Source organism: Georgenia daeguensis (assembly GCF_039537705.1).
GTDB classification, from domain to species: Bacteria; Actinomycetota; Actinomycetes; order Actinomycetales; family Actinomycetaceae; genus Georgenia; species Georgenia daeguensis.
The window spans coordinates 1-98,134 of the sequence record NZ_BAABBA010000016.1 but is presented as its reverse complement, the minus strand read 5'-3'; the positions used below and the strand labels follow the sequence as shown (position 1 = coordinate 98,134).

General features: G+C 72.8%; 97 protein-coding genes and 1 tRNA gene. 49 read left to right on the top strand and 49 right to left on the bottom strand.

All coding sequences use genetic code 11. The features are described 5' to 3' along the window. Nucleotides 1-368 precede the first annotated feature (368 nt). From ABD774_RS15410 to ABD774_RS15395, 4 genes are all read right to left on the bottom strand, one after another. Entirely contained in the window at nucleotides 369-1,163 is a 795-nt protein-coding gene (locus ABD774_RS15410; protein ID WP_345042992.1) for an enoyl-CoA hydratase-related protein, read from the bottom strand. Between the two features lie 82 nt (nucleotides 1,164-1,245). Then, entirely contained in the window at nucleotides 1,246-2,778 is a 1,533-nt protein-coding gene (locus ABD774_RS15405) for an aspartate-alanine antiporter-like transporter (protein WP_486327329.1), read from the bottom strand. A 40-nt stretch (nucleotides 2,779-2,818) separates the two neighbouring features. Beyond that, nucleotides 2,819-4,063, bottom strand: coding sequence for an NAD(P)-binding domain-containing protein (locus tag ABD774_RS15400; RefSeq protein WP_345042987.1), 1,245 nt, complete (start codon nucleotides 4,061-4,063; stop codon nucleotides 2,819-2,821). A gap of 161 nt (nucleotides 4,064-4,224) precedes the next feature. Continuing rightward, nucleotides 4,225-4,566 (bottom strand): histone-like nucleoid-structuring protein Lsr2, encoded by a 342-nt coding sequence (locus tag ABD774_RS15395; protein WP_345042984.1) that lies wholly within the window; start codon nucleotides 4,564-4,566, stop codon nucleotides 4,225-4,227. A gap of 192 nt (nucleotides 4,567-4,758) precedes the next feature. On the opposite strand from ABD774_RS15395, the gene ABD774_RS15390 reads away from it, so the two are divergent. Next, the gene (locus ABD774_RS15390; protein ID WP_345042982.1) at nucleotides 4,759-5,574 is read left to right on the top strand and encodes a SprT-like domain-containing protein; all 816 of its coding nucleotides are present in this window, start codon (nucleotides 4,759-4,761) and stop codon (nucleotides 5,572-5,574) included. Nucleotides 5,575-5,721: 147 nt separating this feature from the next. Continuing rightward, a complete protein-coding gene (locus ABD774_RS15385; protein WP_345042980.1) occupies nucleotides 5,722-6,252 on the top strand; it encodes a flavin reductase family protein in 531 nt (176 codons plus the stop codon). Between the two features lie 34 nt (nucleotides 6,253-6,286). Here the strand turns inward: ABD774_RS15385 and ABD774_RS15380 are convergent, their stop codons facing one another. Further along, nucleotides 6,287-9,226 (bottom strand): FAD-binding and (Fe-S)-binding domain-containing protein, encoded by a 2,940-nt coding sequence (locus ABD774_RS15380; protein ID WP_345042977.1) that lies wholly within the window; start codon nucleotides 9,224-9,226, stop codon nucleotides 6,287-6,289. Between the two features lie 239 nt (nucleotides 9,227-9,465). Here ABD774_RS15380 and ABD774_RS15375 point away from each other — a divergent pair, with 239 nt between their 5' ends. Next, complete coding sequence (locus tag ABD774_RS15375; RefSeq protein WP_345042975.1) at nucleotides 9,466-10,320, top strand: AfsR/SARP family transcriptional regulator; 855 nt, start codon at nucleotides 9,466-9,468, stop codon at nucleotides 10,318-10,320. Nucleotides 10,321-10,564: 244 nt separating this feature from the next. Here the strand turns inward: ABD774_RS15375 and ABD774_RS15370 are convergent, their stop codons facing one another. From ABD774_RS15370 to ABD774_RS15315, 12 genes are all read right to left on the bottom strand, one after another. After that, a complete protein-coding gene (locus tag ABD774_RS15370; RefSeq protein ID WP_345042973.1) occupies nucleotides 10,565-11,983 on the bottom strand; it encodes an FAD-dependent oxidoreductase in 1,419 nt (472 codons plus the stop codon). Next, nucleotides 11,980-12,540 carry a nuclear transport factor 2 family protein gene (locus ABD774_RS15365; protein ID WP_345042971.1) on the bottom strand — a complete coding sequence of 187 codons (561 nt, stop codon included), beginning with the start codon at nucleotides 12,538-12,540 and terminating at the stop codon, nucleotides 11,980-11,982. The genes ABD774_RS15370 and ABD774_RS15365 overlap by 4 nt, the downstream gene beginning before the upstream one ends. Continuing rightward, nucleotides 12,537-13,046 (bottom strand): nuclear transport factor 2 family protein, encoded by a 510-nt coding sequence (locus ABD774_RS15360; protein WP_345042968.1) that lies wholly within the window; start codon nucleotides 13,044-13,046, stop codon nucleotides 12,537-12,539. The genes ABD774_RS15365 and ABD774_RS15360 overlap by 4 nt, the downstream gene beginning before the upstream one ends. Nucleotide 13,047: 1 nt before the next feature. After that, nucleotides 13,048-14,409 (bottom strand): MFS transporter, encoded by a 1,362-nt coding sequence (locus ABD774_RS15355; RefSeq protein ID WP_345042966.1) that lies wholly within the window; start codon nucleotides 14,407-14,409, stop codon nucleotides 13,048-13,050. Between the two features lie 49 nt (nucleotides 14,410-14,458). Further along, nucleotides 14,459-15,190 (bottom strand): IclR family transcriptional regulator, encoded by a 732-nt coding sequence (locus tag ABD774_RS15350; protein ID WP_345042963.1) that lies wholly within the window; start codon nucleotides 15,188-15,190, stop codon nucleotides 14,459-14,461. A 176-nt stretch (nucleotides 15,191-15,366) separates the two neighbouring features. Then, nucleotides 15,367-15,600: a hypothetical protein gene (locus tag ABD774_RS15345; RefSeq protein ID WP_345042962.1), complete on the bottom strand. Its 234-nt coding sequence runs from the start codon at nucleotides 15,598-15,600 to the stop codon at nucleotides 15,367-15,369. Between the two features lie 707 nt (nucleotides 15,601-16,307). Beyond that, entirely contained in the window at nucleotides 16,308-17,423 is a 1,116-nt protein-coding gene (locus ABD774_RS15340) for a type I restriction endonuclease (RefSeq protein ID WP_345042960.1), read from the bottom strand. A gap of 280 nt (nucleotides 17,424-17,703) precedes the next feature. Then, entirely contained in the window at nucleotides 17,704-19,095 is a 1,392-nt protein-coding gene (locus tag ABD774_RS15335) for an NAD(P)(+) transhydrogenase (Re/Si-specific) subunit beta (protein WP_345042957.1), read from the bottom strand. Continuing rightward, a complete protein-coding gene (locus ABD774_RS15330; protein WP_345042955.1) occupies nucleotides 19,092-19,409 on the bottom strand; it encodes an NAD(P) transhydrogenase subunit alpha part 2 in 318 nt (105 codons plus the stop codon). Before ABD774_RS15330 ends, ABD774_RS15335 begins: the two co-directional genes overlap by 4 nt. Beyond that, nucleotides 19,406-20,668, bottom strand: coding sequence for a Rossmann-fold NAD(P)-binding domain-containing protein (locus ABD774_RS15325; RefSeq protein WP_345042953.1), 1,263 nt, complete (start codon nucleotides 20,666-20,668; stop codon nucleotides 19,406-19,408). The genes ABD774_RS15330 and ABD774_RS15325 overlap by 4 nt, the downstream gene beginning before the upstream one ends. A gap of 74 nt (nucleotides 20,669-20,742) precedes the next feature. Then, nucleotides 20,743-21,366: a nucleoside/nucleotide kinase family protein gene (locus ABD774_RS15320; protein ID WP_345042951.1), complete on the bottom strand. Its 624-nt coding sequence runs from the start codon at nucleotides 21,364-21,366 to the stop codon at nucleotides 20,743-20,745. Between the two features lie 59 nt (nucleotides 21,367-21,425). Continuing rightward, nucleotides 21,426-22,505 carry a YeiH family protein gene (locus ABD774_RS15315; RefSeq protein ID WP_345042948.1) on the bottom strand — a complete coding sequence of 360 codons (1,080 nt, stop codon included), beginning with the start codon at nucleotides 22,503-22,505 and terminating at the stop codon, nucleotides 21,426-21,428. Between the two features lie 181 nt (nucleotides 22,506-22,686). Here ABD774_RS15315 and ABD774_RS15310 point away from each other — a divergent pair, with 181 nt between their 5' ends. From ABD774_RS15310 to ABD774_RS15300, 3 genes are all read left to right on the top strand, one after another. After that, entirely contained in the window at nucleotides 22,687-23,658 is a 972-nt protein-coding gene (locus ABD774_RS15310) for an NHL repeat-containing protein (protein WP_345042946.1), read from the top strand. Nucleotides 23,659-23,751: 93 nt separating this feature from the next. After that, nucleotides 23,752-24,411, top strand: a complete 660-nt coding sequence (locus ABD774_RS15305; protein ID WP_345042944.1) for a VldE C-terminal domain-containing protein — start codon at nucleotides 23,752-23,754, stop codon at nucleotides 24,409-24,411. Nucleotides 24,412-24,460: 49 nt separating this feature from the next. Continuing rightward, the gene (locus ABD774_RS15300) at nucleotides 24,461-25,042 is read left to right on the top strand and encodes a phosphoribosyltransferase (RefSeq protein WP_345042941.1); all 582 of its coding nucleotides are present in this window, start codon (nucleotides 24,461-24,463) and stop codon (nucleotides 25,040-25,042) included. Nucleotides 25,043-25,114: 72 nt separating this feature from the next. Here the strand turns inward: ABD774_RS15300 and ABD774_RS15295 are convergent, their stop codons facing one another. Then, the gene (locus ABD774_RS15295; RefSeq protein WP_345042939.1) at nucleotides 25,115-25,441 is read right to left on the bottom strand and encodes an ArsR/SmtB family transcription factor; all 327 of its coding nucleotides are present in this window, start codon (nucleotides 25,439-25,441) and stop codon (nucleotides 25,115-25,117) included. A 16-nt stretch (nucleotides 25,442-25,457) separates the two neighbouring features. Here ABD774_RS15295 and ABD774_RS15290 point away from each other — a divergent pair, with 16 nt between their 5' ends. Then, entirely contained in the window at nucleotides 25,458-25,931 is a 474-nt protein-coding gene (locus tag ABD774_RS15290) for an SRPBCC domain-containing protein (protein ID WP_345042936.1), read from the top strand. Nucleotides 25,932-25,974: 43 nt separating this feature from the next. Here the strand turns inward: ABD774_RS15290 and ABD774_RS15285 are convergent, their stop codons facing one another. Beyond that, entirely contained in the window at nucleotides 25,975-26,526 is a 552-nt protein-coding gene (locus ABD774_RS15285; protein WP_345042934.1) for a low molecular weight protein-tyrosine-phosphatase, read from the bottom strand. A gap of 352 nt (nucleotides 26,527-26,878) precedes the next feature. Between ABD774_RS15285 and ABD774_RS15280 the strand changes: the two genes are divergently transcribed. Further along, the gene (locus ABD774_RS15280) at nucleotides 26,879-27,730 is read left to right on the top strand and encodes an amino acid-binding protein (protein ID WP_345042932.1); all 852 of its coding nucleotides are present in this window, start codon (nucleotides 26,879-26,881) and stop codon (nucleotides 27,728-27,730) included. A 109-nt stretch (nucleotides 27,731-27,839) separates the two neighbouring features. Here the strand turns inward: ABD774_RS15280 and ABD774_RS15275 are convergent, their stop codons facing one another. After that, nucleotides 27,840-28,904 carry a winged helix DNA-binding domain-containing protein gene (locus ABD774_RS15275; protein ID WP_345042930.1) on the bottom strand — a complete coding sequence of 355 codons (1,065 nt, stop codon included), beginning with the start codon at nucleotides 28,902-28,904 and terminating at the stop codon, nucleotides 27,840-27,842. Between the two features lie 44 nt (nucleotides 28,905-28,948). On the opposite strand from ABD774_RS15275, the gene ABD774_RS15270 reads away from it, so the two are divergent. The 3 genes from ABD774_RS15270 to ABD774_RS15260 are packed head-to-tail and all read left to right on the top strand — an operon-like array spanning nucleotide 28,949 to nucleotide 32,391. After that, a complete protein-coding gene (locus ABD774_RS15270; RefSeq protein WP_345042927.1) occupies nucleotides 28,949-29,872 on the top strand; it encodes an LLM class F420-dependent oxidoreductase in 924 nt (307 codons plus the stop codon). Nucleotides 29,873-29,902: 30 nt separating this feature from the next. Then, on the top strand, nucleotides 29,903-30,796 hold the full coding sequence (locus ABD774_RS15265; RefSeq protein WP_345042925.1) for an ABC transporter ATP-binding protein: 894 nt from the start codon (nucleotides 29,903-29,905) through the stop codon (nucleotides 30,794-30,796). Continuing rightward, nucleotides 30,793-32,391 (top strand): ABC transporter permease, encoded by a 1,599-nt coding sequence (locus ABD774_RS15260; RefSeq protein ID WP_345042922.1) that lies wholly within the window; start codon nucleotides 30,793-30,795, stop codon nucleotides 32,389-32,391. The genes ABD774_RS15265 and ABD774_RS15260 overlap by 4 nt, the downstream gene beginning before the upstream one ends. 14 nt (nucleotides 32,392-32,405) lie before the next feature. On the opposite strand, the gene ABD774_RS15255 is transcribed toward ABD774_RS15260, so the two are convergent. Beyond that, nucleotides 32,406-33,005, bottom strand: a complete 600-nt coding sequence (locus tag ABD774_RS15255; protein ID WP_345042920.1) for a YdeI/OmpD-associated family protein — start codon at nucleotides 33,003-33,005, stop codon at nucleotides 32,406-32,408. A 140-nt stretch (nucleotides 33,006-33,145) separates the two neighbouring features. Between ABD774_RS15255 and ABD774_RS15250 the strand changes: the two genes are divergently transcribed. After that, nucleotides 33,146-34,198, top strand: a complete 1,053-nt coding sequence (locus ABD774_RS15250; RefSeq protein WP_345042918.1) for an LLM class F420-dependent oxidoreductase — start codon at nucleotides 33,146-33,148, stop codon at nucleotides 34,196-34,198. Between the two features lie 72 nt (nucleotides 34,199-34,270). Further along, nucleotides 34,271-34,750: a GyrI-like domain-containing protein gene (locus ABD774_RS15245; RefSeq protein WP_345042916.1), complete on the top strand. Its 480-nt coding sequence runs from the start codon at nucleotides 34,271-34,273 to the stop codon at nucleotides 34,748-34,750. On the opposite strand, the gene ABD774_RS15240 is transcribed toward ABD774_RS15245, so the two are convergent. From ABD774_RS15240 to ABD774_RS15225, 4 genes are all read right to left on the bottom strand, one after another. Then, nucleotides 34,664-35,029 (bottom strand): hypothetical protein, encoded by a 366-nt coding sequence (locus ABD774_RS15240; protein ID WP_345042913.1) that lies wholly within the window; start codon nucleotides 35,027-35,029, stop codon nucleotides 34,664-34,666. The genes ABD774_RS15245 and ABD774_RS15240 overlap by 87 nt on opposite strands. A gap of 129 nt (nucleotides 35,030-35,158) precedes the next feature. Beyond that, nucleotides 35,159-36,802 (bottom strand): LuxR C-terminal-related transcriptional regulator, encoded by a 1,644-nt coding sequence (locus ABD774_RS15235; protein ID WP_345042911.1) that lies wholly within the window; start codon nucleotides 36,800-36,802, stop codon nucleotides 35,159-35,161. Between the two features lie 71 nt (nucleotides 36,803-36,873). Beyond that, on the bottom strand, nucleotides 36,874-38,247 hold the full coding sequence (locus tag ABD774_RS15230; protein ID WP_345042908.1) for an alpha/beta family hydrolase: 1,374 nt from the start codon (nucleotides 38,245-38,247) through the stop codon (nucleotides 36,874-36,876). 25 nt (nucleotides 38,248-38,272) lie between these two features. Further along, a complete protein-coding gene (locus tag ABD774_RS15225) occupies nucleotides 38,273-38,635 on the bottom strand; it encodes a VOC family protein (RefSeq protein ID WP_345042906.1) in 363 nt (120 codons plus the stop codon). Nucleotides 38,636-38,898: 263 nt separating this feature from the next. Here ABD774_RS15225 and ABD774_RS15220 point away from each other — a divergent pair, with 263 nt between their 5' ends. Next, nucleotides 38,899-39,657 carry an SDR family NAD(P)-dependent oxidoreductase gene (locus ABD774_RS15220; RefSeq protein WP_345042902.1) on the top strand — a complete coding sequence of 253 codons (759 nt, stop codon included), beginning with the start codon at nucleotides 38,899-38,901 and terminating at the stop codon, nucleotides 39,655-39,657. A 10-nt stretch (nucleotides 39,658-39,667) separates the two neighbouring features. Beyond that, nucleotides 39,668-40,906: an acyl-CoA dehydrogenase family protein gene (locus tag ABD774_RS15215; RefSeq protein ID WP_345042900.1), complete on the top strand. Its 1,239-nt coding sequence runs from the start codon at nucleotides 39,668-39,670 to the stop codon at nucleotides 40,904-40,906. 37 nt (nucleotides 40,907-40,943) lie between these two features. Here the strand turns inward: ABD774_RS15215 and ABD774_RS15210 are convergent, their stop codons facing one another. Further along, complete coding sequence (locus ABD774_RS15210) at nucleotides 40,944-41,579, bottom strand: hypothetical protein (protein WP_345042897.1); 636 nt, start codon at nucleotides 41,577-41,579, stop codon at nucleotides 40,944-40,946. Between the two features lie 52 nt (nucleotides 41,580-41,631). Here ABD774_RS15210 and ABD774_RS15205 point away from each other — a divergent pair, with 52 nt between their 5' ends. Beyond that, nucleotides 41,632-42,408 carry a dihydrofolate reductase family protein gene (locus ABD774_RS15205; RefSeq protein WP_345042895.1) on the top strand — a complete coding sequence of 259 codons (777 nt, stop codon included), beginning with the start codon at nucleotides 41,632-41,634 and terminating at the stop codon, nucleotides 42,406-42,408. 51 nt (nucleotides 42,409-42,459) lie between these two features. Here ABD774_RS15205 and ABD774_RS15200 read toward each other — a convergent pair whose 3' ends face one another. After that, nucleotides 42,460-43,386, bottom strand: a complete 927-nt coding sequence (locus tag ABD774_RS15200) for a Gmad2 immunoglobulin-like domain-containing protein (RefSeq protein ID WP_345042893.1) — start codon at nucleotides 43,384-43,386, stop codon at nucleotides 42,460-42,462. Nucleotides 43,387-43,565: 179 nt separating this feature from the next. Here ABD774_RS15200 and ABD774_RS15195 point away from each other — a divergent pair, with 179 nt between their 5' ends. After that, nucleotides 43,566-44,984, top strand: coding sequence for a sugar porter family MFS transporter (locus ABD774_RS15195; RefSeq protein WP_345042890.1), 1,419 nt, complete (start codon nucleotides 43,566-43,568; stop codon nucleotides 44,982-44,984). Between the two features lie 117 nt (nucleotides 44,985-45,101). On the opposite strand, the gene ABD774_RS15190 is transcribed toward ABD774_RS15195, so the two are convergent. The 6 genes from ABD774_RS15190 to ABD774_RS15165 all read right to left on the bottom strand — a co-directional run bounded on the left by ABD774_RS15190 (nucleotide 45,102) and on the right by ABD774_RS15165 (nucleotide 49,761). Next, nucleotides 45,102-46,235 carry a sensor histidine kinase gene (locus ABD774_RS15190; protein ID WP_345042888.1) on the bottom strand — a complete coding sequence of 378 codons (1,134 nt, stop codon included), beginning with the start codon at nucleotides 46,233-46,235 and terminating at the stop codon, nucleotides 45,102-45,104. Then, the gene (locus ABD774_RS15185; protein WP_345042886.1) at nucleotides 46,232-46,957 is read right to left on the bottom strand and encodes a response regulator; all 726 of its coding nucleotides are present in this window, start codon (nucleotides 46,955-46,957) and stop codon (nucleotides 46,232-46,234) included. Before ABD774_RS15185 ends, ABD774_RS15190 begins: the two co-directional genes overlap by 4 nt. A gap of 32 nt (nucleotides 46,958-46,989) precedes the next feature. Beyond that, on the bottom strand, nucleotides 46,990-47,634 hold the full coding sequence (locus tag ABD774_RS15180) for a DUF305 domain-containing protein (RefSeq protein ID WP_345042883.1): 645 nt from the start codon (nucleotides 47,632-47,634) through the stop codon (nucleotides 46,990-46,992). A gap of 224 nt (nucleotides 47,635-47,858) precedes the next feature. Further along, complete coding sequence (locus ABD774_RS15175) at nucleotides 47,859-48,494, bottom strand: peroxiredoxin family protein (protein ID WP_345042881.1); 636 nt, start codon at nucleotides 48,492-48,494, stop codon at nucleotides 47,859-47,861. Further along, nucleotides 48,491-49,456, bottom strand: coding sequence for a cytochrome c biogenesis CcdA family protein (locus tag ABD774_RS15170; RefSeq protein WP_345042879.1), 966 nt, complete (start codon nucleotides 49,454-49,456; stop codon nucleotides 48,491-48,493). Before ABD774_RS15170 ends, ABD774_RS15175 begins: the two co-directional genes overlap by 4 nt. 2 nt (nucleotides 49,457-49,458) lie before the next feature. Next, nucleotides 49,459-49,761 carry a thioredoxin domain-containing protein gene (locus ABD774_RS15165; protein ID WP_345042877.1) on the bottom strand — a complete coding sequence of 101 codons (303 nt, stop codon included), beginning with the start codon at nucleotides 49,759-49,761 and terminating at the stop codon, nucleotides 49,459-49,461. Nucleotides 49,762-51,087: 1,326 nt separating this feature from the next. On the opposite strand from ABD774_RS15165, the gene ABD774_RS15160 reads away from it, so the two are divergent. After that, nucleotides 51,088-51,351, top strand: a complete 264-nt coding sequence (locus tag ABD774_RS15160) for a hypothetical protein (protein WP_345042874.1) — start codon at nucleotides 51,088-51,090, stop codon at nucleotides 51,349-51,351. 65 nt (nucleotides 51,352-51,416) lie between these two features. Here ABD774_RS15160 and ABD774_RS15155 read toward each other — a convergent pair whose 3' ends face one another. Further along, entirely contained in the window at nucleotides 51,417-53,762 is a 2,346-nt protein-coding gene (locus ABD774_RS15155; RefSeq protein WP_345042872.1) for a heavy metal translocating P-type ATPase, read from the bottom strand. A gap of 318 nt (nucleotides 53,763-54,080) precedes the next feature. Between ABD774_RS15155 and ABD774_RS15150 the strand changes: the two genes are divergently transcribed. Beyond that, the gene (locus ABD774_RS15150; RefSeq protein WP_345042870.1) at nucleotides 54,081-54,692 is read left to right on the top strand and encodes a superoxide dismutase family protein; all 612 of its coding nucleotides are present in this window, start codon (nucleotides 54,081-54,083) and stop codon (nucleotides 54,690-54,692) included. Nucleotides 54,693-54,725: 33 nt separating this feature from the next. On the opposite strand, the gene ABD774_RS15145 is transcribed toward ABD774_RS15150, so the two are convergent. Genes ABD774_RS15145 through ABD774_RS15130 form a run of 4 tightly spaced genes read right to left on the bottom strand, consistent with a single transcriptional unit; the run spans nucleotide 54,726 to nucleotide 59,707 of the window. After that, nucleotides 54,726-56,996 (bottom strand): LLM class flavin-dependent oxidoreductase, encoded by a 2,271-nt coding sequence (locus tag ABD774_RS15145; protein ID WP_345042867.1) that lies wholly within the window; start codon nucleotides 56,994-56,996, stop codon nucleotides 54,726-54,728. Between the two features lie 28 nt (nucleotides 56,997-57,024). Beyond that, nucleotides 57,025-57,969: an LLM class flavin-dependent oxidoreductase gene (locus ABD774_RS15140; RefSeq protein ID WP_345042865.1), complete on the bottom strand. Its 945-nt coding sequence runs from the start codon at nucleotides 57,967-57,969 to the stop codon at nucleotides 57,025-57,027. A 35-nt stretch (nucleotides 57,970-58,004) separates the two neighbouring features. After that, on the bottom strand, nucleotides 58,005-58,655 hold the full coding sequence (locus ABD774_RS15135; RefSeq protein WP_345042862.1) for an NADPH-dependent F420 reductase: 651 nt from the start codon (nucleotides 58,653-58,655) through the stop codon (nucleotides 58,005-58,007). Next, complete coding sequence (locus ABD774_RS15130) at nucleotides 58,652-59,707, bottom strand: LLM class flavin-dependent oxidoreductase (RefSeq protein WP_345042859.1); 1,056 nt, start codon at nucleotides 59,705-59,707, stop codon at nucleotides 58,652-58,654. The genes ABD774_RS15135 and ABD774_RS15130 overlap by 4 nt, the downstream gene beginning before the upstream one ends. A 120-nt stretch (nucleotides 59,708-59,827) precedes the next feature. Here ABD774_RS15130 and ABD774_RS15125 point away from each other — a divergent pair, with 120 nt between their 5' ends. After that, nucleotides 59,828-60,358: a MarR family winged helix-turn-helix transcriptional regulator gene (locus tag ABD774_RS15125; RefSeq protein WP_345042857.1), complete on the top strand. Its 531-nt coding sequence runs from the start codon at nucleotides 59,828-59,830 to the stop codon at nucleotides 60,356-60,358. A gap of 393 nt (nucleotides 60,359-60,751) precedes the next feature. On the opposite strand, the gene nrdF is transcribed toward ABD774_RS15125, so the two are convergent. The 4 genes from nrdF to nrdH all read right to left on the bottom strand — a co-directional run bounded on the left by nrdF (nucleotide 60,752) and on the right by nrdH (nucleotide 64,762). Then, nucleotides 60,752-61,726, bottom strand: a complete 975-nt coding sequence (gene nrdF, locus ABD774_RS15120) for a class 1b ribonucleoside-diphosphate reductase subunit beta (protein WP_345042855.1) — start codon at nucleotides 61,724-61,726, stop codon at nucleotides 60,752-60,754. 139 nt (nucleotides 61,727-61,865) lie between these two features. After that, nucleotides 61,866-63,947 (bottom strand): class 1b ribonucleoside-diphosphate reductase subunit alpha, encoded by a 2,082-nt coding sequence (nrdE, locus tag ABD774_RS15115; RefSeq protein ID WP_486327328.1) that lies wholly within the window; start codon nucleotides 63,945-63,947, stop codon nucleotides 61,866-61,868. 44 nt (nucleotides 63,948-63,991) lie between these two features. Continuing rightward, nucleotides 63,992-64,408, bottom strand: a complete 417-nt coding sequence (nrdI, locus tag ABD774_RS15110; protein ID WP_345042850.1) for a class Ib ribonucleoside-diphosphate reductase assembly flavoprotein NrdI — start codon at nucleotides 64,406-64,408, stop codon at nucleotides 63,992-63,994. Between the two features lie 105 nt (nucleotides 64,409-64,513). Further along, nucleotides 64,514-64,762, bottom strand: a complete 249-nt coding sequence (nrdH, locus tag ABD774_RS15105) for a glutaredoxin-like protein NrdH (protein ID WP_345042847.1) — start codon at nucleotides 64,760-64,762, stop codon at nucleotides 64,514-64,516. 604 nt (nucleotides 64,763-65,366) lie between these two features. Between nrdH and ABD774_RS15100 the strand changes: the two genes are divergently transcribed. The 11 genes from ABD774_RS15100 to ABD774_RS15050 all read left to right on the top strand — a co-directional run bounded on the left by ABD774_RS15100 (nucleotide 65,367) and on the right by ABD774_RS15050 (nucleotide 74,230). After that, on the top strand, nucleotides 65,367-66,008 hold the full coding sequence (locus tag ABD774_RS15100) for an ABC transporter permease (protein ID WP_345042845.1): 642 nt from the start codon (nucleotides 65,367-65,369) through the stop codon (nucleotides 66,006-66,008). An 88-nt stretch (nucleotides 66,009-66,096) separates the two neighbouring features. Next, complete coding sequence (locus ABD774_RS15095; protein WP_486327327.1) at nucleotides 66,097-67,212, top strand: ABC transporter ATP-binding protein; 1,116 nt, start codon at nucleotides 66,097-66,099, stop codon at nucleotides 67,210-67,212. 83 nt (nucleotides 67,213-67,295) lie between these two features. Next, the gene (locus tag ABD774_RS15090) at nucleotides 67,296-68,036 is read left to right on the top strand and encodes an ABC transporter permease (RefSeq protein WP_345042994.1); all 741 of its coding nucleotides are present in this window, start codon (nucleotides 67,296-67,298) and stop codon (nucleotides 68,034-68,036) included. Next, the gene (locus ABD774_RS15085; protein WP_345042840.1) at nucleotides 68,036-69,025 is read left to right on the top strand and encodes a glycine betaine ABC transporter substrate-binding protein; all 990 of its coding nucleotides are present in this window, start codon (nucleotides 68,036-68,038) and stop codon (nucleotides 69,023-69,025) included. The genes ABD774_RS15090 and ABD774_RS15085 overlap by 1 nt, the downstream gene beginning before the upstream one ends. Nucleotides 69,026-69,275: 250 nt before the next feature. Next, nucleotides 69,276-70,313: an enoyl-CoA hydratase/isomerase family protein gene (locus ABD774_RS15080; protein WP_345042838.1), complete on the top strand. Its 1,038-nt coding sequence runs from the start codon at nucleotides 69,276-69,278 to the stop codon at nucleotides 70,311-70,313. 34 nt (nucleotides 70,314-70,347) lie between these two features. Then, the gene (locus tag ABD774_RS15075; protein WP_345042836.1) at nucleotides 70,348-70,806 is read left to right on the top strand and encodes an S-ribosylhomocysteine lyase; all 459 of its coding nucleotides are present in this window, start codon (nucleotides 70,348-70,350) and stop codon (nucleotides 70,804-70,806) included. Beyond that, on the top strand, nucleotides 70,803-71,555 hold the full coding sequence (gene mtnN / locus ABD774_RS15070; RefSeq protein ID WP_345042833.1) for a 5'-methylthioadenosine/S-adenosylhomocysteine nucleosidase: 753 nt from the start codon (nucleotides 70,803-70,805) through the stop codon (nucleotides 71,553-71,555). Before ABD774_RS15075 ends, mtnN begins: the two co-directional genes overlap by 4 nt. Nucleotides 71,556-71,559: 4 nt before the next feature. Beyond that, nucleotides 71,560-72,315, top strand: coding sequence for a Mut7-C RNAse domain-containing protein (locus ABD774_RS15065; RefSeq protein WP_345042831.1), 756 nt, complete (start codon nucleotides 71,560-71,562; stop codon nucleotides 72,313-72,315). Nucleotides 72,316-72,422: 107 nt separating this feature from the next. Then, nucleotides 72,423-73,034 (top strand): hypothetical protein, encoded by a 612-nt coding sequence (locus ABD774_RS15060; protein ID WP_345042828.1) that lies wholly within the window; start codon nucleotides 72,423-72,425, stop codon nucleotides 73,032-73,034. A 31-nt stretch (nucleotides 73,035-73,065) separates the two neighbouring features. Beyond that, entirely contained in the window at nucleotides 73,066-73,563 is a 498-nt protein-coding gene (locus tag ABD774_RS15055; RefSeq protein ID WP_345042826.1) for a metallophosphoesterase family protein, read from the top strand. 100 nt (nucleotides 73,564-73,663) lie between these two features. Beyond that, on the top strand, nucleotides 73,664-74,230 hold the full coding sequence (locus ABD774_RS15050) for a DinB family protein (protein ID WP_345042823.1): 567 nt from the start codon (nucleotides 73,664-73,666) through the stop codon (nucleotides 74,228-74,230). Nucleotides 74,231-74,398: 168 nt separating this feature from the next. Here ABD774_RS15050 and ABD774_RS15045 read toward each other — a convergent pair whose 3' ends face one another. Then, entirely contained in the window at nucleotides 74,399-75,802 is a 1,404-nt protein-coding gene (locus ABD774_RS15045; RefSeq protein ID WP_425554566.1) for an MFS transporter, read from the bottom strand. 191 nt (nucleotides 75,803-75,993) lie between these two features. On the opposite strand from ABD774_RS15045, the gene ABD774_RS15040 reads away from it, so the two are divergent. The 7 genes from ABD774_RS15040 to ABD774_RS15010 all read left to right on the top strand — a co-directional run bounded on the left by ABD774_RS15040 (nucleotide 75,994) and on the right by ABD774_RS15010 (nucleotide 82,097). After that, nucleotides 75,994-76,137, top strand: a complete 144-nt coding sequence (locus ABD774_RS15040; protein ID WP_345042819.1) for a hypothetical protein — start codon at nucleotides 75,994-75,996, stop codon at nucleotides 76,135-76,137. Between the two features lie 305 nt (nucleotides 76,138-76,442). After that, nucleotides 76,443-77,774 carry a guanine deaminase gene (guaD, locus tag ABD774_RS15035; protein ID WP_345042816.1) on the top strand — a complete coding sequence of 444 codons (1,332 nt, stop codon included), beginning with the start codon at nucleotides 76,443-76,445 and terminating at the stop codon, nucleotides 77,772-77,774. After that, nucleotides 77,771-79,171 carry an NCS2 family permease gene (locus ABD774_RS15030; protein ID WP_345042814.1) on the top strand — a complete coding sequence of 467 codons (1,401 nt, stop codon included), beginning with the start codon at nucleotides 77,771-77,773 and terminating at the stop codon, nucleotides 79,169-79,171. Before guaD ends, ABD774_RS15030 begins: the two co-directional genes overlap by 4 nt. A 180-nt stretch (nucleotides 79,172-79,351) precedes the next feature. Next, entirely contained in the window at nucleotides 79,352-79,708 is a 357-nt protein-coding gene (locus ABD774_RS15025; protein ID WP_345042811.1) for a YciI family protein, read from the top strand. A gap of 72 nt (nucleotides 79,709-79,780) precedes the next feature. After that, nucleotides 79,781-81,025 (top strand): RNA polymerase sigma factor, encoded by a 1,245-nt coding sequence (locus ABD774_RS15020; protein ID WP_345042809.1) that lies wholly within the window; start codon nucleotides 79,781-79,783, stop codon nucleotides 81,023-81,025. After that, entirely contained in the window at nucleotides 81,022-81,618 is a 597-nt protein-coding gene (locus ABD774_RS15015; protein WP_345042807.1) for a hypothetical protein, read from the top strand. The genes ABD774_RS15020 and ABD774_RS15015 overlap by 4 nt, the downstream gene beginning before the upstream one ends. A 107-nt stretch (nucleotides 81,619-81,725) precedes the next feature. Continuing rightward, the gene (locus tag ABD774_RS15010; protein WP_345042805.1) at nucleotides 81,726-82,097 is read left to right on the top strand and encodes a DUF4180 domain-containing protein; all 372 of its coding nucleotides are present in this window, start codon (nucleotides 81,726-81,728) and stop codon (nucleotides 82,095-82,097) included. Here ABD774_RS15010 and ABD774_RS15005 read toward each other — a convergent pair. Together ABD774_RS15005 and ABD774_RS15000 are read right to left on the bottom strand one after the other, a co-directional pair. Continuing rightward, nucleotides 82,094-83,614, bottom strand: coding sequence for an SPFH domain-containing protein (locus ABD774_RS15005; protein ID WP_345042803.1), 1,521 nt, complete (start codon nucleotides 83,612-83,614; stop codon nucleotides 82,094-82,096). The genes ABD774_RS15010 and ABD774_RS15005 overlap by 4 nt on opposite strands. Nucleotides 83,615-83,753: 139 nt before the next feature. Further along, nucleotides 83,754-84,269 (bottom strand): hypothetical protein, encoded by a 516-nt coding sequence (locus ABD774_RS15000; protein WP_345042801.1) that lies wholly within the window; start codon nucleotides 84,267-84,269, stop codon nucleotides 83,754-83,756. A 289-nt stretch (nucleotides 84,270-84,558) separates the two neighbouring features. Here ABD774_RS15000 and ABD774_RS14995 point away from each other — a divergent pair, with 289 nt between their 5' ends. The 3 genes from ABD774_RS14995 to ABD774_RS14985 all read left to right on the top strand — a co-directional run bounded on the left by ABD774_RS14995 (nucleotide 84,559) and on the right by ABD774_RS14985 (nucleotide 87,665). Continuing rightward, on the top strand, nucleotides 84,559-84,921 hold the full coding sequence (locus ABD774_RS14995) for a DUF4190 domain-containing protein (RefSeq protein WP_345042798.1): 363 nt from the start codon (nucleotides 84,559-84,561) through the stop codon (nucleotides 84,919-84,921). Between the two features lie 79 nt (nucleotides 84,922-85,000). Beyond that, nucleotides 85,001-87,169, top strand: a complete 2,169-nt coding sequence (locus tag ABD774_RS14990; RefSeq protein WP_345042796.1) for a cell wall-binding repeat-containing protein — start codon at nucleotides 85,001-85,003, stop codon at nucleotides 87,167-87,169. A gap of 79 nt (nucleotides 87,170-87,248) precedes the next feature. Then, complete coding sequence (locus ABD774_RS14985) at nucleotides 87,249-87,665, top strand: DUF6766 family protein (protein ID WP_345042794.1); 417 nt, start codon at nucleotides 87,249-87,251, stop codon at nucleotides 87,663-87,665. A 48-nt stretch (nucleotides 87,666-87,713) separates the two neighbouring features. Here ABD774_RS14985 and ABD774_RS14980 read toward each other — a convergent pair whose 3' ends face one another. After that, nucleotides 87,714-88,367: a TetR/AcrR family transcriptional regulator gene (locus ABD774_RS14980; protein ID WP_345042791.1), complete on the bottom strand. Its 654-nt coding sequence runs from the start codon at nucleotides 88,365-88,367 to the stop codon at nucleotides 87,714-87,716. Nucleotides 88,368-88,619: 252 nt separating this feature from the next. Here ABD774_RS14980 and ABD774_RS14975 point away from each other — a divergent pair, with 252 nt between their 5' ends. Together ABD774_RS14975 and ABD774_RS14970 are read left to right on the top strand one after the other, a co-directional pair. Further along, nucleotides 88,620-88,901 (top strand): hypothetical protein, encoded by a 282-nt coding sequence (locus ABD774_RS14975; protein WP_345042789.1) that lies wholly within the window; start codon nucleotides 88,620-88,622, stop codon nucleotides 88,899-88,901. Between the two features lie 164 nt (nucleotides 88,902-89,065). Further along, the gene (locus tag ABD774_RS14970) at nucleotides 89,066-89,887 is read left to right on the top strand and encodes a hypothetical protein (RefSeq protein WP_345042786.1); all 822 of its coding nucleotides are present in this window, start codon (nucleotides 89,066-89,068) and stop codon (nucleotides 89,885-89,887) included. Nucleotides 89,888-89,931: 44 nt separating this feature from the next. Here ABD774_RS14970 and ABD774_RS14965 read toward each other — a convergent pair whose 3' ends face one another. The 3 genes from ABD774_RS14965 to ABD774_RS14955 form a co-directional block, all read right to left on the bottom strand. Then, nucleotides 89,932-90,300: a recombinase family protein gene (locus ABD774_RS14965; protein WP_345042784.1), complete on the bottom strand. Its 369-nt coding sequence runs from the start codon at nucleotides 90,298-90,300 to the stop codon at nucleotides 89,932-89,934. A gap of 96 nt (nucleotides 90,301-90,396) precedes the next feature. Further along, the gene (locus ABD774_RS14960; protein WP_345042782.1) at nucleotides 90,397-91,284 is read right to left on the bottom strand and encodes an SMI1/KNR4 family protein; all 888 of its coding nucleotides are present in this window, start codon (nucleotides 91,282-91,284) and stop codon (nucleotides 90,397-90,399) included. A gap of 60 nt (nucleotides 91,285-91,344) precedes the next feature. Beyond that, a tRNA-Leu gene (locus tag ABD774_RS14955) sits at nucleotides 91,345-91,428 on the bottom strand. Between the two features lie 308 nt (nucleotides 91,429-91,736). On the opposite strand from ABD774_RS14955, the gene ABD774_RS14950 reads away from it, so the two are divergent. The 6 genes from ABD774_RS14950 to ABD774_RS14925 all read left to right on the top strand — a co-directional run. Further along, a complete protein-coding gene (locus tag ABD774_RS14950) occupies nucleotides 91,737-92,453 on the top strand; it encodes an FHA domain-containing protein (RefSeq protein WP_345042779.1) in 717 nt (238 codons plus the stop codon). Nucleotides 92,454-92,457: 4 nt separating this feature from the next. Further along, a complete protein-coding gene (locus ABD774_RS14945) occupies nucleotides 92,458-92,937 on the top strand; it encodes an FHA domain-containing protein FhaB/FipA (RefSeq protein ID WP_345042777.1) in 480 nt (159 codons plus the stop codon). Between the two features lie 5 nt (nucleotides 92,938-92,942). After that, the gene (locus ABD774_RS14940; protein ID WP_345042775.1) at nucleotides 92,943-94,238 is read left to right on the top strand and encodes a PP2C family protein-serine/threonine phosphatase; all 1,296 of its coding nucleotides are present in this window, start codon (nucleotides 92,943-92,945) and stop codon (nucleotides 94,236-94,238) included. Next, nucleotides 94,238-95,701 carry an FtsW/RodA/SpoVE family cell cycle protein gene (locus tag ABD774_RS14935; protein ID WP_345042772.1) on the top strand — a complete coding sequence of 488 codons (1,464 nt, stop codon included), beginning with the start codon at nucleotides 94,238-94,240 and terminating at the stop codon, nucleotides 95,699-95,701. The genes ABD774_RS14940 and ABD774_RS14935 overlap by 1 nt, the downstream gene beginning before the upstream one ends. Then, nucleotides 95,698-97,137: a peptidoglycan D,D-transpeptidase FtsI family protein gene (locus ABD774_RS14930; RefSeq protein WP_345042770.1), complete on the top strand. Its 1,440-nt coding sequence runs from the start codon at nucleotides 95,698-95,700 to the stop codon at nucleotides 97,135-97,137. Before ABD774_RS14935 ends, ABD774_RS14930 begins: the two co-directional genes overlap by 4 nt. Further along, a partial coding sequence (locus tag ABD774_RS14925) for a serine/threonine-protein kinase (protein ID WP_345042766.1) occupies nucleotides 97,134-98,134 on the top strand: 1,001 nt, incomplete at its 3' end. The genes ABD774_RS14930 and ABD774_RS14925, both read left to right, overlap by 4 nt.

The following is a 98,134-nucleotide window of genomic DNA, read 5'->3' as shown; positions in this document are numbered from 1 at the left end:
CGGCGGCCATCCAGGGACGGCATCAACGGCTCGATCAACTCCCACTGGGCATCCGTCAGCACGGCAGTACGCGACACCCCCGCAGCGTTTCAGCCCAAGGGCTCGACTATTGGGAGACACGCCCTAGCGCCCCACACGCTCCCGTGGCGACAGAGGCTAGGAGGGCTGCTCACCGGGAAGCCGTCCGAACCTTTCGAGAAATAGGGGCCATGCGGCGCCGCGTTGTGCCTCCATCGGCCGCCGGGGCGAGCGTAGCCACCTGCGCACGCCCGGACGGTACGCCGCCACAGACGCCGACCTTGCCATCCCCGGCCACCCGGCACGGTATTGGCCATGCGGAACGGGTGACATCCGGGACTGCGCGCTGGCTAGCCCCGCCTCCGAAGGAGCTTCTCGAACGCCCGCCGCGCCTCCGGCGAGCGCAACCGGGCCATGAAGTGCTCGGCCTCCTCGGCGATGCGCGCCGTCAGCGCGTCCGGCGAGCGCATCAACGACCTGGTCACCGCCACGGCCTGCGGAGCGCGAGCCGCCACCTCCGCCGCGGCCGACCGGGCGAACGTGTCCAGCTCGTCGACCGGCAGAACCGCGTTGGCCAGCCCCCACCCGTGGGCCTCCCGGGCGTTGACCACCTCGCCGAGCACGAAGACGGCGAACGCCCGCGGGTGCCCGATGCGGGCGGGCAGCAGCAGCGACGAGGCGGCCTCAGGGACGAGGCCCAGATCGACGAAAGGCGCGGACAGCAGGGCGTCGTCGGCCAGGTAGACGAGGTCGCAGTGGAGCAGCATCGTCAGCCCGATGCCGACCGCGCGGCCCTGGACCGCGGCGACGAGGGGCTTGCGCCCGGCCGCCAGTGCCCGGAGGAAGGCGAAGGCGACGTCCGCGGCACTGCGGTCGTCCCGGGCACCACCGCCCCCCGCACCGTCGCCACGGGCGTGGCCCTCCCCCGCGGCGGCGAGGAAGTCCGCGAGGTCGTTCCCCGCGCAGAAGCTGTCGCCGGCGGCCCGCAGCAGCACGCAGCGGACGGCGTCGTCGTCGTCGGCCCGGGTGACCGCGGCGGCGAGCGCCGCGTACATCTCCCCGGTCAGCGCGTTCTTCTTCTCCGGCCGGTTCAGGGTCAGGGTCAGCACGCCGTCGGCCTGCTCCACCAGCACGTGCGCGCTCACGCGGGACTCCTTCATCGACGACGGCGAGGGCGCGGCCAGCGTAGCGCCGTGCCCGGGCGAGCCGGCGGTCCCGCGGCGGCGCCTACACCGCCCCGACCACCTGCACGAGCACGATCTTCGCGATGATCCCCAGGGCAAACAGGGCGGCGTAGCCGGCGTCGATCCGCTCGTCGACGGTCCGGCCGTTGGCGTAGGCAAGGATCGCCGGCTGGCCCACGAACCCGGCCAGACCGCCCGCGGCCCTCGCCGCGGACGTGCCGACCACCCGGGCGAGCAGCACGAACAGCCCGGCGCCCACCGCGACGACCACGACCGCGAGCGCCACGATCTTCAGGCCCGTCACGCTGAACGCCGAGGAGGCGAACGCCTGGCCCGACGCGAGCCCGGTGGCCCCGAGGAACAGCAGCAGCCCGAGCTGGCGGATGGTGAGGTTGGCCGAGCCGGGCAGTCCCCACACGAGCGGTCCGGTGCGCTCCAGCCGGCCCAGGATCATGCCGACCACCAGCGGCCCTGCCGCGGAGCCCAGCGCGAACGCGATGCCGCCGGGCAGGGGCAGGGTCACCAGGCCGACCAGCAGGCCGAGGGCGAGGCCGATCCCGAGCGAGAGCGCGTCGATCTCGCTGACCCGCCGCTGGGAGTCGCCGAACAGCCGGGTCAGCCCGTCGATCTCGCCGCGCGGGTAGACCACGCGCACGCGGTCGCCGAGCTCGAGCACGAGCTCCTCGTGGGCGAGGAGGTCGAGGTCGCCGCGCTTGACGCGCGTGACGACGCCGCGGAAGCGGCCGGGCACGTCGAGCTCGCCGACGGTCCGCCCGGCGACGCCGCGGTCGGAGACGATGAAGCGGCGGTAGTCGACCTCGCTGCGGTCGTGGGCGAGGTGCTCGCTGACGCGGTGGCCGAGGTGCTCGCGGGCGCGTCGCACCGCGGGCTCGGGGCCGACGACGACCACACGGTCGCCCGTGCGCAGCTCCTCGTCGGCCGCGACGACGCGCGTCTCACCCGCGCGCTCGAGGTAGGACAGGCGCACCTCACGCTCGGCGATCCCGGGGATGTCGAGGAGCCGGGTGGGCCGCTCCACCTCCACGCTGATGTCGACCAGCCCGACGCCGGCCACCGGGTCGGGGTCCCGGCCGGTGCGCCAGGGCCGGGCGAGGACGACGGCCACGACCAGGATCGTCACGACCACCCCGACGGGGTACGCGAGCGAGTACCCGACAGCGGGGTCCTGGGTGCCGGCCTGCGCCGTCGCCGCCGCGAGGGCCGGGGTGGAGGTGAGCGCGCCGGCGAAGGTCCCGGCGTTCAGCGCCGGGGCCAGCCCCAGCACGCCGCCGAGCAGAAGCGTGACGGCGGCGACCACGGCGAGGACGAGAACGGCGCCTCCCATGAGGGGCAGCTGGCTGCGCAGGTCGCGGAAGAACCCCGAGCCGGCGGCCAGGCCGACCGTGTAGACGAACAGGGCGAGGCCGAGGGACTGCACGAGCCCGAGCCCCTCCCCCAGCCGCGGGTCGAGGGCGCCGACGGCGAGCCCGACGAACAGGGCGCCGGCCGGCCCGAAGCGGACCGGGCCGAACGGGATCATCCCCACCAGGGTGCCGAGGGCGACGACGAGCATCATCGTCAGGAGCGGGGAGGCGGCGAGGACGTCGAGCACGGCTCTAGCGTTCCACCGCGGCGCCCACCAGGCGCCCCGCGGCGGGGTCGGCTTCGTCACGGCCGAAGGCGGGCGAGCGCAGGTGGTCGAGGATGCGCACGACCGCCTCCCGCCCGGCCCGGTTCGCCCCGACGGTCGACGACGACGGCCCGTACCCGATCAGGTGCAGGCGCGGCTCGCCGGCCACCTGGGTGCCGTCCATCGTGATGCCGCCGCCGTGGCCGCGCAGGTGCAGCGGGCGCAGGTGATCCAGCGCCGCACGGAAGCCGGTGGCCCAGAGGATGACGTCGGCGCGCTGGAGGGAGCCGTCGGCCATCCGCACGCCGTCGGGCTCGATACGGGTGAACATAGGGTGCCGGTCGAGCACGCCGCGCTCGGCCGCCGCCCGCAGCTCGGGCCGCCAGATGAGGCCGGTGACGGACACGACGCTGAGCGGCGCGAGTCCCTGCCGGACGCGTTCCTCCACCAGTGCCACCGCCTGGCGGCCGGCCTCGGGGTCGAAGTCCTCGTCGCGCCACACGGGCTCGCGACGGGTGACCCACGTCGTCGTCGCCACGTGCGAGATCTCCTCGAGCAGCTGGACCGCGGAGATGCCGCCGCCGACGACGACCACGTGCTGCCCGGCGAAGTCCTCCGCCCGGACGTAGTCGGCCACGTGGAGCTGGCGTCCGCGGAAGCTCGCCTGCCCGGGGTAGGCCGGCCAGAACGGCTTGGTCCACGTGCCGGTGGCGTTGATGACGGCACGGGCGGCGAAGGTCCCGGCGTCGGAGGTGACGATGAGGTGCCCGGCGGGGTCGTCGTCGGCGCGCCGCACGGCGGCGACCCGGACGGGCCGCAGGACGCCGAGGTCCAGCCGCTGCTCGTAGTCGCCGAAGTAGGCGGGCAGGACGTCGACGCTCGGCTCGCAGGGATCGATCTCGGGCTGTGGCATGCCCGGCAGGTCGTAGATGCCGTTGACCGTCGCCATGCGCAGTGACCGCCACCGGTGGCGCCACGCGCCGCCCGGGCCGGGCTCGGCGTCGAGAATCACGTACGTCCCCGCCCCCGCTGGCCCTTCCGTCGCTCCCCCTCGCGATGAGACGTCACGAGCTCCGCCAGATGTCACTCCCTCGCCGTGGAGAGCCGGGACGAACCCGAGTCTGCGCAGGTGGTACCCGGCGGAGAGGCCGGCCTGACCGGCGCCGATGACCACCACATCGACCGGGACGACGGCGTCCGCGAGCGGGGTGGGCGCGGTCGGCGTGGTCATGTCGGCGACAACGCGCATTCCGTCCGAAGGCTTCCGGACCGGGCCGTGGCATCGGCCACGGTCACGGTCACGGTCACGGACACGGGGCAGAGGAGGCCCTGGGGCACCGGGTGCGTCGGGCGCCGACAGCCGTCATCACCGGCGGATCTGCCCTCTCCGGTTCAGTTGCCGGCGGCCCGGTACCTCTCGACCACCTCGGCCTTGATGCGTCCGCGCGGGCTGACCTCGATGCCCTGGCCGGCCGCCCAGGCACGCACCGCGGCCGGGTCGAAGTCACGCTTCTTCGTGCTCGAGGCGTGGGTCCGCCGGCGCTGCCCCTCGATCGTGCGGCCGGCCTGGAGGTACGGCCGGAGGGCGTTCTCGAAGTCAGCGACCTCCTCGTTGGTGAGGTCGACCCGGTACAGGACCCCCTCGTAGGAGAAGTCCACGGAGCGGCCCTTGCCCCGCTCGATGGGCTTGCCTGAGATGTCGGAGACAAGCTCGGTGATCATTTTGGTTGCCACACCGCTAAAGATAGTCATTTCTTGGTGCGATTTTTACCCTCTGAGCGGGTGCGGCGGCACGCCGTGCATGGTCAGTCCCGGTCGCCGCCGGGCCGTCCGTCCACAGGCACGGGCGCCGTGTCACCAGGTCGTCGTACTCTCGATGCCCTCGGGCCCGGGGCCGCCCGGGAGGATCACGGAGGGAGTCGGCGCATGGAGCTGACGGCGGTGCGCGCGCTCGGCGAGGAACTGCTCGCCCGGCACGGCCTGACGTCGTGGCGCTTCGCCTTCGACAACGCCAAGCGCCGGGCCGGTGCGTGCAAGTTCGACTCCCGCACCATCTCCGTCTCCCGTCATCTCATGGCCCTGTACGAGGAGGCGCACGTGCAGGACACGATCCTGCACGAGATCGCGCACGCCCTCGTCGGTCCCCGGCACGGGCACGATGCGGTGTGGCGGGCGAAGGCACGGGCGATCGGCTGCTCCGGCGCCCGGCTCGTCGACGCCGAGGCGCCCCGGGCGCCGGCACCCTGGCAGGGCACCTGCCCGCGCGGGCACACCTACGACCGGCACCGCCGACCGGCCCGTCCCGCCAGCTGCGCCCGGTGCGAGCCGGGGTTCAACGCCGACCTCCTGCTGACCTGGACCTTCCACGGCCGCACGGTCTCCCCCGGCCCCCGCTACGAGCGGGAGCTCTCCCGGTTGCTCGCCGGCCGGCGACGGCGGGGCCTGGGATCGACCGGGACGCCGGCCGGCGGCCAGACGGACGTGACGCAGAGCCCCGCCGGCGGGCTCTCCGCCGCCTCCACCGCGGCCGCGCCCGGGGGGACCCGCGCGCCAGAGCATGACCTGATGCGCGAGCTCGCGGTCCGCGGCCACCTGACACCGGGGACGGTCGTGCGGATCACCGCGCCGGGGAAGTACTTCGGCCGGAGGGTCACCATCGTCAAGAGCGCCCGGACCCGCTACCACGTGCGCGGCGGCGTCGAGCGCCTCACGGTGCCCTTCGCCTACGTCGAGCCCGCCTGACCCGGGCAGCCCACCGCGCGGAACGGCAAGCCGTCGGTCGTCGGCATCTTTCCTGGTGAGACGCCAGCCCCCGCCGGCTCACCGGCAGCGGGAGGTTCATTAGTCTCCGGACCGTGCTCCCGACGGGAGCCGGGGAGGAGCGAGCTCGTGACCGTGGAGTGCCTCGCGGACCGGCGCGCCGGCGCTGCGGCGATGACGCCCGAGAACTTCAAGGCGGTGTTCCGCAACCACCCGGCGGGCGTCGCCGTCGTCACCCTTCGCGGCCCAGAGGGTCCCGTCGGCTTCACCGCGACGTCGGTCGCCTCCGTCTCCGCGGCACCTCCCGTGCTGGCATTCTCCCTGGCTGCGGCGTCCTCCTCGCGGCCGGCGCTGGAGCGCGCCGGCTCCGTCGTCGTCAACTTTCTCGCGGAGGACCAGCGGGACGTCGCTGAGGCGTTCGCCCGGCGCGGCGTGGACCGCTTCGGGCAGGTGGCCTGGAGCTCGCTGCCCACCGGTGAGCCGGTGCTCCGCGGGGTCCGGGCATGGGTCCGCGGTGTGATCGAGGAACGCATCCCGGTCGGCGACAGCCTCCTCGTGACCGTCCGGGCCGCCCTCTCGGACCGGCAGCACGGGACGCGGCCCCTGGTGTACCTGGACCGGGCCTACCACCGCCTCGGCGACCACAGCCTGTCCGAGTAGCGCCCAGCGTGCCGGGCGCGTCGGTCTCGGCGCCTCAGTCCGGCCGGGTGGCCTCCTCGAGCAGCTCGAGCACGTGCCGATAGGGACGCGAGGTCGCCGCCGTCATGCCCATCTCGCAGGTGCGGTTGCACGAGGCGTAGGCGGCGAACGGTCCGCCGGCACGCTCGGCCGTTGCGATCTCCGCGGCCTCGGCCTCGGTCGCGCCCGCCGGCAGCTCGGGGTGCAGCATGCCGCGGTCCCCCGCTGTGCCGCAGCAGCCCCACGAGGCCGGCACGGTGACGTCCTCGGCGACGGCGTCGGCCACCGTGACCAGGTCGGCCACCATGCCCAGGTGCACGGCGGAGCAGGTGGGGTGCACGGCGAGAGACGGCAGGCGCCGCCCGGGCGCCACGGTCAGGCGGTCCAGCAGGTGCTCCCGGGCGAAGACGACCGCGTCGACGACCCGCACCCGCGCCCACCGCGCGGCGAGCTCACCCTCGAGCCGTTCCCCGATCCCGGTGAGGCCGTGGGTGCAGCTGGAGGCGTCGCAGACCAGGGGGATGCGCCCGCGATCGGTCAGCTCCCACACCTGGGCGGCGACCGTGCGGGCCATGGTGGCGGAGCCGTCGGGCAGGCCCTTGGACTCCCAGACCGTGCCGCAGCACAGGGCGTCGATCCCCGCCGGCACCGCGACGCGCAGCCCGGCCCGCTCGCACAGCCGCAGGAACGCGGCCGCCGCGCCGTCGCCGTCACCCTCGGCGGCGAAGAGCGAGCCGATGCACGCGGGGAAGAAGACGACGTCGGCCGGTCCCGTGGTGGGCGGGGTGGACGACGACGCAGCCGCCGGAGCCGGCTGCACGACGGCGTGCGACGCCGAAGCGAGCGCCGCGCGTGACCCGCCGGGGCCTGGCAGGTCCTCGCCGACCTGCGGGATCCAGTCGCGCAACGCCTCCCCGGCTGCGGCGCGCACGCCCGCAGTCACGGCTGAGAGCACCGGACCCGGCACCACCTCGGCGACACCGAGGGCAGCACGCAGGACCGCCGTCGTCGGGCCCCACCGGCGGGCGAGGAGGTCGCCCGCCGCCCGGACCGGGGCGGGCCTGGACCCGGCGCGGAACTCCTTCATGACCTTGCCGGTGTCGATGCCCACCGGGCAGGCGGTCACGCACAGCGAGTCCGCCGCGCAGGTGTGCACGGCCTGGTAGTCGTACGAGCGCTCGAGCTCGGCCCGCCGCCCCGGGCCGGACCGGGCCATCTCGCGCAGCAGCACGATGCGCTGGCGGGGCGTCGTCGTGGTGTTCCGGGAGGGGCAGACCGGCTCGCAGTAGCCGCACTCGACGCACCGGTCGAGGTCGGGGTGCGCAGCCGGGAAGGTCTTGAGGTTCTTCAGGTGCGCCTCGGGATCCTCGGCCAGCAGCACGCCGGGGCTGAGGATCCCGGCCGGGTCGCACAGGGACTTGAGCTCGCGCATGACCGCGTACAGCTCGTCGCCGTACTGCCGGCGCACGTAGGGCGCCATGATCCGCCCGGTGCCGTGCTCGGCCTTGAGCGAGCCGTCGGCGCCGAGGATCAGGTCGACGAGATCCTCGGTGAAGGCCGCGAACCGGTCCAGCTCGGCGCGGTCGTCCAGCCGCGGGTTGATCTGAAAGTGCAGGTTGGCGTCCTTCGCGTGGCCGAAGATCACCGCGTCGTCGTAGCCGTGCCGGCCCAGCAGCCGCCCGAGGTCGCGCACGGCGCCCGGCAGGGCGGGCGGCGGGACGACGATGTCCTCCAGGAGCGCCGTCGTCCCCTGCGGCCGCGCGCCGGCGACGGCGGCGTAGAGCACCTTGCGGGTGACCCACAGGCGGGCGCGGGCGGCGGCGTCGGTGGTCAGCTCGGCGGGCGCGGCCAGGTCGAGGCCGGCGACGACGGGACGCACCCGGTCCGCCGCGGCCGTCAGGGCGTCGGGGGTGGGACCCTGCACCTCCACCAGCAGCGCCGTGTGCTCTCGCACGTCCAGCGCCCGCATGAGCTCGGGCGCGTTGGGGTCGCGGCGCGAGACCCGCAGCGAGGAGGCGTCGAGGAGCTCGACGGCGACGGCGCCCGCCTCGGTGAGCGGGATGATCGCGTCGGTGGCACGGTCGATGGTCTCGAAGACGCACAGCGCGGTGGCGGCGTGCGGCAGCGCGGGCACCGTCCGCAGCGTCACCTCGGCGACGTAGGCGAGCGTCCCCTCCGACCCGACCACGAGGTGGGCGAGGATCTCGGCCGCCGAGTCGTGGTCGAGCAGGGCGTTGAGGCCGTAGCCCATCGTGTTCTTCATCGAGAACTGGTGCTCGATCCGGGCGCGCAGGCCCGCGTCGCCGCGCACCCGGTCCCGCAGCCGCAGCAGCCCGGCGTACAGCTCCGGCTCCATGCCCCGCAGGACGGCGTCGGCGTCGCGCCGGCCGGTGTCGAGCACCGTGCCCGAGGGCAGGACGAGGACCATCGACTCGAGGGTGCGGTACGCCGTCGCCGTCGTCCCGGAGGTCATCCCGGAGGAGTTGTTGGCGACGACGCCGCCGATCGTGCAGGCGATCTCGCTCGCCGGGTCGGGCCCCAGCCGGCGGCCGTGCCGCGCCAGCGCCGCGTTGACCCGCCGCAGGACCGCGCCGGGATCGCACCGCACGCGGGCGCCGTCGTCGAGGACCTCGACGTCGGCGAGGTGTCGCCGCACGTCGAGCAGGACGCCGTCGGTCACGCCCTGCCCGGACAGGGACGTGCCGCCGGAGCGGAACGTGACCGGCGTGCCGGCACGGGTGGCGGCGGCGAGCACCCCGGCCACCTGCTCCGTGGAGGTGACGGTGACGACGGCGGCGGGGGTGAGCAGGTAGTGCGACGCGTCGTGGGCCAGGCGGGCGCGGTCGACGACGGCGGTGGAGACGTGGTCCCGGCCGGCGGCGCGGGTGATGGCGGTGAGGCCCGGGAGATCGGGGGCGGGGCTCGCCACCGCCCGGGCGGGGGTGCGCACGGTCATGGATCCCTCTCGGTGGCTCGCCTCGTCGCGTCGGTGCCCACTCTGCCATCACAGACCGGTCGACAGCCGTCCGGATCGCCGGGGAGGCCCGCCCCATGCCTCACCACGCTCAGACCGAGGAGCTGCCGCGGGTGTCGCGGCCGGACCGGACGTGCGATTGTCGGCACCGGGACACAGGGCTACCGTTGAAGTCACCGGGGGGTCACCGAAGCGTCACGCAGGCCAGGCTGGGAGCCGACATGGTGCCTACACCCGTCCGGAGACCCAGGCCGACGACGGAGCTGCGCTGCCTGCCGACGTTCGAGCTGCGAGTCGGCGGCGTCCCTGTCCCGCTCCCCCACCGCGCCCAGCGCGTCCTGGTGTTCCTCGCGCTCCGGGCCGGGCCGGCCGACAGGCCCGAACTGGCCGGCACCCTGTGGCCCGACGTGCCCGCGTCGCGGGCGTACTCGAGCCTGCGCTCGACGCTGTGGGGCCTGTCCCGGCTCTCACCCAGCCCGGTGATCGCCGTCGGCTCGAGCGTCCAGATCAGTCCCGAGGTGCGGGTCGATCTCGAAGGCGCGCGCCGCCTCGCCCAGCGCATCATCGAGCGCGGGCCGGGGAAGGTCGCGACGCCCGCGGCGCTCGCGGCGCTGCGCCACGACTTCCTGCCGTCGTGGTCGGAGGAGTGGCTCGCCGCCGAGCAGCACCACTTCCGCCAGCTGCGCCTCCACGCCCTCGAGGTCCTCAGCCGGCACCTGAGCGAGAAGGGCGACCACGCCCTCGCCGTGGAGGCCGGGCTGCTCGCGCTGGCCTGCGAGCCGCTGCGCGAGAGCGCCCACCGCACCTTGATGCTCGCGCACCTCGCGGAGGGCAACCGTGCGGAGGCGATCTGGCAGTACCACCGGGCCCGTGAGCTGCTGGCCAACGAGCTGGGGCTGACGCCGTCGCCGGAGATGGAGGCGCTGCTGCAGAGAGCGCTGCGGGACGGCCCGGCCGGCCCGGAGAGTCCTCCGGCGAGTGGCACAGAGGCGGCTGGGCACGCGAATGAAAGCGCCAGCGAGCCGGCGGCACGGAACGGCGTGCTCGGCGGAGGCTCCGGCACGACTGCGGGTTAGTCCGACGTCCCAGACAACCGCGCTTCGACCCTGCCGGTACGCCTGCACCTCAACGTCGCCGGCAACTTCGGCGACTTCGGGCTGCACGAGTTGGCGCAGGAGGAACTCCGCGCGGCTTCGAGGCGTGCGGAGGCGAGAGCATGAGCGGCGCCGAGCTCGAGAAGACCGAGAGCCTTTAAGGCCATCGATCGCCTGCGCGAGCGGGACATGAGCCTAAGCCGCCTGCGATACAGGTATTGAGTCTCTAGCGGTTGCCGGCAGCTGTTCCTGTCGCCGCGTGGCGGGCTGCGGATGAGCCTGCCCAACGGCCGGTGATGTACCCGGGGGCGAGCCCCCCGGCGTAGCCGTAGTTGGAGATGCCGCCAATGTCGGCACCGGCTGCGAAGAGGCCCGCGATCGGCGCTCCGTCGTGATCGAGCACTCGTCCACTGGCGTCGATGCGAATTCCGCCGAGGGTGAAGGTGATGGTCGGCTGGACCTCGAGGACGTGAAACGGAGCGGTCATGGGCGGGCTGGCCGACTCGGCGACCGGAACGCCGTCGGCGAACCGGCGACCTGTCTCGATCGCTCGGCGGTAGTCCATGAGCGTTCGTGACGCACGAGCAGAATCGAATCCCCAGGCCTCGATTGGAGCGAGTGCTGCCTCGACCGTGTTTGCCGTTGAGTAACGAGCTCCGGCACCTGTGGCTGCTGCGATGCGGTCCACTGCGCCAAGCCCCGGTTCTGGCTCTTCACGGGCGGCGTTCCAACGCACGGCGTCATCGAAGACGAGAACACCGCGGGCGCCGGGCTGCCGGGCGAGTTCCTGGTTCAGGATCTCGTCTCCCTGTGTCTCGTCGCAGAAGCGGACTCCCGCTCCGTTCAACAGCACGGTGTGCGAGGAGTAGAACTGTGCGAGCGGCAGATAGTCGGCGGGCTCGAAGTTCCTGAGCGGAGCGGGCACCAGGTGGCCGTAGAAGGTACTCATTCCCTTGGTAGCCGCGGCACCAACCGCGCGGGCCATGCGCAAGCCATCTCCGACGCTTCCCGCGTTGGAGCGCAGCTTGAGGCGGTCGGAGTTCGGGCCCATGTGGCGGCTGAGTTCCTCTGGATCGCCCTGAAATCCACCGGTTGCAAGCACTACTGCACCGGCGTGGACGTCGAAGTACTCGCCTTCGGCTGTGCGCAGGCGGACACCGGTCACGCGTTCGTCATCGGTGATGATTTCGGTGGCGGTGGTCTGGGTCAGGAGCATGCCGCCATTCGCAGTGACTGTCTCTCGGCACCAGGTCAGCAAGGCCCGGATGTCGAGCTTGTATCCGATACCGAAGGTCATGACGCCGTGCTTGGGAGTGTCGGCCACCGTGATGCCGGTGGAGCGGATCTCCGCGAGCGCTTCTGGATAGTCGGTGATCAGTCTTTCGGCCAGGCTCTGATTCCCCAGGGGGATGCGGTCGAGGTATGCCCGGACGTTCGGCGCCGTCCAGAACAGGCCGGCGGAGAGCGCGGCGGAACCGCCGGGCTCGGCCGATTTCTCGATCCAGAGCACCCGGGCGCCGCTGCGGGCGACCGTCACAGCTGCTGCGGATCCGGAGACGCCGGTGCCGAGCACCACGACGTCCCAGGTGTCTTCCGTAAGCATGGTCGGGGCAAGGAGGGTGGACGCCGCTATGTCGTTGCTCATCGCAGCGGTCCTCTTCCGAATAGGGAGAGAACCTGATAGCTGCGGTCGGCAGGACCTGGCTGGCTGATCTCCATGGCGAAGGCCCCCTCGTAGAGGCTCTGGTCGACCGGGCGTTCGTGTATCCAGTCGCGGATGACCTCGCGGTAGGCGATGCGCCACTGTCCAGCACGTCTCTCGTAGCGGTTGAAGGTCCGGCTCGCGGCGATCAGTTCGCGTGAGGAGTTGTCGAACCGGTGGTAGGAGAGCCGGTGGGTCTCGCCCTCGGCTTGGTCACCGTCCACGCGGTACGACTCGTTGAGGAGATAGTGGGCCGTCATTTCGTACTTGGTGGCGAAATCGTCGAGGATCCAGTTCACCCAGTCCGCGGCGCTGCCCTCGTTCATGTAGCCGTGCTTGACCGAGGCATCGGGGAAGAAGATCGACCGGAGCAGGTCCTCGTCGCGGCGGTCGATGCCACGGCAGTAGGCAACTTCGAGATCGTGGAACGTGTCCTTGGCTGTGAGGTCGTGGAGGGTGGCGGCCAGGTGGGCCTGTGAGATCTGCTCTTCGACTGTCATCGGGGTCCTTCGTGGCTTGCGGTCGTATTTGAGAGTTCGGGGTCTGCGCTACGGCGGGGAACCCAGTTCCACTGCGCCTCGTCGAATCCGTCGACGCCGAGCGCTTCGGATCGGCGGTAGTGAATTCGCCACCCGTTCTCGGTCCGAACGAGATCGTCGCGGTACCGCAGTCGTGCGGTGCCGGTGCTCATGTCCCACCTTTGATGCCAGGCGGTGACGTACGTCAGAGCCGTGGCGCTGTCGTCAGATGTGACGACAAGGGACTGGCCGAGAATGTGCTGGGTGCGGCGGAACAGGGCCTGCCTTTCCTTCATCCCGCGGAGCACTTCGTCGCGTCCGAGGATGGGCCCGCCCCGTCCTGGTCCCTGGTCCATGGTGCAGTCGGGGGTGAAGACGTCACTGAGCGCGTCGATGTCGTACTCGTCGAGGTGTAGGCAGTACCTGGCCAGCACGTCAGCAATCTCGAGCTTGGCGTGGAGCGCGGCGGGGTCGGGAAGGTGCCGCATCTCAGGCACCTTCGGTGGCAAGTCGGCGAGCTTCGCCCGTACGCGCCGGCTCAGATGTGGAGCCGAACGGTCGGCCCGCGGTCTCCGGGGCGAAGTACGCGGCGATGGCGCCGAGCGCGCAGACGGCGGCGACGTAGATGGTCACCGGCATCAGGCCACCCCAGCCGTAGAGGGCGGTGGCGATGAAGGGCGCGAAGCCTCCCCCGATGACGCCGCCGAGCTGCGCGGCGATGTTGACGCCGGTCGTGCGAACGTCGTCGTCGAAGAGCTCTGCCAGATAGGCGGGCTGAGGGCCGTACTGAAGGTCACGGCCAGTGTTGATGATGAGGATGAACGCCAGCAGGACCAGGAACGGTGAGGTTGTCTCCACCATCGGGAAGTAGATGAAGGGCAAGAAGACCGAGAGGATGGCTCCACCGAGGTAGAGCGGCCGTCGGCCGACGCGATCGGACAGACGGCCGAAGAACGGCAGGGTCACGATGGCGATCGAGACCACGACGAGGGTGGAGGTCAGGGCGACCTGACGGTCCATGCCGAGGATGCTCTCGGTGTAGAAGAGTGTGAAGACCGTGACCATGTAGTAGGTCACGCTCTCGGGCAGGCGCAGCCCTGCCGCGATCAGCAGTTCCTTCGGGTGGCGTTTGAAAACTTCGATGACGGGGCTGCTCTTCTTGTGGGCGCTCTCCCGCGCCGCCTGGAAGACCTCGGTCTCCTTCAGGGTACGGCGCATGATCAGGCCGGCGACGGCGAGGACAATGCTGAAGAGGAAGGGAAGGCGCCATCCCCATGCGAGGAACTCGTCGTCGGGAAGAAGCGACACGAGGGAGAAGGCTCCCGTGCTCAGCAGGGTCCCTACGCCTCCGCTGATCTGCAGCCAGCCGCCGAAGTATCCGCGGCGCCGCGGCGGAGCAGACTCGACGATCATCGCGGCCGCGGACCCCCACTCGCCGCCGACCGCAATGCCCTGAACGACGCGCAGGAACACGAGGAGTACCGGTGCCCAGACCCCGATCGCCGCCGCCGTTGGCAAGACACCGATAAGGGTGGTGGACAGGCCCATGATGAGCAGCGTCGTGACGAGCGTGAACTTGCGGCCGAACCGGTCGCCAAGGTGACCGAAGATCACCCCCCCGAGTGGACGCGCGAGGAAGCCGACGCCGAGTGTGGCGAAGGAAGCAAGGACGCCTCCAAGCGCTCCGGCCTCCGGGAAGAACAACCGGTTGAAGACGAGAGCGGCGGCCGTGCCGTAGAGGAAGAAGTCGTACCACTCCATGACAGTGCCGATCACAGATGCGCCGGTGACGCGTCGGATCTGGGACCGGTCAGCGGTCTTACTACCGGTTTCTGGGCGCAGTTGGTCCACGGAAGTACTCCTATGTACGTCGGGAGGGAGGGGGAGGGTAATGCGGTCGTTACGAGATGTCGGCCAATGAGTCGTTGATGGCTTCGGCCGAGCGGATCAGCGGTTCTGAGAACTTCAAGAGGTCGGCGCCATCCCCGACCAGGTTCACCGGGATGGAGAGAGTGAGGCTTCCGAGGATGCGTCCGTCGGCGTCGAACAGGGGGGCTGCGAGCCCAGCGGTCTCCTCATCAACCTCGGCGACGGTGAGGGCGAAGCCGGCTCTGCGGATCTGACGCAGGTGCGCGCGGAACTCCTCCCAGGTCTGGCCCAGCCTGGCCGCCCGGAGGTCGTCAGGGCGAGTAAGGGCAAGGTTCTTGAGCGTGTTCGTCGGGAGGTGGGCAAGAATCACCTTCCCGGCGGCACCCTGCATCAGTGGCATGGGTCTGCCACGCCCCCAACTCGTCCGCCAGGGTCCCCGAGGCGTTGCCTGGGCGATGCAGATGACGGCATCTTTGTAGTAGCTGCAGATGAACGCATTCAGGCCGAGCTCGTCGCTGAGCGACCGCATTTCTGGTTCGGCGCTGACGAGTAGCGGATCGCTCAGGCGGATCTGCCGGTCAAGTTCGATGATCCGAGCACCCAAACTGAACCTGCCTCCCGGCTGGGGAGCCAGGAGCCCGGCATCAGTGAGTGTCTTGAGGTAGCGGTAACTCGTCGTGCGCGAGCAGTTCAGAGCTTCGCCCACCTCGGCCGCTGTGCAGGTGGGGTGATCCACGGATAACAGGTCCAGGACGCTGAGCATCCGGCTGAGGCTGTCGCCAGCACTCCTGGTGGGCTGCCGACCCTGCAGGGAGGCAACTGAGTCGACCGCTCGGAGCGCGGAACCTCGGCGAGAACTCATCAGCGACCACTTCCCAAAGACGTTAGCGACTTGAGGCAGGACAGTACGGTCATACCGGATACACGTCAATACCCGTATTACGGGATTTTGGAGACATGATGCTGCATGGAGGAGCGGTTCCACGCGGGCACGTGTGGGCCGGGACGACGAGTAGTGCCGCCGCGGCTCGAGGCCGGCGCCGGCCAGGGTGTTGCCACGTTCACGGTGCCGAACCCGGCCGACCAGCACGCGAGCAGCGTCGCGGTCTGCAGGTCCATGTCGGTGTCGTCGATCGAGGACACGTCGTAGACCACCGGGCGGTCGCGGCGCATCGGGTTGGTCGTGGGGCGGGCGAAGGTCTCGCCCAGCCGGCCGCCGTCGACGAGGCCGACAAGGGAGGCCTAGAAGTTCTCGGTGATGGCTTGGTACCGGCCCTGATCCCCGCCGTTCCAGCGGCCGCGCGGATCTCTTGTCCAGCGCGATGACAATCGTGTGCCGGCGCACGTGGGCGTCGGCGAGCACCTGAGCGGCCTCCTTCTCACATCCAGCTGCGCACGCAGCCGCTGTGCGGCCTCGAGCGCCTCGCCGGGGTCCAGGACGTTGAGGTGGCCGCGGCCGCAGCCCAGCGTGATGGCCCGCCCAGGGCCTGAATGAGGTCGCCGAGTCGGACTTGAGGTCCCCCAGGACGAGGGGCATGACCCGTAGCCGGCCAGGCCGGTCGCCATGCGGCGCACGAGGGTGGACTTGTCGAGGCCCGGTCTTCCGAGCATGAAGGCTAAGGGGTTGGAGATGAGCTTGGCCCGCTGCAACCAGGAGATCGGGTCGCAGCACAGCGTCGCCCGGTGTGGATGTGCCGACTCACCGGCACCCGACCATCGGGGTGCCGGTCCCGACGGCAAACGGCCACAACTTGCACACCTAGCGCCGAGGTGCCGCACCACTCGCCCGCGGCCTGGACGTAGAACGACTCCCCCTGGCAACCGCCCGGAGGCGTGGCCCATCTGCGGGCATCGACCCTCGAGGGCTGAACGTGCGAGATCTACAAGACGGACGCCCCTACGAATCGGTCGACGGTGGCGCGCAGTTCGTCACTGAAGCTGAAGATCTCCTCGAGACTGTCGATAGGGTGCCGCGTCTCCTTCTTGTCCGCGTCGAACAGGCCGATGTACTTCTGACCGGTGTTGAAATGGAGGCGAGCGATCGACCTGCGGTTGTTGTCGTCCAGGAGCACGGCGCAGTAAGACTTCGCGTCGCGGTAGATCACGCGCTGAGGCTTCACCTGATTGCACACGATGGCGCGGATGATCTGGAAGGCCTCCAGCTCTTCGATCGTGGTCAGCACCCCGTCGCTCGCCTCCCGAAGATCCTTCTCCACAGCCTCTTCACTCTGGACTGCTTCGGCAGGAGCGTCAGCGGACTGGATGGGCATGGGCGTGGCACCAGCACCAAGTGCAGTGGTCAGCCGGTTGTTCACCTGCTCGTTGAGGAACTGTTGGCTGGCCTTGCGAACCAGTGGAGTGAACTGCTCACGGACCTTCTGGGTGAACGCACCCTCGTACACCTTCGTCGTGAAGAACTTGACCCAGTCCACGTCGGGCTCCTTGAACTGGCCGGCGATCGCGCGCTTCAGCTGCCCGATGTACTTCAACTCCCCGGCCGCGCTGATGATGGAGTCCAGGTCGAAGACGTCCTTGCTGAGCTTCTGCAGTTCCGGGATGAGCGTGGCGTCAATGTCGCTCAGATCCAGCACCAGGAAAGGCTTGGCGTCCATCCGGTTGGGAGCGTCCAGGTCCGTGTAGAACTGGTACACCTCACCATTTGTTAGGATGGCGATGCGCGCGTTTGTCACCGCGAAGTAGCGGAAGAGCTGGGAGGCGTGCTCGAGCTTCAGCGGAGCGCCGACGTGCTTGCACTCGACCAGCATCTGCACCTTGTTCTCGTGCATGATCGCGTAGTCGATTTTTTCGCCCTTCTTCACCCCCACATCGGCAGTGAACTCGGGCACGACCTCCAGAGGGTTGAACACGTCGTACCCCAGGATCGTCGAGATGAACGGCATGACGAACGCATTCTTCGTCGCCTCCTCCGTCTCGAGCTGTCCCTTCTGCTGGGCAACCTTGTTAGCGAGAGCTGTCAGCCGCTCCGTGAACTCCACGTCTCCTCCTTCAATTGGCACCCCGATTCTTCGGTCGCCATTCTTCGTAGCCTTGCACTGTTTAACTGATCTTGTGGACACTTCGTGACCAATTTGCGTGCGGTGTTGGCGTGCGTCCACGTACAGCCGGTGCGTCCGTCGCCGAACGCGGCGATGGCTTGGCTGCGTGGAGACGAACCTGAGCCCGGGATCGGTGGTGCATGTGTCGACGCCGGGTCGGGGTGAGCCGTGCGCCCGGCTTGGGCCTCCTCCAGCCGAAGAAGGCGCCCCGTGAGCGGGCTCAGACCTCCTTGAGCGCGGAGACGACGTTCGTCAGGGACTCCTTCGCGTCCCCGAACAGCACCTGCGTGCGCTCGGCGAAGAGCAGCTCGTTCTCGATGCCGGCGAAGCCGGGCCGCATCGAGCGCTTGAGGAAGATCGTCTGCCCGGCCTGGTCGGCGTTGATGATCGGCATCCCGTAGATGGGGGCGGAGGCGTCCGTGCGCGCCGCGGGGTTGACCACGTCGTTCGCGCCGACCACCACCACGACGTCGGTCGAGGGCATGGCGGCGTTGACGTCGTCGGCCTCGACCAGCAGCTCGTAGGGCACGTTGGCCTCGGCGAGGAGCACGTTCATGTGGCCCGGCATGCGGCCGGCCACCGGGTGGATGCCGTAGACCGCGTCCACGCCGCGCCTGCGCAGCGCGGTGACCAGCTCGGCCACCACGTGCTGCGCCTGGGCGACGGCCAGGCCGTACCCGGGCACCACGACCACGCGGTTCGCGTAGGCCAGGGTGATCGCGACGTCCTCGGCCTGCGCGCGGCGCACTGGCCGGTCCGAGACCTCGGTGGACCCGGCGGTGGAGCCGCCCTTGAGGGCGCCGAAGAGGATGCCGGCGACGGACCGGCCCATCGCCGTCGCCATCGCGAGGGTCAGGATCGTGCCCGAGGCGCCCACGAGGGTGCCCGCCACGAGCAGCAGCGTGGAGCCCATCGCCCAGCCGGAGGCCGCCACGGCGAGCCCGGTGAAGGCGTTGAGCAGCGAGATGACGATCGGCACGTCCGCGCCGCCGACGGGCAGCACCAGGAGCGCGCCGAACGCCAGCCCGAGGACGAGCAGGATGAGACCGAGCCACACGTCGCCGGTGAGCGTGACGGCGACGGCGCCGCCGAGACCCGCGCCGAGGGCGACCACCATCAGCAGCCCGGCCCCGGGCACCACGACGGGCCGGGAGGTGATGGTGCCCTGGAGCTTGCCGTAGGTGAGCAGCGAGCCGAGCAGCGAGGTCGAGCCGACGAAGATCGCGAAGGCGGTCGCGCCGGCGACGACGAGACCGACGTCCCGCCCGCCGAGCTCGGCGAGCTCCATGATCCCGACGATCGCGGCGGCCCCGCCGCCGACGCCGTTGAAGATCGCGACGAGCTGCGGCATCTCGGTCATCTTCACCCGGCGCGCGGCCGGCACGGCCACGACGGAGCCGAGCCCGACGGCGCCGAGCACCACGGCGAGGTTGGCGCCCTCGAAGTCGGTGGAGAAGAGCACGGTGACGACGGCGAGCGCGGCCCCGGCGGCACCGAGCAGGTTGCCCCGGCGGGCGCCGCGCGGCGAGGACAGCCCCTTGAGCGCGAGGATGAAGCAGACGGCGGCCGCGAGGTAGGCCAGCTCGGTGACGGAGGCGGGCAGGAGGTTCATCGCTGCTCGCTCCCCACCGGCTCCTCGGTGCGCTGCCGCGGGCGGCCGGAGAACATCTCGAGCATCCGGTCGGTCACCACGAACCCGCCGACGAGGTTCACCGTGGCCAGCAGGGTCGCGAGCGCGCCGAGGACCAGCAGCACCGGCGAGCTGGCGTGCGCGGTCACCGTCACGGCCCCGACCAGGATGATGCCGTGGATGGCGTTGGCGCCCGACATCAGGGGCGTGTGCAGGGTGGACGACACCTTCGAGACGACCTCGACGCCGACGAAGGCGGCGAGCACGAAGATCGTCAGGACAGTCAGGCCGCTCATCGGGGCCCCTCCGCGTAGCTGGGTGTGGGCAGCTCCTCGGCGGAGCCTGGTGGGGCGGAGCGGGGCGGGGCCGAGCCGGGCACGCCCTCCTCGGGCACGACCTCCTCGGGCGCGGCGGCCGGGACGGGACGCCCCTCGCGGTCACGGGTGACGCCGTCGTGGGTCAGCGCCATGCCGGCCACGATGTCGTCCTCGAGCGGGACCACCAGGGCGCCGTCGTCGCCGGTGAGGAGCGCGACGACGTTGGCGACGTTCTTGGCGAACAGGCGCGAGGCGTCCGCGGGCAGGTCGGAGGCGGCCGAGGCGAGGCCGACGACGGTGATCGTGCCGCCGCCGCGGGAGCTGGGCACGGCGACGTCCATGCCGGGCATCGAGCCCTCGACGTTCCCGCCGGAGGCGGCGGCGAGGTCGACGACGACGGAGCCGGGCCGCATCGCGGCCACCATGTCCGCCGTCACCAGCTGCGGCGCCCGGCGCCCCGGCACGGCGGCGGTGGTGATGAGGACGTCGGCGGCGGCGATGTGCGGCGCGAGCGCGGCCTGCTGCCGCTCCGCGGCCGTGGCGCCCAGGGCGCGCGCGTACCCGCCGGTGCCGGTGCCCTCGGCGGAGTCGAGGCCGACGTCGATGAACGTCGCCCCGACCGAGCGGACCTCCTCGGCGGAGTCGGGCCGGATGTCGTTGGCGGAGACCTTCGCGCCGAGCCGCTTCGCGGTGGCGATGGCCTGCAGCCCCGCCACGCCGACCCCGAGGACGACGACGTTCGCCGGCGGCACGGTGCCGGCCGCGGTCATCGCGAGCGGGAAGAAGCGGGGCAGGCGCACCGCCGCCTCGAGGACGGCGCGATAGCCGGCCGCGAGCGCCTGCGAGGACAGCACGTCCATCGACTGGGCGCGCGAGGTCCGGGGCAGCCGCTCGAAGGCCAGCATCGTGACCCGGCCCGCGTTGGCGGCGGCGAGCCGGTCGGCGTCGTCCAGGGGCGCATCGAGCCCGAGGGTCACCGCCCCGGGACGCAGCCGCCGCAGGGCGGCGGCGGGCACGGGGGTGACGTGGACGAGGACGTCGACGGCGGCGAGGTCGACCGCGGCGACGATCTCCGCGCCGGCGTCGGCGTAGGCGTCGTCGTCGTGGTGGGCCCCGGTACCGGCGCCCGACTCGACCAGGACCCGGTGGCCGGCGCGCACGAGCGCACCCACGACCTCCGGGACCAGGGCGACGCGCGTCTCCGGGGCAGGCTCTCGCGGCGCTGCGATGATGCTCACCCCACGAGCGTAGGCCGCGGCGGGACAGACATATGGGACTTTGTCCCCTGTGCCCCGGGCCGGACGGGCCCCTCCTACAACCCGCCCCAGCGCACGACGACCGGAGAGTCGGGGTCGCGCATGTCGATGACGACCTCCGAGCGGCTCACCGGGTCCGCGATCTCGCGGTAGAGCCGCAGCGCCGGCAGGTAACGCTCCTGGTAGCGGGCCCTGACCGCCTCGGGCTCGTCGTCCTCCTGGTTGAGCCGGTCCAGGACGCGCTGAACCGTGACCGACTCGGGCACGGAGAGGTAGATGCGCAGGTGCCAGAGGTCCTCGAGCTCGGGCCGCAGCAGGCTCATCCCGTCGACGAGCACGACCGTCCCCGGCTTCTCGTGCACGGGGTCGCCGATGGTGATCTCCCGGATGCGGTCCAGGGGGTAGACGTTCTCGTAGACCCAGCGGGGGTCCGCCGCCTGCTCGGAGCGCCGGAGCTCGAGCGGGATGATCAGGTCGTCGGCGCTGAACCGCCGCAGCTCCACGCCGTGGGGGAGCATCGGGTAGAGGACGTCGTCGAGGTCGCGGGCGAACGTGGTCTTCCCCGCCGCGTCCGGCCCGTCGATCGCCACGTGGAAGGAGGTCGTGCCTGCGGCCCGTTCGCTGATGCCCCGTGCGATGCGCTCGAGGACGTGGCGGCGCTGCTCCGTCGCTGGTGCCATGCCGCGATCGTAGGGTTGCGAGCCGCGAGGCACGACCCGAGTCGCAGGGTCTCCGCAGCTCAGCGGAGCAGCAGCGCGCCGCCGAGCGAGAGACCGGCCGCGACGACGGAGGAGGCCAGGCCGAGCAGGAGCGCCGGGCCGCCACGGGTCAGCAGGGCCCGGACGTTGACCCCGGCACCCAGCGCCACCATGGCGACGGTGAGCAGGAACGTCGAGGCGCTCTGCACCGCCTCGAGCACCCCGGCGGGCACGGGCAGGAGCGAGCGCACCGCGACGAGGACGAGGAAGCCGACGACGAAGGCGGGTACCAGCGGGGGACGTGCGGCGTCGTGGTGCGGCGGGGCGGAACCCGCCAGGACGGCGTCGGCCGACTCCACCGCCGCGAGCCGTTCGGCCTCCATCCGGGCGCGGCGGCTGCGCGCGTAGCTCACCCCCGCCACCAGCGGCGCGAGCAGCACCACCCTGCCGAGCTTGGTGAGCACCGCCGTCGCCAGCACGGCCTCCCCGACCAGCCCGCCGGCCGCGACCACCTGCCCGACCTCGTGGATGCCGGCGCCCAGCCACACGCCGGTGGCATGGGCGTCGAGCGCGAGAGCGGCGGCGAGCGGGGGCATCGCAAGCATCGCGGCGGTGCCGAAGATGGTCACCGCGGCGACGGCGGTGGTGGCGGCTGCGTCGACGTCCTCCTCGCGCTCACGCCCCGCGGTGCCGGCCACGGCCGCCATCGCGGCAACCGCCGACGCGCCGCAGATCGCCGTCCCGGTGGCCATGAGCAGCGTCAGGGTGGCGGGCACCCGCAGCAGCCGGCCCAGGAGCAGCGTGAGCGTCCAGGTCCCCGCCACCGTGACCACGATGACGGCGAGCGCGCCCCAGCCCAGGCCCACCACCTCGGGCACCGAGAGCTGCAGCCCGAGCAGGACCACGCCCAGCCGGAGCACCGTGCGGGCGCTGTAGCGCACGCCGTCCTCGGCGGCGGCGGGGACCAGGCGGAGGTTGCGGAGGAGGACGCCGACGAGGATCGCGACGAGCAGGGCCGAGACCACGGGCACGGCCCGGTTGAGGGCGAGCGCCAGGACGGCGACGAGCGCGGTGAGCAGCAGTCCGGGCGCGCGGCGGCGCCAGGCGGTCAGGTGGGGCACCGCCCCAGCATGCCGCACCGCTCGCGCGCCTCCCCGGCCGTTGTGCCCACGGCGCCCCGCGACGCTCGTGGCACGCGCGCGGGGGTTATGCCGCCCGGACGCGGCGCCTACGATGGACTGTCAGCACGTCTAGACCGGCCCGCGGGCCGGATCGGCGGTGATCGTGATGGTGCGACGCTGGATGGCTGCCCTGGGTGCGGCCCTGCTCCTCACCGTCGGCGCCGCGGTCGGTGCCACGGCCCACCCCGACGGCGACCACGGCTTCCCGGACCGGATCGACCTCCCCCGCGGTTTCCAGCCGGAGGGAATCGCCATCCGCGGCCACACCGCCTGGCTCGGCTCGCTGGCCGACGGCGACATCTACCAGGTCGACCTGCGCACCGGCGAGGGCGAGGTCGTCTTCCAGGGCGCGGGCCCGGGCACCACGTCCGTGGGGCTGAAGATCGACCGGCACGAGCGCCTGTTCGTCGCGGGCGGCTTCGCGGGCGACGCGCGCGTGGTCGACCCCGAGACCGGCGAGCTGCTCGCGTCCTACCGCCTGGCGAGCGCGCCGACGATCATCAACGACGTGGTGCTCACGCGGCACTCCGCGTGGTTCACCGACTCCAGCAGGGCAGTGCTGCACCGGCTGCGGCTGGGCCGCCACGGGAGCCTGCCGGACGCCGACGACGTCGAGCACCTGGCGCTGACCGGCGAGTGGCAGCAGATCCCCGGCCAGTACCCGGCCGGCATCAACGCCAACGGGATCGAGCGCACGCCCGACCACCGCGGGCTGCTCGTGGTGAACTCCGCCGCGGGCACCCTGTTCCGTGTCGACCCTCGTACGGGCGACGCCCGCGAGGTGGAGCTCACGGACCCCGACGACCTCAACGGCGACCCCGCCGACGACGGCGCGGTCAAGCTCGCCGGCGGTGACGGCCTGCTGCTGCGGGGCCGGAACCTCTACGTGGTCCTCAACCGCGGGGCCGTGTACGAGTTCGACCTGGACCGCGCCGGGCGCACCGGCACCCTGGACGAGGTCATCACCAGCGACGACTTCGCCGTACCGACGACGGCGGCGCGGCTCGGCCACTGGCTCTACATCCCCAACGCCCGGTTCGACGTCACGCCGACGCCGACCACCGAGTACTGGATCACCCGCGTCGACAGGTGACGCGGGCCGCCCGTGCCGAGCGGACGGCACGGCCGGCGCACGAGGGCACTCCGGGGAACGAGCGCCGCCGCCGTGACGTGTTTGAGTAGCGCCATGGGAGCGCGGCAGGCACGGACAGGGCGCACCCGCCGCACCGCCGCGCGCCGCCAGACGCTCCGGCAGCGGGTGCTCCGGCGGCGGGTGCTCGTCATGCGCGCCGTCGTGCTCACGCTGCTGGCCACGGGCGCCGTCGCGGCCGTGAACGCGGTCGTCGGCGGGCCGCCGCCGAAGGCGCTGGCCGCGAACGTCGGGCCGGTGGTCGAGCTGCCCGCGCCGCCGCAGGCGTGGACCGGCGGGCGGACCGGCTGCACGGTGCCCGACCCGAGCGGCACCGGCGGCTGCGTCACCGGCGCGACGGCCTGGCTGGTGGGCCAGCTCGGCCCCGCCGTCGGGACGGTGCCGGTGACCTGCTGGTCCGAGCACGCCTGGAACCCCTCCTCCGACCACCCCGCCGGGCGGGGCTGCGACCTCTTCTTCGGCGCCGCGGGCGAGTTCCCCGCCGGGGAGGACCTGGTGCGCGGGTGGACAGCGGCGCAGTGGCTGCGCGAGCACGCCGAGGCTCTCGACGTGGACTACGTGATCTGGCAGGGGCGGATCTGGGTGGCGGACCGGGCCGAGAAGGGTTGGGCGCCCTACACCGGCGGCGGGGTGTACGACCCGCAGGACGCCACGGGCGGGCACTACGACCACGTGCACGTCTCGCTGCACGGGTAGCCGGCCGCGGCGGAGGTGCCCGGCCCGCTGCGCGCCCTACGATGGCGCGATGAGCGAAGCCACTGCGTTCGACGACGGCGCCAGCACCTCCGACCTCGAGGATCGCGAGGTCCTGGGCTGGGCGGAGTTCGGCGAGGCCGCCCGCGATCTGGCGCGCGAGGTCGTGCGCTCGGGCTGGATGCCGGACCTGGTGGTCGCCGTCGCCCGGGGCGGTCTGGTCCCGGCCGGCGCCGTCGCCTACGCGCTCGGCACCAAGGCGATGGGCACGCTGAACGTCGAGTTCTACACCGGCGTCGCCGAGACGCTGCCCGAGCCCGTGGTCCTGCCCCCGCTCATGGACACCTCCGAGCTGCCCGGGCGCAAGGTGCTCGTGGTCGACGACGTCGCCGACTCCGGCAAGACCCTCGCCCTGGTGATGGACCTCATCCGGTCCAAGGGCCTGCCCGCCGATCTGGACCTCGACCTCGACCTCGACGACGACGCGACCGAGTCCCTCCACGTGGACGCCCGCTCCGCCGTCGTCTACGCCAAGCCGCGCTCGGTGATCGAGCCCGACTACGTCTGGCGGCGCACCGACCGCTGGATCATGTTCCCGTGGTCCTCGCAGCCCCCGGTGACCGAGGAGCCCTGACCCCGCTCGCCGGCGAAAGGTCACGCGCAGCGACGTCTCTCGCCACCCGCCACGTGGCACTGGCCGGCTCCCTCACCCGCCGTCGAGCTCGTCGAGCAGCTCGACGGCGGCGCGCGCGTACTCGCCGATCCAGCGGTCGTAGATGCGCTTGATCGGGACGGGCGCCAGCGAGAGGTGCCGCTCGCGCCCCACCTTCCGGCCCGTCACGAGCTCGGCGCGCTCCAGCACGCGCAGGTGCTGGAGCACCGTCGTGCGGTCGAGGTCGGGGAAGTGCTCGCAGAGCTCCCCCGTGGTGCGCGAACCTGCCTTGAGCACGTCCAGCATCCGGCGCCGGGTCGGAGAAGCCAGCGCCTTGAACACGCGGTCGTCGTCCGACCCGTTGACGGCCCCCGCTGACACGTTGTAAAACTATCACATGACCCAGAACGAGCTGGCGGAGCTCTCCTTCACCGTCTCCGGCCGCGTCTCGCGCCCGTGCGCCGAGGTCTACGAGGCCGTCGCGGATCCCGAGCAGCTCTCGAGGTACTTCACGACCGGCGGCGCCCGCGGCCGCCTCGAGCCCGGGAACGACGTCACCTGGGACTTCCACGACTACCCCGGTGCGTTCCCGGTCCGCGTGCTGGAGGCGGACCCGCCCCGGCGGATCGTCATCGAGTGGGACGGGGAGGCCACGAAGAACGACCGGGGCACCACCACGACGACGTTCGAGTTCGAGCCGCTCGACGGCGATACGCGCACCCTGGTGACCATCACGGAGTCGTCGTGGCGCCCCACGGCGGACGGCGCCAAGAACGCCTTCGGCAACTGCGAAGGCTGGACCGGCATGCTCGCCGCCATGAAGGCCTGGGTGGAGCACGGGATCAACCTGCGCGAGGGGTTTTACAAGTAGCGGCCGCGGCCCGCCGGGGCCGGCCGGTGCACCGCCGAGCTCGTCACGAGCCCTTGGCCGCCACCTGCTGCCCGAGCCGTTCGCGCAGGTGCGCCACCAGCCCGTCCGCACCGCGCTCGACGACGGCGAGGGTGTCGTAGAACCCGTCGTGCTCGCCGTACCAGGGGTCGGGCACGTCGAGGTCGTACTCCCCCGCGGTCGCCCTGTCGGGCGCGGTGTCGTCGAACTCGCGCCAGAGGCGCACCTCGGCGGTGCGCGGGTCGGCGTCCCGCTCCGCGCGCAGCCGCAGCGCGCGGGCGTGCTGCTTGGTCATCGCCAGGGCGAGGTCGTACTCCCCCAGCTCGTGCGCGGCCACCTGGTGCGCGCGGTGGTGCGGCACCGGGTAGCCGTGCTCGGCCAGGACGGCGCGGGCGCGGCGGTCGATGGGGTTGCCGTGCTCCTCGTCGCTGATGCCGGCGGAGGCCACCTCGACGGCGTCGGCCAGCCCGGCCGCGACCAGCCGCTCGCGCAGCACCACCTCTCCCATGGGCGAGCGGCAGATGTTGCCGGTGCACACGACGAGGACGCGGAAGGGCCGGTCGGCGGGGGCGGTCATGCCACCCATGGTGCCTGAAAAAGGTGGTGACACGGCCCGGGGGTCCGGCTTACCGTTGTCCGCACACGAGAAGGGAGGTGGTCCAGAGGTGAATATTCTTCGGACGCGTGAGGTGGCTACCCGCTAGCCCGTCTGTGGACGGACCTCAGGGTCCTCCCGCCGACGGGCGGCGAGAACCAGGTGGTCACCGGAGTCCGCGGGGCCGTGACATCGTCCATCACGGCACCCGGCCAAACGGCCGGGAACCCGCGGGCTCTTCCATGCCCGGCGACGGGCCGCGCGCGGCGCACGGTTTACGCAACGGTTTCGTCCCGGCAACGTGGTCGGAACGGTGCACCTTCACCCTTGGGCCATGTCGCACAACCATGCCGAGACCGCCGACCTGGCCTGCGAGGTCTGCGGACGTCTCCCGGAGCCGCGCAAGGGGCGGCTGACGATGGCCAGCATCATCGCCATGCTCCCCGTCGAGCTCGCCGTGCACGCCGCGGTGGTGTCGAGCCACCTGTCTCTCGTGGCGAAGGTGCTCGTCCTGACGGTCACCGCCACGACGCTCGTGATCTGGGTGGCGGAGCCGTCGGTGATGCGCGTCCTGCGACGCTGGCTGCACGCACCGATCCTGCGGGAGCGTCGCCGTCTCAGCTCCGCGGGGTCGCTGTGGCGCCTGCGCATGACCGTCGACGACACCCCGGGCGCGCTGGAGGCGGTCACGAAGCAGCTCGGCATGCTCGAGGGCAACATCCTCAGCGTGCAGGTCCAGCCGGGGAGCGACGGCGCGATCGACGAGTTCGTCGTCGACGTCCCCGAGCGGATCACCGCCCGGGACCTCGTCGAGGCGGCGGAGGACGGCGGCGGGCGCGACCCGCAGGTCTGGCCGACGACGGCGCTCGCCCTGATGGACGGCCCCACGAAGGCGCTCTCTGCCGCCGTGCGGGTCGCCAGCGCGCCGGAGGACCTCCCCGAGGCCGTCGCCGACCTCCTCGGCGCCGAGGTGGCCGACGGCGGGCCGGGGGCGCCGACGTCGTACCTCTCGGGGGACACCACGAGGCTGAAGATCCACTCCCGCTGGCGCGGCGCGGTGGTGCTCGCCCGGCCCGGGCAGCCGTTCACCTCTGCGGAGTCCGCGCGGGCGCACCGGCTGGCCGAGCTCGCCGAGGTCGTCGAGGGCGCAGTCAGCGTGCGGCCAGGTCCCGAACGGGCCGGGTGATCGGACGACCGCCCCGTGTGCGCCCACCCAGCGGCTGGACTCAGCGCCCATCCGCAACGCCCGGCGCGACGCAGCCTGACCCGCACCGGGCGTCTGCGCGACGCCGTCGTCAGCCGGCCGGGACCGGCCGGGCGTTCTCCACCGCGGTCTCGACGGCGGGGGTGAACGCCGTGAACGGCTCGGCCTCGATCCGCCTGGCGGCGCCGCTGCCCGCCCGCCGCCAGGTGCCCACCGCGCGCCCGGCGGCCACCACGACCGGACGGAACATCCCGTTGCCGCCGGGCACGATCCTCTCCGCGTGCTCCGGCGGCAGCGTGGGCGAGCGGTCCTGGTAGCCGAGGATGATCTCGTCGAAGGCGGGCAGGAGGTAGACGCCGCGGGCGTCGGCCCGGTGCTCGGCCAGCAGGTCCGGCGTGGCCGGGTCGAGAAGGTGCTCCGTGCCATCCACGTCGATGCTGGCCAGGTGCGGACGGGCCAGCGCCAGCCCGGCCCTCGCGTCGGCGACGGTGAGCTTGGTCCACCACACGAAGTCCCGCAGGGTGGCCGGCCCGTGGCCGCGGAAGTAGCGCAGCGCCCACTCCCCCAGCGCCTCCTCCCGCCCGAGTCGGCGCGGGGCGGGCACCCACTCCTCAAGCAGGACGATGCGCTGCTCGCCGTCGACGTACGGGCCGAGGCAGAGGAAGCCGCGCTGGGCCAGGTTCCATAGCAGGTGGTAGCCGCGCTGCGCGACGCCGAGCAGGTCGGCGTCCTCCCACAGTCCCATCAGCTCGCCGCGGGAGAGGGAGCGCCCGCCCGTCAGGGCGTCGACGGCGAGCTCCAGCGCCCGGTCGAGCATCGGGTCGTCGATGCCGAGCTGGCGGCGGCGCCGCGCGGCGCCGGTGATGAGCCGCTCGGTGGTCAGGTCGAGCATCCACCGCAGGTCCTCCGCCGGGACGAGGTGGAGGGTGCCGCGCATCGGCCACGACCGCACGACCTCGCCGCGCTCGAGCGCGCCGACGATCCCGGCGTCGTCGTCGCCGCTGGTCCGGAGCGTGACCGCGGCGAGCGCGGCGGGCAGGTCCTGCGCCTGCATCGCGCACAGGTGGCGCACCGTCTCGGTGGCGGTCGGGGACGGCGGCCCCGCGACCCGCTGGGCCACGAGCCGGAGCAGGGCGACGTCCTTGACGGCGGTCATGGCTGAAGAGCGTAGGCACCTCGGGCCCTGGCAGGGTAGGACGCATGGACCTCCGTATCTTCACCGAACCGCAGCAGGGCGCCTCCTACGACCAGCAGCTCGCGATGGCCCAACGCGCCGAGCAGCTGGGCTTCGACGCCTTCTTCCGCTCCGACCACTTCCTGCGCATGGGCGACGGCGACGCGCTCCCCGGCCCGACCGACGCCTGGACCACCCTCGCCGGCCTCGCCCGGGAGACCTCGCGCATCCGGCTGGGGACGCTGGTGTCCTCGGCCACCTTCCGCCACCCGGGCATCCTGGCCGTGCAGGTGGCGCAGGTGGACGCGATGTCGGGCGGGCGCGTCGAGCTCGGCCTGGGCACCGGCTGGTTCGCGGAGGAGCACGCCGCGCTGGGCGTGCCCTTCCCGGAGAAGCGGTTCCGGATGCTGGAGGAGCAGCTGGAGATCGTCACCGGCCTGTGGGCCACCCCTGCGGGCCAGACCTACAGCTTTGACGGCCGCCACTACCAGCTCACCGACAACCTCGGCCTGCCCAAGCCGGTGCAGCCGACCGTGCCGATCGTCGTCGGCGGGAACGGCCCGCGCCGCACCCCGCGCCTGGCCGCCCGGTTCGCGTCCGAGTACAACCAGTCGTTCCCGGAGAAGGACGAGATCGCGCCGCAGATCGCCCGCGTCCGCGCCGCCTGCGAGGAGGCCGGCCGGAACCCCGACGAGCTCACGTACTCGGTCGCGTTCGTCGCCTGCGTCGGCTCCGACGAGACCGAGGTGCAGCGCCGGGCCGACGCGATCGGGCGCGAGCCCGCGGAACTGCGCGAGCACGGCCTCGCCGGCTCCCCGGCCGAGGTCCTCGACGGCCTGGGGGCCCTCGCCGAGATCGGCGTGACGCGCGTGTACCTCCAGTGCCTCGACCTCACCGACCTCGAGCACCTCGACCTCATCGCCGACACGGTGATGGCGAAGGTCGGGTAGCGGCGGTGCGCCGGGAGTAGCGTCGGCGCCATGAGCGCGGTCGCCATGCGGGACGTGGTCAAGCGGTTCGGCACCACCGTCGCGCTCGACGGCCTGGACCTGGACGTCGCCGAGGGCGAGGTGCACGGCGTCCTCGGCCCGAACGGCGCCGGCAAGTCCACCGCCATCCGGGTGCTGCTCGGGCTCCTGCGCGCCGACGCCGGCTCGGTCCGGCTGCTCGGGGGCGACCCCTGGTCGCAGGCGCCGGAGCTGCACCGTCGGCTGGCGTACGTGCCGGGCGACGTCGCGCTGTGGCCGAACCTCACCGGGGGCGAGGTGATCGACCTGCTGGGCCGGCTGCGCGGCGGGCTGGACCCGGCGCGCCGCGAGGAGCTGATCGCCCGTTTCGAGCTGGACCCACGCAAGCGCGGAGCCGCCTACTCCAAGGGCAACCGGCAGAAGGTGGCGCTCGTGGCGGCGCTGGCCTCCGACGTCGAGCTCCTGCTCCTCGACGAGCCCACCGCCGGTCTGGACCCGCTCATGGACGCCCAGTTCCGTCAGGTGATCCGGGAGCGGCGGGACGGCTGCACCGTGCTTCTGAGCAGCCACATCCTCTCCGAGGTGGAGCACCTGTGCGACCGGGTCAGCATCATCCGGGCCGGCCGGGTGGTGGAGAGCGGGACGCTGACGCAGCTGCGCCACCTCACCCGCACCCAGGTGGTCGCGGAGCTGCCGGGCGCCGTGCCGGAGGAGCTGACGCACCTCCCCGGCGTGCACGACGTCGTCGTCGACGGCCGCCGCTTCGCGTGCCAGGTCGACGACGTCGCGCTGGCCGGGCTGGTCTCCCGGCTCGGGGCGCTCGGGGTGGGGAGCCTCTCCACGAGCCCGCCGACGCTGGAGGAGCTGTTCCTGCGCCACTACCAGGACGCGCCGGCGACGCGATGACCGGCCTCGGCTCGCTCGTGCGGCTCGCGGTCCGGCGCAACCGCTGGTTCCTGGCGGTGTGGCTGCTGGGGCTGTTCGTGGTCGTGCCCGCCACGGCCGCGGCGTACGAGCAGGTGATCCCCGACCCGGCGCAGGCCGGCTTCATCATCGAGGGGCTGTCCAACAACCCGACGATGCGGGCGATGCTCGGCCCGCCGTTCTCGCTCGTCGAGCCCGGCGGGTTCACCGTGTGGCGGGTCGGCACCTTCGTGGCCACCGTCGCCGGCGTGATGGCGGTCCTCGGGACGATCCGGCTCACCCGCGCCGACGAGGAGGAGGGCCGCACGGAGCTGGTCCGCTCCGGCGTCGTCGGACGGCACGCCCCGCTGGCCGCCGCGGTCCTCGTCACGCTCGCGGCGTGCGTCCTCCTCGGGCTGCTGGTCGCCGCGGGGATGGTGGGCGTGGGCACCGACCCGACCGGGTCCGTCGCGTTCGGGCTGGGGATGGCGCTGACCGCGGCGGTGTTCGTCGGGGTCGGCGCGCTGGCCGCGCAGCTGACCGCATCGGCCCGCGCGGCGCGGGGGATCGCCCTGGCCGTGCTCGGCGCGGCGTACCTGCTCCGGGCGGTCGCCGACGGCGTCGCCGAGGACAGCCCGCTGCGCCGCCTGCAGTGGCTCTCGCCCGTGGAGTGGATGGCACTGGCCCGGCCGTACGCCGGCGAGCGGTGGTGGGTCCTCCTCCTCCCGGCGGCCCTGACCGCGGTGCTGGTGGCCCTGGCCGTGCGGCTGGAGGCGCGCCGCGACCACGGCTCCGGGCTCTGGCCCGCCCGGCTGGGGCCGCCGCGCGCCACCCCCCTGCTGTCCTCCCCGGCGGGCCTGGCGTGGCGGCTGCAACGGGGCACCGTTCTCGGCTGGACGGTCGGGCTGGTGATCTTCTCGGCGGCCATCGGCTCGCTGACCCCCAGCTTCGCCACGATGTTCCGCGACGTCCCGCGCCTGGAGATCGTCCTGCGGCGGATGGGCGCCGGCGCCGAGCAGCTCACCGAGGGCTTCTACGTGGCCATGCTGAGCATCGTGGTGCTGGTGGTCGCGGCGCACGGGCTGCAGCTGCTGGGCCGCCTGCACCAGGAGGAGACCGCCGGACGGGCGGAGGTGGTGCTCTCGACCGCCGTGCGCCGCACCGGCCTCGCGGCGTCCCACCTGGTGCTCGCCCTGGTGGTCCCCACCGTGCTGCTGCTGGGAAGCGGGGCCCTGCTGGCGGCGCCCCAGGCGGCCACCGATGGCACGTGGGGCCCGGTGGCCGACGTCGTCGCCGGCGCCGCGGCCCTGGCCCCGGGCGTGTGGCTGGTGGTCGGGCTGGGCGTGCTGCTCCACGGCTGGCTGCCGCACGCCGGCTGGGTGGCCTGGCTGGTGGTCGGCTGGTCCCTCGTCGTCACCTGGATCGGCGCCCTGCTGAACCTGCCGGGGTGGCTGCTCGAGCTGACGCCCTTCGCCCAGCTCCCCCAGCTGCCGGTCGAGACCATGCGCTGGGCGCCGGTGCTGGTCACCACGGCGATCGCGGCGGGGCTGCTCGTGCTCGGCCTGGTGGGCTACCGGCGGCGCGACCTGAACGTCTGACGCGCCTCGCGTCGTCAGGCGGGCGGGTCCTCCAGCCGCCGCTTCTGGGGGTAGGGGGACTCGCCGCGGGCGAGCGTCTCGACGAACCCGGCGATGCGGCGCGCCCGCGTCTCGGGCCGCTTCGCCTCGGTGACGCGGTAGATGACGGCGAAGCGGTTCGACCTCGTCAGGAGGTCGAACATCGCCCGGGCCCGCGGCTCGGCATTCAGCGCCGCGAGCAGGTCCGCGGGCGGCTCGGCGTCCGCCTGCCCGACGTACGCCCGGTCCCAGCGGCCGTCCGCCTGGGCGGCGCGGACGGCGGCACGCCCCGCCTCCGTCATCCGGCCCTCCGCCTCGAGCTGGGCCACCCGCCTGACGTTGCTGGCCGACCACGGACTCCGTGGACGCCGCGGGGTGAGCCGCTGGGCGAACGTGCCCTCGTCGCGCCGCCGGGTCTGGCCGTCGATCCAGCCGAAGCACAGGGCCTCGAGCACCGCCGCCTCGTAGGTCAGCGCCGTCGTCGCCCCGCCCTTCTTCCCGATCACCAGCCACACCCCGTCGCTGGAGTCGTGGTGCTCCTCGAGCCAGGCGCGCCAGGCCGCGGCGTCGGGCAGGAGCAGCTCCTCCTGGGTCATGCCCCTCCCCTCCCTCCTCCTCGCGGGCCCGGTGTGACCTGTGGGGCGCCCGCCCGGTGAGACGTGTCGGGCAAGTGTGGCGGGAGCGGGGCGCGCCGCCAAGGGAATTGCCCCCTCCGCCGTCGGGCATGATGCTCGCCATGGACGACGACGCCACGCCCCTCCGCCTCGGCTTCTCCACGGGCTACTGGTCCGCCGGGCCGCCGGCCGGGGCGGCGGAGGCGGTCGCCGCCGCGGACCGGCTCGGCCTCGACTCCGTCTGGACCGCCGAGGCCTACGGGTCGGACGCCTTCACCCCGCTCGCCTGGTGGGGCGCGGGCACCCGCACCGTCCGGCTCGGCACCGGGATCGCGCAGATGGCGGCGCGCACCCCGACCGCCGCCGCGATGGCCGCCATGACCCTCGACCACCTCTCGGGCGGGCGGTTCGTCCTCGGGCTCGGCGCCTCCGGGCCGCAGGTGGTGGAGGGCTGGTACGGCCAGCCGTACCCGCGCCCGCTGGAGCGCACCCGCGAGTACGTCGACATCGTCCGCCAGGTCCTGCGCCGCGAGGAGCCCGTCCGGCTCGACGGCGCGCACTACCAGCTGCCCCTGCGCGGCGGCACCGGCCAGGGCAAGGCCCTGCGCTCGACGGTGCACCCGCTGCGGGCGGACCTGCCGATCCACCTGGCGGCGCAGGGGCCGAGGAACACCGCGCTGGCCGCGGAGATCGCCGACGGCTGGCTGCCCTTCCTCTTCTCCCCGCGCCTGTCCGCCACCTACGCCGATCACCTCGCGGCCGGGTTCGCGCGCCGGGCGCCGGAGCGGTCGCCGTCGTCGCGTTTCGAGGTCAGCGCGGCGGTGCCGGTGGCGCTCGGGCCCGACGTCGAGCAGGCCGCCGACGCCCTGCGCCCCCACTTCGCGCTCTACGTCGGAGGCATGGGCTCGGGCTCGGCGAACTACCACCGCGAGGCGGTCGAGCGTCTCGGCCACGAGGCGGCGTGCGCGGAGATCGCCCGTCGGTGGGCCGACGGCGACCGGGCCGGTGCCGCGGCGGCCGTCCCCACCGGGCTGGTGCTCGACGTCGCCCTCGCCGGCAACCCGGCGCAGCTGCGCGAGCAGCTCGCCGCGTGGGAGGCGAGCGTGGTGACCACGCTGATCATCCAGACGGACCCGCGGGTCCTGCCCCAGGTGGTCGCGGCGCTGCGTCCCTGACGCCGGGACCATCCGCCCTGGACCGCGGGCCGCGGGCACGGCACCATCGGGTCAAGGACGAAGGAGATGATCATGGGCGACATCCACCTCATCGAGCTCCAGGAGCAGTCCGTGGCGGGCGTGCGCCAGCGGATCCGCATGGACGAGATCACCACCATCTTCGACACGCGCTTCACGGAGGTGCTCCAGGCGCTGCGGTCGGCGGGGGTCGCCCCCGCGGGCGCGCCGTACGCGCGCTACCGCGGCGGGGTCGGCGAGACCGTCGACGTCGAGGTCGGCTTCCCGGTCACGCAGCCGTTCGACGGGTCCGGCGACGTCGTGGGCGAGACCCTGCCGGCCGTGCGGGCCGTCGAGGCCGTCCACGAGGGCGCGTACGACTCGCTCCGGCAGACCTACGAGGCCGTCGAACGGTGGATGGGCGAGCACGACCTCAAGCCGTTGGACCAGTCCTGGGAGATCTACGAGTCAGGCCCGGAGTCCGACCCGGACCCCGCCACCTGGCGCACCCGCGTGATCTTCCCGGTCACCGGGCCGCAGGTGGAGAGCCGGTAGCCGCCTCGGAGCACCCGGCGCGCCGCTACGGTACCTCAGGCACCACAGCAGCATGAGGGCCGAGCTGACCAGGTAGAGGCCGTGCAGCACCCACACCGGCCCGGCCGGCAGGGTCAGGACGTACAGGGTGTGGACGACGTTGCCCAGATTGATCAGCGCGATGTTGCCCAGGCTGTAGGACCCGAGGTCCTTCGTCCGTGCCGCCTTGAGGACCATCGGCAGCATGCTCGCCGCGAAGATCGCGGTGGAGACCGAGCCGGCGACGAGCGGGACGTCCATGAGCGGGACGCTAGGCGCCGCGGCACGCCGCCCACATCGGCCGATCGGTCCACCGCGGTCCGGCCCGCATGAGTAGTAGCACCCACGACCGCCGGCGCGCGCCCGGCCTGCGACGCGTGGGCGGCCGGCTCAGACGAGGTGTCGCTCGTAGGCGTAGGCGGTGGCCGCGGCCCGGGACGGCACGTCCAGCTTCGTGAAGATGTTGCTCAGGTGCCGGGCGACGGTCTTCTCGCTGAGATGCAGCTCGCGTGCGATCGCACGGTTGGTCCGCCCGGTCGCGACCAGCCGGAGCACCTCGACCTCGCGCGCCGTGAGCCCGCCGGCCGCGCTGCCGGCCGCCGCCTGCGGGCCGCCGGGCCTCTCGGCCCGAGCCAGGTCGGGCCGGGCGCCGAGCCGTGCCAGCACGGTCCGGGCCGCCTCCAGGTCCAGGCCGGCCGCCTCCTCGTCACCCGCGGCCCGTCGGGCGCGCGCGAGCAGCAGGCGCGTCGTCGCCTCCTCGTACGGCGCCCGCACGTCCCGCCAGAGGCCGACGGCGCGGCGGAGCTCGGCCGCCGCGGCCGCGGGCTCGCCCCGTCCCAGCAGCACGGCGCCGCGCGCCCGTGCCGCGAGCGCGGCCAGCCAGGGTGGGCTCGCGCCGTCCGCCGCGTGCCGGCCGAGCTCCGCGGCCGCCCGGTCCGCGGCGTCGACGTCGCGGGCCTCGAGGAACACCTCGACGCAGGCCGGCAGCAGCAGGCACCGGGCGAGCGGGTCCGCCGCCTCCTCCAGCGCCCGGCGCAGCGCGGCGGCGGCCGTCCCGGCGTCCCCCTCGGCCAGGTGCAGGAGCGCCAGGCCGGGCTGTGGGTCCTGCCCGTGCTCGTGGGCCCGGCGGTAGGACTCCCGCGCCTCGTCGAGATCACCGCACAGCCGCCGCAGCTCAGCGAGCTGGTAGAACGCCATGCCCAGGGCAGGCTGCTCCTCGGGCTCGGTGAGCCGCCGCACCGCCCGATCCGCCTCGGCGCGCGCCCCTGGCCAGTCCCCCTGGTGCTGCAGCACCCGTGACCGGTGGACGAGGCACTCTCCGCGGAAGGGCACCAGGTCGGGCTGCCGGTCGCACCAGCGGCTCAGGGCCGCCGTCCACTCCTCCGCCCGCCGCAGGTCGAACCGCGCCTGGCACACCCAGATGACGGTGCAGTAGGTGATCCCCGTCGGGATGTCCGAGACCTCCCCGCCGGTCACCGCGAGCATCACCTCGTCGAGCGCGGCAACCCCCTCGGCCGCCCGTCCCAGCAGGACCAGGGCCTGCCCCCGGCCCATCAGGCCGAGCGCCGCCAGGTCCGCCTCGTGCTCGAGCTCGCCGGTCGTGTGGGCCGCGGTGAACCCCTCCAGCGCCTCCTCCGCCCGCCCGGCGTACAGCGCTCCGAGAGCGCCGGCCACCCGGAGGTATCCCGCCAGGACGCCCTCGCCGGACGCGGGCACGAGCCGCTGCAGCCGCCCGAACCAGCCGCTCCCCTCGGCGTGGTGGCCGCGGTAGACGAAGTTCATCCCCGCCCAGAACGCGCATCTGCCCGCGTCCTCCGGCAGGCCGGCGTCGCGGAACGCCCGGTAGGCCTCCCCCAGGTACCGACATCCCTCGTCGTCGCCGCCGAGCGCCCAGGCGGCGATGCCGAGGTCGCGCAGCCCCCGGCCGGTCAGGGCCCCCGCGCCCTCGGCGGCCGAGAGATCCTTGTAGGCGGCGGACCAGTCCTGACGCACGACGGCGGCACGTCCCCGGTCGGCGAGCTGCTCGACGCCCATCCCCGCTCCTCGCGGCGGCCTGCGTCCGGACGCCGGGATGCCCATCCGTCCGGGCGCCGGAACGGTCGCCCTCAGGTTACGCCGGTCGTCCGCCCGAGCCACCGGTCCAGGGCCGCGACGGTCAGCCGGATCACCTCGTCCAGGGTCCCGGGCTCCTCGAACAGGTGCGTCGCACCGGGGACGACGGCGATCTCCACCGGGCCGCCCAGCGCGGCGGCCGCCTGCCGGTTGAGCTCGAGCACCTGGCGGTCCTCTCCACCGACCACCAGCAGCACGGGCACCCGGACGCGGCCGAGCGCCTCGCCGGCCAGATCCGGCCGCCCGCCGCGGGAGACGACGCCGACGACGGCCGGGCGCTCCGCTGCCGCGATCAGCGCCGCCGCCGCGCCGGTGCTCGCCCCGAAGGTGACGACGGGCAGGTCGCCGCCGTGCCGCGCCGTCCACCAGTCCACCGCCGCGGCCAGGCGCGTGGCCAGCAGCCCGATGTCGAACCGGAGCTCCCGGGTGCGCAGGTCGACCTGTTCCTCCTCCTGCGTCAGCAGGTCCATCAGCAGCGTCGCGTGACCGGCGCCGCGCAGCGCCTCCGCGACGTAGCGGTTGCGGGGGCTGCGGCGCCCGCTGCCCGAGCCGTGGGCGAAGACCACGACGGAGCGCGCGTGCGCGGGGACGGCGAGGTCGGCGTCGAGCGCGGCCGCGCCCACCGGGATCCGGACCGCCTCCTCGTGGGTGCCGCCGCCCGCCTCCCCCCGGGCGCGGCCGCCCGCATCCTCGCGGGCACCGCCCCCGTCCGCCGGACGCCCGACGGCCAGGGCGTCCCGCACCTCGGCGTCCGAGGTCTGGGAGAAGTCGTAGTACCCCTGCCCGACCCCGTAGAACGGCTCGGGCGCCCAGGCGCAGACCACCTCGTCCGCCTCCCGGGCGACCAGCGCGCAACTGGACGCCGACCCGACCGGCACCCCGACCACCAGCCGTGCCGGCTCCTCGCGGCGGAGCGCGGCGATGGCGGCACGCACCGAGGAACCGGTGGCGAGCCCGTCGTCGACGATCAGGGCGGTCCTGCCGCGCACCTGCAGCCGCGGGCGGTCACCGCGGTAGAGCTTCTCGCGGCGGTGGAGCTCGGCCGTCTCGGCGGTGAGGACCCGGTGGAAGGCCTCCTCGCCGACACCGGTGTGCGCGAGGACGGTCTCGTTGCGCACCACCACGATGGACTCCCCGACCCCGGTGATCGCACCCATGGCGAGCTCCGGCTGCCCGGGCACGCCGAGCTTGCGCACCACCACCACGTCGAGCGGCGCCCCGAGCGCCCGGGCGACGATCGCGGCCACGGGGACGCCGCCGCGGGGCAACCCGAGCACGACGACGTCGTCCCGCCCGGCGTAGTCCCCCAGCAGGTCCGCGAGCACCCACCCCGCCTCACGGCGGTCCGCGTACGGCTCTCGGGTCATGGCTCCGTCCCCTCCCCACGGGTGACTAGCCGGCCGGCTCCTGGTAGAGCCCGAACGGTGAGCCCTGGTCGTCCCGGCACAGCACGAAGCGGCCGTACGTGCCGCGCACCTCCTCGTCCCCCTCGAGGTCGGTGCCGTCCACCGACCCGCCGAGATCACGGACCCTCCCGACGGCCACGTCGATGTCGTCCACCCTGAAGAACAGGTACGGGGAGGCGCCCGCGTCGCCGCCGTGGATGCCGCCCGGCACGTCGGGCGTGGTGATCAGGCCGCCGTCACCGCCTGAGGGGCCGGGCGAGAACGTCCAGCCGAACAGCGACTCGTAGAACCTCCGGCCCCGGGCGGCGTCTCCGACGCCGAGCTCGAAAAAGGCCAGCTCTCCGGACATCGTCGTCCCTTCCGTCGTGCGGACCACGCTACGGAGGTCCGCCTGGCCCGGCAAGGGTTCCGGCCGACGGCGCGGCCGCGCGCCCGTGGGCCGCGACGGTCGTCGGAACATACCCATATCGGGCGTGGGCGGTCCCGGGTACGGTGGGGGACGGCGACGGGGCCAGGCCACGAACCGGGGACGACAAGCTCCCGCCCCGACGCCGTGCCCGAACCGGCGTGCGGGGCGATCCCCCGGCACGTGATGCGAAGGAGCGTCAAGGGATGGAACTGCAGGGTTGTGCCGCCGTCGTCACCGGCGGGGCCTCCGGGATGGGGGCCGCCACCGTGGCCGCCCTGGCCGAGGGCGGAGCCGCCGTGTTCGCCGTCGATCTGCCCGCCGCGCTCGAGCGGGCCACGCTGCGCGACGGCGTGGAGTACCTGGCGGCGGACGTGACCGACCACGAGGAGCTCGCCGCCGCCGTCGCCACTGCCGCGGACGGCCCGGCGCCGCTGCGGGTCGCGGTGAGCTGCGCCGGCATCGCCCCGGCCGCCCGGCTGCTCGGGAAGCAGGGGGTCCACGACCCCGCCCTGTTCGCCAGGGTCGTCGCCGTCAACCTCGTGGGCACGTTCCACCTGCTCGCCCTCGCGGCCGAGCGGATCGCCGCCACGGAGCCCGATGGCGCGGGTCAGCGCGGCGTCATCATGAGCACCGCGTCGGTGGCGGCCTTCGAGGGGCAGGTCGGCCAGGTGGCGTACGCGGCCTCCAAGGGCGGCGTCGTCGGCCTGACGCTGCCCGCCGCGCGGGACCTCGCGCAGCACGGCATCCGGGTCTGCACCATCGCCCCGGGGCTCGTGGACACCCCGATGATGGGGCAGATCGACGAGGAGTTCCGCGCCCGGCTGGCCGCCGGCGTGCCGTTCCCGCAGCGGCTCGCACGGCCCGACGAGTACGCGAAGCTCGTGCTCGCGATCGTCGACCACGACTACCTCAACGGCGAGACTGTCCGCATGGACGGCGCCCTGCGCATGGCACCGCGCTGAGGGGGCGAGGATGACCGACACCCTGCCCCGCGCCTCGTCCGCCGCCGGGCCCACCGACCGACCCACGCCCAGCCTGCCCGCGCGGGCGGCCGGCGCCTTCGCGGACCTGGACCTCCTCGGCGTCGCCGAGCTGCTCCCCGCCGCCGAGCGCGCCCGCCTGGGCGTCCTGCACGACCTCCTGCAGGCCCAGGTGCGCCGCCCGTCCGTCGGGTACTGGAACCGCGAGGAGTTCGCCGCCGACCTGCTGCCGGTCCTGGCCGGGGCCGGCCTCGGCGGCCTGCAGCTCGAGCCCGTGAGCGCGCTGTTCCGCGGCCTCGTCCACGCCGAGGTCGCCCGCGCCGACCTCTCGCTGTCCACCGTGGTGGGTGTGCACAACGAGCTGGTCGTCGGCCTGATCGCCGCGCTCGGCTCGCCGGAGCAGCGCCGCGAGCTCCTGCCGCGCCTCGCGACCATGGAGCTGCTGGGCGCCTTCGCGCTCACCGAGCCCGAGCACGGCTCCGACGTCGCCGGGGGCCTGGCCACGACCGCGCGGCGCGAGGGGGCGCACTGGGTGCTCGACGGCGCCAAGCGGTGGATCGGGCTCGCCACCGTCGCCGACTTCGCCGTGGTGTGGGCCCGGGACGTGGCCGACGGCCAGGTCGGGGCCTTCCTCGTGGAGACCGGCCGGCCCGGCTTCCGCGCGGAGCTGATCCGCAACAAGATCGGCCTGCGCATCATGCCCAACGCCGACGTGACTCTCGACGGCGTGCGGGTGCCCGAGCGCAACCGGCTGCCCGGGGCGGTGGGCTTCGCCGCCGTCAACACCGTCCTGCGGCACTCCCGCGCCTGGGTGGGCTGGCAGGCGGTGGGCCTGCAGCTCGCCGCGCTCGACGTCGCCCGCGCCTACGCACTCGACCGCCAGCAGTTCGGCCGGCCGCTCGCCGCCTTCCAGCTGGTGCAGCACTCGCTCGCCCGGATGGCCGGCAACGCCGCGTCGTCGCTCGGCCTCATGGTGCAGGTGGCGCGGCTGCAGGACGCGGGGTCGCTGGAGATGGGGCACGCCGCGCTGGTCAAGGCCACGTGCACCGCCCACGCCCGCGAGACGGTGGCGCTGGGGCGCGGCCTGCTCGGCGGGAACGGGATGACCACCGACTACGAGATGGCCAAGCTGTTCGGAGACGCCGAGGCCATGTACACCTACGAGGGCACGCAGGAGGTCAACCAGCTCATCGTCGGGCGGGCGCTGACGGGGGTGTCGGCCTTCGCCTGAGGCGCGTGCGTCCTCCACGCCGCACCGCCGGCGCTCGCTACGACCGAGGGGTCTCGACGGTGCTCACCACGGTGACGTGGCTGGGTCCGGCGGGGGTGGAGCTGAACCCGAAGCGGGCGGGCGGGTCGACGGGGCGCAGGTCGCCGAGGTCGGTGCCGTCCCACCGCAGCCGGGCGGCGGCGACGCGGTGGAGGTCCCGGGCGGCGTACCACTCGCGCCGCCCGCCGCCGGCGGTCCCGAGGGTGCGCACGCCGGGCAGCACGACGCCGGCGACGCGGTCCGTCAGGCGTGCCCAGCCCGGGCTCTCGGACAGCGGGGCGGGGACGGATCGCAGCAGGTGGCCGAGCGCGGTGCGCCGGCCGACGACGAACCAGAGGTCCAGCGGTCCGGCACGGACGGCGTAGCGGGCGCCGCCGACCGAGACGGTCACGGGTACGGTCACGACCTCGTCGAAGACGTAGGTGGCGGCCACGAACTCCGCCACGCGGTCGTCCGGGGCGAGCAGGAGCCGGTGCCCGTCCGCGCGCTCGACCATGACGTCGGCGAACGGGCCGAACGGCGAGACCGGCCAGTGCCCGACCACGGCGCGGGTGCCCTCGCGCGTCCCGAGGCCGGTGATGCTGCCGGCGAAGCGCCAGCGCGTGGGGCGGCCTGCAGCCGGTCGGGGACGCATCGGCCCACCGTAACGAGCACCGCAACCCGCCGCCCGGCGCACGATGGGAAACATGAGGGCGCCCAGGGTCGTCACGCACAACGTCGTCTCGGTCGACGGGCGCCTGACGATCGCGCCGGGCGTGAGCCTGCTGGCCGGTGACGCCCGCTGGGACGCCGTCGCGGCCGGAGTCGGGGACCCGTACGCCTGGGTCCGGCGTACCCACGACCCGGACGTCCTTCTCGAGGGAAGCGGCTCGTTCGTGCCCTCGCCCGGCGTGGACGGGTCCGCCCCGCCCGAGGCGCCCGGGCGCGGCGGGAGCGCCGCCGACGCCGACGACGCCTTCCTCCCCGCTGCGGTGGTGGACGTTCCCGGTCGGCGCTGGTTCACCGTCGTCGACGGGCGGGGCCGGGTCGATCTGCGGTACGCCGAGCTGTCCGAGCCCGGCTGGGCGGGGTGGCACGCGCTCGTGCTGACCAGCCGCGCCGCGCCGGGCGCGCACCTGGCACGGCTGCGCGACCAAGGGATCCCCTACCTCGTGGTGGGCGGGCCCCGGGTGGACCTGGCGCGGGCGCTCGGCGTGCTCGCGCGGCGCCTGGGCGTGCGGACGGTGGTGAGCACTGGCGGGGGCCGCCTGGGCGGTGCCCTCCTGCGCGCGGGGCTCGTCGACGAGGTGGACCTGGAGGTGCTGCCTGCCGCGATCGGCGGCCGCGGCACGCCGTCCCTCTTCGACGCCCCGCCGCTCCGCCCCGGCGAGTGGCCGGTGCGGCTGGACCTCATCTCGGTGGAGGAGCCGGGCGGCGGACGGCTCCGGCTGCGCTACGCCGTCCGCGGTCCGGCAGGACCGTGAACCGCGCCCCCGGACCGGCCGTCCGGGCAGGGCACATGGTGCGATACGTGATCAGCGGACGGTGATCGAGCGGGTGTCCGTCATGGGCGTCCCGCCCGCGCCGCCGGACGGATCGTCCTCGGAGATCTCGACGACGTAGCTGCCGGGCTCGAGCTCCACCTCGAAGGAGAAGGGAGCGAACTCCTGCCCCGCGGTCGTCATCGTGAAGCCGGAGGCCACCGCGGCACCCTCGGGCGTCAGGACCCGCCAGGGCACGTTCGCCTCGAACGCGTTCGCCTCGCCGCTGACGGTGACCGGGGAGGTCACCTCGGCGCCCTCGACGGGCCGGTCGATCTGGACCAGGACGCGCACCTCCGCCGGGTCCGCGGGCGCGACTGGCTCGTCCCACGTCAGGACGCCCCAGAGCTCGCCGGCCGGCTCGCCGTCGATCAGCAGCTGGACGGACGCGTCCTGCCCGGCCGCCTCGACGACGGTGTGCACGAGCTGCTGAACCATCAGGGCCGCGGCCTCCGAGCCCGCGTTCGCGGTGCGCGCGTCCTCGGAGAGGTCGACCGTGATCGTCCCCTGGTCCTGCTCGACCGAGAGCACCTCGGTGCCCGGGTTCCACGTCGTGGCGTAGTCGGGGTCCGTGGGTCCCTCGATCATCGCCTCCACGGCGCCCACCAGCGGGTCGCCGGCGACCTCCCGGAGCTCGCGCGCGAGCCGGAACCCCGTGCGGGTGTCGACGAGGTAGTAGACAGCCACCTCGGAGGGGGCCGGCTCCTCGGACGTCGCCGTGGGCGCGGGGGTCGAGGTCGGCGCGGCGGTGGGGCTCGGCGCGGTCGGGGGCGCCGTCGTCCCCGGGTCCGGGGTCGGCCCGGCGCCGCCCCCGCAGCCGGTCACCAGGGCGAGCGCGGCGACGGCGGAGACGGACCAGGACCTCCGGCCCGAGCCGGGCCGGTGCGGGTGGCCGGGCAGGGCCGGCGTGGGCAGCGTCATGACCGCCTCCTCCGAGCGTGCGGCGCACCGTCGCGCCGCTGCCTGAGTGTCTCACCGGTGCTGCCGTCCCCGGGTCTCGATCGGGTCACGCCGCCGTGCGCGAGACCGGGCTTCGCCGCGCGGGGCGCGCCTGCACGTGATAGACCACTGCATCGCTCCGTCCAGCGAGGAGGCTGACCATGGCCGGCGAGACGATCGGTGTCCGCGAGGAGTTCAACACCGGCAGGGTGGTGCTGCTGGCCGCCGTCGCGGCCCTGGGCGGGTTCCTCTTCGGCTTCGACACCGCGGTGATCAACGGCACGGTCGTCGCGGTCCGCGAGCAGTTCGGGATGGGCGCGGGGCTGACGGGCTTCGTCGTCTCCTCCGCCCTGCTGGGGTGCATCGTCGGCGCCTACCTCGCCGGGCGGCTGGCCGACCGCTGGGGGCGCATCCGGGTCATGGTGCTCGCCGCCGTCCTGTTCAGCGTCAGCGCGCTCGGCTCCGGCATCGCGTTCGGCCCCTGGGACCTCATCGTGTGGCGCGTGGTCGGCGGCCTCGGCGTCGGGGCCGCCTCGGTCATCGCGCCGGCGTACATCGCGGAGATCTCGCCGGCAGCGGTGCGGGGACGACTCGGGTCGCTGCAGCAGCTGGCGATCGTCACCGGCATCTTCGTCGCCCTCCTCTCCGACGCGTTCCTCGCCGGCGTCGCCGGCGGGGCGGCGGAGGAGCTCTGGCTCGGCCAGGAGGCGTGGCGCTGGATGTTCTGGGCCGAGCTGGTGCCCGCCGTCGCCTACGGGGTGCTGTCCCTGCAGATCCCGGAGTCGCCGCGCTACCTCGTGGCCAAGGGGCAGCACGAGCAGGCGCACGCCGTGCTCAGCCAGGTCCTCACCACCGGAGTGCGCGAGCGGATCGAGGAGATCCGCCGAACGCTCCGGGAGGAGCGCCGGACCTCGTTCGCCGACCTGCGCAAGCCCGGCGGGGGCGGCCTGCTGCCCATCGTCTGGATCGGCATCGCCCTGTCCGTGTTCCAGCAGTTCGTGGGCATCAACGTGATCTTCTACTACTCCTCCACGCTGTGGCAGTCGGTGGGGTTCACCGAGGCTGACGCCCTCACGCAGACGGTCATCACGTCGGTGACGAACATCGTGGTGACGGTGGTCGCCATCGCGCTCATCGACCGCATCGGCCGCCGCAAGCTCCTGCTCATCGGCTCGGCGGGCATGTTCGTGACGCTCGGCCTCCTCGCCGTCGTGTTCGGCACCGCGGACCTCGTGGAGAACGCGCAAGGCGTGCTCGAGCCGGTGCTCGGCGACACCCAGGGGGTGATCGCCCTGCTCGCCGCCAACGGCTTCGTCGTCTTCTTCGGGATGTCCTGGGGGCCGGCGGTGTGGGTGCTGCTCGGCGAGATGTTCAACAACCGGATCCGGGGCACCGCGCTGGGGCTCGCGGCCGCCGCGCAGTGGCTGGCGAACTTCGCGATCTCGACGTCCTTCCCCAAGATGGCGGAGATCGGGCTGTCGTTCGCGTACGGCTTCTACACGGCCTGCGCGCTGCTCTCCTTCTTCTTCGTGCTGAGGTTCGTGCCGGAGACGAGGGGCCGCCAGCTCGAGGACATGTAGGTACCGGGCTACGCCGCGACGCCCTGCCCGCCGGCCCGTGACGGTGGCGGAGGGCGGCGCGAGGAGGACCGCGCCGGTGAGGGCGACGCGAGGGCGAGGGCGACGCGACGGTGCGAGTCAGTCACGCCGACGAGAGGCGTTCGCGGGGTTTCTGACGGGCAGTTCCACGGTGAAGACCGCACCACGGCCGGCCCCCTCGCTCTCGACCGTCACCCGGCCGCCGTGGGCGCGTGCGATGGACCGCACGATCGCGAGGCCCACGCCGGACCCCCCGTGCGCGCGGTCACGGGCGGAGTCCGCGCGGTAGAACCGTTCGAACACGTGGGACAGGTGCTCGGCGGCGATCCCCGTCCCGGTGTCGGCGACCCGCAGCCGGACGACGCCGCCCGCGCGCTCCGCGCCGGCCTCCACCCGCCCCCCGGTGGGGGTGTGGCGCAGGGCGTTGTCGAGCAGGTTCGTCAGGAGCTGGCCCAGCCGGTCCGGGTCGGCCATCAGGACCGTGCGCCGGGCGTCGTCGGGCGCACGGACCGTGAGCTCGACCCCCTCGGCGGCGTAGCGCGCGCCCGCCTGGGTGACGGCGGCACTGACGAGCTCACCCACCTCGACGGGTTCCCGGCGCATGCTCAGCCGCCCCTCCTCCGCCGTCGTGACCAGGCTGATGTCCTCCGCGAGGCGGGCGAGACGGCCGACCTGCTCACGCATCATGACCAGCGTGCCGGCGTCGGCGCGCTCGAACCCGTCCTGGATCGCCTCGAGGTAGGCGTCCAGGGTCGCCACCGGCGTGCGCATCTCGTGGGCCAGGTCAGCCAGCAGCCGGGTGCGGGTCTGCTCGATCCGCTCCAGGTCCGTGGCCATGGTGTTGAAGGCTCGCGCGAGATCGTCGAACTCCGCCCCCATGCCGACCTCGGGCACCCGGACGGCGTAGTCACCGTCGGCCACGCGACCGGCTGCCTGGCGGACGCTCCCGAGCGACCGCGCGATCCGCCGGGTCAGGAAGACGCTGACGACCACGGACGTGGCGAGCCCTGCGAGGAGAGCGAGGGAGAGCGAGATCGCGGAGGCGTCGTCGAAGGCCCTCTCCGCGTGCTCGACGACGTTGTCCTCCCCGCCGGCCAGGAGCAGGTGGTCGTGGAACAGCACGGGGCCGATGACGACGGCGATCGCGAGCGCGGTCGAGGCCGCGACGAGCACGACCGCGATGATCGCCGCGAGCAGCCGCGCGCCGAGCCCCCAGCGGCTCAGCGGCCTCACTCGCCCGTGCCCATCCGGTAGCCGACGCCCCGGACCGTCCTGATGAACCTGGGCTCCGCGGGCGGGTCCCCGAGCTTGCGGCGCACGTGCCCGATGTGGACGTCCACGAGGTGCTCGTCGCCGACCCAGCCGGGGCCCCAGACCGCCTCCACGAGCTGGTGGCGGCTGAAGACCATCCGCGGGTTCGTCGCCAGGGCGGCGAGGACGTCGAACTCGGTGCGGGTGAGCTCCACCGGCGAGCCGTCGACGTGCACCTCCCGGCCGCCGACGTCGAGGGTGAGGCTGCCGAACGACAGGGGCTCCGGGACGTCGCGCGCGGCGTCGACCGGCTGCCTCGGCCGGCGCAGCATCGCCCGGACCCGCGCCATCAGCTCGCGCGGACTGAAGGGTTTGGTGACGTAGTCGTCCGCCCCCACCGAGAGCCCGACCAGCTTGTCGACCTCCTCGGTGCGGGCGGTCAGCATCACGATGTAGCAGTCCGAGAAGGTGCGGACGGCGCGGCACACCTCGATCCCGTCCGTCCCGGGCAGCCCCAGGTCCAGCACCATCACGCCGGGGTCCCACTCGCGGGCCAGCTCGACGGCCTCCCGACCGTCGCCCGTGACGCGGACGTCGAAGCCGTCGCGCCGCAGGTAGCTGGCCACCACCTGAGCCAGCGGCGCCTCGTCGTCGACGACCAGGACCCGGGTCGCTCCCCGCGGGCCGGCCGAGGTCTCCGTCATCGCTCCATCTTCGTCCGCGACGCCGTCAGCCGTCAGAGGCTCTCCAGCATCTGCTCCATCTCGGCGATCTCGGCCTGCTGGTCGTCGATGATCTTCTGGGCCAGCTCCAGGGCCTGCGGGTTCTCGCCGTCGGCCAGCTCCGTCTCGGACATCTCGACCGCGCCCTGGTGGTGGGCGATCATCAGCTCGAGGAAGCGCTGGTCGAACTCGGCGCCGGAAAGACCCTCGAGCTCGGCCATGGCCTCCTCCTGGCTCATGCCCTCCATGTCCATGCCGCCGTGGCCCTCCATGCCGCCCATGGGCGCGGAGTCCTCGCCCCAGGCCTCCAGCCAGGACGTCATCTGCTCGATCTCAGGGCCCTGCGCTGCGGAGATGCCCTCCGCGAGGGTCCGGACCTCCTCCGACCCGGCCTTCTCCACCGCCAGGTCGGCCATCTCGATGGCACCCTCGTGGTGGACGATCATCATCTGCGCGAACATCGTGTCGGCGTCGTTGTGCGCGGCGTCAACCTCACCGTCGGCCGGGGCGCCCGACGACGTCGCGGTCGTGCCCGCGGTCGCCGTCGTCGTCTCCGCGACCGGATCGCCCGCCTCCTCGGTGCCGCCGCCGCACGCGGCCAGGGTCAGGGCGAGGGTGACGGCGCCACCAAGGGTCAGCAGACGGTTCTTGAGAGTCATAGGTCCTTCTTGATCGGGGTCTCATCGGCTGCGCCGGTGGGACCGGGTTCGTCGGGCGCGACCGAGCGCGGGTCGGCTCCCGGGTGCGCTCTCGAGTCAACAAGGTTCGCTCGAGCACCGCCAGCCACGTCCCCGAACTTCATCGACTCTTCATAGAAGGGTGCCCGGCCGGTCTGGCGCGGCCGCCAGGCGTCGCACCGGCGGCGTCGTCCGGCACGGGGTCGTCAGAGGCGCGAGGTGACCTCGTGCAGCAGCTGGCCCGGCTCCAGCCACATGGAGGGGTACTCGCCCTGCCACAGCTGGTTGCCCTCGCCGTCGATCAGCACGAAGCCGTGCCCGGGCAGGCCCTCGTGCATGCCGGTTCCCAGGGTGCCGTAGGCCTCGGAGACGGTGCCGTCGTCGAGGAGGTACGGCGTGGTCGCGCCGTAGCGCTGCATGTCGGCCAGCATCTGCTCGGCGGTGCTCATCACGACGGGCAGCACCGTGATCCCGGCCTCGGCGAACCCGGGCTCCTTCTCGATCTCGACCATCTGCACCGTGCAGGACGCGCACCCGGCACCCTCGTTGAAGTACAGCACCACCGGCGAGCCGCGGAGGTCGGACAGGCTGACGGTGCCGCCGGACGTGGTCGGCAGGGTGAAGTCGGGGGCCAGGCGGGTGCCCTCGGAGGACGTCTGGCGGGAGCTGGCCAGTCCGAGGGCCACGACGGCGACCACGACGAGCAGGCCGACGACCCAGGCGATGCGCCGGTGGCGTGCGCGGCGCGCAGCGACCGCGCTCTCCGCCCGTGCGCGCGCGGCGCGGGCCTGCGTCTTCCGCTCCTTGGCGGTCGGGCGGGGGGCGGTGGCGGAGGAGGTCATCGGGGCAGTCCTTCCGGGCGGTGCTCGTCGTGCTGGTCGGCCCAGGTGCCGGCCGTGCCCGCGTGGGCCTCGTGGCACGTCTCGGGCGCGGGCGTGTGGTCGCGGCGGCGGTCGCGGAGGGTGACGACGACGAAAGTTCCGGCGAGGGCCAGGAGGGCGAGGCCGAGAACCGGCTCGGGGACCGGCGCGAGCACCGTCTGGAGCCGGCCGAGGACGTCGGCGAGCCACTCACCGACCGCGGTCTGCATCGCCGTGCCACCGGTCATGCTCTCGCTGCCGGCCAGCGTGATCACCCAGACGCCCATGACCGTGAACCCGATCGCGACCGCCAGGTTGACCGTGCTGGTCGCCAGCACGCGCGAGCCGAGACGAACCTTGACCAGCCGGGCGCGGAAGAGCCTGCGCTCGCCGAGGCGGGTCCGGTCCCACACCAGTGCCATGACGAAGAGGGGGAAGACCATGCCGAAGACGTACGCCAGCCCCAGCACCACGCCGCCGGCCGCCGATCCCGAGAGCGCCGAGAGTGCCATGACGCCGGCGAGCACGGGGGCGCAGCAGCTGGAGGCGATCCCGGAGAACACCCCGAGCGCGAAGAAGCTCGCGGTGTCTCCCCGCGAGGTGTCCGGCGCCCGCAGGAACGAGGGCAGCGACCACATCTTCCCGGAGAGGGACAGGCCCGCCAGGGCGATCATCAGCAGGCCGCCGGCCCAGTAGAGCTGGGCGTGGTACTGGTTGATGGCGCCGGCGAGCATGCTGACGCCCAGCGTGATGGGCACGAGCACGAGCGCCAGCCCTGCCGCGAACACGAAGGTCAGGGGGAGCAGCCGCCAGAGCCGGTTCTTGACCGCCCCCGCGAGGTAGCTCGGCGCCAGGAACACGATGCAGCACGGGGCGAAGAGCGCGACCCCGCCGGCGAAGAACGCGGCGAGGACGCTGCCGGTCGCGAGGAGCTCGGTACCCACCGCTACTTCCCGACCGCTGCGGGGGCGGTGCGCCCCGCGGCACGGGCGGCCAGAAGCTTCTCGAGCTTCCGCCGCGGCAGCCGCCCCGCGCTGAAGAACACCCCGTCCACGAGCACGAGCGGATTCAGGGCCGGGCGGTGGACCGCGAGGAGGTGACGCCCCTCGGCGGAGTCGACGTCGACCGTTCGAACCTCGAGCCGGAACCGGCCGGCGAGGGTGCTGAGCGCTCGCTCCGCGTCGTCGCAGAAGTGGCAGGCGGGTGCGTGCACCACGGTGACCCTCACGTTCCGCTCGTCCTCGTCCACGTCGGTCCTCCACTCGGTTCGCGCCTGCTCGCGCGGGTGTCAACGCCCGAGTGGAAGCATCGGACCGCAGTGCCGGGGCGACGGTGGCCGTTCGGTCAAGAAATGATGAAGAAGGCGCCCGGAACCTCGGCGAGCCGGAGAGCCAGGCACCGAGGGATTCCCGTGCTGTCCGCGCGGAGGAACGGCCCGACCGGTATCTCCACCGCGCCCGCCGGTGTCACCCTCAGGTCATGGACAGCTCGCTGCTTGCACGCACCCTGGCTCTGCGATCCGCGTGGCGTTCCCGGGACGGCTGGAACCACGAGCGGCTGGCGGCCCACGACCGGCGCGCTCTGGAGGCGCTGCGGAACCACGCCTACACCCGCTCCCCGTTCTACCGCCGCCTGCACGCCGGTCTCGCCGCCGCCCCGCTGCGCGACCTCCCGGTCGTCACCAAGGCGGACCTCATGAGCTCGTTCGACGACGTCGTCACCGCCCCCGGGCTCCGGCTGGCCGACCTCGAGGAGCACCTGCGCAGCCTCACGGCGGAGCGCGGGGACCCAGGCAGGCCATGGCGAGGGCGCTGGTGGGTGGCCGCCACCGCGGGCACCACCGGCCGTCGGGGCGTGTTCGTCTGGAACCGCGCGGAGTGGGCGGCCGTCCTCGCCTCGTACGCACGGGCCAACGACTGGGCCGGGGTGCGCGTCGGCGTCCGTCACCCCTTGCGGGTGGCGGTCGTGAGCTCCCTGGTCCCCACTCACCAGTCGGCCGTCGTCGGCGCGTCGCTCCACTCCTCACTGGTGCCCACGCTGCGCCTCGACGCCACGGCGCCTCTCGACCAGACCGTCTCCGCGCTCAACGCCTTCGGACCGCGGCTGCTGGTCGGCTACCCCTCGGCGCTGCGCCCCCTGGCTGCCGAGCAGCGTGCGGGCCGGCTGCGCATCGCGCCGCAGGCGGTCATGTCGGCCTCGGAGGTCCTGAGCCCCGCCGTGGCCGCGGAGCTGGCGCAGGCCTGGGCCACCGAGCCGCACAACGTCTACGCGGCGACGGAGACCGCCGGGCTGGCCTCACCGTGCGAGCACCGCCGCATGCACCTCTACGAGGACCTGGTGATCTGCGAGGCGGTCGACGACGCCGGCGCGGAGGTACCGCCCGGGACGACGGGGTCGAGGCTCCTGGTGACGGTGCTCTTCTCACGCACGCTGCCGCTGATCCGGTACGAGTTGTCCGACCGTGTGGCGCTGAGCACGCGCCCCTGCCCGTGCGGGCGGCCGTTCAGGACCCTGGAGTGCGTCGAGGGCCGCCGGGAGGACGTCCTCTCGCTCCCCGGCGAGAGGCCCGGTCAGCGTGCACCCCAACGTCTTCCACGACGTCCTCGACGGCCTCCCGCTCACCGGCTGGCAGGTGGTCCAGGAGGCCGACGGTCTGCGGGTGCTGCTGACCGCCGGGCCGCGCCTCAGCACGAGCGGCGTGGAGGACCGGCTGGTCGAACGGCTCAGGAGCGCGGGCGCCCGCCGGACCCGGGTCAGGGTGGAGGTGGTGGGCGCCATCCCCAGGACGCCCCTGGGCAAGAGCCCGCTGGTACGTGCCCGGCCGCCGGACGGCTCGTAGCTGCACCCGACCGGCCGGGTACACCTGCGCGGGCCGACGGCGGCCGGGCGGTTGCCTGCGCCCTCTCAGCGACGAGCCATCTCGGCCTCGCGCGTGCGCGTGGCCGCGGACCTCGGGACCTGCGCCGCGCCGTGGGCGGCGGCGGTCGAGGCCTCGGGACTCAGGTCGAGCCGGCGCAGGATCTGGGCGTTGGCGGCGACGACGATGGTCGAGGCAGACATGAGCAGCGCACCGATCTCCACGGGCAGCACGAACCCCACCGGGGCGAGGATGCCGGCGGCCAGCGGGACGGCGGCGATGTTGTACCCGGCCGCCCACCACAGGTTCTGCTTCATCTTCCGGTACCCGGCGCGCGAGAGCTGGATGACCGAGAGCACCGAGCGCGGGTCGTCGGAGGCGAGGATGACGCCGGCCGAGGCGATCGCGACGTCCGTGCCGGCGCCGATGGCGATGCCGACGTCGGCCTGGGCGAGGGCCGGTGCGTCGTTGACGCCGTCGCCGACCATGGCGACGGTGCGTCCCTGCCGCTGCAGCTCGAGGACCTTCTCGCTCTTGTTCTCGGGGCGGACGCCCGCGAAGACCTGGTCGATGCCGATCTCGGCCGCGACGGCCCGGGCGACCGGTTCGGCGTCGCCGGTGATCATCACGACGTGGACGCCGAGGGCGTGCAGGGCGTCGACCGCCTCGCGGGACTCCTGGCGCACCTCGTCCTCCAGGGCCAGCGCCCCCGCCACCTGCCCGTCAACGAGCACGTGCAGGACGATCGCGCCCCGGTCGGACCACGCCACCGTCCGCGGCATCGGCTCCAGGCCGTGCTCGGCCAGCAGGTTGGGTCCGCCGACGGCGACCGTGCGCCCGTCCACGGTCGCCGTGACACCGACGGCGGTCGAGGCGGAGAAGTCGGTCGCGCGCAGCACGTCCAGCCCCCGTTCCTCCGCCGCGGCGGTGATGGCCCGGGCCAGCGGGTGCTCGCTGTCGGACTCGGCGGCCGCCGCGAGAGCGAGGAGCTCGTCCTGGCCCAGCCCGGTGGTCTCGACGTCGTGCAGGGCGGGCTCGCCCCTGGTGAGGGTGCCGGTCTTGTCGAAGAGGACGGCGTCGACCGTGCGCATGCGTTCCAGCGCCGCGCGGTCCTTGACCAGGACCCCGGCCCGGGCGGCGCGCTCGGTCGAGATCGACACCACGAGCGGGATCGCCAGGCCGAGAGCGTGGGGGCAGGCGATGACCAGGACGGTGATCGCCCTGACGACGGCGAAGTCGGGGCTGCCGACGGCGGACCACACGGCGATGGTGACGACCGCAGCCACCAGGGCGAACCAGAACAACCAGCCGGCGGCCCGGTCGGCGAGGAGCTGGGCACGGGTGGTGGAGGACTGCGCCTCGGCGACCAGCCGCTGGATGCCGGCCAGGGCGGTGTCGTCGCCGACGGCGTCGACCCGCACCCGCAGCGCGTTGTCCGTCGCCACGGTGCCGGCGACCACGTGGGCGCCGGTCTCGCGCCGCACGGGCCGCGACTCACCGGTGATCATCGACTCGTCGACGTCCGCGGCGCCGTCGACGACGGTCCCGTCGGCAGGGATGCGTCCGCCGGGCCGGACGATCACCACGTCGCCGAGCCGCAGGTCGGCGGGAGCGACGGTGACGACGCGGTCGCCGTCGACCTTCTCCGCCTGGTCCGGCAGGAGAGCGGCGAGGGCGTCCAGGGCCGAGGAGGTCTTGGCGAGCGCGCGCATCTCCAGCCAGTGGCCGAGCAGCATGATGACGACCAGGAGCGCCAGCTCCCACCAGAAGTCGAGCTCCGGCGAGAGGACGCCGAGCGTCGCCCCCCACGAGGCGACGAAGCCCACGGTGATCGCCATGCCGATGAGGAGCATCATCCCGGGCTTGCGGGCGCGGACCTCCGACACGGCGCCGGTCAGGAACGGGCGGCCGCCCCAGGCGTAGATGACCGTGCCCAGGACCGGCGCGACGTACGCCAGGCCGGGGATCTCCGGCAGTGAGTAGCCGAGCAGGTCCGCGAACATGCCGCTGAGCAGCACCGCGGGGACCGCAAGGACGAGGTTGATCCAGAAGAGGCGACGGAACATCCCGACGTGGTCCCCGTGGCCGCCGTGGCCACCGTGCCCGGCATGGGCGCCCTGGGCGCCGTGCGCGTCGTGCGCGTCGTGGGCGCCATGCCCGGCATGGGCGTCGTGCCCCGGGCGCCCCTGGTGCCCGTCGTCCTGGTGGTCGGCGCCCACCGCGACGGGCAGGTGCTGGCCCGCGTCGGCCAGCTGCCCGGCGTCGTGACCGCCGTGACGGTCATGCACCGGCGCCAGCGGGCCGTTGTCGTCGTGACCGCCGTGACGGTCGTGCACCGGGGTCTCCGCGCCGGTGTCGCCGTGGTCGTGGTGCCTGTGCTCAGTGCTGTTCATCGCCCGAGGCCTCCTGCCTGTCCCCTTATTGATACCCCCATGGGGTATGCGGCACAACCCCCCGCGTGCGCGCCGTGTTCCCGATTTCCGAAAGTTCGTCATTTCTTCATCCGGGCCGTAGCCCGCCGGGAGGCGCTGCCCGCCGAGAGGGCGACGCGTGGGTGACACGGCGGTGACGGTCGTGTCATAGCCGCCAGGACACAATGTGGGCGCCGGGGACCGCGCGACATCGGGGTCGCGCACCTGGGGACGACCGCCGAGCGGGCGCTCCACGTTCCTGGGCGAGCCCGCCTCGGCCGACCACCGAAGGAGGAAGTCATGCGGAGAGCGATGATGGCCAGCGCCGCATCTGCCGGGATCCTGCTGGCGACGGGCGGGATATTGAGCTTCGGCGGGGACGGCGACCACGGGGGCGGTCACGGCCACCACCACGGCGGCTGGGACCTGTCCGGAACCTTCCGCGACGACGACGGCGACTCGCTCGGCAGGGTCCGGATCGACACCGACGACGGCAGGACCCGCGTCGCGGTCCGGGTCAGCGACCTGGAGCCGGGCTTCCACGCGTTCCACGTCCACGGGATCGGGAAGTGCGAGCCGGACAGCGCGAACCCGTCAGACCCCGAGCAGGTGGGCGACTTCCTCTCCGCCGGTGGCCACCTCGGTGCCGGGGAGGCCGACCACGGTCAGCACATCGGTGACCTGCCGTCGCTGTTCGTCGACGAGGACGGGCGGGCGACGCTGACGTTCGAGACCGACGCCTTCGACGAGGACGACCTGCTCGACGACGACGGGAGCGCCGTCATGATCCACGCGGGCCGGGACAACTTCGCCAACATCCCGGAGCGCTACGCGCCTGACGGACCGGACGCGACGACCCGCGCCACCGGGGACGCCGGCGGACGGGTGGCCTGCGCCGTCGTCGCGGACTAGGAGCCCGCTCCGCAGCACGAAGGGCGGCTGCCGCTATGGGCGCGCGGGTTCGTGGGCGGGGTCGATGTTGAAGTTGTCGCGGAAGGCGTTGTCGGGGTCGTAGCGACGCTTGAGGTCGCGCAGCCGGTCGAGGGTCCGGGGCGGGTAGGCCTCGAGGAGCCGCTCCGGGCGGGTGTCGGTCTCGAAGCTGGCGTACAGGCCGGTGAAGTGCCGGCGCATCGCGTCCCAGATCGGGTCCAGGCGGGTGCGGCTGGCGCCCATGGCGACGACCTGGAAGTTCGCCGAGCGGTGCGCGAAGGCGGTGGCGTCGGGGGCGACGTCGGCGATCGCGCCGCCCATGGCGCGGATCTGGAACCAGTAGGACTCCCCGCTGGCGATGAGGCGGGCGGCGTCAGCCGCGAACTCGGGCGTGAGGTGCTCGAGCAGACCGGTGCGGCTGATCGGTTCGCCCTGGCCGGCGTGCATGCCCTCGGGCGGGGTGACGATGCCGGTGTAGGGGGTGATCTGGACCTGCTGGCCCACGAGCGGGCCGAGGCCGGCGAAGGGCCGGAGCCGGGCGAGGATGGTGTCGGGGTCGTCGGAGTCGATGACGGTCATGGTCTGGGCGATCACGCGCCCGTCGCGGGGGCGGCCGATGATGAGGAAGCTGGTCAGGTCCCGCGGTGCGGCCTCGACGGCGGCGCCCCAGCTCTCCAGGAAGGCTGCGGTGTCCGTGGCGTCGAAGATGAGCTGGGCGTAGCCGAGGTCGCCGACCTCGTCGGCCTGGAACTCGAAGGCGGTGACGATGCCGAAGTTGAACCCCGCCCCGCGGATGGCCCAGAACAGGTCGGGGCTCTCGGTCTCGCTGGTGCGGACGAGGCTGCCGTCGGCGAGCACGATCTCGGCGGCGCGGAGGTGGTCGATGGTCAGGCCGTGCTGGCGGCCGAGGAAGCCGATGCCGCCGGTGGTGGCCAGGCCGCCCACGCCGACGCCGCCGTAGTCACCGGAGCTGAGCGCCCAGCCGCGGGGCTGGAGGGCCTCGGCGACGTCGCCCCAGCGGGCGCCGGCCTCGATCCGGACCAGGCGGGTGGTCTCGTCGAGGACGTCGATCCGATTCATGGGCGACAGATCGATGATGATGCCGCCGTTGTTGGTGGAGCGCCCGGAGATGCCGTGGCCGCCGCTGCGGACGGACAGGGGCACGGGCTGGGCGCGGGCGAACGTCAGGGCGTCGGCGACCTCGGCGGCGTCGTGGACCCGGAGCACCAACCCGGGTGACCCGCCGCGCATGTACCCCGACCGGACGGTCGGGTAGGCGGCGTCACCGGGCTCGACGGCGCCGCCGCGCAGCCCGGCCGGAAGATGGTCGTAGTCGATGCCCTCGCGCCGCCTGGCCCGGATACGGATGCTGGGCACGACGCCGACCGGGGTTCCCCGGGTGGCGCGCTCGGTGTCGACGGCCTCGCGCAGGGCGGGGGCGACCTCGCCGGCGAAGCGGCGCAGCGCCTCCGGGTCGTCGGAGGCGAGGATGATGGTGCCGGCGCCGTCCTCGACGACGTGCGGCAGCAGCTCCTCGACCCACTGCTCCGCGGGTCCGGTGAGGAACCCGCCCGGTGTCGGGGTGAAGCGGCCGGAGACGTTGACGATGCGGCGGATCTCGCGGGGGTCGCGGCCGGCCGCGGTGGCGGCGGCGTCGATGCGGGCGTTGCCGGCGGCGAGGTCACGCAGGCCCGCGGTGGCGCCGGGGACGATCCAGCCGTCGGCCCGCTCGCCGATCAGCCGGAGCATGCGGGGCTTGCCCCCGCCGACCCAGACGGGGATGTTGTGCGCGGGGGCCGGGCCGCGCTCGGCACCCTGCAGACGGTAGTGCTCACCGACGTGACTCAGCGGGGACCGGGAGTCGGCGGCCCAGATACCGCGGACGACGTCGATCGCCTCCGCCAGGGCGTCGACCGACTCCCCGGGGTCCAGGCGGGGGACGCCCATGGCCGCCATCGCGTCCCAGAAGAAGCCGGCGCCGAGCGCGAGCTCGACCCGGCCGCGGGACATCAGGTCCAGACTCGCCGCGGCCCGGGCGACCACGGCGGGCGGGCGCATGGGGACGTTGAGGACGTTGGCCGCCAGGTGGATCCGCGTGGTCCTCGCAGCGACCCAGCTCAGCAGGGTCCAGGTGTCGTGGAAGCGGGGCTGGTAGGGGTGGTCCTGGAACGTGGCCAGGTCGTAGCCGAGGTCCTCGCTCAGGCGGGCGAGGTCGACCGGGGCCTGCGGCCGGTCGTTCGTCGGCGTGATGAAGGTGCCGAACTGCAGGGGGTGGCCGTAGTCCACGAACGTCTCTCTCTTGTCTCGGTGGGGGTCAGCTGCCGGCGCGGAAGAAGCTCGACCCGGTCGCAGCCGCGGGGGCCGCTGCCCGCTCGGCGGCGACGAGCTCGCGCAGGGCGGGCGCGACCTCCTGGGCGAAGAGCGTCAGGGTGGTGGGGTCGTCGCCCATGAGGATGTAGCCGCTGAAGCCGTACTGCAGGGTCAGGGCGGCGAGCTGCTGGACCCACTGCTCGGGCGGGCCGACCAGGAGGCGGTTGCTCGACTCGGGGGTGAACTGGCCGCCGATGTTCAGGAAGCGGCGCACGGCGCGCGGGTCGCGGCCGGCCTCGGTGGCGGCCTGGTCGATGGTCGCGTTGGCGTCGGAGAGGTCCTGCAGGCTCTTGATGTAGCCCAGTGACGGCAGCCAGCCGTCGGCCTGGCGTCCGGTCAGGCGCAGCATGCGGGGCTTGTAGGCGCCGATCCAGATGCCGATGTCGTGGGCCGGCGCCGGTCCGCGCTTGGCGCCGTCGACCCGGTAGTGGGTGCCGTCGACCACGAACCGCTCGCGGTTCCCGGTGTCCCAGGTGCCGCGGATGATGTCGATCGCCTCGCTCAGGGCGTCGACCCCCTGGCCGGCCGTGAGCCGCCGGCCGCCCATGGCCTCGATGGCGTCCCAGAAGCCGCCGGCGCCCAGGCCGAGCTCGAACCGGCCGCCGCTGAGCAGGTCCAGACTCGCGGCCGCGCGGGCCAGCACCGCCGGGGGACGGAGCGGGAGGTTGGTGACGTTGGGGGCGACGTGGATGCGTTCGGTCTCGGCGGCGACCCAGCTCAGCAGGGTCCAGGTGTCGAGGAAGCCGGGCTGGTAGGGGTGGTCCTGGAAGGTGGCCAGGTCCAGGCCGAGCTGCTCGCTGAGCTGGGCCAGGCCGATCACCCGGTCCGGTGCGGCGTTGGTGGGGGTGATGAACGACCCGAACAGCAGGTCGTGTCCGTAGTCGGGCATGCTTCCTTCTTCCGTGGAGGTCTCGGTGCGCCGGGTCAGCGGGTCGGCTGGGCGGCGTCGGCGCGTTCGAGCAGCCGCTCGAGGGCGCGCCGGTCGTGCCGTCCGGTGAAGATCTCGGTCCCGGGCTCGAGGGCGACCCCGGCCGCCAGCGGCCCGGCGTCGACGGCGTCGAAGCCGAGGCGCTCGATCAGCTCCAGGACGCCGGCGCGGGCGGCGCCGTCGTCCCCGGCCACCGCCAGGGCGCGGCGGTCCGGTGTGCCGGCGGGGGCGTGGTCGGTCTCGAGCTCGTGGTAGCCGATGTGGTTCAGCGTCTTGACCAGCCGGGCGCCGGGCAGGTGGTCGGCGACCATCTCCGAGGAGGATCGAGCGACCCCGAGAGCGGGGATGTGCCCGTCGGTCTCGGCCCAGTAGTTCATCGCATCGACGACGACGCGGCCGGCGAGCATGTCCGGGTCAAGGGTGGCGTACCTGCGCAGCGGCACGGCCAGCACCACCAGGTCGCCCGTCCGGGCAGCCTCGGCCGCGGTGACGGCTCTCGCGCCGGGCGCCATCACCTCCACGATCAGGTCGATGTCGGCCGGGTCGCCCGACGCGGCGATCGCCACGTCGTGCCCGGTCCGCAGCGCCTGGCGGGCGATCGCCGTCCCTACCCGGCCGGCGCCCAGGATCCCGAGGGCGGGGCTCATGCCGGCACCTTGGTGCCGAGCTCGGCGTCGACCAGCGGCTTGACCTCGGTGCCGAGCAGCTCGACGGAGCGCAGGAAGTCGGCCTGGGGCAGATGCCCGATGTCGATCTGGAAGATCTGGCGCACATGACCCAGATCCCGGTGCAGCGCCACGATGCGGGCCGCGACCTCCTCAGCGTTGCCCACGAAGAAGGCGCCGTCCGGGGCGGTGTCGCGGTCGTAGACACGACGGTCGGGGCCACGCCACCCTCGGGTCGGGGCGAGGGCGGCCATCATGTTGCCCCAGTGGGTGAACCACAGGTCCCTCGCGCGCTGGCCGTCCTCGTGGACGAAACCGAGGTTCGCGACGGCGACCTTGATGCGCTCCTCGGGGTGCCCGGCGCGCCGGGCGGCGGTGCGGTACAGGTCCGCCAGTCCGGCGAAGCGGGCCGGCTGGCCGCCGATGATGCCGTAGGCGAGCGGCAGGCCCTGCTGGCCCGCGCGCATCGAGGAGGACGGGCTGCCGCCGGTGGCCCGCCACAGGGGCAGCCTGCCGGCGTCGGGCCGGGGCACCACGACCGCGTCGGTCAGCGGGGCGCGGAAGCGGCCCCGCCAGCTGATGGGCTCGTCCTCCCCCAGGTCGTTGAGCTGCATCAGCAGGGCCAGCTTCTCCTCGTACAGGGCGTCGTAGTCCTCGAGGGCGTAGCCGAAGAGCGGGAAGGACTCGATCGAGGAGCCGCGGCCCGCGGTGATCTCCGCCCGCCCGCCCGAGATCGCGTCCAGGGTCGCGAACTGCTGGAACACACGCACCGGGTCGTCGGTGCTCAGCACGGTCACCGACGAGCCCAGACGGATGTTGTCCGTGATCGTCGCGGCGCCGGCCAGCACCGTGGCGGCCGCCGACGCCGGCATCTGTCGGGTGTGATGCTCACCGATCCCGAAGTAGTCCAGGCCGACCTGGTCGGCCACCCGGATCGCCTCGAGCAGGTTGCGCTGCGCGTCGGCGGTGCTGCCGAGCCGCCCCGTCGCCGGGTCGCGCTGGACATCGCCGAAGCTGTAGATCCCGAGCTCCACGTCCCTGGTCCTTCCACTCTGCCGGCGACGGAACCTCCGCACCCCAGATGTGTTGCGGAACAGACGATATGCGCAGCCGACGTGTTGTGCAACCACTCAACGCGGGATAACATTCCGTCGGTGAGCACTCAGCGCCAGGACCGTGGACCCGGCGGCCACGCCGAGGACTTCGGCTGGTCCCTAGGCGTTCTTCTCCGCGCCTACCAGGACGCCATGAGTGGGGTTCTCGCAGACCTCCCGCACGGCCACCGCGGCTACCAGATCATCAGCACCGTGGTCCACGGCGACCAGCCCAGCCAGCTCGCCCTGGCCGCCCATCTCGGCATCGACCGGTCCGTGATGACCTACCTCATCGACGACCTCGTCGAGGCGGGCCTGGTCGAGCGCCGGCCCAACCCGGCCGACCGGCGGCAGCGCAAGATCGTGGCCACCGACGCCGGTACCCGGACGTTGGCCGAGCTCGAGCGGCGCGTCCAGGACGCCCAGGACGCTGTTCTCGCCCCGCTCGGCCCGGACGAGCGCGAGACCCTGTGCACCCTCGTGCGCCGGGTCGCCTGCGACGTCCGCGACATCGACACCCGCCAGGACCCCTGCGAGGTCGCAGACGAGCTGCTCGGTCCACGCCACCACGGGGTGGCGGCCAAGCGCTGACTCCTCCCCTCACAGGCCCGTGCGACGACCCGGCGGGCACTCCAGACGGGTGGTGGTGCCGCCGACCAGGGAAGATCCGGCACCACGTGCCGGAAACGGGACCCTGGAGGTAGTTGACGACCCGTCGGCGGCACCACGCGCCCACCCGCGAGCCGACGACGAGACTCCACAGCCACGTTCGAGGCCGCCTGGCCTCTGCACCTTCGGGGATCCGCGGGGACAGCCGCCACGGACGTGACCACCTGGACCGGCTCGTGGGCTACGCCGCCTCAGGCGACCCGGGCGATCCGTTTCGACAAGGCGGCCCTGACCGGCACCACGCACCGACTCTCGCCGCAGAGTCGCCGCGAAGTCTGCAGAGTGCCAGTCAGGGCCTTGCTCGGCACGACGACCTCAGAAGTCCCAGTCCTCGTCCTCGGTGTTCACGGCCTTGCCCATGACGTAGCTGGAGCCGGAGCCGGAGAAGAAGTCGTGGTTCTCGTCCGCGTTGGGGCTCAGCGCGGAGAGGATCGCCGGGCTGACGTTCGTCTGGTCCTTGGGGAACAGGCCCTCGTAGCCGAGGTTGTTCAGGGCCTTGTTCGCGTTGTACCGCAGGAACGCCTTGACGTCCTCCGTCAGCCCCAGCGGGTCGTACAGGTCCTCGGTGTACTGCTCCTCGTTCTCGTACAGCTCGAAGAGCAGCTCGAACGTGTAGTCCTTGAGCTCCTGGCGGCGCTCGGCGGACGCCTTCTCCAGGGCCCGTTGGAACTTGTAGCCGATGTAGTAGCCGTGGACGGCCTCGTCGCGGATGATCAGGCGGATCAGGTCCGCGGTGTTGGTCAGCTTGGCGTGGCTGGACCAGTACATCGGCGCGTAGAAGCCGGAGTAGAAGAGGAACGACTCGAGCATGGTCGAGGCGACCTTGCGCTTCTCCGGGTCGTCGCCGCGGTAGTAGTCCATGACGATCTGGGCCTTGCGCTGGAGGTTCTCGTTCTCCTCCGACCAGCGGAAGGCCTCGTCGATCTCCTTGGAGGAGATCAGCGTGGAGAAGATCGAGGAGTAGCTCTTCGCGTGGACCGACTCCATGAACGCGATGTTCGTGTAGACGGCCTCCTCGTGCGGGGTCACGGCGTCCGGGATGAGCGAGACGGCGCCGACGGTTCCCTGGATGGTGTCCAGGAGCGTGAGCCCGGTGAAGACGCGCGTGGTCATGAGCTTCTCGGACTCGGTCAGCGTCGCCCACGACTGGATGTCGTTGGACAGCGGCACCTTCTCGGGCAGCCAGAAGTTGGAGGTCAGGCGGTCCCAGACCTCGACGTCCTTGTCGTCCTGGACGCGGTTCCAGTTGATGGCCTGGACGCTGCTGACCAGCTTCAGCTTCTCCGACACGGTGCGTGCCTCTCCTGTTTCGTCTGCCGGCACCGGGGCCGGGGTGTGCTGTGCGGGGCGGGGGTGGACCGCCCGGGTGGGATCCTCCCACCGGGGGCCGACGGCGGAGCATGGCGTCCGCCGTCGGCCGGCGGGAGTGTCAGAGCATGCAGCTGACGCAGCCCTCGACCTCGGTCCCCTCGAGGGCGAGCTGGCGGACGCGGATGTAGTAGAGCGTCTTGATGCCCTTGCGCCAGGCGTAGATCTGGGCCCTGTTCACGTCACGGGTGGTGGCGGTGTCCTTGAAGAACAGCGTCAGCGACAGGCCTTGGTCCACGTGCTGCGTGGCCTCGGCGTAGGTGTCGATGATCTTCTCGGGGCCGATCTCGTAGGCGTCCTCGTAGTACTCGACGTTGTCGTTCGTCATGTACGGCGCCGGGTAGTACACCCGCCCGATCTTGCCCTCCTTGCGGATCTCCACCTTGGACACGATCGGGTGGATGGAGGACGTGGAGTTGTTGATGTAGGAGATCGAGCCGGTCGGCGGGACGGCCTGGAGGTTCTGGTTGTAGATGCCGTGCTGCTTCACCGACTCGGCCAGCGCGCGCCAGTCCTCCTGCGTGGGGATGTGCACGCCGGCGTCGGCGAAGAGCTGACGCACCCGCTCGGTGCGCGGCTCCCAGGTGCCGCTGACGTACTTCTCGAAGTACTCGCCGCTGGCGTACTTGGAGTCCTCGAAGCCCTTGAAGGTCTGGCCCTTCTCGATGGCGATCTTGTTGGACTCCGCGATGGCGTGGAACGCCACCGTGTAGAAGTACATGTTCGTGAAGTCCAGGCCCTCCTCGGAGCCGTAGAAGATCCGCTCGCGCGCTAGGTACCCGTGCAGGTTCATCTGCCCCAGGCCGATGGCGTGGGAGTCGTTGTTGCCCTGCTCGACCGAGGGAACGGACCAGATGTGGGTCTGGTCGGCGACGGCGGTCAGCGCGCGGATCGCCGTGCCGACCGTCTTCCCGAGGTCCGGGGAGTCCATGGCCTTGGCGATGTTCAGCGAGCCGAGGTTGCAGGAGATGTCCTTGCCGACCTGGGCGTAGCTGAGGTCCTCGTTGAACGTCGAGGGAGTGGAGACCTGGAGGATCTCCGAGCACAGGTTCGACATGGTGATCTTGCCCTTGATCGGGTTGGCCCGGTTCACCGTGTCCTCGAACACGATGTAGGGGTAGCCCGACTCGAACTGCAGCTCGGCGAGGGTCTGGAAGAAGTCGCGCGCGTTGAGCTTGGTCTTCTTGATCCGGCCGTCGTCGACCATCTCGTGGTACTTCTCCGAGACGTTCACCTCGGAGAACGGCACCCCGTAGACGCGCTCGACGTCGTAGGGCGAGAACAGGTACATGTCCTCGTTCTTCTTGGCGAGCTCGAAGGTGATGTCCGGGATCACCACGCCGAGGGAGAGGGTCTTGATGCGGATCTTCTCGTCCGCGTTCTCCCGCTTGGTGTCGAGGAACTTCATGATGTCGGGGTGGTGGGCGTTGAGGTACACCGCACCGGCGCCCTGGCGGGCCCCGAGCTGGTTGGCGTAGGAGAAGGAGTCCTCGAGGAGCTTCATCACGGGGATGACGCCCGAGGACTGGTTCTGGATCTTCTTGATCGGGGCGCCGGCCTCGCGGATGTTCGTCAGGGACAGCGCCACGCCCCCGCCACGCTTGGAGAGCTGGAGCGCGGAGTTGATGCCGCGGGCGATCGACTCCATGTTGTCCTCGACGCGCAGCAGGAAGCAGCTGACGAGCTCGCCGCGCTGCGCCTTGCCGGCGTTGAGGAACGTGGGGGTCGCGGGCTGGAAGCGGCCGGCGAGGATCTCCTCGACCATGTTCGTCGCCAGCGTCTCGTCGCCGTCGGCCAGGGCGAGGGAGACCATGACCACGCGGTCCTCGAACCGCTCGAGGTAGCGCTTACCGTCGAAGGTCTTGAGCGTGTACGACGTGTAGTACTTGAACGCGCCGAGGAAGGTGTCGAACCGGAACTTCTTCGACCACGCGAGGTCCCAGAGCTTCGTGAGGAACTCGAAGGAGTACTTGGCGAGCACCTCGCCCTCGTAGTAGCCCTCCTCGACCAGGTAGTCGAGCTTCTCCTTGAGGGTGTGGAAGAAGACGGTGTTCTGGTTGACGTGCTGGAGGAAGTACTGACGCGCCGCCTCACGGTCGGCGTCGAACTGGATCTTGCCGTCCGCGTCGTACAGGTTGAGCATCGCGTTCAGCGCGTGGTAGTCGAGCTCCGGCGCGCTGGCGACCTCTACGCCGGTATCTGTGAGCGTTGCTGCCAAAACTGCCCCAATCCCTCGCGGACGCGCGTGACGTCCTCGGTCGTTCCCAGTAGTTCGAATCGGTACAGGTACGGCACCTTGCACTTCGCGGCGACGATGTCGCCGGCAATGCAGTAGGCCGCACCGAAGTTGAGGTTGCCGGCGGCGATGACGCCCCGGATGAGTGAACGGTTGTGCTCGTCGTTGAGGAACCGGATGACCTGCTTGGGCACCGCTCCGCGGCCGTTCCCGCCGCCGTAGGTGGGGACGAGGAGCACGTACTCCTCCTCCGCACGCAGCGGCGGGTCGGTCGCCCGCAGCGGGATGCGGTCAGCGGGCAGGCCGAGCTTCTCCACGAACCGGTGGGTGTTGTTCGTGGCGGAGGAGAAGTAGACGATGCTGCCCATTTCTGCCCCTCTCGTGCCGGTGCTGACCGCGCCGCCGCGGGTGGTGCGTTGGTGTTCGGCCGGGCCACCGGGTCGCGATGACCCGGCCGAAGATGAGGGCGAACCTCAGGCGCTCACGGCGGCGGCCTGCTGGGCCGCCAGCGCCTTGATCTTGTCGGGACGGAAGCCGGACCAGTGGTCGCCGTCGGCGAAGACCACCGGCGCCTGCTGGTAGCCGAGCGCCTTGACGTTCTCGAGCGCCTCGGCGTCGACCGTGATGTCCACGACCTCGTACTCGAGCCCCTGCTTGTTCAGCGCGCGGTAGGTGGCGTCGCACTGGACGCAGGACGGCTTGCTGTAGACGGTGATGCTCATCTGAGCCGATCTCCTTGCCTCGGTGCGTCGTCACAGGCCAGAAAACGCTCTGACACGGTTGTAACAACAAGAATGTGGTTCGTGCCGGGCTGCACTTCATCCCGGGTCTCAAACACTACACCTAGGGGTGGTGCACGACAGGGACCCCAAGATGATGGGGAAGGGCGTGTCGTCGCACGCCGTCCGTCCACACCCCTCACCACCCCTCTGTGGAGCCGCGCCCGCCGGGTGGGGACGGCCTGTGGACGAGCTCGCGCCGGAGCTGTGACGGCCGCCTCCCCCACGTCCGAGACTCGCACGCACCACTGACATCGCCGCCCGCCGACCGGGTGCGACCCGGCTGTGGACAGGGCCGGCGGGCCATCGTCCACACGCTGTGCACAGACCGGCGCCCGGAGGTTCCCGGACCCCGTCCCGGCGGTCCGATATTCCGGCGTGTCGCGTCGCCCCGGCGTGTCGCGTCGGCCCTCCCGGGTCGCGAGGGCACCGCAACTTCTATATCGTCGATCGCCGCCCGTAATTGAAGAGGCTCGACAGCGGCGCACGTCGCCGTCGCCTGACCGGCCCGCGGGCCGGCCGACCGCCCTGGAGGAGACACCACCACATGTGGGACTACGTGCTCGAACGACGCGGGCAGATCCTCTACCTCGCGTACCAGCACGCGAGTCTCGTGATCCAGTGCGTGGTGCTCGCCACGGTGATCGCGCTCGTCGTGGCGGTGCTCGTGTACCGCAGCCCGCGGCTGTCCTCGCTGGCGAACTCGGCCTCGGCGATCGGCCTGACGATCCCCTCGTTCGCCCTGCTCGGCCTGCTGCTGGCGCCCTTCGGCTTCGGGGTCCTGCCAGCCGTCATCGCCGTCACCTTCTACGCGGCGCTGCCGATCCTGCGCAACGCCGTCGTGGGCCTCTCCGGAGTCGACCGCGGCACGGTGGAGTCGGCGCGGGGCATCGGGATGAGCCGCGCGGCCACCCTCGCGCGCGTCGAGCTCCCGCTGGCCTGGCCCGTGATCCTCGCCGGGATCCGCGTGTCCACGCAGATGGTCATGGGCATCGCCGCCGTGGCCGCGTACGTCCTCGGCCCCGGCCTCGGCGGCTTCATCTTCTCCGGCCTCGCCCGGCTCGGCGGGGCGAACTCCGTCTACTCCACTCTCACCGGGACGATCGCCGTCGTCCTCCTCGCCCTCGTGGTCGACCTCCTGCTCGTGCTGGTCGGCCGCCTGACCATCCCCAGGGGGATCCGTGCCTGACACCGCCGCACCCGCCTCGTCCGTCGCCGCCGCCCCGTCGGCCGCCCCGTCGGCCGTCTCGTCGGAGACCGGCACCACGGGGGTCGCCATCCACCTCCAGGACGTCACCAAGCAGTACGCCGGGCAGGCCCGGCCCGCCGTCGACCACATCGACCTGGAGATCCGCGCCGGCGAGATGCTCATGCTCGTGGGCCCGTCCGGCTGCGGGAAGACGACGACGCTGAAGATGATCAACCGGCTCATCGAGCCGAGCTCGGGCCGGATCGTCGTCGGCGGCGAGGACGTGACCACCACCAACCCGGACTGGCTGCGCCGCCGCATCGGGTACGTCATCCAGGCCGGCGGCCTCTTCCCCCACATGACCGTGGGGGCGAACGTCGCCCTCGTGCCGGGGATGCTCAGGTGGGACAAGGCGCGCACGGCCGCCCGGGTGGACGAGCTCCTCGAGCTGGTCGGCCTCGACCCGGCGACCTACCGCGACCGGTACCCCCGCGAGCTCTCCGGCGGCCAGCAGCAGCGCGTGGGCGTGGCCCGGGCCCTGGCCGCGGACCCGCCGGTGCTGCTCATGGACGAGCCCTTCGGCGCCGTGGACCCCATCACGCGCCAGCGCCTGCAGGACGAGCTGCTGAACCTGCAGGAGGAGCTCGGCAAGACCATCGTCATGGTCACCCACGACTTCGACGAGGCAGTCAAGCTCGGCGACCGGATCGCGATCCTCGACGTCGGTGCCCGGGTGGTCCAGCTGGACACCCCGGAGGAGATCCTCGCCAACCCCGCGGAGGACTTCGTCGCCGACTTCATCGGCAAGGGCGCCGCGCTCAAGACGCTGTCGCTGACCCGCATGAGCGACCTCGCCCTGCAGCAGGGGACGACGGCGCAGGCCGGGGAGTCCGGCCCCCAGGCCGCAGCCCGGGCCCGGCAGGCGGGGGACGACCACGTCGCCGTCCTCGACGGCCGCGGCCGGCCCCTGCGCTGGCACCCCGCGGACCAGCTGGCCGCCGAGACCGCGATCTCCGCGGAGGTCGACGAGATGCTGCCCACGCTGGCGCGCCGCTCCACCCTCAGCGAGGCCCTGGACACGATGCTGACCGCGTCCCAGAACGGCGTGATCGTCACCGGCCGGCGTGACGCCTACCTCGGCTACGTCACCGTCGACCAGGTGATGTCCCACATGACGCCGGAGGCCGCGGGGGCCTCCTCGTGAGCGCCCCGGCACCGGCCCGGCCTGACGGCGACCGCACCCGGGCCGTGCCGGAGACCCAGGCTGCGGCCGCCGTCGAGGCCACGATCGAGTCCTCGGCGGGCTGGCGGTCCTGGCGCGGCCTCCTCATCCAGCCGGCGCTGATCGCCGTCGTCCTGGCGGGCTACTTCGTCTGGCTGGCGACGGCGGACCTCACCGAGACCGAGGCTCGCCCCCTCTCCTGGGACTCCCTGGGCCCGGCCATCGCGGAGCACCTCCGGCTCACGTTCCTGGCGGCCGCGATCGTCGTGGTCCTGGCGGTCCCGCTCGGGATCCTGCTGACCCGGCGGCCGCTGCGGCGGCTGTCCGGACCGGTGATCGCGGTGGCCAACGTGGGCCAGGCGGCCCCCGCCATCGGGCTGTTCGTCCTCCTGGCCATGTGGCTCGGCTTCGGCCCGTGGACCGCGGTCGTCGCCCTGGTGGCGTACGCCGTGCTCCCGGTGCTGCGCAACACCATGGTCGGGCTGTCCGGCGTGGACGCCAAACTGGTCGAGGCGGGCCGGGGCATGGGGATGTCCGCCCTCGCGGTGCTGCTGCGGGTGGAGCTGCCCCTGGCCGTGCCGGTCATCCTCGCCGGGGTGCGCACCGCCCTGGTGCTGCTGGTGGGCACCGCCACCCTCGCCGTCTTCATCGACGGCGGCGGGCTCGGCATTCTCATCACCACCGGCATCAACCTGTACCTGCCCGACCTGCTCGTCTCCGGCGCCCTGCTGGTCGCGCTGCTGGCACTGCTGATCGACTGGCTCGGCCGCGTCGTCGAGCACGTCGCCCACCCCCGAGGACTGTGATGAACCGCCGCAACCGCACCGCCGCCACCCTCGCCGCCGGCGCGGCCGCCCTGGGCCTGGCCGGCTGCGGACTGCAGCCCGCCACCGGCTACGTCCCCGCCGTCGCCCCCGCCGCCATCGAGCCTGTCGAGGGCGCGGAGGACGTCTCGGTGACCGTGGGCTCGAAGAACTTCACCGAGCAGCTCATCCTCGGCAAGATCGCCGTCCTCGCGCTGCGCGCCGCCGGGTTCCAGGTCACCGACTCCACGAACATCCCCGGCTCCGTGGCCGCCCGCGAGGGCCAGCTGGCCGAGGACACCGACATGCAGTGGGAGTACACCGGCACCGCGTGGGTGGTCTACATGGGCCAGCAGGGCATCCCCGACCAGCAGGAGCAGTGGCAGGCCGTCCACGACGCCGACCTGGAGAACGGCCTGACGTGGCTGCCGCCCGCACCCATGAACAACACCTACGGCTTCGCCATGGGGCCCGACGCCGCGGCCGCGCTCGGGATCACCTCGCTGAGCGAGATCAAGGACCTGCCCGTCGAGCAGCGCACCTTCTGCGTGGAGTCCGAGTTCCGCAGCCGTGACGACGGCCTGGAGCCGATGCTCGAGCACTACGGCATCCCGCTCGACTCCCCCGACGGCGTCCCCAGCGACAACATCCGGGTCATGGACACCGGCGCCATCTACGCCGCGACCGCGAACGGCGCGTGCAACTTCGGTGAGATCTTCACGACCGACGGCCGCATCCTCGCCCTGGACCTGACGGTGCTGGAGGACGACGAGGCGTACTTCCCGTCCTACAACGTGGCGCCGTACCTGGACACCGAGCTGGTCGAGCAGTTCCCGCGCATCGCGGACGTCTTCGAGCAGATCACGCCCCTGCTGACCGACGAGCTGCTCATCGAGCTCAACGCCCGCGTCGACGTCGACGGCGAGGAGCCGGCCGACGTCGCCCTGGACTGGATGGTCTCCGAGGGGCTCGTCACCCGACCCGAGGGGTAGGAGCGGCGCCTCCGCCCTCGGCACGTGCAGCCACGGGGAGCCACGTCCTGCAGCCGCCGGACGTGCCGCGGACGACGGTGAGGCTCGAGGACTCGACGACGGTGAGGATTCGACGGCGCAGGGGCACCGAAACCTCACCGATCCGGTGACCGGTCGCCGAGTTCGTGACCTCTCCGGCACGAGCGGACGGGTCGACGAGTCGGGCAACCCGGACGAGAGGCTGACCGCCGGCCGTGAGAAGGTGACGGGCATGACGGTGCGGTCGTGGACGGAAGGGAAGGTCGGCCGGCTCGAGCTGGACCGGCCCCGGGCTCTCAACGCGCTGGACCTGGGCATGATCCGGGCACTGCGCGAGGTGCTCGAGCGGTGGCGGACGGACGACGCGGTCGCCGAGCTGCTGGTCACCGGCGCGGGCGGGCGCGCGTTCTGCTCCGGCGGGGACGTCCGGGCGGCCCGCGAGGCGATCCTCGCCGGGCGCCCCGACCTCTCGGAGACGTTCTTCGCCGAGGAGTACGCGCTCAACCGGGCGATCGCCGAGTACCCCAAGCCGTACGTCGCCGTGCTCGACGGCGTCGCGATGGGCGGCGGGCTCGGCGTGAGCGTCCACGGCAGCGCGCGCGTGGTCACCGAGCGCGCGCTGCTCGCCATGCCGGAGACGGCGCTCGGCTTCACCCCCGACGTCGGCGCCACCCACTTCCTCTCCCACCTGACCGGCGACCCCACCGGCGCCGTCGGCCGCTACCTCGCGCTGACCGGTGCGCGCATCGGCGCGGCCGACGCCCTCGCCCTGGGCCTGGCGACCCACTTCGTCCCGGCCGCGTCCGTCGTCGCCCTCCTGGACGACGCCGGAGCCGACGGCACCGCGGCGGCCCTCGCCCGCCACGCGGCGGACCCCGCCGAGGCCGGCGCGTCCGTGATCGCACCGCACCGCGACGCGATCGACGCCGCCTTCTCCGCCGGCACGGTGCCCGAGATCCTCGCCCGCCTGGACGCCGCCGGCGAGGAGTGGGCGGCCGGTACGGCGGCGACGCTGCGCACGATGAGCCCGACCTCACTGGTCGTCGCCCTGGAGCTGCTCAGGGCCGCCGCGACGTCGTCCCTCGCGCGGTCCCTGGAGAACGAGCTGCGGGCCGCCGTGTGGCTGACCGGCCGCCCGGACTTCGCCGAGGGCGTGCGCGCGGTGCTCGTGGACAAGGACCGCGCCGCCGCCTGGTCCCCGGCCACGGTCGAGGACGTGGACGCCGAGGAGATCCGTCAGCTGCTCGTCACGGCGCCGGCTGCGGGATGATGGCGGCGCACCGACCCCACCGAAGGAGCCCCGCATGCCCATGAACGTCGAGAGCTTCAACCTCGACCACCGCACCGTCGCCGCGCCGTACGTGCGGGTGGCCGACACCAAGCACCTGCCCGGCGGGGACGTGCTGACCAAGTACGACGTGCGCTTCTGCCAGCCCAACGTCGACCACCTCGAGATGCCGGTGGTGCACTCCCTCGAGCACACCTTCGCCGAGCACGTGCGCAACCACTCGGACGACGTCGTGGACTTCTCCCCCATGGGCTGCCAGACAGGCTTCTACCTGCTGCTGGTCGGCGAGCACCCCTACGAGGAGGTCCTCGACCTCGTCGCCACCACCCTGCAGGACGTCGTCGACGCCACCGAGGTCCCCGCCGCCAACGAGACGCAGTGCGGGTGGGCCGCCAGCCACACCCTCCCCGGCGCCCAGGTGGCCGCGCGGGCGATGCTGGCCCGCCGCGACGAGTGGGCGCAGGTGACGGCGTGAGCACGCTCCACACCACCGCCGCCGACGCCTCGGGCATCGCGACGCCGCCCGGCCGGGGCCCGGCCGTGGACGCCGTCGTCGTCGGCGCGATGGACGAGGAGATCCGTCCCTACTCGCGCCGCGCCACCGACGCCGGCCCGGTGGTCGAGCGCGGCCGCGCCCGCGGCCAGGTGGTGAAGATCGGCGGCGCGACGCTGCTCATCGTGCGCAGCGGCATCGGGCTGGTCAACGCGGCCGCGGCGGCCGTCGCCGCCCTCTCCACCTCCCGGCCGCGCGCCATCATCTCGACCGGCTCGGCGGGCGGTCTCGCGAAGGGCGTGAAGGTGGGCGACGTCGTCGTCGGCGACTCCTACACCTACGCGGGGGCCGACGCGACGGCGTTCGACTACGTCCGCGGGCAGGTCCCGGGGATGCCGGCGTCCTACGAGGCCGACCAGGCGCTCCTCGCGGCGGCCTCCAGCGCGGCACCGCCCGCCGGCGCGCTCCGGGTGGGCCAGATGGTCTCGGACGACTCCTTCATCACCGACGTCAACATCGCCGAGGTGCGTGGGCACTTCCCCGACGCGCTGAGCACGGACATGGAGACCACCGCCCTGGCGCAGGTTGCGCACTCCTACTCCCTGCCCTTCCTGTCGGTGCGCGGCATCTCCGACCTGTGCGGGCCGGACGCCGGCGAGGACTTCCACCTCGGCGTGGACGAGGCCGCCGAGCGGGCCGCCGTCGTCGTCCTGGCGGCGCTCGGGGCGTAGCGCGATGGGCGCGACGGTCCGGCTGCTCGTCGCGCCCGAGCTGCGCTCGTTCCTCCCGCCGAGGTCCCGGCGCGACGGCGGGCTCGACGTCCCGCTCGACCCCGGCACGCCCCTCGCCCACCTCGTCCCGGCCGCGGGCGTCCCCCTCACCGAGGTGGGCGCCCTGCGCGTCGTGGACAACGATGCCCAGGTGACCCCGGAGCACCGCCCGTCCCCGGGTGCCGTGGTGGAGGTCGCCGCGGTGAGCCGTCCCCAGCTGGCGGTCTCCGCGCGCTTCGTCCTCGACGTCCATCTCGGCGCGCTCGCCCGGCGGATGCGCCTGCTCGGCCTCGACGTCGCCTACGGCAACGACGTGGGTGACGCGGACCTGGTCGCCCGCGCGCTCGGCGAGGCCCGGGTGCTCCTCACCCAGGACCACGCGCTGCTGCGCCGCCGCGTGCTGGCTCCCCTCCCGGCCGGCGACGGCGGGGCCTTCCTCGCGCGCGCGGCGCACGTGCGCGGCAGCGCCGTGGCGGACCAGCTCGACGACGTCCTGGACCGGTTCGCGCCCCCGCTCGCGCCGTACACGCGCTGCGTCGCCTGCGGCGGCGAGCTCGTCCCCGCGAGCGTCGAGGAGGTGGCCCACCTGCTCGAGCCCGGCACGCTGCGCACCTACCGGGAGTTCGTCCGGTGCGCGGCGTGCGGGCGGCCGTACTGGCACGGCGCGCACGGGCGGCGGCTCGACGCTCTCGTGCGGCAGGTGCTGCGCGCGCACGGCTGAGCGAGGCGAGGCATCGGCGCAGGTGAGAGCGCCTCTCCGGTGGCCGGAACGCTCCACCTCCGGTTCCATGGGACCAGGCATCATCGAACCTAAGGAGGCACGTCCTCATGGAACCGTGGATCTGGATCGTCATCGCGGTCGTCGTCGTGGCACTGATCATCATCCTGGTCATCGCCTCGAGCAGGAAGAAGCGGGAGCGGGAGCTCGTCGCGCAGCAGGAGCGCCGCGCCCAGGCGCGGGACCTACGCGCGAAGGGCGAGGAGCGTGACCTGGCCGCCCGCGAGCGTGCCGCCGAGGCGGCGGCCACCGACGCCGAGGCCCAGCGGGCGCGGGTCGAGGCCGACCGGCTCGAGCGCGAGGCGCGGCTGCGTGCCGAGGAGGCGGAGAAGGTTCGTCTGGAGGCGGAGCGTCACCAGCGCGACGCCTCGGCCCTCGACCCGGACGACCTCGCCACACGCGAGGGCTCGCACGGTCGCCACGGGTCCGACACGTACGCCGACGACGCCGGTGCGACCGGCGCCCGGTTCACGGATCGCGACCGCGACGCCGACCGGGACGGCCTCACGGACCGGGACCGCCTCACCGACCGCGACCGGGACGGGCTCACCGACCGGGACCGGGACGGGCTCACCGACCGGGACCGCCTCACCGACCGCGATCACGGCCGGCACGAAGGGGACGTCGACCCCCGGCGGACCGACGACCGCCCGCTCACCTGAGCGGCGCCCCTGACCTCGGGGCGGCGGCGCGGTGACCACCACCGCGCTGCTGCTCGCCGACACCCAGTGGCCCAGGCGCGCCAAGGAGCTTCCCGCGCAGGTCTGGGCCGCGGTCGAGCGCGCCGACCTCGTCATCCACGCCGGCGACTGGGTGGACGTCCGGCTGGTCGACGAGCTCACCGCACGGTCCCGGCGCCTGGTCGGCTGCTGGGGCAACAACGACGGCCCGGAGATCCGCGGCCGGCTGCCCGAGGTGGCCCGGGTGACGGTCGAGGGCACCCGCATCGCCGTCGTCCACGAGACCGGGGCCGCCCAGGGCCGCGAGCGACGGATGGACGCGGCGTTCCCCGACACCGACGTCCTCGTCTTCGGGCACAGCCACATCCCGTGGGACACGACCACTCCGAAAGGGCTGCGGCTGCTCAACCCCGGCTCGCCCACGGACCGGCGGCGCCAGCCCCACCGCACCTACATGAGGGCGACGATCGGCGGGCCCGGGGTGCTCGAGGTGACGCTGCACCGGCTGTGAGGCGGCAACGCCGCCGGGTGTCCTGCGCCGACCACGGCGACAGCAGCATCCGGCACAAAACGCTGTTCCGGTCCGCCTCGCCCGTCCTAGGGTCGCGCACATGGACGAGCCGAAGGCAACCCTCAAGCGCTACCTGACGAGCCTGCACGAGGCGGTGCTGTGGAAGGCGGACGGACTCAGCGAGCGCGACCTGCGCCGGCCACTCACCCCCACCGGGACCAACATCCTCGGCGTGGTCAAGCACCTGGCGAGTGTCGAGCTCGACTACCTCGCACTGTTCGGGCAGCCGCACGGCATCGAGCTCTCGTGGAACGAGGAGGGCGCCGAGGACAACGCCGACATGTGGGCCACGGAGGACGAGTCGCGCGAGTTCGTCCTGCAGCTGTACGAGCGCGCCCTGGAGTACAGCCTGCACACGATCGATCAGCTGCCGCTCGACACCGAGCGGCAGGTGCCGTGGTGGAAGTCCGGCCCCGTGACCCTGCACCTCGTTCTCGTCCACCTCGTGACCGAGACCGCCCGGCACGCGGGGCACATCGACATCCTGCGTGAGCTCATCGACGGCCAGGCCGGGCTGAGGGAGGGCGTGAGCAACCTCCCGGACCAGGGCGAGCAGTGGTGGGCCGACTACGTCGCACGGCTCCAGCGCACCGCCGACCGGTTCTGAGAGGCTTCCCGGCCGCACCCACCACTCGCCACGACAAGGGGCCCGGTGGCTCGGGTGACATCGGGACGGCTCGGGCCCCGCCACCCACGAAGGGTGACGGGGCCCGGACGGTGACGGGGCCGATGGCTCCGTCTGGCGCCGCGGGCGAGCCCGGGCGTCCGGCGATCGTCAGGCGGCGACGCGGGCGTCGTCGTCGAGGGTGTCCAGGTCGAGGTCCCTGGTCTCCTTGGTCGAGAACAGCGCGAGGAGGGTCAGCAGGGCCATCGCGCTGAGGTAGACGCCCACCCAGCCGACCCCGTAGGAGCTGGCCAGCCAGGCCGCGATGAACGGGGCGACGGCGGCACCCAGGATCGAGGAGACGTTGTAGGCGATCGCCGAGCCGGTGTAGCGCACGTTGGTCGGGAACAGCTCCGGCAGGATCGCGCTCTGCACGCCGAAGGTCAGCCCCATCAGCGTCATGCCGATGATGAGGAAGACGAGCATCAGGCCCATGTTCGCGCCGTCGCCCGTGCCCATGACGTCGGGGCTGAGGAAGGCGTTGAAGGTCAGGCCGAAGACGAGGATCAGGGCGGTGACGACGATGAGGAACGGCTTGCGGCCGAAGCGGTCCGCCAGGGAGCCGGAGACCGGCACGAAAGCGGCGAAGAAGAGGATCGCGAGCAGCTGCAGGACGAGGAAGTCCTGGTAGCCGATGCCGAGGAAGCCGTCCTCGACGGCGCCGATGGAGTAGCTGAGGATCCACGTGGTGAACAGGTAGAACAGCGTGTAGGTCGCCAGCATGATGAAGGTGCCCTGGATCAGCTGGCGCCAGCTGGTGCGGAAGACCGCCTTCAGCGGTGTCTTCACCTTCTCGCCGCGCGCGACGGCGCGGGCGAAGACCGGGGTCTCCTCGAGCTTGACCCGGACGTAGACGCCGAGCGCGACGATCACCGCCGAGGCCAGGAACGGCACGCGCCAGCCCCAGGTGAGGAAGGCGCCGTCGTGGGCCGGGTCGGTGCTGTCGTGGCCCATGGCGACGGCCAGCAGGAGGAAGAAGCCGTTGGCGAACAGGAAGCCGATCGGCGCGCCGAGCTGGGGCCACATCGCCGCCCGGGCCCGCTTGCCCTTCTCGGCGTACTCGGTGGCGAGCAGGGCGGCACCGCTCCACTCGCCGCCGAGCCCGAGGCCCTGGCCGAAGCGCATGATCGCGAGCATCGCCGGGGCCCACAGCCCGATCTGCGAGTAGGTGGGCAGGAGGCCGATCAGCACGGTCGCGATGCCCATGGTCAGCAGCGAGCCGAGGAGCGTGGCCTTGCGGCCGATGCGGTCGCCGTAGTGTCCGAAGAGCACCGACCCGACCGGCCGGGCGACGAAGGCGACGCCGAACGTGGCGAGGGACGCCAGGAGGGCACCGGTGGCGCTGGCCGAGGGGAAGAACAGCAGCGGGAAGACCGAGATGGCCGCCGTCGCGTAGATGTAGAAGTCGTAGAACTCGATCGACGTGCCGACGAGGCTCGCGAAGATGATGCGGCTGCGCGGGATCGGCGCGTGCTCGGGATCGGCCGGCCGGCCGGAGTCGGTGGTCGTGCTCAACGTGCTCACGGGTGGTCTCCTGTTCGAGAATTGACCGGTTGACGATACGTCGCTGCCCATACTGCGGACAGAGGCGGCCCGCGATCTGAGATCGATTTCACCACGCCGCACCGCTGACGCGACCCGGCTCACGTCGGGATCGGTCCGAAGGTCCCGCCGGACGGACCGCGCGCCGGACGAGGATCGACGGCGTGAGCAAGGTCGGTACCTACAACTCCCCCACCCCCGCCGTCGCCCGGGCCCGGCGGGCGTTCCAGCGACAGCTGGAGGTCGAGCGCCGACGTCGGGAGGCCGAGAAGCGGGGCGAAGGCCGGAGCCCCTCCACCGGACGCTGACCCACGGAGCGCCGCGACGTAGCCGCCCGACGCGTCGCCGTGACGGCTCGGGCTCCGACGACGTGCGGTGTTCGCTTGGTGGAAGTCCGGTTCCAGAATCCTTGTGGCGCGGGCCACAAGGGACTATGGTCCTGGCTCACACCGACGCCGTTGTTCGCATGGATAACCTGCGGGTCGGCTGCCTGCCCTCAACCATGCCGGTCCAGTCGATGGATCGACGTGTGCCGAGGAGTGCGCCATGCCCCAAGCTCCACGCGTTGCCGCACCGTGCGCGTAGCCCCGGACGGCCGCGGGGTGGCGCAGTGGTGACCATCTACCGCGCCACGGTGCTCGACACGCCCGGCGACCTGCCGACGGCGGACGGGCTTCGCGTGTCGGAGGACTGCGGCCTCGTCGTCAAGGACGGCACGATCACGTTCCGCGACGACTTCCCCGCCGTCCGGGCGGCGTTCCCGGACGAGCAGGTGGTCGACCTGCGCGGCGGGGTGCTGCTGCCCGGATTTGTGGACACCCACGTGCACTACCCGCAGGTCCGGGTGGTGGGCGGCCTCGGCAGGCCGTTGCTCGACTGGCTGCGCGAGTGCGCACTGCCCGAGGAGCTCGCCCTCTCCGACCCGGTGTACGCCCGCGGGGTGGCCCGCGACTTCCTGGCCGGGCTCGTGCACGCGGGGACGACCACGGCGCTCGTGTTCGGCTCCCACTTCCCCGACGCGGTCGACGCCCTGTTCGCCGAGGCCGAGACGGTGGGGCTGCGGATCACCGCCGGACTCGTCGTCAGCGACCGTCTGCTCGCCCCCGGCCTTCACACCACGCCGGCGACGGCGCTGCGCGAGGGCAAGGCCCTCGTCGATCGCTGGCACGGGCGCGGCCGGCTCCGGTACGCCGTCAGTCCGCGGTTCTCTCTCTCGGCCAGCGACGCGATGCTCGAGTCCTGCGCCGCGCTGATGGAGACCGCACCGGACCTGTGGTTCACCTCGCACCTGAACGAGAACCTCGACGAGATCGAGCACGTGCGCCGCCTGTTCCCCTCGGCGGAGAACTACCTGAGCACCTATGGCCGCCACGGCCTCGTCACCGGGCGCTCCGTGCTGGCGCACGACGTGCACCCGTCCGCGGCCGAGCTGGAGATGCTCGCCGGCGCGGGCGCCGCGGTCGCGCACTGCCCGTCGTCGAACTCCGCCCTGGGCTCCGGCCTGTTCCCGCTGCGCGCACACCTGGACGCGGGCGTGCGGGTCGCGCTGGGCACCGACGTCGGCGCCGGGACCGGCTTCTCCCTGCTGAAGGAGGGGCTCCAGGCCTACTTCGTGCAGCAGCTGCTCGACGGCGGAGTCGCTCTCACGCCCGCCCACCTCCTCCACCTCGCCACCCGCTCAGGAGCGCTCGCCCTCGGGCTGGGCGACCAGGTCGGCGACCTCAGCGTCGGGCGACAGTTCGACGCGGTCCGGCTCCACCCCCAGCCGGGCAGCACCCTCGACGTCGCGCTCCGCCACCCCAAGGACGCCACCGACGCACTCGCCAAGATCTTCACCCTTGGCACCCCCGCCGACATCGACGTCGTGCGGGTCGCCGGCCAGGTCGTCACCGCGCCGGCACAGCTGAGCCTCGACGGCTCCCTTTCCCCCATGGAGACCAGATGAGCACCACCATCGGCACCCGGAAGGCCACGGACACCGCGGTGCGCCGCGGGTTCCTCGACCGCTACTTCGGCATCAGCGCCGAGGGCTCCACCATCCCCCGCGAGCTGCGGGCCGGATTCACGACGTTCCTGACGATGAGCTACATCCTCTTCGTCAACCCCCAGGTCCTCTCAGCCGCGATCGACGTGCCCAACGCATCGGTCCAGCTGATGATGACGACGGCGATCGCCGCCTGCTTCGGCTCCCTGGTCATGGGGGTCGTCGCACGCTACCCGTTCGCCCAGGCACCCGGGATGGGGCTCAACGCCTTCTTCTCCTACACCGTGGTGGCCGGTATGGGGGTGCCGTGGCAGACCGCGCTCGGTGCCGTCTTCATCTCCGGCGTGCTGTTCGTGGTGCTCAGCGCGGTGGGCGCCCGCCGGGCGATCGTCATGGCGATCCCCATGAGCCTCAAGCTGGCCATCACCGCCGGCATCGGCTGCTTCCTCGCCTTCCTCGGCCTGCGCAGCGCCGGACTCGTGGTCACCAACGAGGCGACCATGGTCAGCCTGGGCTCACTCTCCAACCCGACCGCCTGGATCGCGATCATCGGCCTGCTCGTCACCGCGGTGCTCCTCCAGCTCAAGGTCAAGGGCGCGATCCTGTGGGGCATCCTCGGCAGCTCCGTGATCGCGATCGCCAGCGGCGCGAAGGTCTACACCGGGGCCGACGGCGAGATGCAGGCGTTCGGCGGGTTCGGCAACGGCGTGGTCGCGGCCCCCATCTGGCCGTCGGACCTGGTCGGGCAGCTCGACCTGGCCGGCGCCGTCGGCCTCGGCCTGCTGAGCGTGGTCTTCACGTTCTTCTTCGTCGACTTCTTCGACGCGACCGGCACCCTGACCGGCCTCGCGCAGCGCGCCGGCTACCTCGACGAGCGCGGCGACATGCCCCGCGCCAAGACGACCTTCGCCATGGACGGCCTGGCCGCCATGTTCGGCGCCTTCATGGGGACCTCGACGACCACCGCGTACGTGGAGAGCGCCTCGGGCATCGAGGACGGCGGGCGCACGGGGCTGACCTCGGCGACCACCGGGATCCTGTTCGCGGCGTCGATGTTCCTGTGGCCGCTCGCCGGCGCGATCCCCGGGGCTGCGACGGCACCGGCGCTGATCCTCGTCGGCGCGCTGATGATGGACGGCATCCGCAACATCGACTGGAGCGAGGTCTCCGAGGGCGTTCCCTCGTTCCTCGCGATCATCTCGATGCCGCTGACCTTCTCGATCGCCAACGGCGTGAGCCTCGGGGTGATCACCTACTGCGCCATCAAGCTCTTCACCGGCAAGGGGCGCGAGGTCCACATCATCCTGTACCTCGTCGCGGCACTGCTGGTGGCCAGGTACGTCTTCCTCGGCGGCTGAGGCGACGCGGTGCGTCGGACGGCCGGGCCCTCCGGGGGCCGTCCGGCGCACCGCGCGTCCGTCCCTCCGGTGCCGGTCGACTTTTCCCTTCCCTCCGGGTGTCGATCCACGGCACCCTCGTTCGTTGAGCAGGTAAAGGACGGGCATCGGGCCCGTCCCGCGACGAAGGAGCCGAGGACCATGACCCAGTACCTGATCTCCGTGTGGGGCACCGAGGAGGAGTCCTACGAGAACCCCGACCCCCAGGTGATGGAGAAGGCGTACGCGCAGGTCGAGGCGTTCAACAAGCGGATGCAGGACTCCGGCGCGTGGGTGTTCGCCGGCGGCCTCGAGGCGCCCAGCACCGCCACGACCGTCGACGCGTCCAACGGCGCGGACGCCGTCGTCACCGACGGACCGTTCCTGGAGACCAAGGAGCAGCTCGGCGGCTTCTGGGTCCTCGAGGCGCCCGACCTCGACGCCGCCCTCGCCCTCGCCCGGGAGGCCTCGGCGGCCTGCATGGGCAAGGTGGAGGTCCGCCCGTTCCAGGCGGAGTGACGACGGCGCAGCCCGGGGGTGGCAGCGGCGAGGTGACGACGGCGGTGGCGGAGTGACGACGGCGGTGGCGCGGTGACGCCAGCGGCGACGGACGCCGTCGGCCACGTCTTCCGTGAAGAGTACGGCCGGTGCGTGGCGACCCTCACCCGCGTCCTCGGCGACCTCACCTCCGCCGAGGACGCGGTCCAGGACGCCTTCGCCACGGCCGTTCAGCGGTGGCCGGCCGACGGCGTCCCGCCCAACCCTGGCGCCTGGATCGTGGTCACCGCCCGGCGCCGCGCCGTCGACCGCCTGCGCCGGGAGGCCAAGCGCGACGACAAGCACGCCCAGGCGGCGCTGCTCCTCGCGCAGGACGAACCTGAACCGGTGGGACCCGTGAAGGACGACCAGCTGCGGATGCTCTTCACCTGCTGTCACCCGGCCCTCGCGCCGGCGAGCCGGGTGGCGCTCACCCTGCGCACCCTCGGCGGGCTGACGACGGCGGAGATCGCCCGCGCCTTCCTCGTGCCCGAGCCGACGATGGCGCAGCGCCTGGTCCGGGCGAAGCGGAAGATCAGCGCCGCCCTGATCCCGTACCGGCTGCCCGAGGACCAGGACCTGCCCGACCGGCTGCGATCCGTGCTCGCGGTGATCTATCTCGTGTTCAACGAGGGCTACACCGCCACGGCCGGCGCCGACCTGACCCGCCCGGACCTCTCCACCGAGGCGGTCCGGCTCGGCCGGGTGCTCCTCGACCTCATGCCCGACGAGCCGGAGGTCCGCGGGCTCCTGGCGCTGATGCTGCTCACCGAGTCGCGCCGGCCCGCCCGCACCACGGCCGACGGGTCCCTGGTGCCCCTGCCGGAGCAGGACCGCTCGCGGTGGGACCGGGCCCTGGTGGCCGAGGGGCAGGAGCTGGTGCGCCAGTGCCTGCGTCGCAGTGCCCCCGGCCCCTACCAGGTCCAGGCCGCCATCGCCGCGGTGCACAGCGATGCCGTGAGCGCGGAGCACACCGACTGGTCGCAGGTTCTCGCGCTCTACGACCAGCTGGTGGCCATGGCGCCGACGCCGGTCGTGAGGCTGAACCGCGCCGTCGCCCTCGCCGAGGTGACCGGGCCCGGGCCTGCGCTGGAGGCGGTGGACGGGCTGGGCCTCGACGGCTACCACCTGTTCCACGCCGTGCGCGCGGACCTGCTCGCCCGGCTCGGCCGTCCGACCGAGGCCGCCGAGGCGCTCGAGCGGGCGGTCGACCTGACGGCGAACGAGGCCGAGCGGGATCTGCTGCGCCGCCGCCTCGCCGAGCTGACGAGGACCACCGGATGGAGGACCACCGGATGAGCGAGCGCTGGGAGAGCTTCCACGAGGCGGGCCGCCGGGTCGGCGCGTTGTGGCGTCGGTTCGACGACGGCGTCCTCACGTCCAGGATCGCCTTCCCCCTCGGTGACGCCGAGATGTACCGGGCCGAGTCGGTAATCGCCTTCGAGGGGGACGGCGTGACCTGGTCCGCGACCGGCTATCGGCAGGAGCCCGGTGGGGTCGCCTCCGCGGTCACCCGGACCGCTGCCGGGCTCGGCAGGGACACCCTGCCCAGTTTCGGCGAGTTCAGGCTCGTCCTCCATCTGCTCGAGACGGGTGCCGGCTCCGTGACGTTCCGGCGGCTGGACGACGGCACCCCCGACCGGGGCGCCCGGCCGGCTGTGCTGTCGAGGGTGGGAACCGAGACTGTCGCGCTGCCCGACGGGACGGGGCCGTGCCTGCGTGTGGACCTGCTGGTCGACGGCGAGCGTGCCGGCTCGCACTGGTCCGACGCCGACGGCGTGGTCAAGAGCGACTGGCTGGGCGCCGAGTCCTACCTCGTCTCGGCCGAGGACGCGCTGGCCGGGCTGCCCCCGCGGATCGTGGCGTTCCTGCGCGACGGGTTCGGCGACTGACGTCTCCGCCGGAGGCAGTGCGCGACCGCGCCCTCCCACCCTCCGGCCACCAGGCACCCCCCGATATCCCCTGGTCCCGTTCCTCCGTCGTCCGTAGCCTCGGGCTCATGCCCGTGGAGACCGTCAACGACACCGTCGTCCTGCACCTGCCCGAGACCGGAGCCCCGATCGCCGGCGGCCAGGACGCCCTCGACCTGGTCGGCGAGGCCTGGGCGGTCCAGGCTGAGGTGGTCGCCGTCCCGGCCGGCCGGTTGGCACCGGCGTTCTTCGACCTTCGCTCCGGCCTGGCCGGCGATTTCGTCCAGAAGCTCGTGAACTACCGGCTGAGGCTGGCGATCTTCGGCGACATCTCGGCGCACGTCGGAGCCAGCGACGCGCTGCGCGACTTCGTCCGCGAGTCGAACTGCGGCGGGCACGTCTGGTTCCTCGACGGCCCGGAGGACCTCGCGCAGCGCCTTGCGCCCGCGGCCGGGTCCTAGTTGACGACTCCGGTCCCGGCAGCGTCGGCCGGCTGACCTCGGCCGGTGATCTCGGCGTCGCCGTCGGCAGGGCGGGTCAGGCCGCCGGCCTGGGCGCCGGCGTCGAGACGGACGGCGCCACCTGAACGGGCGGCGAAGCCGTTGAGGAGCGACCCCAGGTCGATCCCGGACAGGCCCTGGACGACGGCCTGCCCCTCGCCGAGCACCTGCCCGGCGATCTTGGAGACCGCCCCGGCGCCGTCGGTGGAGACGACGGTGAGGTTGTCGATCTGCCCGACCGGCTCGGCGGCGGCGCGCATGATCTCGGGGAGCTTCGCGACCAGCTGCTGGACGATGACGGCCTGTCCCTGCTCGGCCAGCGCCTGGGCCTGCGCCTCCGTAGCCGCGGCGGCGGCGAGACCCTCCGCCTTGGCGGCCTCGGCGCGGGCCCGGCCGAGCGTCTCGACGGCCTCGGCCTCGTTCTTCTGCGCCGCCAGCTCGGCCTCGGCGAGGGTGCGGCGCTGGAACGCCTCCGCCTCCGCCTCGGCCTTCCGGGCGTCGCGCTCACCCTCGGCCTGCTTGGCCGCGGCGTAGGCGGCGGCGTCGGCCGGCTTGCGGACATCGATATCGAGCTGCTGCTCGGCCACCCGCGCCTTCTCCTGCAGGGCCTCACGCTCCTGCGCGGCGACCAGCCGGTCCTGCTCGGCGCGGGCGAGCTGGCCGGCGGCCTGGGCCTCGGCGCCGGCGCGGTCGGTCTGCGCCTGGATGGTGGCCTGCTTCAGGGCGAGGTCGCGCTGCCGCTCGGCGATCTGCTCCTGGGCATGGATCTGCGCGGTCTCCGAGGCCAGGCGCGCCTCGGCCTCCTGCACCTCTGCGATCTGCCGTGCGCGCGCCGCCTGGGCGCGGCCCAGGTTGGCCAGGTAGTCCGACCCCGGCGTGGAGATGTCGGAGAGATTCACCAGGTCGATGTGGAAGCCCTGCTGGTGCAGGTCGGGCCGGATGGAGTCGAAGACCTGCTTCTGCAGGGCCTCGCGGTCGGAGATGATCTCCTCCACCGTCATCGAGCCCAGCACGGGCCGCAGCGCGCCCTCGAGCGCCTGCTGCAGCGGCTGCTCGAGGTTGGCCTGCTGGCTGGTGAAGCGCTGGGCGGCCCGGCGCACGCCGTCGGCGTCGCCGCGCACCTTGAACAGGACGGACGCCTTCACCCCGACCGCGATGAAGTTCTTGTCGACGCCCTCCACGGTGAGCGACAGCTGGCGCTGCTCGAGGGAGATCTTCGTGACCGACTCGAAGAACGGCTTGACGAAGGCCCGCCCGCCGATGACGACCCGCGGCCCCCTGCCCTCGACCACCTCCGTGGAGCTGGGCAGGGCGTCGAGGCTGCCGGTGGGGCCGCCCCGGCCGTCGCTTCGGCCGACGATGACGAGGGCCTCGTTGAGGTCGACGGTGCGGATCGACCGCTTGACCGTCACGAAGACGACGAGCGCGACGACGACCAGCGCTGCGAGGAGCGGCACGCTCCCGAGGATCAGTTCCACGGACGGTTCCTTCGTTCGCCGGGCGCGCCGACGACGTCAGGCGCGGGTTTCAGAACGATTCTGCCGGAAATAGTCCGGCCGTATGTCCGGTTTTGTCGAGCGGCACCGACGGCCCCCCGTTGCCGCGTGGGACCGGCGGTCAGCCGGGCGGGACCTGGGTGAGGGACCAGGACAGGGTGCCGGTGGACAGCGGGCGGCCCTGGGCGCCGGTCAGGTCGGGCATCGTCACGGTGACGACGGCCTCGACGTCGTACGGCTGCTCGCGGGCCGGCAGCAGCCAGGTGTCGTCCGTGCCCGCGACCGGTGCCAGCCCCTCGAGCCGCACGCGGGTGCCGGCCTCCAGGTCGTCGCGGATCGGCTCGGGAGCGACCGCGAAGAGCTCCGCGGTGTCGAGCCGCAGGACCGCGCTGAGCCCCTCGCCCCGGACGGTGGCCCTGGCCGTGGCGGTGAACGTCACGGTCTCGCCCGGGACGACGACGAGCTCGCCGCCCGCGTGCCCGGGCGCCTCCGTCGCCACGCCGGTCGCCTCGATCTCCACCGTTCCGGAACCGACGGGCGCCCCTGAATCCATCGACCCGAACGCGTGCGGGGCACCCACCAGCAGCGCCACGCCGGCCAGCGTGGAGGCTGCGGCGCTGAGCGTGGGCCTGGACAACGTGCGACTCCCTGTGACGAACGCCGGGCGACGCCGGCGGATGGTCCGCCGTGCTCAGCACCGACATCTCGACAGTGCCAGCAGTTCGCCGGGCAAGCGTCCGAAACTCTGCCGCCACTACCTGCCATGGCCGATTCCTGCCAGGCGGGCTCGTCGACCGGCGCTTCGGGCAGGGGGCACCAACTTTCCTGACCGGTTCTGTCTCATAAACGCCGCCGTACCCCTACGCTTCGTTGACGTACACCGGGCGAGGGCCCGCCGTGACCCCCACCAGCAGGAGAGAGCAACGATGTCTGAGAACCCGTACCAGCCCACCCCGCAGCAGCACAGCACCCAGGGCCAGTACGGCTCCTACGGCGCCGGCGGGCACGTTCCCGCCGCCCCGCCCGCCTACGGCTACGACGCCACCTCGCAGGAGGCCAACAGCGCGGCGACCATGTCGCTCGTCTTCGGCATCCTCGGCGTCGTCCTCCTCCCGATCGTCTTCGGCCCGCTCGCCATCTGGCAGGCCAAGAAGGCCGAGCGGCTCGGCAAGCCCGCGACCGCGGGCAAGGTGCTCGGCTGGATCGGCGTCGCCCTGGTGATCATCGGCATCATCGCCTTCATCGCCTTCTTCGTGCTGGCGGGCGCCGCGAGCACCTCGGGGATCTGAGGCACGCCGCTACCGCCGCCGGCGCTCCCGCGTGCAGAATGACGGACAGACAGCAGTCGTCCGAAACGGAGATCCACGCGTGAGCGCCAGCAGCACCCCCCTGCGCCGGACGGCGGTCCGCCTCCTCGCGGGCCTCTTCGCCGTCGCCCTGCTCATGACGGGGCAGACCGCCGTCGCACACGCGGCCGAGGAGCGTTACCCCGCTCCTGCGGACGGCGCCTGGACGGTCGACGGGCGTGGGTGGGGCCACGGGATCGGCCTGTCCCAGTGGGGCGCCCAGGGAGCGGCCCTCCAGGGGCGCACCGCGGATCAGATCCTCGGCTTCTACTACCCCGGCACCACGAGCGGGAGCGTCGCCAACGACACCGTCGAGGTGGCGCTGTCCGCACTCGTCCCCACGAGCACCGTGACGCTGTGGGCCCCGGCGGGGCAGCAGGCGTTCACGGTGTCGGTCGACGACGGCGCAAGCCGCCAGGTCGGGGGCGGACGGCTGACGATCACGCGGAACGGCACGACCGAGTACGTCGTCGAGCGGCGGACGAGCCCGACGGGCGGCGTGATCGAGCGCCTCACGCTGAAGGGCACCCAGCTCCGGGTCGCGACCGGCGACGGCGTGGTCGTCGCCAGGACCAGCTCCGCCACCACCGGGACGTGGTACCGCGGCACGATCCGGCTGGCGCCCAGCACCGCGGCCGGGTCCTTCGACGTCGTCAACGACGTCCTCCTCGAGGATTACCTGCGCGGCGTCGTCCCGCGGGAGTCGCCGGCGTCGTGGGAGCTGGAGGCGTTGCGCGCCCAGGCCGTCGCCGCCCGCAGCTACGTGCTGAGCGAGGGGCGCAGGTCGACCTACTTCGAGACGTGCGACACCACGCAGTGCCAGGTCTACGGCGGCCGGGCCACCGTCGACGCCGCCGGCAAGGTCACCGCCAACAAGGAGCACGCCAGGACCGACGAGGCGGTCCGCACGACGGCCGGCACGGTCCGGAAGTACGGCTCGGCCGTCGCGTTCACGCAGTTCTCCGCCACCAACGGCGGGTACGGCCGGACCGGCAGCAAGCCCTATCTCGCCGCCCAGGCAGACCCGTACACGGGCACCGCTCCCGGGGACACCCGCACCCGGTGGACGAGCGAGCTGAGGGTCGACACCGTCGCCAGGCAGTGCCCCAGCGGCGGGAAGCTCAACACGCTGGTGGTCGTGTCGCGCGACGGCAACGGCGACCTCGGCGGCCGCATCACCAAGCTCCGTCTCGAGTGCACGACGGGCAGCCGGGAGCTGACCGGCACGAGCGCGATGGCGTTCGGGATGTACTCGCACTGGTGGAAGCCCCAGCCGGAACCCGTCACCACGCAGGTGGAGCGCCTCTCGGGGGCCGACCGGTACGCCGTCTCCGCGGCCACCTCGAGGGCCAACTTCGCGCCCGGCGTCGCCGTCGCCTACATCGCCAACGGTCTCACCTCGGTCGACGCGCTCTCCGCCGCCCCCGTGGCCGGGAAGAACGACGCCCCGGTCCTCCTCACGCAGGCCGGCTCGCTGCCCACCGCCGTCGCCGCCGAGCTCGAGCGCCTCCAGCCCCAGCGGATCGTCATCCTGGGTGGTGCGGGCGCGGTCAGCTCGGCCGTCCAGCAGCACCTCGACCGGTACACCGCCGGCCCTGTGGTGCGCTGGTCGGGCGCCGACCGCTACGCCGTCTCCGCCGCGGTGTCCCGGGCCAGCTTCAGTCCCGGGGTCGACGTCGCCTACGTCGCGAACGGCCTCACCTCTGTGGACGCCCTGTCTGCCGCACCGGTGGCCGGGATGCACGGCGCCCCGGTGCTGGTCACGCAGGCGGGGGCGCTGCCCACCGCCGTCGCCGCGGAGCTCGACCGTCTCAACCCCAGGAAGATCGTCATCCTCGGCGGGACCGGAGCGGTCAGCTCCACGGTTCAGAGCCAGCTCGGCCGGTACGCCCCGTCGGTGGGCCGATGGTCCGGCCCGGACCGCTACGCCGTCTCCGCGGCCGTCTCGCGAGCAACCTTCGACGCGGGCGCCCCGGTCGTCTACGTGGCCAACGGCCTCACGTCCATCGACGCGCTCTCCGCCGCCCCCGTGGCGGGGATGCGCGGTGCGCCGGTGCTGCTGACGCAGCAGGGGGCGCTGCCGACGGCGGTGCTGGCCGAGCTCGAGCGGCTTCGGCCCGGCAAGGTCGTGATCCTGGGCGGCACGGGAGCCGTGAGCACCGCGGTGCAGGAGCAGCTCGCCAGGATGTGACCGCGGCCGCGGACGCTCGGCGAGCAAGAAGGACCCCCTGGTGCCATCGTTTGACGACCACCGAGTGGAAGGGGTCACCGTGTCCAGCTCAGATCACCCACGCTTCGCGCACCCCCGGCCGCGGTTCTTCACGGCGTACTCGTTCGCGATCGTCACCGGGACGCTCTTCGTGCTGTCCTGGGTCGGGCAGTTCGTCTTCCAGCTCATCGAGGTCCGCAACGACGCCGCGGAGCACGGCCAGGTCTTCGAGTGGGCCCAGTTCTGGCCCCAGTTCTTCTCCTCGACGTTCGAGAACTGGCAGTCCGAGTTCCTCCAGCTGGTCTGGCAGGCGGCCGGCCTGGCGCTGTTCTACTTCTGGGGCTCCTCGCAGTCCCGCGAGGGCAACGACCGCATGGAGGCCAAGATCGACCGCCTCCTGACCGAGCGCGGCATCGACCCGCAGGAGTTCGAGATCGAGGAGGAGGAGCAGGCCACCGAGCAGAAGGGTCACCTCTGAGTCGACGGACCGCTTTCAGGTCCGCCGCGCCGTCGCCGTCCTGACCGGCTACCGGCTCCGCAGACCCCGGAGGGCGACGTCGACGAGGTTGGTCACGTACCGCTCGAGGTCGGACGCCAGCTCCTCCCGGGAGGCTCCCCGGGGCGCGATCAGCAGGTGGAAGATCAGCGAGCCCTCCAGCCCGTCGATGACCGCGCCGGTGTCCGTCCCGGGCGGCAGCTCGCCCTCGGCGACGGCCCGCTCCAGCCGGCCGGTCAGCGGCAGGATGCCGTGCCCGATGGACTCCTCGCGGATCTCCTGGAACTCGACCGGGTTGGCGGCGGCCGCGGAGACGATGTTGAGCATGGTCTGCCCCTCCTCGCCCAGCAGCGCCCTCCCACGGCCGGTGGCGTAGGCGATGAGGTACTCCCGCAGCGGCAGGCTCTCGTCCGGGCTGAGGTCGTTCTTCGACTCGAAGTCGCGGATCGCCTCGATCAGCAGGTCGTGCTTGGTGTCCCACCGCAGGTAGATGGACGACTTGCCGATGCCGGCGTGCGTGGCGACGGCGTCGAGGGTGAGGCCCGACCACCCGCGCTGGCCGAACAGCTCGATCACGGCCTTGTAGGCCCGCGGCTCGGTGTCGGCGTGCCGGGGACGGCCGGGCCGGCGGCGCGGTTCCTGCCCGTTGGTCTCCGTGGGGGAGGTCGCGGTCAGCTGTGTCATGTCGAGCCCCTTTGATCTCGCTGTTCCCCCGACCAGCGTCAAACGTGTGGACGGAGACTACAACGCGGCGGACGCTCACGAGCGGTAATAGGAGGGGCTCGAGACGATCGAGCGCATCTCCAACGCTTTTCCGCCGTACGCGCGGGAGTCGACCGCATCAGTCGGCGACAGACGTCTCGTTAGGCCTTCGCAAGGCCGGGTGCGGCTGGCAGAATCACCGCGCGCAGGAACGATCGGTCACGGGGAGGAACCATGTCCGCCGAGCACTCCTACGACGACCTGGACGATGGCACGGAGCTGGACGACGACCTGTTCGAGACCGACGATGACGACGAGCTCGACGAGCTGGGCGAGGACCGCGACCTCATCCGGGCGAAGTGGTCGATGGACGGCGCCCGCACCCTGTCCGATGCCGCCGCGAAGCTCGAGGCGCTCGCGCAGGAGCTGCGCGACCTCGAGGAGAGCGGCTGGCAGCTGACCGAGCCGGTTGCCGACGACGTCGGCATCATCGAGCAGGTCGACGCCGACGGCTAGGCCGGGCGACGTGCCTCGTCCCCGGCTCGTTCGCCAGCGGGCCGTCGAGGTCGTCGGCACCATGGGTTCCCCCGACGGAGGGAGCGGTCATGGTTCCTGGTGCGGCTTCGACGGCGGTGGGGCATGGCCCGCCGGCCCGCACGGCAGCGCGCAGGGTCGTCACGGTGGTGCTGCGGGTCTTCGGGGTCCTGCTCCGGGTGGCGGGCGTCCTCATGCTGGTGACGTCGGCGGTGCTCGGCATCCAGGCGTGGTGGTCGCGGTTCTCGGTCTGCCTGGTCCGTGGTGAGCCGCCGGTGCCCGGGTTGCCGGAGGACGGTGCAGGCGCCTGTGTGGCGCTCCAGGATCATCTGTACGACTACTCCGTGCCCCAGGCCCCGTGGGTCCCGATCGCTGATGCTGCGCAAAGGGAGGGGCTGAGTCTGATCGCTCTCGGGCTGGGGGTCGCGGTGGTCTCCCTGTCCCTGGGCGGCCGCTGGTTCGTCTGGCCGCTGTCGGTGGCCGGTGGTGCGGGCCTGGCCGCGATGTGGGCGGGGATGGGCGAGCCGGTGTGGCGGTCGGGACTGGCGGGGGAGCCGGTCGGGTTCGTCGACTGGAGGGCCGCGAGCGCGCTGGGCATGCTCACGCTGCTGTCCACGCCCGCCCTGGCGCTTCTGACCTGGTTCCACGGTGGCCGGGACGGCCGGCTGCTCGCGGTGTTCTGGGCGGCGATGACGGCAGCCCAACCGCTCCCGGAGTTGCTCTTCACGCTGTCCGTGTGGGGCTCGCACGACACCTCGCCGCTGCGGGGGTTCGCCAGGTGCGCGATAGTCGCGGTCGCGGCGGTGGTGATCGCGCTGACGTTGATCCCGGTGGACCGGCGTGATCGGCTGCTGCCTCGTCCCGTCAGAGCGTTGGGTCGAGCGGTGAGGAGGGCCCTGCCGACGGCGGCGGCCAAGATGCGAGAGCTGGACGGGCGGCTCTCCCCGAGCAGGCCGAGCCGGCGGTAGGTGGCCGGCAGACGGAACCAGGGTCTCGTTCCTCGAGCCAGAGGTCAGGCTGCGGTCGGATTCTCTGCCGGCGGGCTGGCCTGCAGCATGCTTTCCAGTGCCTCGAGCGTCGGGCCGGGGCGTTGGCTGGTGTCGACGCCGTCCCGGACGGCGAACACGGAGACGCCCATGTGCTCGAGGGCCCCGAGCGTGAGGGCCACATCGGTGCAGTCGGCGCCGAAGGTCTTCAGGTCGGTGACGACGACGGTGTCGCCCCGGCGCAGCTGCTCGAGCAGCAGCCGCCACGCCGGCCGCGAGCTCGCGGGTGTCGTGCCGCAGGCCACGTCGGTGAACGTCTCGGCCCGGCGTACACCGGCGCCTCGCAGGACATCGTGCTGGTCGCTGTCGTCGTCGCCCATCTCGTCGACCCGCACATACCCCAGTCGCTTCATAGGGCCACGTTACGGTCGGCTGCCGTCCGCCGCTCGTTGAGCGCCGCGCCGCCCTTCACCGACGCCGCTGCCGGGCGCTCAGCTGATCTGCGCGAGGTACCCCAGCCACTCTTCGGTGCGCCTCGACCGCGTGGTGGCGTCGTAGCTGACGAAGACCCGGACCGTGCTCTCGTCGTACGGCTGGCACCTGATCTCGCCCGCGCACTCCGTCAGGTAGAGGGCAGCAACCTCCTCGCCTGCGCCGTCGGCTTCGAGATCGCGATCGGCGAGGGTCACCAGCACCGTCCCCTCCATGTCTGCCCGGGCCTGGCAAGCCATGCGCGCGACCATCTCGGCATAGAGGTTCCCGGCCCCACGGCAGAGGAACTCCGCACGCTCCACGTTCCTGTATGGCCTGAACGTCGCACCTGTCCAGTGGTCGAAACGCCCGTCAGCCCTGAGGCGACTCACCCTGGTCCGGCTGGCGAGCACACCGGAGTTCTCCACCCACTCCAGCGCCTCCTGAAGGTTCTCGCCGGCGAGGTAGATCTCGTCAGCGTGCCTGGGCACCACGTAGAGCTCACGGGGCTTGCGGCCGTGGAACACCAGCTCGTCCCCGTCCACGGTGCGCGCGAGGACGATCGCCCGCCCGAGGTCTTCGGCGGAGAGCAGGGCCGAGTCCTGCCAGAAGTGGGCGTTCTCGCGCCACGTCCACTGCAGCTCCTCGTACTGCGCCAGGATCGACCGGGGCATGAGGACGTGGACGTATCCGGCGTTGTACTGCCCGGAGCCCAGCGTCGTGACGAACTCTCGGTAGCCGTCCGGGAACGTGGCGCCGATCAGATGCTCGACGGCATCCACGTCCTCGTGGCTGACGACATCCAGGTCGTTGCCCAGCATGTGCACGTCTTCGAAGGCCATCGATACCAAACGGTCCTGTTCGCACGGCGCGTCCCTCCGTTCAACCTGGCTCAGCACAAACTGCACCGGTAGAACGAAAAAAGTGGCGGGGCCCCGGACGACTGCCGGGATCCCGCCACTTTGCTGTGCGCGAGGGGGGAGTTGAACCCCCACGCCCTTTCGGGCACACGGACCTGAACCGTGCGCGTCTGCCTATTCCGCCACTCGCGCGCTTGAACAGCGAAGGAAACGTTAGCACGCAGCCCGGTCCGCCTCCGAACCGGCGGACGGCCGGGGGCCGTGATCCTGGCCACCTTTGCCACCGGGCCCGCCGCACCGCCGGTCGCAATACGGCTGTTCCCAGGCTTCGTCGTTACGATCGTCGTGCCGGACGTGTGTGCCGGTGCCGGGACGGACCCGGCGAGCGAACCCGGGCGGGCAGTCCGGGACGGACCGCCGAGCCACCCGGCCCGGCACAGGAGCCGGCGAGAGCCGGGCACGATCCGGGCCGCGACCCGCCCCGGGGAAGGAGGTGCGCGATGGGCGTCCTCGACCGCTTCGAGAAGGGCGTGGAGCACGTCGTCTCCGCCGCGTTCGCCAAGGCGTTCCGCAGCGAGGTCAAGCCCGTGGAGATCGCCTCCGCAGTGCGCCGGGAGATGGACGACCGCGCCGCGGCCGTCTCCCGCGGGCGCACCGTCGTGCCGAACGAGTTCGTGGTGGAGCTTTCCCCGACCGACCTCGAGCAGGTGGAGCAGTGGGGGTCGGAGGCCCTGGCCGACGAGATGGTCGGCGCCGCCACCGAGCACGCGTCCTCCCAGCGCTACTCCTTCGTCGGTCCCGTCGAGGTCAGCTTCGCCCAGGACGAGTCCCTCACCACCGGCCGCTTCACCGTCCGCTCGGCCACCCGGCGCGGCGCCGTCGCCCCGGCCACCTCCGCCGTCGCCTCGTCGCGCCACCCGATCATCGACATCGACGGCCAGCGCTACCTGCTGACCGGGCCGGTCACCGTCGTCGGCCGCGGCAGCGAGGCGGACATCGTCGTCGACGACTCCGGCGTCTCCCGCCGCCACCTGGAGATCCGGGTGACCCCGGCGGGCGTCATCGCCACCGACCTGGGCTCCACCAACGGCACGTTCGTCGAGGGCCACCGCATCGACGCCGCCACGCTGGTCGACGGCAACACCATCACCCTGGGACGCACCCGCATCATGTTCTGGACCGGCGCGGACGAGCCCGACGACGACGGCGGAAGGTGAACGCTTGAGCGAGCTCGTCGTCACCCTGCTGCGCTTCGGCTTCCTGATCCTCCTGTGGTTGTTCGTCCTCGCGGCGCTGAACGTCCTGCGCAAGGACGTCTTCGGGACGCGCGTCACCGCGCGCGGCCCCGGCCTGCGGCGTCCCGCGCGGCGGACGACGGCGGAGCCTCGCCCCGCCGGGGCCGCCCGCAACGCCCCCACCCGCCTCGTCGTGACGCAGGGCCCGCTCGCGGGCACCACCATCCCGCTCGGCCCCTCCGCCGTCCTGGTGGGCCGCTCGCCCGGCTGCACGCTCGTGCTCGACGACGACTACTCCTCCAACCGGCACGCCCGGTTCTTCCCCAAGGACGGCAGCTGGTGGGTCGAGGACCTCGGCTCGACCAACGGCACGGTGGTGGCCGGTGACCGTGTCACTCAGCCCGTGCAGGTCTCTCCGGGCACCCCGGTGCGGATCGGCCAGACCCTGATCGAGCTGCGCCGGTGAGCCCCATGTCCGTCCAGCTCCGCTTCGCCGCCCGCTCCGACGTGGGGCTGGTCCGCGCGACGAACCAGGACTCCGGGTACGCCGGCCCGCACCTGCTCGTCCTCGCGGACGGCATGGGCGGCCCTGCCGGCGGCGACATCGCCTCCTCCGTGGCGGTCGCCCACCTGGCGGAGCTCGACGACGCCCACAGCGCCGACGACCTCCTGGACCTGCTGCGCTCCGCCGTCGGCGCGGCGCACGCCGAGCTCATGGAGCGCTCCGAGGCCGACCCCGACCTGGCCGGGCTCGGCACCACCTGCATCGCCGTGCTCCGCGCCGGCAACAAGCTCGCCATGGTGCACATCGGCGACTCCCGCGCCTACCTGCTGCGCGACGGCGAGCTCACCCAGGTCACCACCGACCACACCTTCGTCCAGTACCTCGTCTCCACCGGCCGCCTCACGCCCGAGCAGGCCGAGCGCCACCCGCAGCGCAACGTGATCCTGCGCGCCCTCGGCGACAACGACGGCGAGGTCCAGCTCGACGAGTCCCTCCGCGAGGCCCTCCCCGGGGACCGCTGGCTACTGGCGTCGGACGGCCTGTTCGGCGTCGTCTCCCACGAGACGATCGCCGAGACCCTGACACATGTCGAGGACCCGGGCGAGTGCGCCGAGGAGCTCATCACCCTCGCCCTGCGCGCCGGCGGGCCGGACAACGTCACCTGCGTGGTGGCCGACGTCGTCGCCGACGGCTCCCCGGACGACGACCCCCAGGTGGTCGGCGCGGCGGCCCGCGACCGGCTGCGCGCCACCCGTGGCGGGGGCGGCGCGGCCGCCCGCGCCGCAGCCCTGACCAGCGCCCGCTCGCCCTCCCCGGTCAGCCCGGAGGACGACGACGAGCCCGAGCCGTCCCGGGCGCGGCGCTGGGTCGGGCGACTGGTCGCGACGGCGCTGGTCCTCGCGACTCTGGTGGGGCTGGGGTACGCGGGCTACTCGTGGACCCAGACCCAGTACTTCGTCTCGCCGTACGGCGACTACGTCGCCATCTACCGCGGCATCCCGCAGGAGATCGGGCCGATCCGGCTCGCCAGCCTGCACGAGCGCACCGACCTGCGCGTCGATCAGCTCGCGCCCGTCGCGCAGGACCGGCTGCAGAGCCCGATCACCCGCGCCTCCCTGGCCGAGGCGGAGGACGTCGTCGCCAACCTGCGCGAGTCCGTCGCCGAGCCCCGGCCCACGGCGGAGCCGGACGCGACGGCGGAGCCCGGGCCGACGGCCCCCGCCTCGCCCGCCCCCTCCCCGGCGACCACGGAGCCGGGCTGATGGCGATCGTCTCCCAGCAGCGTGCGCGGACCGGCCGCGGCGCCGAGCTGGGCCTGCTCGCGCTCGCCCTCGTGCTGGTGGTGGGCGCGTACGCGCAGGTCTCGCTCGCCGTCACCGGGGAGCTCCCGGCCAACCTCGCCACCCGGGCCGGCGGCCTCGCGGTGCTCGCGCTGGCGGCCCACATGCTCGTGCGGTGGAAGGCCCCGTACGCGGACCCGGTGCTGCTGCCCATCGTGGTGGCGCTCAACGGCATCGGGCTGACGATGATCTACCGCATCGACCTCGCCTCCACCGCCCGGGGCGGCGACGGCGGGGACGCCGACCGCCAGCTCATGTGGACCCTCGTGGGGGTGGTGGCCGCCGTCGCGGTCCTGTGGTTCATCCGCGACCACCGGGTGCTGCGGCGGTACACCTACACGGCCATGGTCGCCGGCCTCGTGCTGCTCGTGCTGCCGCTGGTGCCGGGCCTCGGCGTGAGCATCAACGGCGCCCGCATCTGGATCCACCTCGGCTCCTTCCTCTCCTTCCAGCCGGGCGAGCTGGCCAAGATCGTGCTGGCCATCTTCTTCGCCGGGTACCTCGTGACCAACCGGGACACCCTGGCGCTGGCCGGCCCGAAGGTGCTCGGCCTGCAGCTGCCCCGTGCGCGTGACCTCGGCCCGATCCTGCTGGCCTGGGGCGTCTCCCTCGCCGTCCTGGTCCTCGAGCGCGACCTCGGCACCTCGCTGCTGTTCTTCGGGCTGTTCGTGGCCATGCTCTACGTGGCCACCGAGCGGCTCAGCTGGGTCCTCATCGGCCTGGCGCTCTTCGCCGGCGGCGCGCTCACCGCCGCCGCGCTGTTCCCCCACGTCGACGCCCGGTTCGACGTCTGGCTCAACGCCCTCGACCCGGAGGTCTACAACCGCAGCCCCGGCGGTTCCGGACAGGTGGTCCAGGGCCTGTTCGGGATGGCCTCCGGCGGTCTGACCGGCACCGGCTGGGGCTACGGCTACCCCCAGCTGGTCCCGTACGCGAACTCCGACTTCATCGTCGCCTCGCTCGGCGAGGAGCTGGGGCTGACGGGCCTGCTCGCGATCCTGCTGCTCTACCTGACCCTCGCCCAGCGCGGGATGCGCGCCGCCATCGGCGTGCGCGACGGGTTCGGCAAGCTGCTCGCCTCGGGCCTGGCGTTCGTCCTGGCGTTCCAGGTCTTCGTCGTGGTCGGCGGCGTGACCCGGCTGATCCCGCTCACCGGCCTGACCACGCCGTTCCTCGCCCTGGGCGGGTCCTCCCTGGTGTCGAACTGGATCATCGTCGCCCTGCTGCTGCGCATCTCCGACGCCGCGCGCCGCCCCGCCCCGCCCGCGCCGGAGCCCGCCCCCGAGGACGTCGCTCCGGCCGCGCCCGTCGAGGTCGGCGAGGACGCCGCCCGCCGCCGGCCCGGTCCCGCGGACGGCCAGGCCACCGAGGTGGTGCAGCTGTGAACCAGCCGATCCGCCGCCTCGCCACCGTCGTCGCCCTGATGTTCCTCGCGCTGATGGTCTCCGCCACCTCCGTGCAGTTCTTCCAGGCCGGGGCGCTGAACACCGACGGGCGCAACGTGCGCACCGTGTACCGCGAGTACGGCCGCGACCGCGGCCCGATCGTCGTGGCAGGGGAGTCCGTCGCGTCCTCCAGCCCGGTCGACGACGTCTACGGCTACCAGCGCTCCTACTCCCCGGGGCCCCTCTACGCGCACGCCACCGGCTACTTCTCGACGGCGTTCAACCGGCTCACCGGGCTGGAGCAGACGGAGAACGAGGTGCTCAACGGCACCTCCAGCTCCCTGCTGCTGCAGCGCATCCAGACTCTCGTCACCGGCCAGCAGCCGCAGGGCGGCGCGGTCGAGCTGACCCTGGACCCGCAGGCCCAGGAGGCGGCCGCGGCCGCGCTCGGCGACCGCGAGGGCGCCGTCGTCGCCCTCGACCCGGCCACCGGGGCGATCCTGGCCATGGTCTCCAGCCCGAGCTACGACCCCAACTCCCTGGCCACCCACAACCGTGAGGACGCCGAGGCCGCCTGGACGGCCCTGAACGAGGACCCCGCCGAGCCGCTGGTCAACCGCGCCATCGCCGGCGACCAGTACGCGCCGGGCTCGGTCTTCAAGGTGATCACCGCCGCGGCGGCGCTCGAGGGCGGCGACCTGACCGCCGAGTCCGTCGTCCCCGGCCCCACCGAGCTGACCCTGCCCCAGACCAGCCACGTCATCCAGAACCCGCTGCAGCGGGCGTGCGGCGACGGCTCCGGGGACGTCCCGCTGATCGCGGCCTTCCGGCAGTCGTGCAACACCACCTTCGCCCAGCTCGCCATGGACATGGGCGACGACGCGCTGCGGGCCAAGGCGGAGGCGTTCGGCTTCGGGCAGCCGCTGGAGGTCCCGCTGCAGGTCACGCCGTCGCGCTTCCCGGCCGACCCGGCGCCGCCGGAGCTGGCGATGAGCGGCATCGGGCAGTCCGACGTGCGCGTGACGCCGATGCAGATGGCCATGGTCGCGGCGGCGATCGCCAACGACGGCGTGCAGATGCAGCCCCACCTGGTGGCGCGCGAGCTCTCGCCCGACCTCGAGGTCGTCCGCACCACAGAGCCGAACGAGCTGCGCGAGTCCGTCTCGCCCGTGACCGCCGCGGAGCTGACGAAGATGATGGTCGAGGTGGTCGCCAACGGCACCGGCACCCCGGCCCAGATCCCCGGCGTGCAGGTGGCCGGCAAGACCGGCACCGCCGAGATCTCGTCCGACGTCGCACCCCACTCGTGGTTCATCGGCTTCGCCGGGGCGGAGGCGCCCGAGGTCGCCGTCGCCGTGCTCGTCGAGAACGGCGGCGACGGCGGGACCACCGCCGGGCCGGTGGCGCGCGAGGTCATGGAGGCGGTGCTCCGATGAGCCTCTCGACCCCCATGGCACCGCGGACCGGACTCGTGCTCGGCGGTCGCTACGAGCTGACCACCCGGATCGCCGTCGGCGGCATGGGGGAGGTCTGGGAGGCCCTCGACCGTCGGCTCGGACGCACCGTGGCCGCGAAGGTCCTCCGCCCCGAGCTGGTGGGGGACGAGCTCTTCCTCGCCCGGCTGCGCACCGAGGCCCGCAACACCGCGGGGCTGCAGCACCAGAACGTGGCGATGCTCCTCGACCACGGCGAGCAGGAGGGCTCGGGCTACCTGGTGATGGAGCTGGTCCTGGGGGAGACGCTCGCGGACCGGCTCGACCGCGAGGGCACCCTGGCCGCGGACGACCTCGTGCCGCTGCTCGTGCAGGCCTGCCGGGGGCTGCACGCCGCGCACACGGCCGGCGTCGTGCACCGGGACGTCAAGCCGGCGAACGTCATCATCCGGCCCGACGGCACCGTCAAGCTCACCGACTTCGGCATCTCCCTCGGCGCCAACCAGGAACCCATGACGTCCGCCGGCATGGTCATGGGCACCGCGCAGTACCTGCCGCCCGAGCAGGCGATGGGCAGGGCGGCCACCCCCGCCGGCGACGTCTACGCGCTCGGCGTCATGGCGTACGAGTGCCTCGCCGGCCACCGCCCGTTCACCGGCTCCACCCAGGTGGACATCGCGTTCGCCCACGTCAACCAGCCGGTGCCGCCCCTGCCCGCCAGCGTGCCCGCGCCCGTGGCCGCCGTCGTGGAGCGGATGCTGGCCAAGGACCCCGCGAGGCGCCCGGCCAGCGCCCTGGCGTGCGCCTGCGAGCTCGAGGCGGCCCTGCACCGGACGACGCCCCGGCGCTCCCGGCGCGCGCCCGCGGCGGGCACCCGGCGTGCGGTGCGCGCCGAGCAGCGCGCCGACGACGGTGGGCCCGGGCTTCGCGCCCACGGCGGGGGCACCGCCGTCGCGACACCGGCCGCGCCGGTCGCCGGCCCGCCGGGCACACCGGTCGG

Excerpts from the sequence above, each read along its gene's own strand:
- ABD774_RS15405 (WP_486327329.1), bottom strand. The coding sequence starts at position 2,778 with ATGATGCTCGTCGTCGCCCTCGGCACCCTGGTGGGGATGATCCCGTTC.
- ABD774_RS15400 (WP_345042987.1), bottom strand. The coding sequence starts at position 4,063 with ATGACCACGCCGACCGCGCCCACCCCGCTCGCGGACGCCGTCGTCCCG.
- ABD774_RS15390 (WP_345042982.1), top strand. The coding sequence starts at position 4,759 with ATGGAGCTGACGGCGGTGCGCGCGCTCGGCGAGGAACTGCTCGCCCGG.
- ABD774_RS15380 (WP_345042977.1), bottom strand. The coding sequence starts at position 9,226 with ATGACCGTGCGCACCCCCGCCCGGGCGGTGGCGAGCCCCGCCCCCGAT.
- ABD774_RS15375 (WP_345042975.1), top strand. The coding sequence starts at position 9,466 with ATGGTGCCTACACCCGTCCGGAGACCCAGGCCGACGACGGAGCTGCGC.
- ABD774_RS15370 (WP_345042973.1), bottom strand. The coding sequence starts at position 11,983 with ATGAGCAACGACATAGCGGCGTCCACCCTCCTTGCCCCGACCATGCTT.
- ABD774_RS15365 (WP_345042971.1), bottom strand. The coding sequence starts at position 12,540 with ATGACAGTCGAAGAGCAGATCTCACAGGCCCACCTGGCCGCCACCCTC.
- ABD774_RS15360 (WP_345042968.1), bottom strand. The coding sequence starts at position 13,046 with ATGCGGCACCTTCCCGACCCCGCCGCGCTCCACGCCAAGCTCGAGATT.
- ABD774_RS15350 (WP_345042963.1), bottom strand. The coding sequence starts at position 15,190 with ATGCTCAGCGTCCTGGACCTGTTATCCGTGGATCACCCCACCTGCACA.
- ABD774_RS15345 (WP_345042962.1), bottom strand. The coding sequence starts at position 15,600 with ATGCGCCGCGACCGCCCGGTGGTCTACGACGTGTCCTCGATCGACGAC.
- ABD774_RS15335 (WP_345042957.1), bottom strand. The coding sequence starts at position 19,095 with ATGAACCTCCTGCCCGCCTCCGTCACCGAGCTGGCCTACCTCGCGGCC.
- ABD774_RS15330 (WP_345042955.1), bottom strand. The coding sequence starts at position 19,409 with ATGAGCGGCCTGACTGTCCTGACGATCTTCGTGCTCGCCGCCTTCGTC.
- ABD774_RS15320 (WP_345042951.1), bottom strand. The coding sequence starts at position 21,366 with ATGGCACCAGCGACGGAGCAGCGCCGCCACGTCCTCGAGCGCATCGCA.
- ABD774_RS15310 (WP_345042946.1), top strand. The coding sequence starts at position 22,687 with ATGGCTGCCCTGGGTGCGGCCCTGCTCCTCACCGTCGGCGCCGCGGTC.
- ABD774_RS15305 (WP_345042944.1), top strand. The coding sequence starts at position 23,752 with ATGGGAGCGCGGCAGGCACGGACAGGGCGCACCCGCCGCACCGCCGCG.
- ABD774_RS15300 (WP_345042941.1), top strand. The coding sequence starts at position 24,461 with ATGAGCGAAGCCACTGCGTTCGACGACGGCGCCAGCACCTCCGACCTC.
- ABD774_RS15290 (WP_345042936.1), top strand. The coding sequence starts at position 25,458 with ATGACCCAGAACGAGCTGGCGGAGCTCTCCTTCACCGTCTCCGGCCGC.
- ABD774_RS15285 (WP_345042934.1), bottom strand. The coding sequence starts at position 26,526 with ATGACCGCCCCCGCCGACCGGCCCTTCCGCGTCCTCGTCGTGTGCACC.
- ABD774_RS15280 (WP_345042932.1), top strand. The coding sequence starts at position 26,879 with ATGTCGCACAACCATGCCGAGACCGCCGACCTGGCCTGCGAGGTCTGC.
- ABD774_RS15275 (WP_345042930.1), bottom strand. The coding sequence starts at position 28,904 with ATGACCGCCGTCAAGGACGTCGCCCTGCTCCGGCTCGTGGCCCAGCGG.
- ABD774_RS15270 (WP_345042927.1), top strand. The coding sequence starts at position 28,949 with ATGGACCTCCGTATCTTCACCGAACCGCAGCAGGGCGCCTCCTACGAC.
- ABD774_RS15265 (WP_345042925.1), top strand. The coding sequence starts at position 29,903 with ATGAGCGCGGTCGCCATGCGGGACGTGGTCAAGCGGTTCGGCACCACC.
- ABD774_RS15260 (WP_345042922.1), top strand. The coding sequence starts at position 30,793 with ATGACCGGCCTCGGCTCGCTCGTGCGGCTCGCGGTCCGGCGCAACCGC.
- ABD774_RS15255 (WP_345042920.1), bottom strand. The coding sequence starts at position 33,005 with ATGACCCAGGAGGAGCTGCTCCTGCCCGACGCCGCGGCCTGGCGCGCC.
- ABD774_RS15250 (WP_345042918.1), top strand. The coding sequence starts at position 33,146 with ATGGACGACGACGCCACGCCCCTCCGCCTCGGCTTCTCCACGGGCTAC.
- ABD774_RS15245 (WP_345042916.1), top strand. The coding sequence starts at position 34,271 with ATGGGCGACATCCACCTCATCGAGCTCCAGGAGCAGTCCGTGGCGGGC.
- ABD774_RS15240 (WP_345042913.1), bottom strand. The coding sequence starts at position 35,029 with ATGGACGTCCCGCTCGTCGCCGGCTCGGTCTCCACCGCGATCTTCGCG.
- ABD774_RS15235 (WP_345042911.1), bottom strand. The coding sequence starts at position 36,802 with ATGGGCGTCGAGCAGCTCGCCGACCGGGGACGTGCCGCCGTCGTGCGT.
- ABD774_RS15230 (WP_345042908.1), bottom strand. The coding sequence starts at position 38,247 with ATGACCCGAGAGCCGTACGCGGACCGCCGTGAGGCGGGGTGGGTGCTC.
- ABD774_RS15225 (WP_345042906.1), bottom strand. The coding sequence starts at position 38,635 with ATGTCCGGAGAGCTGGCCTTTTTCGAGCTCGGCGTCGGAGACGCCGCC.
- ABD774_RS15220 (WP_345042902.1), top strand. The coding sequence starts at position 38,899 with ATGGAACTGCAGGGTTGTGCCGCCGTCGTCACCGGCGGGGCCTCCGGG.
- ABD774_RS15215 (WP_345042900.1), top strand. The coding sequence starts at position 39,668 with ATGACCGACACCCTGCCCCGCGCCTCGTCCGCCGCCGGGCCCACCGAC.
- ABD774_RS15210 (WP_345042897.1), bottom strand. The coding sequence starts at position 41,579 with ATGCGTCCCCGACCGGCTGCAGGCCGCCCCACGCGCTGGCGCTTCGCC.
- ABD774_RS15205 (WP_345042895.1), top strand. The coding sequence starts at position 41,632 with ATGAGGGCGCCCAGGGTCGTCACGCACAACGTCGTCTCGGTCGACGGG.
- ABD774_RS15200 (WP_345042893.1), bottom strand. The coding sequence starts at position 43,386 with ATGACGCTGCCCACGCCGGCCCTGCCCGGCCACCCGCACCGGCCCGGC.
- ABD774_RS15195 (WP_345042890.1), top strand. The coding sequence starts at position 43,566 with ATGGCCGGCGAGACGATCGGTGTCCGCGAGGAGTTCAACACCGGCAGG.
- ABD774_RS15185 (WP_345042886.1), bottom strand. The coding sequence starts at position 46,957 with ATGACGGAGACCTCGGCCGGCCCGCGGGGAGCGACCCGGGTCCTGGTC.
- ABD774_RS15180 (WP_345042883.1), bottom strand. The coding sequence starts at position 47,634 with ATGACTCTCAAGAACCGTCTGCTGACCCTTGGTGGCGCCGTCACCCTC.
- ABD774_RS15175 (WP_345042881.1), bottom strand. The coding sequence starts at position 48,494 with ATGACCTCCTCCGCCACCGCCCCCCGCCCGACCGCCAAGGAGCGGAAG.
- ABD774_RS15155 (WP_345042872.1), bottom strand. The coding sequence starts at position 53,762 with ATGAACAGCACTGAGCACAGGCACCACGACCACGGCGACACCGGCGCG.
- ABD774_RS15150 (WP_345042870.1), top strand. The coding sequence starts at position 54,081 with ATGCGGAGAGCGATGATGGCCAGCGCCGCATCTGCCGGGATCCTGCTG.
- ABD774_RS15140 (WP_345042865.1), bottom strand. The coding sequence starts at position 57,969 with ATGCCCGACTACGGACACGACCTGCTGTTCGGGTCGTTCATCACCCCC.
- ABD774_RS15135 (WP_345042862.1), bottom strand. The coding sequence starts at position 58,655 with ATGAGCCCCGCCCTCGGGATCCTGGGCGCCGGCCGGGTAGGGACGGCG.
- nrdE (WP_486327328.1), bottom strand. The coding sequence starts at position 63,947 with ATGCTCAACCTGTACGACGCGGACGGCAAGATCCAGTTCGACGCCGAC.
- nrdI (WP_345042850.1), bottom strand. The coding sequence starts at position 64,408 with ATGGGCAGCATCGTCTACTTCTCCTCCGCCACGAACAACACCCACCGG.
- nrdH (WP_345042847.1), bottom strand. The coding sequence starts at position 64,762 with ATGAGCATCACCGTCTACAGCAAGCCGTCCTGCGTCCAGTGCGACGCC.
- ABD774_RS15100 (WP_345042845.1), top strand. The coding sequence starts at position 65,367 with ATGTGGGACTACGTGCTCGAACGACGCGGGCAGATCCTCTACCTCGCG.
- ABD774_RS15085 (WP_345042840.1), top strand. The coding sequence starts at position 68,036 with ATGAACCGCCGCAACCGCACCGCCGCCACCCTCGCCGCCGGCGCGGCC.
- ABD774_RS15080 (WP_345042838.1), top strand. The coding sequence starts at position 69,276 with ATGACGGTGCGGTCGTGGACGGAAGGGAAGGTCGGCCGGCTCGAGCTG.
- ABD774_RS15075 (WP_345042836.1), top strand. The coding sequence starts at position 70,348 with ATGCCCATGAACGTCGAGAGCTTCAACCTCGACCACCGCACCGTCGCC.
- ABD774_RS15065 (WP_345042831.1), top strand. The coding sequence starts at position 71,560 with ATGGGCGCGACGGTCCGGCTGCTCGTCGCGCCCGAGCTGCGCTCGTTC.
- ABD774_RS15060 (WP_345042828.1), top strand. The coding sequence starts at position 72,423 with ATGGAACCGTGGATCTGGATCGTCATCGCGGTCGTCGTCGTGGCACTG.
- ABD774_RS15050 (WP_345042823.1), top strand. The coding sequence starts at position 73,664 with ATGGACGAGCCGAAGGCAACCCTCAAGCGCTACCTGACGAGCCTGCAC.
- ABD774_RS15030 (WP_345042814.1), top strand. The coding sequence starts at position 77,771 with ATGAGCACCACCATCGGCACCCGGAAGGCCACGGACACCGCGGTGCGC.
- ABD774_RS15025 (WP_345042811.1), top strand. The coding sequence starts at position 79,352 with ATGACCCAGTACCTGATCTCCGTGTGGGGCACCGAGGAGGAGTCCTAC.
- ABD774_RS15015 (WP_345042807.1), top strand. The coding sequence starts at position 81,022 with ATGAGCGAGCGCTGGGAGAGCTTCCACGAGGCGGGCCGCCGGGTCGGC.
- ABD774_RS15010 (WP_345042805.1), top strand. The coding sequence starts at position 81,726 with ATGCCCGTGGAGACCGTCAACGACACCGTCGTCCTGCACCTGCCCGAG.
- ABD774_RS14995 (WP_345042798.1), top strand. The coding sequence starts at position 84,559 with ATGTCTGAGAACCCGTACCAGCCCACCCCGCAGCAGCACAGCACCCAG.
- ABD774_RS14980 (WP_345042791.1), bottom strand. The coding sequence starts at position 88,367 with ATGACACAGCTGACCGCGACCTCCCCCACGGAGACCAACGGGCAGGAA.
- ABD774_RS14975 (WP_345042789.1), top strand. The coding sequence starts at position 88,620 with ATGTCCGCCGAGCACTCCTACGACGACCTGGACGATGGCACGGAGCTG.
- ABD774_RS14950 (WP_345042779.1), top strand. The coding sequence starts at position 91,737 with ATGGGCGTCCTCGACCGCTTCGAGAAGGGCGTGGAGCACGTCGTCTCC.
- ABD774_RS14940 (WP_345042775.1), top strand. The coding sequence starts at position 92,943 with ATGTCCGTCCAGCTCCGCTTCGCCGCCCGCTCCGACGTGGGGCTGGTC.
- ABD774_RS14935 (WP_345042772.1), top strand. The coding sequence starts at position 94,238 with ATGGCGATCGTCTCCCAGCAGCGTGCGCGGACCGGCCGCGGCGCCGAG.